We start from the raw sequence: 114706 nt of genomic DNA, 5'->3' as shown, positions 1-114706 counted from the left end.
CACCCTGCAGGCCGGCGGCGAGTGCGACGTGGAGCGCACCGCGGACGGCGGCAAGGTGATCTGGGCCAGCCTGCCGCTGCCCGGCCCGGGAGCCGCCGGGGCGGGCCCGGAGGCCGACCCCGACGACTGAGCCCGGCCGGCACACGGAGGGCGGCGTCGCGGGCCGATGGCTCTCGCCCGGACGGCTTCTCCTCGGTCGCCGTGGCTCCGCCACGGCTCCCTCGTCGGCACCGCCCGGACTCGGCCCTCACCCCTCCCCCAGCCTTCGGCCGGGAGGTGCCCCCTTCTTCACCCACCCTCCATGTGCCGGCCGGTCTGAGCCCGCGACCGGCGGGCCCGGTCCGGCTACCAGTCGTGCCCGGCGATCTCCCGGATGCCCGGCAGCGCCGCCTCGAAGACCGTCTCGAACCAGACCGAGAACGGCTTCTCGGCCCGCAGCTCGCGCAGCTCGGCCGCGGTCACGAACCGGGTGTCCTCGATCTCCTCCGGGTCCGGCTCCAGCTCCGCCGTGACCAGCCCGACGAACAGGTGGTTCCACTCCCGCTCGATCAGCCCGGACGCCTCGTCCGGCAGGTCGTAGCGGACGGTGCCCGCCTCGCAGAGCAGGGCCGGCGCGGCGCCGAGCTCCTCCGCGGTGCGCCGGGCGGCCGCGGTGAACGGCTGCTCGCCCGGGTACGGGTGCCCGCAGCAGGTGTTCGACCAGACGCCGGGGGAGTGGTACTTGCCGAGCGCCCGGCGCTGCAGCAGCAGGCGCCCCTGGCGGTCGAACAGGAAGACCGAGAACGCCCGGTGCAGTCGGCCCGGCTGCTGGTGGGCCCAGAGCTTCTCACCGGTCCCGATGGTCACGCCGTCGTCGTCGACCAGCTCCAGCAGGATCTCGCCGGGCGCGGCCGGGGACGGGGGGACCAGCTCCGGCGAGAGGGCCTCGGTCGGGCTGACAGCAGGGCTCATGGGCACAATGCCCCTTTCGGCACGTGGACCGGAGCCGCCGCCCGGGCCGGTGCGGTCCGCGGCTGCCCGCCCCGGTCCGTGGGGTCGGCTGCACGCGCGTCGGTCCGGATTGGTCGGTCCGGCCGACGCCGTCGGGGCCCAAGTCTGCCGCATGGCCCGCCCCGTGCGGGCCCGCGACGCACACCCGGGGGTCGGAGGAGGGCGCCACTGGCAGAAGTGTTCGACCAGTGGTCCACCACGGTCACCGGACGTTCACCGAGCTCCCCCGAACGATCACCGACGCCGTGCGGGGCCGCGTTCTGGCAGGTCGCCGAGGTCGCCTACCATCAGTGGCACCGGGCGGTCCGCAGCGGCCGCCCGCTCGGCGCGCCGCAGCCGCGGCCGCACCAGGCCCGCACGGCGCGACCGACCCGGATCGGCGTCCGCGGCACCCGAGAGACCCTGGAGTCCCGCATGATCGGCCTCGTCCTGGCCGCCGGCGCCGGCCGCCGGCTCCGCCCCTACACCGACACCCTGCCCAAGGCGCTGGTGCCGGTGGACGGGGAGCGGACGGTGCTCGACCTGACCCTCGGGAACTTCGCCGAGGTCGGCCTGCGCGAGGCGGCGATCGTGGTCGGCTACCGCAAGGAGGCGGTGTACGAGCGCCGCGAGGCGCTGGAGCGCACCTACGGCGTCAAGCTGACCCTGGTCGAGAACGACAGGGCCGAGGAGTGGAACAACGCCTACTCGCTGTGGTGCGCCCGCGAGCTGTTCGCCGAGGGCCTGCTGCTGGCCAACGGCGACACCGTGCACCCCGCCTCGGTGCAGCGCACCATGCTGGACGGCAACGACCGCCGGATCAAGGAGGGCCGCGCCCCCGGCATCCTGCTCGCGCTGGACACCGTGAAGAAGCTCGCCGACGAGGAGATGAAGGTCGTCGTCGACCCCGAGCTGGGGATGCGCCGGATCACCAAGCTGATGGACCCGTTGGACGCCACCGGCGAGTACATCGGCGTCACGGTGATCAACCCGTCCGCCGCCGACGCCCTCGCCGACGCCCTCAAGGCCGTGTACGAGCGCGACCCGCAGCTGTACTACGAGGACGGCTACCAGGAGATGGTCGACCGCGGCCTGACGATCGACGTGCAGCCGATCGGCGAGGTCTCCTGGGTCGAGGTCGACAACCACGAGGACCTCGCCAAGGCCCGGGAGATCGCGTGCCGGTACTGACCCGCCTGGTGCCCTCGCCGGTCTTCGTGGAGATCCGCGCGGGCGCCCTGGACGCGCTCGGCGGGATCCTCGCCGACCAGCGGCTGTCCGCGGCCGGCCGGATCGCGGTGGCGATCAGCGGGGGCTCCGGCGCGGTGCTGCGCGAGCGCCTGGAGCCCGCGCTGCCCGGCGCGGACTGGTACCTGGTCGAGGACGGCACCCTGGACAGCGCGGTCCGGCTGACCGACGAGATCCGCCGCGGCCACTACGACGCCCTGGTCGGCCTCGGCGGCGGCAAGATCATCGACGTGGCGAAGTACGCCGCGGCGCGGGTCGGCCTGCCGGTGGTCGCGGTCGCCACCAACCTGGCCCACGACGGCATCTGCTCCCCGGTCTCCACCCTCGACAACGACGCCGGCCGCGGCTCCTACGGGGTGCCGGGGCCGATCGGCATCGTGGTCGACCTGGACGTCATCGCCAAGGCCCCGAAGCGCTTCGTGGCCGCCGGGATCGGCGACGCCGTCTCCAACATCTCCGCCTGCGCGGACTGGGAGCTCTCGCACGCGGTGACCGGCGAACCCGTCGACGGACTGGCCGTGGCGATGGCCCGCTCGGCCGGCGAGAACCTGCTCCGGCACCCGGGCACCCTGGAAGACCCGGACCTGCTGACCACGCTGGCGGAAGCCCTGGTACTGTCCGGCATCGCGATGAACATCGCAGGCAGCACCCGGCCCAGCTCGGGCGCCTGCCACGAGATCTCGCACGCCCTGGACGTGCTGTACCCCAAGCGGTCCGCGCAGCACGGCGAGCAGGTCGGCCTCGGCGCCGCCTTCGCCTGCCACCTGCGGGGCGAGCGAGAACTGTCCGGACTGATCGTGGAGCGCCTGCGCTTCCACGGCCTCCCGGTGACCGCCGATCAGATCGGCTTCACCGGGGCGGAGTTCACCGAAGCGGTGCACTACGCTCCGAACACCAGACCGGGGCGCTTCACCATCCTCGAACACCTCGACCTCTCCGCCACAGACATCAGGGACGCGTACGCCGACTATGTCCAAGCCGTCAACAGCTGAACGCCCGCCGGTCGACCTCACCCGGCGCCCGTCGATCGAGGAACTGCGGGCGGTGATCCATCCCGAGGGGATGCTGCAGCGCCGCAGCGCCGAGCACTGGGCCGGCCGCCTCTACATGCGGAAGATCTCGCTGCGGATCACCCGGGTCCTGTCGACCGCCACGGCGATCACGCCCAACGGCCTGACCTACCTGATGATGCTCACCGGCATCCTGGCCGGCCTCGCCCTGGTCGTCCCCGGCCTGACCGGCGCGGTCCTGGGCGCGGTGCTGATCCAGGTCTACCTGCTGCTGGACTGCGTGGACGGCGAGGTGGCCCGCTGGCGCCGGCAGACCTCGCTCACCGGCGTCTACCTGGACCGGGTCGGCCACTACATGTCCGAGGCCGCGCTGCTCACCGGCCTGGGCCTGCGGGCCGCCGACCTGTTCCACCGCGAGGGCGCGCACGCCGCCTGGCAGTGGGCCTTCCTGGGCACGCTGGCCGCGCTCGGCGCGATCCTGATCAAGTCCGAGACCGACCTGGTGGACGTGGCCCGGGCCCGCTCCGGCCTGACCGCCGTCGAGGACAGCGCCTCGGTGCCGCGCTCGACCGCGGTGGCCAAGGCCCGCCGGGCCGCCTCGCTGCTGAAGTTCCACCGCCTGGTCGGCGCGGTCGAGGCCTCGCTGTTCATCCTGGCCGCCGGCATCGCCGACGCGGTCCGCGGCGACCTGTTCTTCACCCGCCTCGCGGTCGTGGTGCTGGCCGCCATCGCCGTGCTGCAGACCGTCCTGCACCTGCTGTCCATCGTGCTGTCCAGCAGGCTGCGATGAGCGACGACTTCCGGCTCGGCGCGGTCATCATCACGATGGGCAACCGGCCCGCCGAGCTGAACGCCCTGATCGAGTCGGTGCGCGCCCAGCAGGGCCCGCCGGTGGAGCTCGCGGTGGTCGGCAACGGCGCCCCGCTGCCCGTCCTGCCCGAGGGCGTGCGCAGCGTCGAGCTGCCGGAGAACCTGGGCATCCCCGGCGGCCGCAACGTCGGCATCGAGCTGTTCGGCCCGGACGGCCGGGACGTCGACGCGGTGCTCTTCCTGGACGACGACGGCCTGCTGCCGAACACCGACTCGGCCGAGCTGCTGCGCGCGGCGTTCACCGCCGACCCGGGCCTGGGCATCGTCTCGTTCCGGATCGCCGACCCGGAGACCGGCACCACCCAACGCCGCCACGTCCCCCGGCTGCGCGCCAGCGACCCGCTGCGCGGCTCCCGGGTCACCACCTTCCTGGGCGGCGCCAGCGCGGTGCGCAGCGCGGTGTTCCCGCAGGCCGGGCAGCTGCCGGCGGAGTTCTTCTACGCGCACGAGGAGACCGACCTGGCCTGGCGCGCGCTGGACGCCGGCTGGTCGATCGACTACCGCCCGGACGTAGTGCTGCACCACCCGGCGACCTCCCCGGCCCGGCACGCGACCTACTTCCACAACGTGGCCCGCAACCGGGTGTGGCTGGCCCGACGGAACCTTCCGGCCCCGTTGGTGCCTCTCTACCTGGGAACCTGGTTCCTGCTGACCGTGCTCAGGCGTCCCTCCGGGGCGGCGCTGAAGGCGTGGCTCGGCGGGTTCCGGGCCGGTTGGGGCGAGCCCTGCGGTCCGCGCCGACCGATGAAGTGGTCCACCGTCTGGCGCTTGACCCGACTCGGCAGACCGCCAATCATCTGATCGCAACCGGTCGGCCCCTTCCCCGGACCGGCCGGACGCACACCAGAGCTCCCCGTGGTACGCCCCGGTCCCCTGTCCCGTCCCCCCGGGCAGTGGATTCCGACCCCCTGAAGGACGAATGTGTCGACACTGAGTGACCCGGTCAACCTCTCCGCACCAAGGGGTTCCGACGCGGGTCTGACCCCGAAGCAGCTCGCGGACAAGTACGGGTTGTCCGTCAGCGGCAAGCGGCCGAGCCTGTCCGAGTACGTCCGCCAGCTGTGGGCCCGCCGCGCCTTCATCAGCGCGTTCGCCACGGCCCGGCTGGTCGCGCAGTACACCACGGCGAAGCTCGGCCAGGTCTGGCAGGTGCTCACCCCGCTGCTGAACTGCGCGGTGTTCTACCTGGTCTTCGGTCTGATCATGAGCAACCGGGACACCGTCCCGAACTACATCGCCTGGCTCTGCATCGGCGTCTTCATCTTCCAGTTCTCGCAGAGCGCGATCCAGGCCGGCACCCGGTCGATCTCCGACAACCTGGGCCTGATCCGGGCGCTGCACTTCCCGCGCGCCAGCCTGCCGATCGCCTTCACGATCATCCAGCTCCAGCAGCTGCTGATCTCGATGGTGGTGCTGGTCGTCATCGTCCTGCTGAACGGCATCACCCCGGGCACCACCTGGCTGCTGATCATCCCGGCGCTGGTGCTCCAGTCGATGTTCAACACCGGCCTGGCCCTGGTGATGGCCCGGATCGGCTCCAAGACCTCCGACATCTCGCAGCTGATGCCGTTCCTGCTGCGCACCTGGATGTACGTCTCGGGCGTGATGTACAGCGTGTCGAGCTTCATCGAGAAGTGGCCGCCCCTCTGGCAGACGATCTACTCGTGGAACCCGGCCGTGGTCTACATGGACCTGATCCGCTACGCCTTCATGCCCGAGAGCTTCGACAAGAAGCTCTACCCGGGCGGCTGGGACGCCCACGGCAACCAGCTGCCGAAGGCGCTGATCCTGCCCGACCACATCTGGATCATGGCCACCACCTGGGCGGTCGTCGCCTTCGCCGTCGGCTTCCTGTTCTTCTGGAAGGCAGAGGAGGAGTACGGCCGTGGCTGACGCAGCTCTCGACACCGTCAAGGAGGCCACCGCGGTGGACACCGACAAGGCCCGGGTTCCCACCGTGGTGGTGGACGACGTGCACATCGTCTACAAGGTGCACGGCGCCGGTTCCGGCAAGGGCAGCGCCACCTCGGCACTGAGCCGGATCATCACCCGCAAGAAGTCGCCCTCGATCCGCGAGGTGCACGCGGTGCGCGGCATCAGCTTCACCGCGTACAAGGGCGAGGCTATCGGCCTGATCGGCTCGAACGGCTCCGGCAAGTCGACCATGCTGGCGGCCATCGCCGGCCTGCTGCCGACCGAGCGGGGGGCCATCTACACCAACGGCCAGCCCTCGCTGCTGGGCGTCAACGCGGCGCTGATGAACGACCTGACCGGCGAGCGCAACGTGGTGCTGGGCTGCCTGGCGATGGGCATGTCCACCGCCCAGGTGCGCAAGCGCTACCAGGGCATCGTCGACTTCTCGGGCATCAACGAGAAGGGCGACTTCATCTCGCTGCCGATGCGCACCTACTCCTCCGGCATGGGCGCCCGCCTGCGGTTCTCCATCGCGGCGGCGAAGACCCACGACGTGCTGCTGATCGACGAGGCCCTTGCCACCGGCGACCAGGGCTTCCAGCAGCGCTCCAAGGCCCGGATCAACGAGCTGCGCAAGGAGGCCGGCACGGTCTTCCTGGTCAGCCACGACAACAACGCGATCCGCGAGGTCTGCGAGCGCACCATCTGGATCGAGCACGGCGAGCTGATCATGGACGGGCACACCGACGAGGTGGTCCGCCGGTACGAGAAGGGCGAGCGCCCCTGAGCGGGGGCGGGTCGCACGGCGCAGGGCCGGTGCGCGGGGAGCGGATCCCCGGGCACCGGCCCTGCGCCGTGCGGCGGGTGAAGGCGTGGCGACGGAAGCGTGTCCGTGGCGCGGTGGCGGTGCGGCCCGGTGTAGAACGGGGGAGTGACGGCAGTGTCGGATTCAACTAAGTCGGATAACCAGACAGCGGCGGTGACGCTGGACAAGGCGGACCTGGAGAACTTCCCGGTCGCCCCCGGCTTCCTGCCCGCCGCCTGGCGCGGCGACCTGATGGCGGTCTACGGCTTCGCCCGCCTGGTCGACGACGCCGGCGACGGCGACCTCGCCGACCCGGCCGCCGCCGCCCGGCTGCTGGACGTGCCCGGCGCCCCCGCGGACGAGGGCTTCCGGCTCGCCCTGCTGGACGGCCTGGAGCGCGACCTGGACCGCGCCTTCGCCGCCGCCCTCGGCGACGACCCGTCCCCGCACGGCACCGTCCTGGGCACCGACCCCGGCGAGCCCCGGCACCCGCTGGTGCGCCGCCTGGTCCCGCTGATCGAGCGGCACGCCGTCACCCCCGAGCCGTTCCGCCGGCTGATCGAGGCCAACCGGGTGGACCAGACCACCACCCGCTACCCGGTCTACGCCGACCTGCGCCACTACTGCACGCTCTCGGCCGACCCGGTCGGCCGCCTGGTGCTCGCGCTGGCCGGCCGGGCCACCCCGGACCGGATCGAGCTGTCCGACGCGATCTGCACCGCGCTGCAGATCGTCGAGCACCTCCAGGACGTCGCCGAGGACCTCGACCGCGGCCGGATCTACCTCCCGCTCGAAGACCTCGCGGCCTTCGGCGTCACCGAGCGCGACCTCGCCGCCGACACCGCCTCCCGCGGCGTGCGCCAGCTGATCGCCTGGGAGGCGAGCCGGGCCCGGACCCTGCTCGACCGCGGCGCGCCGCTGGTGGGTACGGTTCACGGGAGGCTCCGACTGCTGCTGGCGGGATTCACCGCCGGCGGGTACGCGGCCCTGGACGCCATCGAGGCGGTCAGGTTCGACGTGCTCGCGCACCGGGCGAAGCCCGACAAGCGCCGCCTGGCCGGCCGGGCGGCGGCACTCTTCGTGAAGGGAAGGTGAGCGCCCGCGTGGGGGCATCACCACTGGCGTCCGCGCCGGTCATGGCGGCCTACCGGTACTGCGAGGCGGTCACCGCCCTGCAGGCCCGCAACTTCAGCTACGGCATCCGGCTGCTGCCCGAGGCCAAGCGGCTGGCGATGTCGGCGCTGTACGCGCTGGCCCGCCGGGTCGACGACATCGGCGACGGCGAACTGCCCGCCGAGCAGAAGGCCGAGGCACTGGCCCGCACCCGCACCCTGCTCGACGAGGTCCGGGCGGGCGCGGTCACCGAGGAGGACACCGACCCGATCAAGGTCGCGCTGGCCGACGCGGCCCGCCGCTTCCCGATCCCGCTCGGCGGCTTCGACGAACTGATCGACGGCGTCGAGATGGACCTCAAGGGCGTCGAGTACGGCACCTACGAGGAGCTCAAGGTCTACTGCCGCTGCGTGGCCGGCTCGATCGGCCGGCTCTCGCTGGGCGTCTACGGCTGCGAGGACCAGGAGCGCGGCGCCGAGTACGCCGACACCCTGGGCCTGGCCCTGCAGCTCACCAACATCCTGCGCGACGTGCGCGAGGACGCCCTGAACGGCCGCACCTACCTGCCCACCGAGGACCTGGTCCGGTTCGGCTGCCAGCAGGGCTTCGCGCTGCCCGCCCTCCCGGCCGGCGCCGACTTCACCGGCCTGGTCGCCTTCGAGGCCGAGCGCGCCCAGCGCGCCTTCGAGGAGGGCCTGCGGCTGCTCCCGATGCTCGACCGCCGCAGCCGCGCCGCCACCGCCGCGATGGCCGGCATCTACCACCGCCTGCTCGGCCGGATCGCCGCCGACCCGCACTCGGTGCTCCGCGGCCGGGTCTCGCTGCCCGGCTGGGAGAAGGCGTACGTGGCACTGTCCGGGCTCGCCGGAGGGCGTTCTTGATTCTCGCGCCAGTTCTGTCACGCTGTGTCAACAGGGAATCACGACGCATGCGCACGTTGTTGTGCCCACCGTCCACTGCCGTCCGGGAGGGCCGATGAGCACGCCGACAGCGCCGCGCGAGCGCACCGCCGTGGTCGTCGGCGGCGGCCTGGCCGGCATCACCGCCGCCCTCCGCCTCGCCGACGCGGGCGTGCGCACCACCCTGCTGGAGGCCCGGCCCCGGCTCGGCGGCCTGGCCTTCTCCTTCCAGCGCGGCGAACTGACCGTCGACAACGGCCAGCACGTCTACCTGCGCTGCTGCACCGCCTACCGCGGCCTGGTCGACCGGCTCGGCGCGAACGCCCTGGTCGACCTCCAGCCCCGGCTGGACGTCCCGGTGCTCTCGCTCGCCCCCGACGGCAGCCGCAGCCTCGGCCGGCTGCGCCGCGCCGAGCTGCCCGTCCCGCTGCACCTGGCCGGCAGCCTCGCCACCTACCGGCACCTGAGCCCGGCCGACCGGCTGCGGGTGGTGCGCGGCGCGCTCGCTCTGCAGAAGCTCGACCTCGCCGACCCGGCGCTGGACGACCTCTCCTTCGGCGAGTGGCTGCGCCGGCACGGCCAGACCCCGGCCACCGTGGCCGCCGTCTGGGACCTGGTCGGCGTGGCCACCCTGAACGCCACCGCCGACCGCACCTCGATGGCGCTGGCCGCGATGGTCTTCAAGACCGGCCTGCTCTCCGAGCCGGGCGCCGCCGACATCGGCATGGCCAACGTCCCGCTCGGCGGGATCCACCACGACCGGGCGACGGCCGAGCTGGAGCGGGCCGGCGTCCGGATCCGGCTGCGCACCCGGGCCGCCGAACTGAAGGCCGCCGAGCAGAACGCCGTCCGGCTGGAGGGCGGCGAGCTGCTCACCGCCGACACCGTGGTGCTGGCCGGCGCCCAGGACACCGCGGCCGCCCTGCTGCCGCCCGGCGCCATCCCCGACCAGCACCGGCTGGCCGGCTTCGGCACCGCCCCGATCCTCAACGTGCACGTGGTCTACGACCGGCCGCTGATCCGCCGCCCGTTCTTCGCGGCGCTCGGCTCCCCGGTGCAGTTCGTCTTCGACCGCACCCGGCACTCCGGCCTGGCCGTCCCCGGCGCCCAGTACCTGGCGGTCTCGCAGTCCGCCGCCGAGGACGAGATCGACCTGCCGGTGGCCGAGCTGCGGGCCCGCTACCTGCCGGAGCTGGAGCGGCTGCTGCCCGCCGCCCGCGGCGCCCGGGTGCTGGACTTCTTCGTCACCCGGGAGCGCACCGCCACCTTCGACCCGGCGCCCGGCACCGCCCGGCTGCGCCCCGGCGCGCGCACCGACCTCCCCGGCATCCTGCTCGCCGGGTCCTGGACGGCCACGGGTTGGCCAGCGACCATGGAGGGCGCGGTGCGCAGCGGGCACGCTGCCGCCGACGCCGCCCTGGCCGGCCACGGCCGGCTCCCGGTCGACCGGGGAGACGGGCGGTGGCCCCGATGACGCCGAGCCCCCACCCCCCGACCACCGACACCACAACCGTCCGACCGCCCGCCGCGGCCGGACGGACGCACCGAGAGGGAACGCACGTGGAGGCACGCACCGGCTCGACGGTCGAGGACACCCCGACCGTCCTCGACCTGCTGGCGCGCGGACGCACGCTCTGCACGCCGCCGATGCGCGCGGCCGTCGCCCGTTTGGCGGCACCGATGGACACCGTCGCGGCCTACCACTTCGGCTGGATCGACCGGGACGGCCGCCCCGCCGCGGGCGACGGCGGCAAGGCCGTGCGCCCGGCGCTGGCCCTGCTGTCAGCCGAAGCGGTGGGCGCCGACGCGCAGGTGGGCGTACCCGGCGGCGTGTCGGTCGAGCTGGTGCACAATTTCTCCCTCCTCCATGATGACCTGATGGACGGTGACGAGACGCGCAGGCACCGGGCCACCGCCTGGACGGTGTTCGGCCCGGCCCAGGCCGTGCTGGCCGGCGACGCGCTGGCCACCCTCGGCACCGAGGTCCTGCTGGACGCCGCGGTGACCGGCGGGGCCGCCCCGGCCGACGCCGCCCGCGCCGTCCGGCTGATCACCACCGCCACCCGGGGGCTGATCGACGGCCAGGCCCTGGACGTCTCGTTCGAGCAGCGCGACGCGGTGACGGTCGAGGAGTGCCTGGCCATGGAGGGCGGCAAGACCGGCGCCCTGCTGGCGGCCTCCGCGGCGATCGGCGCGGTGCTGGCCGGCGCCGACGACAAGGTCTCCGACGCGCTCCAGCGGTACGGCCACCACCTGGGCCTCGCGTTCCAGGCGGTGGACGACCTGCTGGGCATCTGGGGCGCCACCGAAGTGACCGGCAAGCCGCACTGGAGCGACCTCCAGTCGCGGAAGAAGTCGCTGCCGGTGTGCGCCGCGCTGGCCGAGGGGGGCGCCGCCTCCCGCGAGCTGGCCGCACAGCTGGCCGACCCGACCGGCCGCGGCGAGGAGAGCGAGCAGGTGCTCGCCGCCCGCGCCGCGCTGATCGAGCGGGCCGGCGGCCGGGCCTGGACGCAGGAAGAGGCCCGCCGCCAGTACGACACCGCCCTCGCCGCCCTCGGCGAGGTGCCCATGGCCGACGAGGTGCGCGAGCACTTCGTCGCACTCGCCGAATTCGTGGTGGTCAGAGAGAGGTGACGTAAGAGTGACAGCAACCGCGGGTGGAAGGCTCGGACCCCAAACCTCAGTTGCAGTAACACGATCTGACGATTCCTCACCCGCGGCGGCGCTCAGCCGGGCCACCGCACACCTGCTGTCACTCCAGCACGCCGACGGCTGGTGGAAGGGCGACCTGGAGACCAACGTCACCATGGACGCCGAAGACCTGCTGCTCAGGGAGTTCCTGGGCATCCGCACCGAGGAGCAGACCCGGGCCACCGCGGCCTGGATCCGCTCCCGGCAGCGGGAGGACGGCACCTGGGCCACCTTCCACGGCGGCCCGCCCGAACTCTCCACCACCGTCGAGGCGTACGTGGCCCTCCGGCTCGCCGGGGACGCCCCGGACGCCCCGCACATGCGGGCCGCCGCCGCCTTCGTCCGCGAGCGCGGCGGCATCGCCGCCAGCCGGGTGTTCACCCGGATCTGGCTCGCCCTGTTCGGCTGGTGGCCCTGGGAGAAGCTCCCCGAGCTGCCCCCCGAGGTGCTGTTCCTGCCCAGCTGGGCGCCGCTGAACATCTACTCCTTCGGCCAGTGGGCCCGGCAGACCATCGTCCCGCTCACCGTGGTCTCCGCGCACCGCCCGGTCCGCCCCGCCCCGTTCGGCCTCGGCGAACTGCACACCGACCCGGCCGACCCGTACCCCGAGCGGCCGCTCGCCCCCGCGCACAGCTGGGACGGCCTCTTCCAGCGGCTCGACCAGCTGATGCACCGCTACCACCGGCACGCCATCAAGCCGGTGCGCCGCCTGGCGCTGCGGCAGGCCGCCGCCTGGATCGTCGAGCGGCAGGAGGCCGACGGCTGCTGGGGCGGCATCCAGCCGCCCGCCGTCTACTCGCTGATCGCGCTGCGGCTGCTCGGCTACCGGCTCGACCACCCGGTGATGAAGGCCGGGCTCGCCGCCTTCGACTCCTTCACCGTGCACACCGAGGACGGCAAGCGCTGGATGGAGGCCTGCCAGTCCCCGGTCTGGGACACCTGCCTGGCCGCCATCGCGCTGCGCGACGCCGGACTGCCCGGCGACCACCCCGCCCTGGTGGGCGCCGGCAGCTGGATGCTCGGCGAGGAGATCACCACCCGCGGCGACTGGGCCGTCAAACGCCCCCGGCTGGCCCCCGGCGGCTGGGCCTTCGAGTTCCAGAACGACACCTACCCGGACGTCGACGACACCGCCGAGGTGGTCCTCGCGCTGCGCCGGATCGACCACCCCGACACCGCCCGGCTGGCCGGCGCCGTCGAACGGGCCGTCGAGTGGAACCTCGGCATGCAGTCCAAGGACGGCGCCTGGGGCGCCTTCGACGCCGACAACACCAGCAGGCTCCCCAACAAGCTCCCGTTCTGCGACTTCGGCGAGGTCATCGACCCGCCCTCGGCCGACGTCACTGCGCACGTGGTGGAGATGCTCGCCGAGACCGGCCGCACCCGGGACCCGCGCACCCGGCGCGGCGTCGCCTGGCTGCTGCGCCACCAGGAGGCCGACGGCTCCTGGTTCGGCCGCTGGGGCACCAACTACATCTACGGCACCGGCTCGGTGGTGCCCGCCCTGATCGCCGCCGGCCTCACCCCCGGCCACCCCGCCGTCCGGCGCGCCGTCGCCTGGCTGACCGGCCGGCAGAACCCGGACGGCGGCTGGGGCGAGGACATGCGCTCCTACGAGGACCCGGCCACCTGGGCCGGCCGCGGCGAGTCCACCGCCTCGCAGACCGCCTGGGCGCTGATGGCGCTGCTGGCGGCCGGCGAGCGCGAGTCCGAGGCGGTCGAGCGCGGCGTCGCCTGGCTCACCGCCACCCAGCGCCCCGACGGGACGTGGGACGAACCGCAGTTCACCGGCACCGGCTTCCCCTGGGACTTCTCCATCAACTACCACCTGTACCGGCTGGTCTTCCCGGTCACCGCGCTCGGCCGCTACGTGCACGGCACCCCGCTCGGCCGGGGCGGTGCGCGATGACCGCGCCGCTGCTGGTGCTGTGCGCGCTCGGGCCGGAGGCCTGGGCGCTGCGCGGCGGCGACTGGTCCGGTGCGGCCGGCGGCCCGCCGGTGCTGGCCCGGACCGGGATGGGCCGCAGGGCCGCCGGGCAGAAGGCCGCCGCCCTGCTCGACGCGGGCGGCTACGGGGCCCTGCTGGTCGCCGGGTTCGGCGCGGCGCTCGGGCCCGGGGTGCGCCCCGGCGAGGTGATCGTCGCCGACCGGGTCACCGACGCCGAGGGCGGCGACCACCCGCTGGCCTCCGCGCCCGCGCTGGCCACCGCCCTGGAGGAGGCCGGCCTGCGGGCCCACCTCGGCACCCACCGCACCGCCGACCACGTGGTGCGCGGCGCCGAACGGGCCCGGCTGCACGCCGCGGGCGCGCTCGCCGTCGACATGGAGGCCGCCGCCGTCCTCGCCGCCCGCGCCGCGCACGCCCCCGGCCTGCCCGCGGCGGTGCTGCGGGTGGTGGTCGACACCCCCGAGCGGGAACTGATCCGCCCCGGCACCCTGCCGGCCGGGGTCCGGGCCTGGCGGACGCTGCGCGCCGCCGTCCCCGCCCTCACCGCGTGGCACCGGCAGGTCGCCGCCACGCCCGCCCAGCTGACGAACCCACAGCCCTCGACGCTCCCCCAGGAGGCGAGCTAAGCCATGGCCATGCCGCTGCGTCAGACCGTCCGCGTGTCCACCTACCTCATGCAGCAGAAGATCAGGGGGCGGAAGAAGTTCCCGCTCATCGTCGAGCTGGAGCCGCTGTTCGCCTGCAACCTCAAGTGCGAGGGCTGCGGGAAGATCCAGCACCCGGCGGGCGTCCTCAAGCAGCGGATGCCGGTCGCCCAGGCGGTCGGCGCGGTCCTGGAGTGCGGCGCCCCGATGGTCTCCATCGCCGGCGGCGAGCCGCTGATGCACCCGCAGATCGACGAGATCGTCCGCCAGCTGGTGGAGCGCCGCAAGTACGTCTTCCTGTGCACCAACGCCCTGCTGCTGCGCAAGAAGCTCGACAAGTTCACCCCTTCGCCGTACTTCACCTTCGCCGTCCACATCGACGGCCTGGAGGAGCGGCACGACGCCTCGGTGGCCAAGGAGGGGACGTTCGCGGAGGCCGTCGAGGCGATCAAGGAGGCCAAGCGGCGGGGCTTCCGGGTCACCACCAACTCGACCTTCTTCAACACCGACACCGCGCAGACCGTGGTCGAGGTGCTGGACTTCCTCAACGACGACCTCAAGGTCGACGAGATGATGATCTCCCCGGCCTACGCCTACGAGAAGGCCCCCGACCAGGAGCACTTCCTCGGCGTCGAGCAGACCCGCGAGCTGTTCCGCAAGGCCTTCGCCGGCGGCAACCGGCGGCGCTGGCGGCTCAACCACAGCCCGCTGTTCCTGGACTTCCTCGAGGGCAAGGTCGACTTCGAGTGCACCGCCTGGGGCATCCCCAACTACTCGCTGTTCGGCTGGCAGCGCCCCTGCTACCTGATGTCCGACGGCTACGTCCCCACCTACCGCGAGCTGATCGAGAAGACCGACTGGGACAAGTACGGCCGCGGCCGCGACCCGCGCTGCGACAACTGCATGGCCCACTGCGGCTACGAGCCGACCGCGGTGCTCGCCACCATGGGCTCGCTCAAGGAGTCGATCCGCGCCGCCCGCGAGACCCTCGCCTCGCCCAAGGCGGTCTGACCGGCCGTCACCGGCCGCCCGCGCCCGCGCGGGCGGCCCACGCCGACAGGCGACCGCGACCACCGGGCCGCAGGCTGGACACCGACACTCCACGCACACCGAACCAGCCGTGAGGGGTACGCCATGCCACTGCTGAGCCGGATCACCGGGCCCGCCGACCTCCGACGCCTGCACCCCGAGCAGTTGCCGCTGCTCGCCGACGAGATCCGCGACTTCCTGATCGACGCCGTCACCCGCACCGGCGGCCACCTCGGCCCCAACCTCGGCGTGGTCGAGCTCAGCATCGCCCTGCACCGGGTCTTCGACTCCCCGCACGACCGCGTCCTGTGGGACACCGGCCACCAGGCCTACGTGCACAAACTGCTCACCGGCCGGCAGGACTTCAGCCGGCTGCGCGCCAAGGACGGGCTCTCCGGCTACCCCTCGCGGGCCGAGTCCGAGCACGACCTGATCGAGAACTCGCACGCCTCCACCGCGCTCGGCTACGCCGACGGCATCGCCAAGGCCAACCAGCTGCTCGGCGTCGACCGCTGCACCGTCGCCGTGATCGGCGACGGCGCGCTCACCGGCGGCATGGCCTGGGAGGCGCTCAACAACATCGCCGAGGCCGAGGACCGCCCGCTGGTCATCGTCGTCAACGACAACGAGCGCTCCTACTCGCCGACCATCGGCGGCCTCGCCCACCACCTCGCCACCCTGCGCACCACCCGCGGCTACGAGCGCTTCCTGGCCTGGGGCAAGGACGCCCTGCAGCGCACCCCCGTGGTCGGGCCGCCGCTGTTCGACGCGCTGCACGGCGCCAAGAAGGGCTTCAAGGACGCCTTCGCCCCGCAGGGCATGTTCGAGGACCTCGGCCTGAAGTACCTCGGCCCGATCGACGGCCACGACATCGCCGCCGTCGAGCAGGCGCTGCGCCAGGCCCGGAACTTCGGCGGGCCCGTCATCGTGCACTGCCTGACCGTCAAGGGCCGCGGCTACCGGCCCGCCGAGCAGGACGAGGCCGACCGCTTCCACGCGGTGGGCCCGATCGACCCGTACACCTGCCTGCCGATCTCCCCGTCCGCCGGGGCCTCCTGGACCTCCGTGTTCGGGCAGGAGATGCTCGCCCTCGGCGCCGAGCGGCCCGACCTGGTCGCCGTCACCGCCGCGATGCTGCACCCGGTGGGGCTCGGGCCGTTCGCCGCCGCGCACCCCGGGCGGACCTACGACGTCGGGATCGCCGAGCAGCACGCGGTGGCCTCCGCCGCGGGCCTGGCCACCGGCGGGCTGCACCCCGTCGTCGCGGTGTACGCGACCTTCCTGAACCGGGCCTTCGACCAGGTGCTGATGGACGTCGCGCTGCACCGGCTCGGCGTCACCTTCGTGCTCGACCGGGCGGGCGTCACCGGCAACGACGGGGCCTCGCACAACGGCATGTGGGACATGTCGGTCCTGCAGGTCGTCCCCGGGCTGCGGCTGGCCGCCCCGCGCGACGCCGACCGGCTGCGCGAACAGCTCCGGGAGGCCGTCGCCGTCGAGGACGCGCCCACCGTGGTGCGCTTCCCCAAGGGCGACCTCGGGCCCGCGATCCCGGCGGTCGAGCGGATCGGCGGCGTCGACGTGCTGGCCCGCACCGGCCCCAGCCCCGACGTGCTGCTGGTCGCCGTCGGCCCGATGGCGCCCGCCTGCCTGGACGCCGCCGCGCTGCTGGCCGCCGACGGCATCACCGCCACCGTGGTCGACCCGCGCTGGGTCAAGCCCGTCGACCCGGCGCTGGTCGCGCTGGCCGCCGCGCACCGGATGGTGGTCACCGTCGAGGACAACGGGCGGGCCGGCGGCGTCGGCGCCGCCGTCGCCCAGGCCATGCGGGACGCCGAGGTCGACGTCCCGCTGCGCGACCTGGGCATCCCGCAGGAGTTCCTGGCGCACGCCTCGCGCGGTGAGATCCTGGAGGAGATCGGACTCACCGGCACCGGCGTCGCCGCCCAGACCGCCGCCTACGCCCGCCGCCTGCTGCCCGGCACGCGGAGCGGCGCCCAGGAGTACCGGCCCAGGGTGCCGCGCAAGTGACCGATCGGAGAGAACCAGCGTGACCCAGGCCGAACCGCTCGACCTCGCCGCCCTGCTCGACGCCCGGGGCGGCGAGCGCTACGAACTGCACGCCCGCTACCTCAACCCGCAGCTGCCCCGGATGCTGCACACCATCGGCTTCGACCGGTACTACGAACGCGCCAAGGGGCCGTACTTCTACGACGCCGAGGGCAACGAGTACCTCGACATGCTCGCCGGGTTCGGCATCTTCGCGCTCGGCCGGCACCACCCCGCCGTCCGGGCCGCGATCGAGCAGGTGATGGAGCTGGAGACGGCCGACCTGACCCGCTTCGACTGCTCCCCGCTGCCCGGCCTGCTCGCCGAGCAGCTGATCGCCCACGCCCCCGGCCTGGACCGGGTGTTCTTCGGCAACAGCGGCACCGAGGCGGTCGAGACGGCGCTCAAGTTCGCCCGGTACGCCACCGGGAAGCGCCGCGTCCTGTACTGCGACCACGCCTTCCACGGCCTCACCGCGGGCTCGCTCTCGGTCAACGGCGAGGGCGGCTTCCGCAAGGGCTTCGACCCGCTGCTGCCGGACACCGCGATCCCGCTCGGCGACCTCGGCGCGCTGAAGAAGGAGCTGAAGAAGGGCGACGTCGCGGCGCTGATCGTCGAACCGATCCAGGGCAAGGGCGTGCTCGCCCCGCCGCCCGGCTGGCTGGCCGCCGCCCAGGAACTGCTGCACGCCCACAAGGCGCTGCTGATCTGCGACGAGGTGCAGACCGGCGTCGGCCGCACCGGCACCTTCTTCGCCTACCAGGCCGAGGAGGGCGTCCGCCCCGACCTGGTCTGCGCGGCCAAGGCGCTCTCCGGCGGGTACGTGCCGATCGGGGCGACGCTCGGCAAGTCGTGGATCTTCGAGAAGGTGTACTCCTCGATGGACCGGGTGCTGGTCCACTCCGCCAGCTTCGGCTCCAACGCCCAGGCGATGGCCGCCGGCCTGGCCACCCTGCACGTGATGCGGCAGGAGGGCGTGGTGGAGAACGCCGCGAAGGTCGGCGAACTGTTCCGGTCCCGGCTGGCGGCGCTGACCGAGCGGTACGAGCTGCTCGCCGAGGTGCGCGGGCGCGGGCTGATGATCGGCATCGAGTTCGGCCGCCCCAAGTCGCTGAAGCTACGCACCGGTTGGACGGCGCTGCAGGCCGCCCGCAAGGGGCTGTTCGCGCAGATGGTGGTCGTCCCGCTGCTGCAGCGGCACCGGATCCTCACCCAGGTCTCCGGCGACCACCTGGAGGTGATCAAGCTGATCCCGCCGCTGATCGTCACCGAGAAGGAGGTCGACCGCTTCGTCGACGCCTTCACCGAGGTGATGGACGACGCCCACCGCGGCAGCGGCCTGATGTGGGACTTCGGGCGGACGCTGGTCAAGCAGGCGGTCGGCTCGCGCTAGCGGTCACAGCTCGGTGCGGCGGCGGCGCACCACGACCCACAGGTCCGCCGCCGCCACCGCGGTCAGCACCCCGCAGCCCACCGCGAACACCACCAGTGTCCCGCTGCTGGGCGCGCCGTGCGGGGAGGCCAGTGCCGCCCACACCGCGAACCCTGCCGTGCAGAGCGCGAAGAACGGCAGGAACAGCACCGACAGCAGGAAGCGCAGCTTCAGGTCGCTGCGCGCGTTGGCCGGCTCCGTCCCGCTCAGCCACACCTTCGGGGTCCTGGCCCGCCGCATACGCAACCGCCTCCCTCGTACCCTTCCAGGGTAGGACCGTTCGGGTACGGGGAGGCGGAACGATGGACGACCGGCTGGACGACTATCCGGGGCTGCCGGTGGAACCGGCCCGGGCGCTGGCCGCCGAGCGCGGCTGGCGCACCGTGCGGGTGCTGGCGCCGGACGCGCTGCTGACCATGGAGTACCGCTCGGACCGGCTCAACCTGACGGTGCGCGACGGCGTGGTGGAGCGCGCCTGGGCGGGCTGAGGACGGGCCGGCAGCGGGTGGGACGGCCACGGCTGCGGGAGCGGGGAGGCGGTCGGGCGCGGCCGGGGCACGGCGGCCGGGCGGGCGAAGCGGCCCTCCCGGTGCCAGGCGGCCAGCACCCGCCGGTCCAGCGCGGCGACGGCCGGCTCGGCCAGCGGCAGCGAGAGCAGCACCAGCGCGCCCGCCGCCCAGCCCGCGAACACGTCCGAGATCCAGTGGGTGCCCAGGTAGACGGTGGTCAGCCCGATCGAGGCCGCGGTGAGTCCCGCCAGCACGGTGCCGGTGCGGCGCCAGCGGGTGGCCAGGTAGGCCAGCACGCCCCAGGTGACCACGGCGTTCGCGGTGTGGCCGGAGGGGAAGATGCTGCCGCCGGAGAACAGTTCGGGCGAGCCCACGTAGTGCGCGTAGTGCGGGCCCAGCCGGCCGGTCAGGATCTTCACCCCGCCGACCGTGACGTTCAGCAGCAGCAGGGCCATGCCCATCACCAGCAGCGGCCGCGCCGAGTGCGAGCGGTAGCAGCGCCAGCCCAGCCACAGGCAGGCCGCGATCGCGGTCGGGCCGCGCTGTCCGGCGATCACCCAGATGTCCAGGTAGGGCAGGGCGTCCGGCCAGCGCCGGTACGGCCGCAGCAGTTGCAGCGACCAGTCCAGGTCGACCAGCGGGGAGTCGTACAGGATGGCCAGGACCACCAGCAGGTAGAGCACTCCGACCAGGCCGAAGAGCAGGGCGTGCCGCCGGCTGATCGACGGGAGCGCGGATTCGGTCGTTCCGGTGTGGGGATCGTGACCGGATCGGACCGGAACCGCGCGCGGTGCGGTCGATATCTGTTGCTCGGGTGATTCGGGCTTGGCTGGCACGGCTTCGACATTACCGGTCGCCCCGGAGCCTTCCGGGCTATTCGGGGGATCTGTCACCCGCTGGTGACGTGTCGTCCCCGGTTTCTCCATAGGGGCAGTTCAAGGGCGGAGCGGCGGGGCCGGAAAGGTGCGGTGCGTGGGGGAAATCACGCTCCCCGGCGCTCCCGGGCGCCGCATTCCGGTGGTTTCTCCAATGGCCCGGACGGTGGTGCGAGAACGAATGAGGCGGCCGATTTCCCGTGACCCAGGTCACTTCCGGGTCGCTTCCGGGAAATCGGCCGCCGATTCGAACGGGCGGCGCCGGGCTCAGGGCAGCAGTCGTTCGACGGCCGCCGCGCCCTGTTCCTCCAGGTCCTTCTTGGCCTTCGCCAGCAGCGCCGGGGTGGGCGTGCGGCCCGAGGCCATCACCAGGTCCTCGGGGTCGACCGGGTGCTCCGCCCCGGTGTGCAGCAGGTTGTCCGGGGTCGGCATGGACTCGCTGTCCGTGGAGTCGGTCATCAAGATCCTCCGTGGGTGGAGCGCCGGAGGGGCCGGCCCGGCCCCTCCGACGGGGCGCGCCCGCCGCCGGGGCTGGCGGCGGGAGGTCTGCCATCGAGTCTGGACCCCGGCCCCGGGCGGCGCACCACGAGCGCGCCGCGGCGCCGGCCGGGTCAGTCGAGCGGGCCGCCGGCCACGTAGATGACCTGGCCGGAGACGAAGCCGGCGCCCTCGGAGGCCAGGAAGGAGATGGTGTGCGCGATGTCCTCCGGCACGCCGACCCGCTGGACCGGGATGGCGGAGGCGGCGGCCTGCTTGAACGCCTCGAACTCCATGCCGACCCGGGCCGCGGTGGCCGCGGTCATGTCGGTGGCGATGAAGCCGGGGGCGACCGCGTTGGCGGTGATGCCGAACTTGCCCAGCTCGATCGCCAGGGTCTTGGTGAAGCCCTGCAGGCCGGCCTTGGCCGCCGAGTAGTTGGCCTGGCCGCGGTTGCCCTGGGCGGAGGAGGAGGACAGGTTGACGACCCGCCCGAAGCCGGCCGCCACCATGTGCTTCTGCACCGCGCGGGTCATCAGGAAGGCGCCCTTGAGGTGCACGCTCATCACGGTGTCCCAGTCCGACTCGGACATCTTGAACAGCAGGTTGTCGCGCAGCACGCCGGCGTTGTTCACCAGCACCACCGGGGTGCCCAGCTCGGCGGCGATCCGGTCCACCGCGGCCTGCACCTGCTCGGCGTCCGACACGTCCGCGCCGACGGCCAGCGCGCGGCCGCCCGCGGCCTCGATCGCCTCGGCGGTGCCCTTGGCGGTGGACTCCTCCAGGTCGACCACGGCGACGGCGTAACCGTCCGCGGCCAGCCGGAGCGCGGTGGCGGCGCCGATCCCACGCGCCGCACCCGTCACCACGGCCACCCGCACCGGGGCGTCGGCGGTCACGGACGTGCTCTGCTCGGTCATCTTCGTACTCGTCTCTCTCGAAGTCGGACGACGGGACCGGCGCGGGCCGGCGACCCGTGGATGAGAAATAAATGAGGTGCGCAGCGCGCAGCGCGGCAACCCTACCGGCGGGTAGGGTTTCCGGCCAGGGGCAGCGCCGCAGGTGACGGAGGGTGAGGGCGAAAAGCGGCCGAGCGGGTGAACCGGGTTGGGCGTGGTCCCGACATACGGGGGAAATATGCCAACTTCGCCGAACCTGCGACTACTCTGCGCCCCTACCTGCCAGTCCAGGCCGACCGTTTGTATAGTGTGCGCCAGCAGCCACCGGCTGCACGGCCGGCGCGTCCTCACTCACAGCGGGATGCTCACTCGCCGTTACTGCCCCGCTCGGGTGTCCCACACACACCCGGGCGTGACACCGGGACGGATTTCATGGTGCTGGGGGAGATCCCGACAACCCGCGTGCCCGGCCGACTGCAGCAGTCGCCCGGTCACCTCATCCGCGTGGCCCAGCAGGTGCACACCCGCTTGTGGTCCGAATACGTCGGTACCGAGCTGACGGCTCCGCAGTTCGCGGTGCTGCTGGTACTGGCCCTGGAGCCCGGAGCCGACCAGCGCACGGTCGGCGAACGGGCCTCGCTCGACAAGGCGACGATGGCCGAGATGGTCGCCCGGCTGGTCCGACGGGGCCTGGTGCTCCGCCGCCGGGACCCGGCCGACGGCCGCCGCAAGCTGCTCGCCCTCTCGCAGAGCGGCGCTCAGGCCGTCCGCGAGGCGACCGGCGGCGTGGTCCGGGTCCAGCGGACCCTGTTCGAGCCGCTCGGCCCGGACGAGCAGCTGGAGATCGTCCGGGTGATGGCCCGGATAGCCCGGCTGGAGCCGTCCGCGGTCGCCGTGCCGGGGGAGGCCAGGCCCACGCTGGACGCCCAGCGGGCCATCGGCTACCTGATCCGGGTCGCCCAGCAGGTGCACACCAAGCTCTGGACGGAGAAGGTCGGCACCGAGCTGACGGCCCCTCAGTACGCGGTGCTGGACGCCCTGGAGACCGAGCCGGGCGCCGACCAGCGCACGGTCGGTGAGCTGGCCTCGCTCGACAAGGCGACGATGGCCGAGATGGTCAGCCGGCTGGTCCGGCGCGGCCTGGTGCTGCGCCGCCGGGACCCCTCGGACGGGCGCCGCAACCTGCTCTCGCTCTCCCCGACCGGCCAGGAGCTGCTGCACCGCTCCACCGCCGGGGTCCGCGAGGTCCAGGAGGCACTGCTCGCCCCGCTGGAACCGCAGGAGCACGCACCGGCACTGGCGCTGCTCGCGAAGGCGGCCCGGCTGTAACGATTCTGCAAAACGCTGCCCGGTCGTTCGGGCGGCGAGCGCGCCCCGGCCGGTAACGCGGCACCGCCCGGGACGTGCCGGAGGGGCCGAAACCCGATCGGGTTTCGGCCCCTCCGGCGTCGGTGGAGTTGACTCTCCGTCAGCGGACGGGGCGTCAACTCCGCTCTCAGTTCCAGTCGAAGTCCGCCGGGTCCGGGCCGATCCGCTGCCCGGTGGCGATGCCGTCGATCGCCGCGAGGTCCTCGGCGTCCAGCTCGAAGCCGGTGACGTCCAGGTTCTCCCGGATCCGGGCCGGGGTGACCGACTTCGGGATGGCGATCACGCCGGACTGCAGGTGCCAGCGCAGCACCACCTGGGCCGCGGTGCGGCCGTGCTTGGCGGCGACGGCCAGCAGGGCGGGCTCGGCCAGCAGGTCCTTGCCCTGGCCCAGCGGGCTCCACGCCTCGGTGGCGATGCCGTGCTCGGCGTGCAGGGCGCGCAGCTCGGCCTGCGGGAAGTACGGGTGCAGCTCGATCTGGTTCAGGGCCGGCTTCACCTCGGCCTCGGCGAGCAGCGCCCGCAGGTCCGGCACCCGGAAGTTGGAGACGCCGATCGCGCGGACCCGGCCCTCGGCGTGCAGCTGCTCGAAGGCGCGCCAGATGTTCAGGAAGGCGTCGCCGTGCATCGGGCGCGGCCAGTGGATCAGGTACAGGTCCAGCCGGTCGAGGCCGAGGCGGCCGAGCGACTCGTCGAAGGTGCGCAGCACCCGGTCGCGGCCCTGCTGACCGGACCAGTCGACGGTGCCCGAGTTCCACAGCTTGGTGGTCACGAACAGCTCGTCGCGGGCCACGCCGGACTCGGCGATCGCCTGGCCGGTGCCCTTCTCGTTCTCGTAGATCTCGGCGGTGTCGATCGAGCGGTAGCCGGCCTCGATCGCGGTGCGCACCGCGGGGACGGCCTCCGCGTCCGGCACCTGCCAGACGCCGAAGCCGAGCTGCGGGATCCGCACGCCGTCGTTCAGCGTGATCGAGGGGATCGGGGGGACTGCGGGGGTGCTGGTCACGGGAAGGGGTGCCCTTCGGTTGCCGGTTCGCTTCTGCTGGTCCTGCTGGTCCTGCTGGTCCTGCTGTTGTTGCCCGTGTTGCCTCTCCGGGCTTCCGGAGCGGCTGCAACGGCAGTGAGCTGCGGTTTATTCCCGGGAGCGGGTAGTTCCCCGGAACGGATGAAAGCCGGCGGGGCCGGCGGCCGGATCGGGCCGTTCTGCCGGAAAACCTGTTGCGTGCGTCACAGGGCGACGGTCAGGCTCACCGCATGTGACGAGCCGACCACCCCTTCCGCCGCTCACCTCCGACGCGCCGGAGCCCGCACCGGGCCCGGCCGGCCGACGCCGCCCGCCGTGCTCCCCCGGCCGGGCCCGTCCCTCCCTGCCCCGCCGCACCCCGTAACGGAGCGACCATGCCGCTCGTCCCCCTTCCGCTGCCCGATCCCGGCAGCCCCGACCTCAGTTCGCCGCGCGGGTTCCTGCGCTGGCTCGGCCGCTCCCAGCTCCGGGGCCGGCTGCTCGCCACGCTGTGGAGCACGCTGGAGCTCGGTGCGCTGGCCGCGCTGCCGGTGGCGATCGGCCGCGGCGTCCAGGCCGTCGTCGACCGGGACACCCGGGCCCTGCTGGCGGCCGGTCTGCTCGCCCTGCTGCTGTCCGCCCTGCAGACCACGATGACGGTGCTGGTGCACCGCCGGGCGGTGTGGAACTGGATCCACGCCGCCTCCCAGGTCCGCCAGCTGGTGGCCCGTCAGGCCTCCGCGCTGGGCGGCGGGTTGAGCCGGCGGATCGCCACCGGCGAGATCGTCGCCGTCTCCAGCGGCGACGTCGAGAAGATCGGCTGGTACGTCGAGCTCACCGCCCGGCTGTACGGCGCGGTGCTGGCCTGGCTCGGCGTCAGCGTCGTGGTGCTGTGGCACCAACCCGGCCTCGGGCTGGCCGTGCTGCTCGGCATGCCCGTGCTGGCTGCCGCGGTGTGGCCGCTGCTCGGGCCGTTCGAGCGGCGGTACACCGAGCAGCGCGCGCTCGGCGGCAAGGCCTCCGAGCTGGCCGCCGACACGGTCGCCGGGCTGCGGGTGCTGCGCGGCATCGGCGGCGAGGAGCTGTTCCTGCGCCGCTACCGGGCCGCCTCCCAGCGGGTGCGCGCCGCCGCCGTCCGTACCGCTCGCACCTGGGCGGTGATGCAGGCCCAGGAGGTGCTGCTGCCCGGCCTGTTCGTCATCGGCGTCACCTGGTACGGCGCCCGGCTGGCCCTCGACGGGTCGATCGGGGTCGGCGAGCTGATCGCCGTCTACGGCGCCACCGCCTTCCTGGCCGCCCCGCTGCGGGTGATCGGCGAGGCCGCGCACGCCTGGAGCGTCGCCCGGGTCTCGGCCGGGCGGGCGGTCAAGGTGCTCGCGCTGACCCGGGAGGAGGGCCCGAATGGTGACGGAGCGTCAGCTCCGGTCGGGGCGGGGGGCGGTGAGGGCGCGGTGGAGCTGGTGCGCCGGGCCGGGCGGTCGGACCTGCACGATCCGGTCAGCGGGCTGACCGCCCGGGCCGGGCGGCTGACCGCGGTGGTCTGCGGCGACCCGGACGCGGCGGGGGAGTTGGCGGCCCGGCTCGGCGGGCGGCCCGCGCTCGCCGAGGGCGAGCGGGCCAAGCCCTCCGTCCGGCTCGGCGGGATCGCGCTGGACGGGGTGCCGCTGGCCGCCGCCCGAGCAGCGGTGCTGGTCCACGACAAGGAGCCGGTGCTGCTCTCCGGCACCCTGGCCGGGCTGCTCGACGTCCCCCGCTCCGGCCGGGTCGAGCCCGCCGAGGCACTGGCCGCCGCCCGCGCCGAGGACGCGCTGGAGGCGCTGGTCGAGGGCTCGCCCGAGTGCGCGGGCGACCCGATGGCGGCCCGGATCACCGAGCGCGGCCGCTCGCTCTCCGGCGGCCAGCGCCAGCGCCTCGCGCTGGCCCGCTCGCTGGTGGCCGACCCGCCGGTGCTGGTGCTGGACGAACCGACCAGCGCGGTCGACGCCCACACCGAGTCGCGGATCGCCGCGGGCCTGCGCGAACTGCGGGCCGGGCGCACCACGGTGGTCTTCGCCACCAGTCCGCTGCTGCTCGACCGGGCCGACACCGTCCTGCTGCTCCAGCAGGGCCGGGTCGCCGCCACCGGCACCCACCGGGAGCTGATGGCGGCGGACCCGCGCTACCGGGCGGTCGTCACCCGGGACGAGGGTGCGCCGGGCGGTGCGGGGGCGGGCGCGAGGGCAGGGGACGCAGGGGAAGCGGAGGTAGCGGTGGGTTCGGGAGGTGCGCAGTGAACGGGTGCCCGTCCGTGGTCCGGACTGCCGCGGAGGTCGTCCGGGGGCGCGTCCACCAGCACGTCCAGCGGAGCCGGAGCCGGAGCCGGAGCCGGAGTCAGAGCTGGAGCTGGAGTCAGAGTCAGAGTCGGAGTCGGAGTCGGAGTCGAAGGAGTACGTCGTGAAGCCCCCGAAGATGCACGAGCAGGGGCCGGCCACCACGCTGCCGGTCGGCTCCACCGCGGCCGTGCGGGCGTACGGGCGGATGCTGTTGCGGCGTCACCGCAAGGGGCTGGCTGCGGTGGTGGGCCTGCACGGGGCGGCGACGGTGGCGGGGCTGGTCGGGCCGGCGGTGCTCGGGTCGCTGGTGCAGTCGCTGTCGGTGGAGGGCGGAGGCGGGCGGATCGCCGCCGCGATCGGGTGGTACCTGGCCGCGCTGGTGGTGCAGTCGGTGTTCACCGGGCTGTCGCTGCTGCGCGGCAGCGTGCTCGGCGAGGAGGCGCTGGCCGACCTGCGGGAGGACTTCCTGGTCCGCTCGGTGGGGCTGCCGCTCGGCGTGCTGGAGCGGGCCGGCACCGGTGACCTGGTCTCCCGGGGCACCACCGACATCGACCGGCTGGCCCGCTCGGTCCGCGACGCGGTGCCCGAACTGGTGGTCGCCGTGGTCTCGGTGGTGCTGGTGCTCGGCGCGCTGGTGGTCACCTCGCCGCTGCTGGCCGCCACCGCCGTGCTCGGCCTGCCGCTGCTGATCCTCACCTCCCGCTGGTACTTCCGGCGGGCCCCGCAGTCCTACCGCAACGAGTCGGCCGGGTACGCGGCGGTCAACACCGTGCTCGCCGAGACGGTCGACGCCGGGCGGACGGTCGAGGCGCTGCGGCTCGGCGACCGCCGGGTGGAGCTGACGGACCGGAAGATCAGCGAGTGGATCGCCTGGGAGCGGTACACGCTGTGGCTGCGCAGCGTCTGGTTCCCCACCGTGGACGGCACCTACGCGCTGGCCGTGCTCGGCACCCTGGTGCTCGGCGGGCTGTTCGCCCTGCACGGCTGGATCGGCCCGGGCCGGCTGACCACCGGGGTGCTGTACGCCCAGGCGCTGGTGCACCCGGTCTCCCGGATCCTGCGCTGGTACGACGAGCTGCAGATCGGGCAGACCTCGCTGGCCCGGCTGGTCGGCGTCCGCGAGGTCGCCGAGCCGGAGACCGACGCGGCGCTGCGCCCGGACGGCCGCCGGGTCGAGGCCCGGCAGGTCAGCTTCGGCTACCGGGAGGGGGCGGACGTGCTGCGCGACATCACGCTGGACGTCGAGCCGGGCAGCCGGGTGGCGCTGGTCGGGCCGTCGGGGGCGGGCAAGTCGACGCTGGGCCGGCTGCTGGCGGGCATCTACGCGCCGGGCCGGGGCCTGGTCACGCTCGGCGGGGCGCAGCTGTCGCGGATGCCGGCCGAGCGGGTGCGCACCGAGGTGGCACTGGTCAACCAGGAGCACCACGTCTTCGTCGGCACCCTGCGGGACAACCTGCACCTGGCCCGCGAGGAGGCCGACGACACCGAGCTGCGGGCCGCGCTCACCGCGGTCGACGCGCAGGAGTGGGTGGACGCGCTGCCGGACGGGCTGGACACCGAAGTCGGCTCCGGCGGCACCGCGTTGACGCCCGCCCAGGCCCAGCAGCTGGCGCTGGCCCGGCTGGTGCTGGCCGACCCGCACACCCTGGTGCTGGACGAGGCCACCTCGCTGCTCGACCCGCGGGCGGCCCGGCACCTGGAGCGTTCGCTCTCCCGGGTCCTGGCCGGGCGCACCGTGGTGGCGATCGCGCACCGGCTGCACACCGCGCACGACGCCGACGTGATCGCGGTGGTCGAGCAGGGCCGGATCACCGAGTACGGGCCGCACCCGGAGCTGGTGGCCTCCGGCGGGCCGTACGCGGCGCTCTGGCGGTCCTGGCGGGACGAGAGGTAGCGGGGGAGGGGCTGTTGCCGCACCGTCCGGCGGGGATTCCGGCGGACGGTGCGGCGGTGGGGCGGTGGGGCGGTGCGACGCTGGGCCGGTGCCCGGTGCCCGGTGCCCGGTGCCCGGTGCCCGGTGCCCGGTGCAGGCGGGGCGGGTGTAGCGCGGATGGGTGAATGGGGCGGGTGAATGGGCGGGGGCGGCGGGGTGGCGCGGCGGTCGGTGGGTGGGGGCGGGCGCAGACTGCGGGGGTGACCAAGACATCAGGTGGTTCTCCGTCAGGCACCCAGCGCAACGAGATCGCGGGGATTCCGACCCGGTACATCGGGATCGGCGTCATCGTGGTGCTGGCGGTCTGGTTCCTGTTCGCCAACCTGGACAAGGTGAAGATCCAGTTCTGGGTGTTCACCGTCACCTGCCCGCTGTGGATCGCACTGCTGGCGACGCTGCTGGCCGGAACGGCGCTGGGCTGGCTGCTGAAGGGGCGGCGCAGCAGGTGACGGCCCCGGGGGAGAGCACGGGGGCGTCGGCGGCCGGGGCGCCGGGCGGGTCGGCGGGGGAGCCGCTGATCGAACTGCGCGGGGTGAACAAGCACTTCGGTGCGCTGCACGTGCTCCAGGACATCGACCTGACGGTGGGCCGCGGCGAGGTCGTGGTGGTGATCGGCCCGTCCGGGTCGGGCAAGTCCACGCTGTGCCGGGCGATCAACCGGCTGGAGACGGTGGAGAGCGGCAGCATCCTGATCGAGGGGCAGCCGCTGCCCGCGGAGGGCAAGGGGCTGGCGAAGCTGCGCGCCGAGGTGGGGATGGTGTTCCAGTCCTTCAACCTGTTCGCGCACAAGACGGTGCTGCAGAACGTGACGCTGGCTCAGGTCAAGGTCCGCAGACGGGGGAAGGCCGAGGCGGAGGCCAAGGGGCGGCAGCTGCTGGAGCGGGTCGGGCTGGCGGCGCACGCGGCCAAGTACCCGGCGCAGCTGTCCGGTGGCCAGCAGCAGCGGGTGGCGATCGCCCGGGCGCTGGCGATGGACCCGAAGGCGCTGCTGTTCGACGAGCCGACCTCGGCGCTCGACCCCGAGATGATCAACGAGGTGCTGGAGGTCATGCGTTCGCTGGCCGCCGAGGGCATGACCATGGTGGTGGTCACCCACGAGATGGGCTTCGCCCGGTCGGCCGCCAACCGCGTGGTGTTCATGGCGGACGGGCGGATCGTCGAGGACCGCGTCCCCGAGGAGTTCTTCGCGAACCCGCGCAGCGAACGGGCCCGGGACTTCCTCTCCAAGATCCTGAAGCACTGAGGTGGTTCGGGTGAGGAAGAACGTCGTGCTGTCCGTGCTCGTCCTGCTGGCCGTGCTGGGGGGCCTGTCCGGCTGCGGCAAGGAGGGCACCCCGCCGCCGAAGGGCCCGCAGCCCAGCGCGCTGCCCAGCTACCAGGTGCGCAGCAGCGACACCGTCACCGGTTCGCCGACCCTGGACGCGGCCCGCTCGCGCGGCCACCTGGTGGTCGGCGCCAAGGAGGACCAGCCGTACCTGGGGCAGAAGAACCCGGCGACCGGCGAGTACTCCGGCTTCGACATCGAGATCGCCAAGATGGTCGCCGCCGACCTGGGCTTCGCCCCCGAGCAGATCGAGTTCCGCACCATCGCCTCCGCCAACCGCGAGACGGCGCTGCAGAACGGTCAGGTCGACTACTACGTGGGCACCTACACCATCAACGCCAACCGGAAGAAGCTGGTCGGCTTCGCCGGGCCGTACTTCATCGCCGGGCAGGCGCTGCTGGTCCGCAAGAACGAGACGAAGATCAACGGCCCGCAGGACCTGGCCGGGCGGAAGGTCTGCTCGGCCGCAGGGTCGACCCCGTACCAGCGGATCCAGCAGGACTACCCGCAGGCGAAGTTGATCGGCTACGACACCTACTCGGCCTGCGTGGACAACCTGATCACCGGTCAGGTCGACGCGGTGACCACCGACAACGCGATCCTGCAGGGCTACGCGGCGAAGGTCCCGGACGAGCTGAAGATCGCCGGGCAGCCGTTCTCCAAGGAGCCGTACGGCATCGGCGTGCCGAAGAACGACACCGTGCTGCGGCTGGCGCTGGACGACGCGCTGCAGCGGCACGAGCAGAACGGCGACTGGAAGAAGGCGTACGAGGCGACGCTCGGCCTGTCCGGGGTGCCCGCGCCCGAGCCGCCGCCGATCGACCGCTACCAGTGAGGCCGTCACCAGTGAGAGCACGACCGGACAGGCCGCTACCAGTGAGCAGGGAGGAGGACGGGTGAACGTCCTGACCGACAACTGGTCCACGTACTGGCACGGGTTCCTCGGCACGCTGTGGCTGACCCTGGTGAGCGCGGCGCTGGCGCTGGGGCTCGGGGTGGTGGTCGCGGGGTTCCGGGTGTCGCCGGTGCGGCCGCTGCGGGCGTTCGGCACCGGGTGGGTGACGGTGCTGCGCAACACGCCGCTGACGCTGCTGTTCTTCATCGTGGTGCTGGGGCTGCCCCGGTTCGACATCACGCTGCCGTTCTTCACCTTCGCGGTGCTGGCGCTGGGCTGCTACACCTCGGCGTTCGTCTGCGAGACGCTGCGCTCGGGGGTGAACACGGTGCCGGTCGGGCAGGGCGAGGCGGCCCGCAGCCTGGGCCTGACGTTCACCCAGACGCTGGGCCTGGTGGTGCTGCCGCAGGCGTACCGCTCGGTGGTCGCGCCGCTGGGCAGCGTGATGATCGCGCTGGCGAAGAACACCGCGATCGCGGGTTCGTTCAGCGTGGTCGAACTGCTCGGCACCTACCGGACCATCAACGAGCTGGGCTACGGCATCGTCTGGACCTTCGTCTGGATCGCGGTCGGGTACCTGATCCTGACGCTGGCGATCAGCGCCCTGTTCAACCTGCTGGAGCGACGGGTGGCGGTGTCCCGATGACGGCCGGTGCCCCGATGACGGAGGTGTTCCGATGACGGTGGAGTCCTCCGCGCTGTACGACGTGCCGGGCCCGAAGGCGCTGGCCCGGCACCGGCTGTACGGGTGGCTGGCGCTGCTGGTGATCGCCGCCGTGATCGGCTGGGTGGTCTACATGCTGTTCCACACCCAGCAGTTCACGTACCAGAAGTGGATGCCCTTCGAGTACAAGGGCGTTCAGGAGCTGCTGCTGCGCGGGCTGGCCAACACCCTGAAGGCGTTCGGCTGGACGGTGCTGTTCGCGCTGCCCTTCGGTGCGCTGTTCGCCGCCGGGCGGCTCTCCGACCACCGGGTGGTGCGCTGGGTGTCCACCCTGGTGGTGGAGTTCTTCCGGGCGATGCCGCTGCTGGTGATGATCTTCTTCATCTTCGTCGCGCTCAAGGCCCCGCCGATGTGGGCGCTGGTCGCCGGGCTGACGCTGTACAACGGCTCGGTGCTGGCCGAGGTGTTCCGGGCCGGCGTGCTCGCGGTGCCCAAGGGGCAGCGGGAGGCGGCGTACGCGCTGGGGCTGCGCAAGACCCAGGTGATGGCGTACGTGCTGGTGCCGCAGGCGAACCGGGCGATGCTGCCGACCATCGTCAGCCAGCTGGTGGTGGCGCTCAAGGACACCTCGCTCGGGTTCCTGATCACCTACGAGGAGTTCCTGCACGCCGGGAAGCTGATCGCCACCAACCTGGACTACGACCTGCCGTTCATCCCGGTGGTGATGGTGATCGCCCCGGTCTACATCGGCATGTGTCTGCTGCTGTCCTGGTTCGCCAAGTGGCTGGAGCGGCGCGGGCGGCGCAGCCCGAAGGCGAAGGGCGGCGCGCCGGTCGCGGCGGCCGGACTGACGCCCGACCCGCAGGGGTAGCGGTCGGTGACCGGGCGGGTCGGCTAGGGTCAGGAGGTCCACGATCGGTGCCGACCTTCCCAGGAGTTGCCGGATGTCCGTGCTGCCCAGCCGCCAGGGCCTGTCCGAGGCCGAAGTGCTCGACCGGCGGGAGAGCGCCGGCGGCGAGGTGGTGCTGCGGCGCCGCGGCGGGCACTGCGAGGTCATCGTGAACGGCTGCTTCCTGATGGACACCGTCGACGGCCGCTCCGAACGGCTGCTGGTGCAGGCCGCGCTGGACGAGCTCGCGGCGGTGGCGCGCCCCAGCGTGCTGATCGGCGGGCTGGGCGTCGGCTTCTCGCTGGCGCACGCCGCCGCCGAGCCGCGCTGGGCGCGGATCGCGGTGGCCGAGCGGGAGGCGGCGATCATCGACTGGCACCGCACCGGTCCGCTGGGCGCGTTCTCCGCCGGGGCGCTGGACGACCCCCGGGTCGAGGTGCTGCACACCGATTTGGTGGCGTACCTGGCGGCGGGCGGGGAGCGCTACGACGCGCTCTGCCTCGACATCGACAACGGGCCGGACTGGACGGTCGGCGCCGAGAACGACCGGCTGTACGGGCCGGCCGGGCTGGCGAACGCCGCCGCCCGGCTCAACTCCGGCGGGGTGCTGGCGGTGTGGAGCGCGCAGCCGTCCGCCGCCTTCGAACGGGCGCTGCGGGAGGCCGGGTTCACCGATGTGCGGACCGAGGAGATCCCGGTCGAGCGCGGCGTGCCCGATGTCGTCCACCTGGCACGCCGCGCCTGAACCCGCCTGCTACTTCAGGCCGTTGGCTAGCGCCGTCATCAACTCGCCGTTGGCGGTGTCACCGTCGAAGGACCAGATCATCGCCCCGGCGAGGCCCTGCTCCTTGATCCAGCCGGCCTTCCGGGTGATCTCCGTCGGGTCGTCGTAGGTGTAGAGCACGGTGCCGTTGTAGAGGTAGGCGTGGCCGGCCACCTCGTCCCGGTAGAGGGTGTAACCGCCGCCCGCCAGCTTCTCCTTGAGCTTGTAGTAGTCCTCGAAGCCGTTCTCGTAGCTGCCCGGCGCGGGGCCGGTCGCGGTCTGGAACAGGCCGTTGGTGCTGCCGCGCGGCACGCCCGTCCAGCCGCGGCCGTAGAACGGGACGCCCAGGGTCAGCTTGGACTTCGGGGCGCCGCCGTTGACGTACGCGTTGATGGCGATCTCCGAGCTGAACCGCCGGTCCGGGGTGGACGGGTCACCGGCGGCGACCCGCAGGGCGGACTGCTGGTTGGTGGTCGTCTCCCAGGCGCCGTGGTAGTCGTAGCCCTGGACGGTGGCGAAGTCGAACGCACCGAACAGGCCCGGGATGTCGATGCCCGCGGTGATCTTCGCCGGGTCGGCGGGCAGGAAGGCGCTCAGCGTGTAGTGCTTGCCGGTGGTGGCGCCGAGGGCGTCCAGCTGGCGGCGGAACTCCTGGGCCAGCAGGGTGTAGTTGGCCTTGTCGGCGGGGCGGATCACGTTGCCGAGGTGGCCCTCCGAGTTCGGCCACTCCCAGTCCAGGTCGATGCCGTCGAAGATGCCCGCCGCCGAACCGGCGCCGCCGCGGCCGTCGATCACCGGCAGGTTGCCCTTGATGTACAGGTCGATGCAGGAGGAGACCAGCGCCTTGCGCGAGGCGTCGGTGGCCGCCGCGTCGGAGAACCACTTGCTGTAGGACCAACCGCCCAGCGAGATCTGCACCTTGAGGTTCGGGTACTTGGCCTTGAGCTGCTTGAGCTGGTTGAAGTTGCCGGCCAGCTTCTGGTCCCAGGTGTCGGTCGTCCCGGCCACCGAGGTGCCCGCGTCCCAGCCGCGCCCGAAGTCCGCCCAGGCGTCGCCCGCCCCGTCGCCCGCGTTCGGGTCGGAGTCGTTGCCCGCCGCCTTGTTGGTGAGGAAGCACTGCTTGGTGGACGGGTGGATGTTGGCGAACGCGTAGTTCAGGTAGTCCAGCTTCGCGGCGCTGCCCGAGGTGTCCAGCCGCTTCACGCTGTAGCCGCGGGCGTACACCGACCACTGGGTGAAGTAGCCGATGGTCAGACCGGTCCGCGGGTTGACCTTGCCGGTGCGCAGGGTCACCGGATTGGAGGCCGGGGAGGTGTTGCCCGCCGCGTCCCGGGCCTTCACGGTGAAGGTGTACGGGGTGTCGGGAGAGAGGCCGGAGACCGTCGCCGCGGTGGTGGGGGCGGCGACGGTGAGGGCCAGCGTCCCGCCGTTGTACACGTCGTACGCCGTCACCTCGACGTTGTCGGTCGCCGCGCCCCAGGCCAGGCCGAGGCTGGTGGCGCCCGCCGAGGTGCCCACCGGGGTGCCAGGCGCGGAGGGGGCCACGGTGTCCGGCGGGGGCGGGGTGATGTCCACCGTCGCCGGGGCGGAGGCCGCCGAGCGGTTGGCGGAGGTGTCGAACGCGACCACGGTGAAGGTGTGCCGGCCGTCCGCCAGGCCGCCGATCGTCACCGCCGTGCCGTCGCCCGTCACCGTGGAGACCTTGGCCGCGCCCTCGTACACGTCGTACCCGGCCACCCGCACGTTGTCGGTGGACGCCGTCCAGGACACGGCGGCCCGGCCCGGGCCGGACTGCGTCGCGGTGACGTCCGTCGGGGCGGTCGGGGCCTGGTCGTCGCCGCCGCTGCCGTCGCACGGCTTGCCGTTCAGCTTGCAGTTCCTCGGCTCGGCGAACGGGCCCGAGTAGGCCACGTTGAAGCCGAAGTCGTACGAGGCGCCGGGGGCGATCTGCGGCTGCCAGCCCGGGTTCTTGACGGTGACGTGGGAGGCCGCGGCGGTGTACGTGGCGTTCCACAGCGAACCGAGGGCGTGGTTCGCGGGGAGGTCGAACTCCAGCGTCCAGCCGTTGATCGCGGTGCTGCCCGCGTTGGTGATGGTGTAGCCGCCGCCGTAACCCGAGCCCCAGTCCTGGTCCTTGTGGAAGACCGCGGTGGGCTCGGCGGCGTGCGCGCTCCGGGCCGGGAGGGAGACCGCCAGCAGCGGGGCGAGCAGGCTGCCGACGGCGAGCAGGGGGAAGCGGTACCGACGTCTGCGCATGAAGGGCTCCTGTCCGGGAGCGGCGCCGCGCGAGGCACGCGCGGGCAGGCTCCACTGCCTGTGGGGAGGAGGGGTTCGCGTGTGCAGGTGCGGGGCGAGCAGGCCGCGGCCCGGCGGGCCCTGGCGGGCGGGCGCGGGCGGCGGACTCCTTGGCCGTCGGGGAGCCCGGGAGTTCCTGTGTCATTGGAGGGTAGGGATCGGGTAATGGAATGGCAATAGGTCTGGACCATGCGGAAATTGCCGCAAGGGGACGGGGATCGGGGGTTTGAGCGGCGGTTCCTCCGGGGGTGCGGACGCGGTGGAAATCAGGTGACGGACCTGGGTGGGAGGGGGCGGAGTGAGGGTGATGTGTGTGACACGCGTTCCCAATCGCACGGTGGGTGCGGCATGATCATTGGCATGCTCGAACGTGAGATCGAACTGCTGGCCCAACTCCTCGAGGAGTTCGGCGCCCTGCGGTTCCCCCCGGGCTGGTACGACCGGGAACCCGGTGGCACGAGCCTCGTCACCCTCGCCACCACCCTCACCGGCTGCACCGTCGCCGCCCTCGACGGCCCGCTCGCCGACCGCCACCGCGAACACCTGCGCCAGCGCCGCGCCCTGCTCGCCGACCTGCTGCCGGCCGTCGCCGCCGACACCTACGCCACCAGCTACTTCGTCACGCTGTACCGGATGGCCGTGCTCGCCGAGGAGGTCGACGACCGGCGGGCGGTGGAGGTGAACTGACGGGACGTCGGGGGTGGCTGCGGCTGTGGCTGCGGCTGTGGTCGGCGGCCGACTGTCGGGCCGCGGGCGGTCAGGCCGGGCGCAGGACGGTGCGCAGCCGGTCGATGCCCTCGCGCCAGTCGGTGGACAGGTCGGTCTCGTCCCAGAGCTCGGCCAGCTCGGAGTCCGCACCCAGGACGCGGTCCAGCGCGGCCACCGCCAGCGGGCGCAACTCCGCCGGGAACGGCGGCAGCGGCTCCTGCGGCCCGTACGCGGTGGTGACCGGCTCGCCGCCCGGGCACTGCGCCGCCACCAGCGCGGCGGCGGCCACCGCCTGGAGGGCCACGTCGGAGTCCAGGTCGTCCTCCTCCCCGGCGGCCTCGGCCAGCACGGCCCGGATCAGCTCGGCGCGCTGCGCCGGGGCGGTCTCGTCGAGGCTGCCTCCGAAGTCGGCGGCGGTGTCGTTGTCGAAGTGGCCGGTGTCCCAGGCGCCCATGGTGTTTCTCCTCCTGTGGTGGTGCGGCGATCTTCGCAACGGCCGCTGACAGTGGGGGTGGGGAGGTTTCGGGGTGGGAGGTTTCGGGGCGAGGGGCGAGGGCGGTTCCGGGACGGGAACGCGAACGGCGAGCCGGGGTCGGCTCGCCGTTCGGTGGTGCGGTGGTGCGGTGCTACGGGGGATCAGCCGAAGGGGCTGGCCGGGGGCGGGGGCGGCGGAGCCTGGGGCTGGGCCGGGGCGGGGGCGCTGGGGGCGGCCGCGCCGAACGGGTTGAAGTCCGGCGGCGGGACCTTCACCAGGCGGCCCTTGGTCGGGTCGGCCTCCTCCGGCTCCTCGGCCTGGCCCGCGGCGGGCGCGGCCGGGGCTGCGGCGGCGAAGGGGTTGAAGTCGGCCGGCGGGACCTTGACCAGGCGGCCCTTGGTGGGGTCCGCCTCCTCCGGTTCGGCGGCCGGAGCCGGGACGATCGGCGGGGCGCTCGGACGCGGGGGGATGTTCGCGGCCGGGGCGGGGGCGGCGGTCGGAGTGGTCACGGTGCCGAACGGGTCGGACGGCTCGGAGGAGAGCGTCGTCCCGAACGGGTCGGCGGCGGCCGGACGCGGGGCCGGAGCCGCCGGGGCGGGGACCGGTGCGGTGGGTGCGGCCGGGGCCGCGGCGGCGGGTGCGGGGGCGAGGGACGCGAAGGGGTTGAAGTCGGCCGGCGGGACCTTGACCAGGCGGCCCTTGGTCGGGTCGGCCTCCTCCGGTTCGGCGGCCGGGGCTGCCGGGGCGGGCGCGGCCGGGGCTGCGGCGGCGAAGGGGTTGAAGTCCGCCGGGGGGACCTTGACCAGGCGCCCCTTGGTGGGGTCCGCCTCCTCGGGCTCCTGGGGCGGCGCGGGAGCGGCCGGTGCCGGGGCGCCGAAGGGGTCGCTGCCCGCGAACGGGTCGCTGCCTGCGAAGGGGTCGGCGGCGGCCGGTGCGGTGGGTGCGGTCGGGGCTGCCGGGGCGGGTGCGGGGGCGAGGGAGGCGAAGGGGTTGAAGTCGGCCGGGGGACTTTGACCAGGCGGCCCTTGGTGGGGTCGGCCTCCTCGGGCTCCTCGGCCGAGGCCGGGGCTGCCGGGGCGGGTGCTGCGGCGGCGAAGGGGTCGCTGCCTGCGAAGGGGTCGGGTGCGGCCGGGGCGGCGGGCGCGGCCGGGGCCGCGGCGGAGGGCGCCGGGGTGAGGGACGCGAAGGGGTTGAAGTCCGCGGGCGGGACCTTGACCAGGCGGCCCTTGGTCGGGTCGGCCTCCTCCGGTTCGGCGGCCGGGGCTGCGGCCGGTGCCGAGGCGGCGAACGGGTCGCTGCCTGCGAAGGGGTCGGGTGCGGCCGGGGCGGTGGGTGCGGTCGGGGCTGCGGCGGCGGGTGCGGGGGCGAGGGAGGCGAAGGGGTTGAAGTCGGGCGGCGGGACCTTGACCAGGCGGCCCTTGGGCTCCCCGTCCTCGTCGATCGGCGAGGCAGGGGCCGGGGCGGGCGCCGGGGCGGCGAACGCGTCCGTGGAGGCCAGCACCGGGGAGGCGGTGCTCTGCGCGGGCAGGTCGCCCGGGGCCGGGGTGCCGAACGGGTTGAAGTCGGAGGGCGGCACCCGCACCGCCGTGCCCGGCGGGTTCTCGGGCTGCTCGGGCGCAGCGGCGACCGGCACCTGCACCTGCACCGGCGGAGCGGGGGCCTGGGCCTGGGCCTGGGCGGGCACCGGCGTGGGCGCGGGTGCGGCCGGGGGCGCGGCGGCCGGCTGGGCGGGGAGGGTCCGTCCGACCGGTACCGGGGTCGGGGCCACCGACACGCCGTCCCAGGCGAGTTGGACGGTGCAGAGCAGGTCGGCGAACACCTCGGTGTACACGTCCCAGTCCTCGGGGTCCGAGGTGGTCAGCTGGACGGTCAGCACGGTGGCCCCGTCCGGCATCGGCAGGAACGCCTCGACCACGGTGCTCACCACCCGGCCGCTCGGGTCCTCGTCCCGCAGCTCCTTCAGCGCGGGCACGGCCCGGGTCTCGACCAGCAGCGCCGCCGGGCCGGACGGCAGCAGCACCGTCCACACCTCGGCGTACGGGCGCTCGGTGGACAGGTCCACCGCCAACTCCTGGATCGGCTGGGAGCACTGGACGGTCGACACCACCAGCGACACCCGGGAGCGCCGGCCGTTCACCAGCAGCGCGCCGACACCCGCGTACGCGACGTCCGCCGCCGCGAAGTGCTCGGCGAGCATCGCCGCGACCACCGCGAAGTCGTTGCGCTCGGCCGGGGTGCCGCCCGAGAACACCTCCTCGGCGGTCTCCGCCAGGTGTGCGGACAGCGCGTTGCCCGAGCCGCGGACCGTCAGGGTGTGGAACGCGGGCGGCACCACCAGCCGGGCCTCCACACCGGAGCCGGTCGACAGCTCGTCGGGCGCGACGGTCGTCCGGGGCTCCGCGAGCGCCGCGAGCGCCGGGGTGAACCCGGCCACGGTCTCGTCGTCCAGCCCGACCGGCTCGACGGACAGCCGCAGCGCGGCGGCCGACGGCACGTCGGTCAGGCCGAGCACGGACGCCCCGAAACGCTGGGCCAGCACCGGGACGGCCTCGCGGCCGGCGGCGGCGTTCGGACGGCGGACGCTGGACACCTCGACGACGGTGCCGAGCTTCGGCACGGCGAGCAGGCCGGGGCCGATCTGGCTGATCCGCAGGCCGAACAGGGCCTTGGCGGCCGGGTGTTCGGAGTGGCGGAACGCGGTGAGGGCGTCGGCCTGGTAATGGGTGGCACGGCTGCCGAGAAGTGCGGCGCACGCCGCGTCCAGCGTGGCCGTGATCCGGTCTGCGGCGGCGAAGCCGTCCTGCGTCATTCGCCGAGCCCCCTCGTTCTCGGGTGTGGACAGTTCAGCCAATTCTTATCAGACCGGGACCGTGCGGGTCGGTGGGTTGGCCGGGGGCGACCGGGGCTCAGGGAGCGGGCGGAGCGGCCAGCCGGAACAGGGCCTCGGTGAGGGCCGGGGCGGTGAAGGTCGCGGCGAGATCGCGGACCAGCAGGGCGGTCGGGCCGTCGGGGCGTTCCTCGGCGAAGAACTCGCCGAGCAGGGCGGCCAGTTCGGGGTCCCGGGTGGCGGTGAGGGCGAGCGCGGCGACCAGCTCCTGGACCAGCTGGAGCTGCAGCGTCTCGACCGGGACGGGCTTGTCGGACAGCCAGTCCAACGAGCTGATCTCGGCGTTGGCGATCCAGGCCCGGACGGTGCGGCGCAGGATCGGACTGGGCGCCGGCACGCCGAGGTGCAGCAGGATCTGCTCCTGCGCGGCCCGCCGGACCTGGTCGATGACGGCGTCCGCGTCCGGGCTGGCCGCGACCGAACCACCGCGCAGCAGCGCGGTGAAACCGGCCGCGTGGGACTGCACGAAGTCGAGGTAGCGGCCCATCACCCGGTACAGGCGCTCGGAGAGCGGGCCCTCGCCCGGCTCCTCGAACCGCCCGGCGAGCTCGCGCCCGGCCCGGCGCAGCGCCTCCTCGTACAGGGCCTGCTTGCCCGGGAAGTAGTGGTACACCAGCGGGCGGGAGGCGCCGGCGGCCGCGGCGATGTCGTCGATCGAGACGTCCTCGGGCGCGCGGTCCGAGAACAGCTGCAGCGCCACCGCGATGAGCTGCTCGCGGCGCTCGTCGACGCTCAGCCGCCGCCGGGGCGCACGGGCGGCAGGACGCTGTTCCTCCGCGAGGGGGGCCGCGGACGGCGTACGGGAAGCCATGCGGCCCACCCTAGTTCTTCGGACGTGGCGGGGGCGACGAGGAGGAGTGGGGACGGGGAGGGGAGAGATAGGGGCGAGTGGGCGTGGGGGCGGCGAGGAGGGGCGGAGGTGGAGAGAAGGGCGTGGCGGCGGCGAGGAGGAGCAGGGGAAGGGGCAGAGAGGAGAAGGGGAGAGGCGCGGGGCGGGCGGGGCGGGGTCAGGGGGTGGGGCGTTGGGACAGGTAGCGGCGGTAGGCTTCGCGGCCGTCGGGGACGAAGTCCCAGGTGGTGAGGCGTTCGGCGAGTTCGTCCTCGGTGAGCCAGGCGTGCCAGGCGACTTCGGACTCCTGGGGGTGCACCGGGCCGTCCCACTCGGCTTCGTGGACGTCGGACCACCAGCTGTAGCGGTCGCCGTCGGTGTAGAGGAAGCGGAAGAGCGGGCGGGTGCGGATGCCGGTGACGCCGAGTTCCTCCTCGGCCTCCCGGACGGCGGCCTCGGGGTAGCTCTCGCCGGTGCCGACCACGCCGCCGACGAAGCAGTCGTACGCGCCTGGGGCGAACGCCTTGGTGTCGGTGCGGCGGTGGGTGAAGATCCGGCCCTGCGGGTCGCGGACCAGGACGAAGACGCAGCGGTGGATCAGGCCGTCGCGGTAGACCTCGGAGCGCGGGGCGGTGCGCAGGACGCGGTCCTGTTCGTCGACCACGTCGAGGATCTCGTCCGGGTTGGTGGCGGGGACGTCGGCGGGGGCGTTCGCGGGGGAGTCGGCGGGGTTGTCCATGTCCGCCATTGTGACGTGCTCCGGCGATCCGCGGCGGTGTCACCCGAAAGGGTTGGTATACGTAGGGATCGGCCCGGGAAGGAACCCGGGCGAACCGTCAGGAACCTTTCCCGGGAGCAGAGTTGAAGAACCGCGCCGCCCTCCTGTCCGTCGCCGCCGCCCTGGTCGCGCTCGGCACCGCGCTGCCCGCCTCGGCCGCGCCGGCTCCGGCCGCCGCCGTGAAGTCGGTCCGCTCGGGGCTGGACTGCACCACCTGGATCCACAACAACGACCCGCTGACCGGCGGCGTCGACTGCACCAACAACACCGGTGCCGCGATCACCTTCCACGCCGACATCGTCTGCGGCTGGGCGCCGGACGTGACGGGCAACTCGGTGACGGCCCAGCCGGGCCAGACCCAGGAGTCCTCGGGCCACTGCGCCTTCTACTCCACCGGCATCGGGCACATCGGGTGGACGGTGGAGTGACGTCCCCGGGTGTCTAGGGTGGACGGGTGGAGAGACAGCAGATCCAGGGGTTCACGGCGGACGGGTTCGAGCCGGTCCGGGCGGCCTTCGAGGGCAACTTCCGGCAGTACGGGGAGCTGGGCGCGGCCTTCGCGCTGTACCTCGACGGGCGGAAGGTGGTCGACCTGTGGGGCGGGGACGCCCGGCCGGAGGTCGGGGCCCGGCCGGCCCCGGCGGTCGGCTGGCAGGAGGGGACGGCGCAGGTGCTGCGCTCCGTCACCAAGGGGCTGACCGCCTCCGCCGCCCTGCACCTCGCGCAGCGCGGACTGCTGGACCTGGACGCCCCGGTGGCCGCGTACTGGCCGGAGTTCGGGCGGGCCGGGAAGGGGCGGGTGCCGGTGCGCTGGCTGCTCTCGCACCAGGCCGGGCTGCCCGCGCTGGACGTGCCGCTGCGGATCGAGGACGTGCTGGCCTGGGAGCCGGCCGTCGCGGCCGTCGCCGCCCAGGCCCCCGCCTGGGAGCCCGGCACCGCGCACGGGTACCACCCGCTGACCTTCGGCTGGCTGGTCGGCGAGGTGGTCCGGCGGGCCGGGGGCCGCAGCGTGGGGCGGTACTTCGCGGAGGAGATCGCCGCCCCGCTCGGCCTGGACCTGTGGATCGGCCTGCCCGCCGCCGCGGCCGGCCGGGTCGGCCGGCTGGTCGACCTGCCCGCGCCGGAGGCCGCCGGGCTCGGGCCGGGCGGGATGCGGATGCGCCCCAAGCAGTCGGTGCTGGACGCCTACCGGGACCCGAGCTCGCTGACCGCCCGGGCGTTCGGCTCGGTGCGCAGCAGCGTCGACCTGAACGACCCGGCGGTGCAGGCCGTCGAGGTGCCGGGGGCGGGCGGGATCGGCACCGCCCGTTCGCTGGCCCGGTTCTACGCGGCGCTGATCGGCGCCGCCGACCGGGCCGACGCGCCCGGGCAGCGGCTGCCCGCGCTGTTCGAGCGGGGGACCCTGGCCGAGGCGGCCGGCCCCTCGGTGCAGGGGCCGGACCGGGTGCTGATCGTCAACACGGCCTTCGGCCAGGGCTTCTTCCGGCACGGCGGCACCTCGCCGATGGCCTCCCCGGCGAGCTTCGGCCACCCCGGCCGGGGCGGCTCGCTCGGCTTCGCCGACCCGGAGCTGGGCATCGGCTTCGGCTACGTCACCAACGGCATGCAGCCGGGCGTCACCGGGGACGTCCGCTCCCGGGCGCTGATCGCCGCCGTCCGGCAGTGCCTGGCGGCGCGTGGCTGAACCGGGGGCCCTCGTCGGGGGAGGCCCTATGCCTGGCCGGTGTCGAAGTGGCTGACCCGGCCGTCCGGGGCGACGGTGAAGCGCCAGGCGGTGCGCATCTCGCCCCAGGTGTCGTTGCGGTAGTCGGCGACCAGGGCGCGGCCGCCGGACTTCTCGGTCTGCACCTCGATGTGCCCGTGCGAGGAGAAGATCTCCCGGTCGACCCAGTCCGCCAGGTCGCGTTCGGATCCGTCGTCGGACATCGTGGCGTCCTCGGTCAGGGCGGCGAAGAAGGCGGTGCGGTCACCGGAGTTGACGGCTCCGAGCAGGCGGCGGACGGCCGGGTCGGAGAGTTTGTCGACGGCGATGGTCATGACGGCTGGCTCCTTGTCGGTGGGGCGGATGCTGCCTCGACGTGACCACGCCGGACCGCCGCCCGCCAGCCGCCGTGGGCCACTCGGAGACCGCCCCGCCGCCCGCACGGCCCGGGACGGCCTCGCGTGGCGTGCCGAGGGGTGCCCGGATTCGTGTGATTTCATCCCGATATGAGGGATATCCGGGAATCTGTGCACGGAAGGGAGCCCCGATGGGACCGGCCGAACTGCTCGTCCTGACCTTCCCCGAGGCGACGATCAGCGCCGAAGCGGCCATCGCGCTGGTCCGGCTGCGGGACGCGGCCGGGGTCCGGGTGATCGACTCGCTGGCGGTGCTCCGGGACGCCGAGGGCGAGGCCACCTACGGGGAGCTCACCGACTTCGAGCACCTGCGGGGCGTCGCGGGGCTGGACGCGGAGGAACTGCCGCTGATCGGGCCCGAGGACGCCCAGGAGGTGGCCGAGCTGCTGGAGCCCGGCAGCTCGGCGCTGATCGTGCTGATCGAGCACCTGTGGGCCGCGGAGGCGGCCGCGGCGCTGCGCGCGGTCGGCGGCCGGATCGCCTCCGGGGTGCGCATTCCGCCGGAGAACATCGAGGAAGCCGTCCGCGCCGCCGAGGCGCGCGTCGCGGCGGGAGAGTGAGGACGGCGTGTTCCGACCGATGAGGCCGATCCGGCCGGTCCGGGCGGTCCGCCCGGTGGGCCGCCCGCTGGCCCGCGGGCTGGTGGTGGGCGGTGCCGCGTACGCGGCGGGCCGGGCCGGGGCCCGGCGGGCCGCCGAGGAGCAGGACCAGGACCGGGCGATCGCCGAGCTGCAGGCCGAGCAGGACCGGGCCGCGCAGCAGCAGGCGGGGCAGCCGCCGGCCTACGCCCCGCCGCCGGCCGCACCGGCACCGGCTGCCGCGCCCGCGGCCCCCGCCGCGGGTGGCGAGGACGTGGCGAGCAAGCTGGCCCAGTTGGCGCAGCTGGTGCAGCAGGGGCTGCTCACCCCGGAGGAGTTCGCCGCCGCGAAGGCCAGGCTGCTGGCCTGAGCGCGGGCGGCGGACCCGGGGCGGACGGTGCCGGGTGCGGCGTTCGCGGGGTGCGGCGGTGTCCGCGGCGGCCGGCCGGGGCCGGTGGTCACCACAGCTGGTCCCACCACCAGGCGATCTCGGGGTAGGGCGGCGGGGTGAGCCGGCCGTCGGCGGGCCGTTCGGCGCGCACGGCGGCCGGCAGCGTTCCCGGGGTGCGCTCGGTGTAGCGGGCGGAGGTGAAGCCCCACTCCAGGTTGCCGCTCACCAGGTTGGACAACTGCTGGATGTAGCGCCGCAGTTCGGCCCCGGCCCGGCGGCCGGTGCGGTCGGAGAGGCGGAGGAACAGGCACATGGTGCGGTCGTGCAGGGCGGCGGCCTCCTGCAGGGCCTGTTCCTGTCCGCAGTCCAGGTGGCGCTGGAGCGCGTCCACGATGTTGCTCTCCAGGGCGCCGTGGTCGTCCTCGCGGCGGTAGGAGTAGACGTCGGCCGAGACCAGCACCAGGAACTTGGCGGCCTCGGTGAGTGCGTGCACCCGGGGCGAGTCCAGTTGGGACTGCGGGATGGCGGTGCGCTCGCAGACCTCGATGATCTCGATGCAGGAGCGGCTGCCGCGGTCCAGCGGACCGATCGTCAGGTACTCGGCCAGCGTCATCGGCCGGCGCTCGGAGCGGTAGGCGACGACGGTGGCGGCGCCCATGAAGGACTCCAACTGGCTGTCCGCCCAGCGCTTGACCGACAGCGCTGGGGCCCAGACCCGGGCCCGTTCGAACACGTCGCGCACCGCGCCGACGTACAGGTCGGTCTCGTGCGGGTGGGAATTCGCGGAATTGATAACAGCGAGTAGCGTGGCTGCTATGGTGAGTACACGGGACGGGTCCCGGCTGAGCCTGCCGGTGTCCCACTCGTCGTCCAGTGTGAGCATGCTGCACAGCCACTGAGAGACCAGCTCCAGCCCGGTGGTGCCCTCGGCGTCCTTGGCGATCCGGCAGACGAACTCGTGCGCGCCGATGGCCAGGAGGCGGCGGCGGCGTTCCGCGTCCGAAGCGAAGCCCATCGTTTCGAGCCACAGTTCGGTGCTCTTGCCGACGGCTTCGTGATCGGGGTGCAGGCCGGACGGGATGGGGCAGAAAAGCGGGGGTATTGCAGCCAACGTGTCTCCAGTGCGGCCTGTTTCCGGTGCGGCGCCGATCAAGGGATGCGCGGTCCCGGCGATGGCCTTCCCCCGAGAAGATCAACTACACCCTTGTAGCCCGAAAGTTATCCGATCGGATCGTCAGATGTCATGGCTGGTAAGGCATTTGCCCCGGGCAACGCCTTCTAACCCTGCGTCAGGCACCCCTGCCTGCACGAACGCCGCCCGCGCGGCCCGCGACGGCGCTAAGGTCGGGAACGGAGTGCCGGACGGCGAGTCGGAGGGACGGACGTGGCCGAAGAGCAGAACGGGCCGCAGGAGCGGGAGGCCGGCGCGGAGCCGGTCGGCCAGCGGCTGTGGGAGCGCGATCAGGAACTGCGTTCCGTCGATCAGGCCGTGGACAGGCTGTGCCGGGAATTCGCCGCCGGCGGTCTGAGGATCGGCGAACTACTGGTCTTCTCCGGATCGCCCGGCATCGGCAAGACCTCCATGCTGGAGCAGGTCCGCCGGATCGCCGGCGCCCGCCAGGACTCGACCGTGCTGTTCGCCCGCGGCAACGAGCGGCAGCGCCGGGAGCCGTTCCGGGTGCTGCGCCAGCTGCTCCTGCCGGTGCTCAGCGACCTGACCGAGGCCGAGGTCGAGGAGGTCTTCGGCAGCTGGCACAACATCGTCGCCCCGGCCGTCGGACTGGCCCCGCCGTCCGACGAGGTCGAGCGGATCGACCCGCAGAGCGTCCGCGACGGCCTGGACTTCGTCATCACCCAACTCGCGCCCCGGCGCGCCCCGTTGGTGGTGATCGTCGACGACCTGCACGCCGTCGACCAGGAGTCGCTGACCTGGCTGGCGTCCTTCGCGGTGCGGGCCCGGGAGCTGCCCGTGCTGCTGGTCTTCGCCTACCGGCACGAGTTCGAGGAGGAGGCCCGGGCGCTGGCCCAGCAGATCCACGAACGGGCCGCCCGCAAGCACGAGTTGCTGCCGCTCAACCCGGTGTCGGTGGCCGCCATCGTGCACGGCGAGTTCGCCGAGGCCGACGACGCGTTCTGCCGCCAGGTCTGGGCGGTCACCGCCGGCGGCCCGTACGACACGGTGGCGCTGCTGCGCGAGGTCCGCGACCAGAACCTCGAACCGGTCGAGGAGAACTCGCCCCGGCTGCGCGACCTGGCCGCCGCGGCCCGCGGCGAGGGCCGCGACTACTGGCTGGACAAGCTCGGCACCACCGTCCTGCAGTTCGCCTGGGCCGCCGCCCTGCTCGGCACCGAGATCAAGGAGGACCTGGCCGGCCGGATCTGCGGGCAGGGCCCCGCCCAGTCCGGCGAGTCCGTCCAGGCGCTGCGCCGGATGCGGGTGCTCACCAGCCAGCCCAACGGCAGGCTGGAGTTCGTCCACCCGCTGATCGCCACCTCGATCTACCAGTCGATCCCGCCCGGCGTCCGCACCGGCATGCACGGCATCGCCGCCACCGCGATCGAGAACAGCGGCGGCTCGTTGCTCTCCTCCTCCCGCCACCTGCTGGAGACCCACCCCGGCGAGGGCGACGACGTCATCGTCCGCAAACTGCGCCGGGCCGCCGCCGAGAACCTGGCCATCGGCGCCCCCGAAGCCGCCCGCCGCTGTCTGGAGCGCGCCCTCAACGAGCCGCCGGACGAGGAGGACCAGGCCGAGGTGCTGTACGAACTCGCCTGCGCCAGCCTGCTCACCGACCCCGAGGCCACCGCCAACCAGCTGCGCCGCGCCATCGACATGGACAACGGCCTCAGCCCCGACCTGCGGGTCGAGGCGGTGTTCCGGCTCTCCGAGGTGATCGCCCACAGCGGCGACCTGAGCGCGGCCGCCGCGCTCTGCCTGGACGAGTCCGAGCGCGCCCCCGAGGGCCCCGGCCGGATCCGGCTGCTGGTCGCCCACCTGCTGTACACCGCCCTGCAGCGGGACGAGGAGGACGGGCCCGGGCGCGCCGAGCGGGTCCGCCGGCTGGTCGCCGAGGTCGACCCGGACAGCGAGGTCGCCCACCCGGTCCGCGCCCTGTACGCCTGGGACCTCACGCTCCGGGGCGGCAGCGCCGCCGACGCCCTGCGGGCCGCCGAGGACGCCCTGGTCGACGGCCGGCTGCCGCGCGGCCTGGGCTGGACCAACACCACCTGGAACTTCGAACTGCCCGCGCTGCTCGGCCTGTGCTTCGCCTACAACGACGAACTCGCCCGCGCCGAGAAGCTGTTCAGCTCCGCCATCCTGGAGTTCGAGATCGCCGGGTGGAGCGGCGCGCACCGCGGCTTCGCCTACTTCCTGATGGGCTACGCCCGGCTGCGCCGCGGCTTCCTCCCGGAGGCCGAGGACTTCCTGCGCCGCGGCCTGCGGATCGCCGACCGGATGGGCACCGGGCTGCCGCTGACCTGGAACCTGGTCGGCGCGCTGATCGACACCCTGCTGGCCCGCGGCCGCGACCACGAGGCCTGGGAGATCGCGGTCAAGTACCGCTTCCTGCCGCCCTACCACCAGACCGCGCTGCTGCTGCCCGACGTGGCCACCATCTACGGCAAGCTGCTGATCTCGCGCGGCGACTACGGGATGGCCGTCGAGGTGCTCGCCGAGACCGGCACCCGGCTGGACAAGCGCGGCTGGCGCTCCACCGTGCACGCCCCGTGGGCCGGCTACCTGGCGGTGGCGATGGCGCACCTGGACCTGCCGTCCGCCCGGAAGAACGGCGAGGACGCGGTGGCCCGGGCGATGGTGTCCGGCTCGCCGTCCGCGATCGGCACCGCGCTGCGGCTGGCCGCCAGCGTCTGGGAGGGCGTGCACGCCGTCGAGCTGCTCCAGGAGGCGGTCGGCTGGCTGGGCCGCTCCCCGGCGAGCTTCGAGCACGCGCACGCGCTGGTCGACCTCGGGGCCGCGCTGGTGCAGGTCGGCCGCAGCCTGGAGGCCGCGGAACACCTGTACCAGGGCATGGAGTTGGCCAAGCACTGCGGCGCGGACGGGCTGGAGGTGCGGGCCCGCAACGTGCTGGCCTCGGCCGGGCTGCAGCCGAGCCGGCCGCCGGCCCCGCCCAAGGACGCCCTCAACCCGCAGGAGTGGGAGGTGGCCCGGCTGGCGGTCCGGCCGCTGCCGCCGCAGCGGATCGCCGAGGAGCTGGGTATCCCGCTGGGGATCGTCAAGCAGCGGCTGGCCGCCGTGCACCGCAAGCTCGGCACCGGACCGGAGGGCCTCGCGGACGCCCTCGGGATGCCCACCGACGGCCCCGGGCAGGCCGGCTGACGGCCCGGCCGATCCGGTCGGCGCGCGGGGCGGGTCGCCGGTCCGCGCGCCGGGTCGGGCTACGCTGACCGGGCAGGATGATCACGAACCGAGGAGCAGCCCCATGACCGCGCCGGCCGAGCCCACCGAGGTGCACCGGGCACCGTACGACCACTCCGGGGCCGGGATGGGCCTGGAGCGCTGGACGCTGCGGGCCGGGCCGGTCGAGGCGACCGTGATCACCCTGGGCGCCGCGCTGCACACCCTGACCGCCCCGGACCGCTCCGGCACCCCCGCCCAACTGCTGCTCACCAGCGAGGACGTGGGCACCCTGCTCGGCCCGGCCAAGCACTACGGGGTCACCGTCGGCCGGTACGCCAACCGGATCGCGGACAGCCGGATCACCCTCGACGGCGAGGACCACCCGCTGCTGCCCACCGGCCGCGGCGTCACCCTGCACGGCGGCCCCGACTCCTTCTCGCACCGGGTGTGGGACGCCGAGGAGATCCCCGGCGGGGTGCGGATGCACCTGCACTCGCCGGACGGCGACCAGGGCTTCCCGGGCGCCCTGGACGTCTGGGTGGACTTCACCCTCACCGGCTCCGACCTGGCCATCTCCTACCGGGCGGTGACCACCAAGCCGACGGTGCTCAACCTGACCAACCACGCCTACTTCAACCTGGCCGGCGAGGGCCGCGGCGACGTGCTGGGCCACCTGCTGACCGTCGACGCCGACGCGTACACCCCGGTCGACGAGCGGCAGATCCCGTACGGCCCGTACGAGCCGGTGGCGGGCACCCCGTTCGACTTCACCGCCGCCCGGGCGATCGGCGAGCAGATCCACGACGGGCACCCGCAGCTGAAACTTTCACGCGGCTACGACCACAACTGGGTGCTGCGCGAGCGGCCCGCGGACGGGCCGCCGGTGCGCGCCGCGCTGCTGGCGGACCCGGGCAGCGGGCGGACGCTGGAGGTGCTGACCACCGAGCCGGGCATCCAGGTGTACACCGCGAACGGCTTCGACGGCGCGGTCACCGGCCCGTCCGGGACGGCCTACGGCCCGTACGCCGGGGTGGCGCTGGAGACCCAGCACCACCCGGACTCGCCGCACCAGCCGTCGTACCCGTCGACCGAGCTGCGGCCGGGGCAGGAGTTCCGGTCCACCACCGTGCTGCGGCTGGGCACCGCCGGCTGAGCCGCGGCTGATCGAGGAGCCCCCGGGAGCGCTGCTCCCGGGGGCTCTTCCGTGCCCGGCGACTGCAAGGAGTTTCCGCAAGGCGACGGATGGTCAAGACGCGTGACGGCAACTCTAAGGACACGTGGACGTAACGATCGCCGTCGCCTTGCAGAAACTTGCTGCAAGGACTTTCAGCAATGCTTGCCGCGCTGTTACGTTCCTGCTCAAGCCCGGCGGCCGCAACGGCGCAGTCGGCTTCGGACAGCCATTATGCGCCGTCCTCCTCCATCTCGGGCACCCCCACCTTTCCTAGGAGTTTCCATGCGGCGTGGCATCGCGGCCTCCGCTCTCGTTGCGGCTCTGGCAGTCACCATGGCGGCCTGCAGCAGCAGCGGCTCCGGCTCGGACAGCAAGAGCGACGGACCGGTCACCATCACCTACTGGGACACCTCGAACGCGACCAACGAGGCCCCGAACTACCAGGAGCTGGTCAAGAAGTTCGAGGCCGCGAACCCGAACGTCAAGGTCAACTTCGTGAACGTGCCGTTCGACACGGCGCAGAACAAGCTCCAGACCGCGATGGGTGCCAAGGGCGCGCCGGACGTCTTCCGCGCCGAGGTGGGCTGGACCTCCGCCTTCGCCAAGGCCGGCTACCTGGAGCCGCTGGACGGCACCCCCGCGCTGACCGACGCCTCCGTCTTCCAGCCCTCGCTGATCCAGCAGGCCAAGTACTCGGGCAAGACCTACGGCGTGCCGCTGGTCACCGACACCCTGGCGCTGATGTACAACAAGGAGCTCTTCGCCAAGGCCGGCATCACCGCCGCCCCCACCACCTGGGACGAGCTCAAGGCCGACGCCGCGCAGCTGAAGGAGAAGGCCGGCGTCGACGGCTTCTGGCTGAAGGCCGCGGACGGCTACTACGCCATGCCGTTCCTGTACGGCGAGGGCACCAACATGGTGGACGCCGCCGGCAAGAAGATCACCATCAACTCGCCCGAGGCCGTCAAGGCCATCGACACCTACAAGTCGATGTTCACCTCGCCCGGCACGGTCAAGGCCGACGTCACCACCGACGCCTACGCCCACATGATGGACGCCTTCAACAACGGCAAGGTCGCGGCCATCATCCAGGGCCCGTGGGAGGTCACCAACGTCTACAAGGGCGCCGCGTTCGCCGACAAGAAGAACCTCGGCATCGCCGCCGTCCCGAACGGCTCCACCGGCAAGGGCGGCGCCCCCACCGGCGGCCACAACGTCTCCGTCTACGCCGGCTCCGACGCCGCCCACAAGGCCGCCGCCGAGAAGCTCGCCGCGTTCCTGACCTCCGCCGAGAGCCAGACCTTCCTCGCGCTGAAGAACGGCACCCTGCCCACCCGCAGCGACGCCTACACCGCCGAGGTCAAGGCCAACCCCGGCATCGCGGACTTCCAGGCGATCCTGACCTCCGCCCAGCCGCGGCCCGAACTGCCCGAGTACGCCTCGCTGTTCGGCTCCTTCGGCACCGCCCTCGGCAAGATCGTCCAGGACCAGGCCGACACCAAGGCCGGCCTGGAGGCCACCGAGGCCGACTACGCGAAGCTCCTCCCGGACTTCAAGAAGTAATCGGATCGGCCGCCCGGCCCACACCTGACGGTGGGCCGGGCGGACCCGTCAGTCCCCCAGCAGTCGCCGAGGCAGGCGGCGGACCTCCCGGAGAAGGTGTCTTTCCATGGCAGTTGCGGTCGCACAGCGCATCAGGCTGTCGTACTCGAAGTACTGGTACGCGTACGCGATGATCGCGCCGGTCGTGATCGTCCTCGGGGTGCTGGTCGGCTACCCGCTGGCGCGCGGCATCTACCTGACCCTGACCAACGCCAACAGCCTCAACGTCGGCCGGCAGATCGGCGTCAACCACATCCCCGACAGCTTCGACTTCATCGGGCTGCAGAACTACGCGGACGTGCTGTGGGGGCCGACCGCCTACGACCGCTTCTGGTCGCACCTGATCTGGACCGTGCTGTGGACCGGGATCTGCGTGCTCCTGCACTACAGCATCGGCCTGGGCCTGGCGCTGCTGCTCAACCGGAAGATCCGCGGCCGCGGCCTGTACCGGCTGGTGCTGATCCTGCCCTGGGCGGTGCCGACCTTTGTCACCGTCTTCTCCTGGCGCCTCATGCTCGCCGACGGCGGCGCCGTCAACGCGTTCCTCTCCTTCCTGCACCTGCCCGAACCCGCCTGGCTGTCCGACCCGCTGGCGCAGAAGGCCGCCGTGATCATGGTCAACACCTGGGTCGGCGTGCCGTTCATGATGATCTCGCTGCTCGGCGGCCTCCAGTCGATCCCGCAGGAGCTGTACGAGGCCGCCGAGATGGACGGCGCCACCCCCTGGCAGCGCTTCCGCCACGTCACCCTGCCCGGCCTGCGCAGCGTCTCCTCCACCGTGGTGCTGCTCGGCGTGCTGTGGACCTTCAACCAGTTCGCGCTGATCTTCCTGCTGTTCGGCTCCGGTGCCCCCGACGCGCAGATCCTGGTCACCTGGGCCTACCGCCTCAGCTTCGGCCAGCAGCCCGCCGACTACGCGCAGTCCGCGACCTACGGGATCCTGCTGCTGTCGATCCTGATCGTCTTCACCACCTTCTACCGCCGCTGGCTGGACCGGAACGAGAAGGCCAACGGATGAGCGCCGAGACCGTCCCCCAGACCGAGGAACCCGACCAGGCAGGCAGCCCCATGACACTCACCGCCGACCGCCCCGCCGCCGACACGGCCCCCGCGAAGCGACCCGCCAAGGTCCGGCTGCGCGGCCAGTCCTCCCCGCTGGCCGCCGCGCTCACCCACGTCGCCCTGGTCGTCGCCAGCCTGATCGCGCTGTTCCCGGTGGTCTACATCGCGTACATCTCGCTCGGCCCGGACGACAACGACTACCTGCACCCGGCGGCGATCCTCGACAAGATGACCTTCGCCAACTACGGCAAGGTCATGAACGACACCGGGTTCTTCACCTGGTTCGGCAACTCGGCGATCGTGGCCGCCGGCACCACCGTGATCGGCGTGCTGATCGCCGCCTCCACCGGCTACGCGGTCTCCCGGATGCGCTTCCCCGGCCACCGCCAGCTGATGTGGACCCTGCTGGTCACCCAGATGTTCCCGATCGCGGTCCTGATCGTGCCGATGTACTACATCCTGTCGAACCTCGGGATGCTGGACACCTACACCGGCCTGATCCTGGTCTACTCGGCCACCATCGTCCCGTACTGCGCCTGGCTGATGAAGGGCTACTTCGACACCATCCCGGTGGAGATCGACGAGGCCGGCCGGGTCGACGGGCTCTCCCCGTTCGGCACCTTCTGGCGGCTGATCCTGCCGCTGGCCCGCCCGGGCCTGGCGGTGGCCGCGTTCTACTCCTTCCTCACCGCCTGGGGCGAGGTCGCCTACGCCTCGACCTTCATGCTCTCGTCCGACAAGTACACCCTGGCGGTCGGCCTGTCCTCGTTCGTCAGCGAGCACGACCACCAGTGGCAGCTGATGGCCGCCACCTCGGTGCTCATCGCCATCCCCGCCGCGGTCGTCTTCTACCTCGTGCAGCGCCACCTGGTCACCGGCCTGACGGCCGGCGCCGCGAAGTCCTGAACCCGCGCCACCTCCACGTCACTTCCACAGCCTCCGAGGGATGACTGTCCAATGACCCAGAACCTGGCCGACGCCTCCCGGCCCGCCGCCGTTCCCGCCGCTCGGACGACTGCTGCGACCACCGGGGCCTCCAGAGGCGGTTGGTGGCGGGACGCGGTCATCTACCAGGTGTACCCGCGCAGCTTCGCCGACGGCAACGGCGACGGCATGGGCGACCTGCCGGGCATCCGCAGCCGGCTGCCCTACCTGCGCGACCTGGGCGTGGACGCGGTGTGGCTCTCGCCGTTCTACGCCTCCCCGCAGGCCGACGCCGGCTACGACGTGGCCGACTACCGGGCCGTCGACCCGATGTTCGGCACCCTGCTGGACGCCGACGCGCTGATCCGCGACGCCCACGACCTGGGCCTGCGGATCATCGTCGACCTGGTCCCCAACCACTCCTCCGACCAGCACGAGTGGTTCCAGCGCGCGCTGCGCGAGGGCCCCGGCTCCCCGCTGCGCGAGCGCTACCACTTCCGCCCCGGCAAGGGCGAGGACGGCGAACTGCCGCCCAACGACTGGGAGTCCATCTTCGGCGGCCCGGCCTGGACCCGCACCACCGACCCGGACGGCACCCCCGGCGACTGGTACCTGCACCTGTTCGCCCCCGAGCAGCCCGACTTCAACTGGGACAACCCGGCGGTCGCCGACGAGTTCCGCTCCATCCTGCGGTTCTGGCTCGACATGGGCGTCGACGGCTTCCGGATCGACGTCGCCCACGGCCTGGTCAAGGCCCCCGGCCTGCCCGACCTCGGCAGCCACGACCAGCTCAAGCTGCTCGGCAACGACGTCATGCCGTTCTTCGACCAGGACGGCGTGCACGCCATCTACCGCAGCTGGCGGCAGATCCTCGACGAGTACCCCGGCGACCGGATCGGCGTCGCCGAGGCCTGGACCCCGACCGTCCAGCGCACCGCCAACTACGTCCGCCCCGACGAGCTGCACCAGGCGTTCAACTTCCAGTACCTGGGCACCGGTTGGGACGCCGCCGCGCTGCGCGAGGTGATCGACGTCTCGCTCGACTCGATGCGCCCGGTGCAGGCCCCCACCACCTGGGTGCTCTCCAACCACGACGTCACCCGGCACGCCACCCGGTTCGCCAACCCGCCCGGCCTGGGCACCCAGATCCGCACCCCCGGCGACCGCGTCCTCGGCCTGCGCCGGGCCCGCGCCGCCACCCTGCTGATGCTCGCGCTGCCCGGCTCCGCGTACGTCTACCAGGGCGAGGAGCTCGGCCTGCCCGACGTCACCGACCTGCCCGACGAGGTCCGCCAGGACCCGTCGTTCTTCCGGCAGGCCGGCCAGGACGGCTTCCGCGACGGCTGCCGGGTCCCGATCCCGTGGTCCGGCACCGAGGCCCCCTACGGCTTCGGCCCGAACGAGGGCGGCCCCAGCTGGCTGCCGCAGCCCGCCGAGTGGGCCGGCCTCTCGGTGGAGGTCCAGACCGGTGACCCGACCTCCACGCTGGAGCTGTACCGCTCCGCGCTGGCCGTCCGCCGCGCGCAGCCCGCGCTCGGCGCCGGCACCGGCGTCGAGTGGCTGCCCGCCCCCGAGGGCGTGCTGGCGTTCCGGCGCGAGTCGGCCGAAGGCTCGTTCGTGTGCACCGTGAACACCACCGGCGAAACCGTCCGGATCCCCGCCCCCGGCCGTATGCTGCTGTCCTCCGCCGAGGCTGTCGAGACGGAGAACGGCGTCGAACTCCCGGCCGACAGCACCGCATGGTGGGCGGTCTGACGTGGTTGCAATAGGCTCTGGGATCGTGACTACGGCGCGACTCTCCGACATCGCGGCGCAGGCGGGGGTCAGCGAAGCCACCGTCAGCCGCGTCCTCAACGGCAAGGCGGGCGTCTCCGCGACCACCAGGCAGACCGTGCTGGCCGCGCTCGACGTCCTCGGCTACGAGCGGCCCACCCGGCTGCGCCAGCGCAGTGCCGGGCTGATCGGCCTGATCACCCCGGAGCTCAGCAACCCGATCTTCCCGGCCCTGGCCCAAGTCATCGAACAGGTGCTCAGCCGGCACGGCTACACGCCGGTGCTGTGCACCCAGACCCCGGGCGGCTCCACCGAGGACGAACTCGTCGAGATGCTGGTGGAACGCGGCGTCGCCGGCATCGTGTTCGTCTCCGGACTGCACGCCGACACCACCGCCGACCACGACCGGTACGCCAAACTCACCGGCCGCCAGGTCCCGTTCGTGCTGATCAACGGCTACAGCGAGAAGATCGCCGCGCCGTTCATCTCGCCGGACGACCGGGCCGCGATGTGGATGGCCGTCCAGCACCTGGTCGAGCTCGGCCACGAGACGATCGGCCTCGCGGTCGGCCAGAAGCGGTACGTGCCGGTGCTGCGCAAGATCGAGGGCTTCACGGCCGCCGTGCAGCAGCTCACCGGGCGCACCCCCGAGCAGGCCGAGGAGCTCGTCCACCACACCCTGTTCAGCGTGGAGGGCGGGCACGCCGCGGCCCAGGCGCTGCTCGACAAGGGCTGCACCGCGATCGTCTGCGGCTCCGACATGATGGCGCTCGGCGCGATCCGGGCGGTGCGCCAGCGCGGGCTGACGGTGCCGCAGGACGTCTCGGTGGTCGGGTTCGACGACTCGCCGCTGATAGCGTTCACCGAGCCGCCGCTGACCACCGTCCGCCAGCCGGTCGAGGCGATGGCCACCGCCGCCGTCGACGCCCTGCTGGAGGAGGTCGGCGGGAACCCGACGCAGCGCTCCGAGTTCATGTTCCAGCCCGAGCTGGTGATGCGCGGCTCCACCGGGGCCGGTCCGCGCAACGGCTGAGCGGCGCCCCGTCGGTACGGCCCCCGGGAGGAGCTCCTCCCGGGGGCCGTACCTTTCAGGCGTAGAGCTGTTCGAGGTCGCGGCGGTAGGCGGTGCTGACGGCCTGTCGGCGGACCTTCAGCGAGGGCGTCAGCAGGCCGCGCTCCTCGGTGAACTCGCCCGCCACCACCCGGGCCCGGCGGATCGACTCGGCGCGCGAGACCGTCGCGTTGACGCCCCGCACCGCCTCGGCGAGCGCCGCCAGCACCGCCGGGTGCACCGGGACGGCGCTGGAGAGGTCCACGCCGTCGGGCGCGCCCGGCGGGGTCGGCGGGTCCAGCGCGAGGAAGCGCTCCACCGCCTCCGGGTCCAGGGTGAGCAGCGCGCCCACGTACGGGCGGCCGTTGCCGACCACCAGGGCCTGGCCGACCAGCGGGTGGCCGCGCAGCCGGTCCTCCAGCGGGCCGGGGGAGACGTTCTTGCCGCCGGAGGTCACCAGGACCTCCTTCTTGCGGCCGGTGATCGTCAGGTAGCCGTCCTCGTCCAGCCGCCCCAGGTCGCCGGTGGCGAACCAGTGCGGCCGCCGGGGCCGCGGCGCCCCCAACTCGTAGTAGCCGTCGAAGAGCTGACCGCCGGACAGCAGCACCTCGCCGTCCTCGGCGATCCGCACCGCGCTGCCCGGCACCGGCTGCCCGACCGTGCCCGGACGCGGCCGCAGCGGCGGGTTCACCGTGGACGGGCCGCTGCTCTCGGTCAGCCCGTAGCCCTCGTGCACCAGCACGCCCGCGCCGGCGAAGAACAGCAGCAGCTCCGGGTCGATCGAGGAGCCGCCGCTGATCGCGTACCGCACCCGGCCGCCCATCGCGGCCCGCACCCGCCGGTACACCAGCGCGTCGTACAGGCCGTGCGCCAGCCGCAGCGAGAGCGGCGCCGGGCGGCCGCCGTCCGCCGCGGCCAGCTCGGCCCGGGCGTAGCGCACCGCCACCGCGGCCGCCCGGTCGAACACCTTCACCGCGCCCTTGGCCTGCGCCTCGGCCCGGCCCAACTGGTGGATCTTCTCGAACAGGTAGGGCACGCCGACCAGGAAGGTCGCGCCGAAGGAGGCCAGGTCCGGCCGCAGGTCGGCCGGTTTCAGGGACGGGCTGTGGCCGATCCGGACCCGCCCGTACACGCAGGTCACCTGGATCATCCGGCCCAGCACGTGCGCCAGCGGCAGGAACAGCAGGGTGCACGGCGCCCGGCCGGTCGCCTCCTCGAACACCGGCTCCAGCAGGGCGTGGCAGTTCGCCGCCTCGGTGAGGAAGTTGGCGTGGGTGAGCAGGCAGCCCTTGGGACGGCCGGTGGTGCCCGAGGTGTAGATCAGCGTGGCCTCGTCGTCCGGGCCCTGGGCCCGTCTGCGGCGCGTCAACTCCTCGGCGGGGACGGGGCGGCCCAGCTCGGCGAGGGCGCCGACCGCGTCCTCGTCCAGCCGCCACAGCGGCACCGTCCCGCCGGTGCGGGCGATCGCCACGGTCAGCACCTCGGCGGTGCCGGCGTCCTCCGCGACCGCCAGCACCGCGCCGGAGTCCCGGACGATCCACTCCGCCTGCTCCACCGCGGACGTCGGGTACACCGGCACCACGCAGGCGCCGGCCGCCCAGGCGGCGAAGTCCAGCAGCGTCCACTCGTACCCGGTCCGCGACATCAGCACGATCCGCGCGCCGGGGCCGACCCCGACCGCGACCAGGCCGCGGGCCACCGCCGCGACCTGCTCCGCGAACTCACGGGCCGTCACGTCCCGCCAGGAGCCGTCCGGTTGACGGCGCGTCACCACCACCGCCTCCGGCGCTTCCCGCGCGTTGCGGAACGGCAGGTCGCCCAGGACCCCGTCCGCGGGCGGCGGCACCAGGTACGCGGACCGGGCTTCGACGACCCGCCCGCCGGTGCGCAGCACCTCGACGGGCGGACGGGCGGCGCGGGCGGCCCGGGCGAGGGGGTGTGCCATGAGCGAACTCCCTTGGGTGGGGTGGGGGTTCGCCCAGGTTAGGTACTCGCCGGTGAACTTACTAGACAGTAAGTTACTTGACAGTTGCGGAGGTTGTGGAGGTTTCGGGACCGGCGGGGCCGCGGCCGCCCGGCGGGGCGTCAGCCCTCTTCGATGGTCGGGGGCTTGGGGAGGAGGCGTTCGCCGTCGCGGGTGCCGCCGGTGCGGGCGATGGTGCGGCGGTCGGTGGAGAGGTAGTCGCGGACGACCAGTTCCACCGCGTCCTGGGGGCTGGTGGCGCCGACGCGCATCATCACCTCCAGGGCCAGGTCCGCGTCCAGCGTGATCGTCACTTTCGCCATGGTGCTGCTCCCCGGTCGTCGAGCCCCTGCCGAGGCTCCGTCGAGGCTCGTCGGGCCTCGTACGGCCGAGGATAGGCCGCTGCCCCCGGGGCCGACCAGGTCCCCGGGGGCAGCGGCGGTCGTGCCGGTGATCAGACGCGGCCCGCGAAGTCGGGGGCCCAGTTGGCGATGGTCTCGGTGCGGACGCCGGAACGCGGGTTCGCGGCCTCGACGTACTTGCCGTCACCGACGTACAGGGCGACGTGGTAGACGCCCGAGTTGGAGCCGTTGCTGGACCAGAACAGCAGGTCGCCCGGCTGCAGGCTGTCCAGCGAGACGCGGGTCGAGTAGTCGGCCTGGTCGGCGGCGACGCGCGGCAGGCTGATGCCGGCCTGGCGGAACGCCGCCTGGGTCAGGCCGGAGCAGTCCCAGCCGCCGTTGCCGGTGCCGCCGTAGACGTACGCCTGGCCGAGCTTGGACAGCGCGAAGTCGATCGCCGCGGCCTTGGAGCCGGTCGCCTTGGTGGCGGCCGTGGCGGTGGTGGTCGTCTTGGCGCTGGTCGAGGCGGTGGCGGTGGTCGCGGTGGACGACTTGGCCGGGGTGCTCGACGACTTGGCGGCGGAGGAGCGGTCGCCCTTCCAGGACGAGCCCTGGTGGGTGCTGGCGGAGGAGGAGGTGGTGGCGGCCGGCGCGGACTGCTGCTGCGCGGTGGCGGCGCCGCCGAGCGAGAGCTGCTGACCCGGGTAGATCATGTCCGGGCCCTCGGTGAGCACCGAGCGGTTGAGGTCGTACAGCTTCTGCCAGCCGCCGTCCACGTGCTGGCTCTGCGCGATGGTGGACAGCCAGTCGCCCGCCACGACGGTGTAGGTGCCGGCCGACTGGTCGGCGGTGGCGGCCGGGGCGCTCTGCTCGGCCTGCGGCTGGGCCTGCGACTTGCCCTGCGACCAGCCGTTCTGCGACCAGCCGTTCTGGGACTTGCCCTTGCTGCCGGACTGCGACTGCGACTGCGCGGGCGCCTGGGTCTGCGACTGCGACGGCGCGGCGGTGGCGGACGAGGCGGAGCCGGAGGTGTCGACCTGGGGGGCGGCACCGCCCTTGGTCAGGCCGGCCTGGATCGAGCACACCGGCCAGGCGCCGGGGCCCTGCGAGGCCAGGACCTTCTCGGCGACCGAGATCTGCTGGTCCTTGGTGGCGAGGTCGGCGCGCGAGGCGTACGCGGTGCCGCCGAACTCGGCCCAGGTGGAGGCGGTGAACTGCAGACCGCCGTAGAAGCCGTTGCCGGTGTTGATCGCCCAGTCGCCGCTGGACTCGCACTGCGCGACCTTGTCCCAGGTGGAGACGGTCGCCGCGGAGGCGACGCCACCGGTCAGGCAGGGGATCGACAGCCCGATGCCGACGACACCGGTGGTGGCGATCAGGCGGCGGGCGCGCTTGGAGCTGATGGGCAGCATGAAGAAGCGTTCCTCTCCCACGCCTGCGAGGTGAGCTGTCGGATTCGGGCTGGAGTTGCCCGGCCGCGCGCACCGCGTGGTGCGCCCGGCTTCACCCCTAGCCCCGTGCGGTCCTTCGACCGCCCGGGGCGACTTACCTGGTTCCCCCGCCCCTGCCGTGGTGCGTTGTGCATGAGCCGACCCGCCCGGCGGCAGGACTCGGCGTTCCGGGCGAACTGGGTCCGTGTGTCCACGAACGTGGGCAGGAGATTAAGCGGAATTAAGGAGAATCCGCAAATGCCCGTGACCGGCATCACAGTGGCCGGAATGGGTGATCAAGGGATATTCGGCGAACTCCGCGAGCGGCGGCGAATTCTGGCGGGACGTCAGGCGATAGGTGATCTTGTGCCCGTTTTGCTGCACTATGCTGAGTTATGCGGGATTATTCACGTTTGGTCACCCGGTGGGCGGGTCATTTGTCGCCGTATGGGCGTTCTGTCCTTGACCGGAAGCGCCCCGCCGCACCCCCCTGACGGTACGTCAGAATGCTGAAGCGAAACCGAATCCGCCGCTTTCCGGCGCCCGCGCTGCCTATGCTGCCCCCGACGGCTCAGGGCGGCGGAACCCGGAAGGGCGGCCACGGTGGAACAGCGGCAGGACGAGGAACGGCAACCGCCGCCGGTACGGCACCGGCGCCCGCCGGTCGGGCGGCGCCGGATGCTGACCTGGCTGGCGGCCGGGACGGCGGCGGCGCTCGGCGGGGGAGTGGTCCTGCGGCAGTCGCTGGCCGGGGCCGACGAACCGGCGGGAGCCGCCGCCGCGCGGACCGGCACCGCCACCCCGGCCGGCCACCCGCACGGCACCGGCGCCCCACCACCCGCCGCCGGCAGCCCGCAGCCCTCCGCCCGGCCCCCGGTGCTGGACACCGGCGGCCGCAAGTGGTCCGACGCCAAGGGCTGGGGCGGGAAACCGCCGGGCCCCGGCAGCGCGGTGCGGATCACCGACCGGGTGGTGCTGGACGCCGACGCCGAGGTCGGCTCGCTGCTGGTGGAGCCCGGCGGCTCGCTGGTGTTCGCCGCCGACCGGACGCTGACCCTGGCCAGCGCGGGCAACGTCGAGGTCCGCGGCGTCCTGGCCCTGGCCCCCGACGCCGCGCACACCCACACCCTGCGCTTCCCGCACGTCGACGAACACCGGTTCGCGGGCGGCGGGATGACCGTCGTCGACAGCGACACCGGCCTGTGGGTCACCGGCCAGGGCTACCTGCGCCTGGACGGCGCGCCCCGCACCGCCTGGGTCCGGGCCGCCGCCGACCTGGGGCCCGGCGACACCGCGCTGAAGCTGGCCGCCGCCCCCGACGGCTGGCAGCCCGGCGACGAACTGGCCGTCACCCCGACCGCGCCGCCCGACACCGCGGACTTCTCCACCGCCTACGACCTGGTGACGGTCGCCCGGGTCGACGGCGCCACCGTCACCCTGACCGGCCCGCTGCGGCACGCCCACCCGCGGGTGGCCACCGGTGGCGGCGCGACCTTCGGCGCCGAGGTGCTCAACCTCAGCCGCAACGTCCGGATCGAGGGCACCGAGCAGGGCCGGGCCCACGTCCACCTCACCTCCAGCCGCCCGCCCGACGTCCGGCACGCCGCCCTGCGCTGGCTCGGCCCGCGCGCCGACGGCAAGGACAGCTGGGACGGCAAGCCCGTCACCGAACCCGTGCTCGGCCGGTACGGGCTGCACTTCCACATGCTGCTGGACACCTCGCGCGGCACCGTGGTCGAGGGCGTCGTGGTCCGCGACACCGGCAGCCACGCCTTCGTGCCGCACGCCAGCCACGGCATCACCTTCCGCGGCTGCATCTCCCACGACACCTGGGAGGACGCGTACTGGTGGGACGGCCCGATCGACACCCGCACCCCGCAGGGCCCCTCGAACGACATCGCCTACGACGGCTGCGTCGCCTCCCGCACCGCCTTCGAGCCCAACCCGCGCGCCTACCGGCTCACCGGCTTCAGCCTCGGCGCCGGGACGGGCTCCTCGGCCCGGGACTGCGTGGCCGTCGGCGTGCAGGGCGCCACCGGCGCGTCCGGCTACGAGTGGCCGGAGACCAGCGAGGGCGTCTGGACCTTCGAACGCTGCCTGGCGCACAACAACCTGCAGAACGGCATCTTCGTCTGGCTCAACGCCGAGCACCACCACACCGTCACCCAGTACGCGGCGTACCACAACGGCGGCTGGGGCATCGAGCACGGCGCCTACCTGAACGACTTCGACTACACCGCCTCGGTGCTGTACGGGAACGCCGCCGGCGGCATCGCCGTGCACGCGCTCGGCCGCGACAAGGGCACCGTCTTCGACGGGCTGCTGATCGACGCCGCCGGGCAGTCCGACTACGCGGTGACCACCCTCAAGCACCAACTGGCCGGCGAGGCCGTCACCCTGAGCCGCAGCCGGCTGACCGGCTACCGGAAGGCCGGGGTGGCGTTCCGGGCCACCGGCGACGGCAAGCCCGACGACATCGCGGTGCTGGACTGCGCGTTCGGCGGCCCGCCCGGCAGCGAACTGTGGCTCGACCCGGACGCGCCCGACCCGACCCGGATCCTGTTCCGCCCGGCCGGGCAGGCGCAGACCGTCGCGCTCGGCAAGGGCGGCGGCCCGGGGCTCGCCGGCACGCCGTGGAACGCCACCACCACGCCGGCCGAGGCCCCCGTCCCGCCGCGCCCGGTCGCCCTGCCCGCGCTCGCCTTCACCGACCGCGCACCCGGGACGGGACGCGTCACCACCGGCTGAGCGGCAGCCTGACGGAACCGGTCAGTGCGAGGCACGAGGAAGCGCGTCGGGGCCGGTCGGTGCGCGGCACGGGGGAAACGCATCGGGACCGGTCGGCGCGGCAGGGGGGAAGCGCGTCGGGACCGGTCGGTGCGCGGCACGGGGGAAGCGCGACGGGCGGGAGCGCGTCGATTCGCTGCTCCTGCCCGTCGCGGCTCTCGGTCGGCGTCAGCGCGCCGCGTGCGCCCCCGGGGTGCGCTGCTGCTCGATGGCGGCCTCGGCGGCCTCCAACTGCTCCTGGGTGGGCTCGGGGAGCGCGGCCAGGTAGGCGGAGGCGATCAGCTGGCCCACCGTCGGGTAGGCGCCGATCGGGGCGGCGCTCGCGCAGCCGGTCTCCTCGGCGGCGGTGGCCAGCAGCTCGGTGTCGGCCTCCGGGCCGATCACCAGCGGGGCCAGCGCCGGGCGCTCGGAGCCGGTGGCGCGCAGGTGCGCGACGGCCGCGGCCACCGAGCCGGGCACGTCCAACGCGGCCGGGACCACCGGCACGGCCAGCCGGGACGCCAGCAGGACGCCGGTGATGCCGGCCGCGGCGGCCGCCTCCTCGCCGCCGACCGTGGTCAGCACCACGCCGTCGGCGGCGGTGGCGATGGCGAACAGCCGGGCCCGGTCGGCGCGGGCCAGCCCGGCCTCGGACAGCCGCACGTGCACGGCCTCGGCCAGCAGCGGGTGCGGGCCCAGCGGGTCCAGCACCTGGGCGCCGGTCTCGGCGGCCAGCTTGTGCAGTTCGGGCAGGAAGCCGTGCGGTCCGGGCACCAGCGGGACGACCACCGGCGCGGGCAGGCCCGCCTCGGCGGCCGCCGCCAGCAGGTCGGCGACCGTCGGCGCGTCCTCGCCGCCCTGGTAGGCCGCCGTCACCTCGATCCCCGCCTGCTCGGTGCGGACGATGGACAGCAGCTCCTCGACGACCGGGCGGCTCTCCGGCCCGGCGACGGCCGGGACCGCCAGCACCAGGGCAGGCGAACCGGCCATGATCTCGGGGCGCTCGGGACGGCGGTGGCGCCCCCGCGCACGGGAGCCTGGCGTACGGACGGGCAGTGGCGCGCCCGGGATGGCTGCGGTGCTCATGCGCCAGATCGTAGGACATGTCCCCTCGCGCGTTGCAGCCGGATACCGGCAGCGGGCGGGTTTCCGCCAGGAAGTGACAGTCATCACAGTGCGAATCGTGACTACCTGTGAACCGCGTGGAAGGTGGTGATGATCGACAACGCGCAGACGGATGTGTGCGGACGGTCATGGAGTGACTGGCGTTTCGCCCGGCTGTGTCCGCTTACGCACCGTCAATTGCGCGGCTGTGAAGGGTTGGTGACAGCATTGGCACGTTCTTCTGCACGGGAAATTTCCCATGCTGATGCACGTGCAGGAGGGCTATCATCACGTCAAGTGAGGCATTCGCCAGGCTCTGGGGAGAAAACAATGCGTGAGGCGTACAACGGCATGGCGGCGACGGACCTGGACGGGGTGGTCTGGCAGAAGAGCCGTCACAGCAACTCGAAGGGCAACTGCGTGGAATTCGCCGCGCTGCCGAACGGCGACGTGGCGATGCGCAACTCGCGCTTCCCGCAGGGCCCGGCACTGGTCTACACCAGGGACGAGATCACCGCGATGCTGCTCGGCGTCAAGGACGGGGAGTTCGACCACCTGGGCGGCACGCCCTGACGGCCGGTCGACTCCCGTTCACCCGGGCCGTCGTGGGGGATCCCGCGACGGCCTTCGTGGTTCCGGGCGCCGCCCAGCGCCTCTGACGTCCCGTCAGGAAAGGCCGCTCGCACCGGGCTTCGTCGGACGGTGCGCTTCAGGGGGTGCGCGGGGCGGGCGGTGTTCGGGTCGGGGAGTGTGCGGGTCGGCCGGTGTTCGGGTCGGGGGGTGCGGGTCAGGCGGAGCGGCGGTGCCGGCCGGAGTTCGACAGCTGTTCCGGGACGGGCAGTTCGGTGTGGGCGTCGAACAGGGCCCAGACCACCTTCCCGGCGCCGGCCAGCGGGTGCCAGCCCCAGGACCGGGAGAACGAGTCCACCAGGTGCAGCCCGCGGCCGGACTCGGCCACGAAGTCGGCCTCCCGGGCTATCGGACCGGTGCTGGAGGGGTCGCTCACCGCGCAGACCACCTGCGGCGCGCGGTGCACCAGGCTGATCCGGATCGGCAGCGTCTCCACCGTCGGCTGCGGGACGCCCTGGACCGGCACCCGGGACGGCTCGCTCTGGCCGAGCGCGTGCCGCAGGGCGTTGGTCACCAACTCCGAGGCCACCAGGGCCACGTCGTCGAAGATCTCCCCGAGCCCCCAGGCCTCCAGCGACCGCCTGGTGAACTCCCGTGCGGTGCGCACGGCTTCGAAACGGGGAGCGAGGGTGCAGCTGACCACATGAGGGTCGGTCGCCAGGACCGTACCGGTGCTCATGAAGAGCTCCTCCCATAAGGGGGCGGACACGGCGGGACCCACCGGGGTCATGCCGGTCACCTCCGACTCGCTCGGCCGCCGGACCGTCGGCCGACCGGTCCGCACACGCAAGTACCCAGCGACGCGCGGGCGTTGCCGGGAGGGTGTGCGGGTTCGCGCATGGGGTCGACGCGGGGCCCGCGGGATTGCCAGGGCGTGCAAGTGCACGTGCACCATGGTCCTCTGCGCTCACGGCAGATGCAAGAGCCGGTTCACGTGCAGTCGTGCGATTGGCATATGCATGCACCGGATGCACGTGCAAGATGGACCCGGAAGTGGCCGAAGCGACAGTCCGGTGCACCACTACCGGCACTCAGCGCGCCCAAGTGATGGCAGACTGTGCAACTGGTCCGTCCGAGTGGAGGTTTGGTCAGATGACCACAGTTCAGCCCGGCGGGGGCTCGATGGTGCGCCGCATCCTCCTCGGCTCCCAACTCCGCCGGCTCCGCGAGGGATGCGCCATCAGCCGGGAGGACGCCGGCTACGCGATCCGCGCCTCGGAGTCCAAGATCAGCCGGATGGAGCTCGGCCGGGTCTCCTTCAAGGAGCGCGACGTCGCCGACCTGCTCAGCCTCTACGGCCTCGCCGCCGGCCCCGACCGGGAGGCCCTGCTGGCACTGGTCCGCGAGGCCAACAAGTCCGGCTGGTGGCACAGCTACAACGACGTGCTGCCCAACTGGTTCCAGACCTACATCGGCCTGGAGGAGGCCGCCGCCCTCATCCGCACCTACGAGGTGCAGTTCATCCCCGGCCTGCTCCAGTGCGAGGACTACGCCCGGGCGATCTTCGCGCAGAACCGCCCCACCCTCGACGACGCCGAGATCGGCCGCCGGGTCACCCTGCGGGCCCGCCGGCAGAAACTGCTCACCGACGGCCGCGGCCCCAAGCTCTGGGCCGTCATCGACGAGGCCGCGCTGCGCCGCCCGGTCGGCGGCCCCGAGGTGATGCGGGCCCAACTGGAGCACCTGGTGGAACTGGCCCAACTCCCCAGCGTGGTCGTCCAGGTGATGCCGTTCCGGTTCGGCGCGCACGCCGGTGAGAGCGGCGCCTTCTCGGTGCTGCGCTTCCCCGAGCAGGACCTGCCCGACGTGGTCTACCTGGAGCAGCTCACCAGCGCCCTCTACCTGGACAAGCGCGACGACGTCGACGAGTACCTCCAGGTGATGGAGCGGCTGTGCGTGGACAGCCTCACCCCGCAGCAGACCCTCGACCTGCTGCACTCGATCCTCAAGAGCCAGTAGCGGAACCACCCGCCCCCCCGCGGCTTCTCCGCCGGAGCGCGGGTGGTGCGGAGGGGCGCCGGTGGTGCGCCGAGGGCGCCGGTGGCGCGTGGGCGGCGCGGGGTACGGATCAACCTCCTTGTGCTGTGCGGCGGTTCGGTCTCGGTGCGGCTGCACTGATTGACCGTGGCCCGCCCAACTGCGATGGTGACTGCTCCGCAGTCCGCCCGATGGCGGACCGCGCGCACCGGCTCCACCAAGACGGGGGTTTGGTGGAGCCGGCCCGAAGGACGGCCGGACCGCCCGGGGCTGCCGGCGCGCCCGGGACGGCGGGAGGCCGACCGCCCGGGCCCGGGCTCCGCTCCGCTCAGCGTTCCGACACCAGCACCCCCTGCTCCTGCTCCTGCTCCGTCGACGCCTCCGTCGACGCCTCCGCCGAGGCCTCTGTCGACGCCTCCGCCGGGTAGACGTGGTCGGCGACCGGGGCCGGGGCCTGGCCGCGTCGGAGGCCGGAGCGGATCGCGCCCGTCAGCGCGATCAGCAGGCCGAGCGCGGTGGTGCCCGTCACCAGCAGCAACGCGGGCCGGTAGCCGGACAGTTGGGCGTGCGCGTCGGTGCCGCCGGCGCTGCCCGCGGTGAGCACCGCCGTGGTGACGGCCAGCACGATCGCACCGCCGACCTGGAGCGCGGTGTTCACCAGGCCCGAGGCCAGGCCCTGCTCGTCGTCCGCGACCCCCGCGGTGGCCGCCACGTTGATCGAGGGGAAGGCCAGCGCGAAGCCCGCGCCGATCAGCAGCATGCTCGGCAGCACCAGGCCGAGGAAGCCGCTGTGCTCGTCCAGCCGGAGGAACAGCGCGTACCCGAGGGTCATCGAGGCCACGCCGACCGGCAGCACCCGGGCCGGGCCGTACCTGTCCAGCAGGCGGCCGACGGCGCCCGCCGAGAACGCCACCACCGCGCCGCCGGGCAGCAGCCCCAGCGTCGTCTCCAGCGCCGACCAGCCCAGCAGCCGCTGCAGGTACAGCGTGGCCACGAACTGGAAGCCCGCGTAACTGCCCATCAGCGTCAGCGCGGTGAGGTTCGCCCGGCGGACGCCGGCGTCCCGGAAGATGCCGAGCCGGACCAGTGGATGGGCGGTGCGGGACTCGATGGTCAGGAAGGCAGCGGCCAGCGCCGCCACCAGCAGCAGCGACCCGAGGGTGCGGGCGGAGAGCCAGCCCGCGCCCTGGGCCTCCGTCACCGTGAACACCAGCAGCAGCACCGCCGCGGTGCCGGTGACCGCGCCGGCCAGGTCGTACCCGCCGGAGGAGCGCTGCCCGTCGTGCCGCCGGGGCAGCAGCCTGACGCCGACGACCAGGGCGATCAGGGCGACCGGGACGGGCATCAGGAACGTCAGCCGCCAGCCCGCCGACGTCAGCAGGCCGCTGATCACCAGGCCGAGCGAGAAGCCGGCGGCCGAGCAGGTGGTGTAGATGGAAAGCGCCCGGTTGCGCGCCGGGCCCTCCGGGAACGTGGTCGTGATGATGGACAGGCCGGCCGGGGCGGTGAACGCGGCGCTGACGCCCTTCAGGAAGCGGGCGCCGATCAGCAGCGGCCCGCTGTCCACCAGCCCGCCGAGCAGCGAGGCGCCGGCGAAGACGGCCAGCGCGACCAGGAACACCCGGCGGCGGCCGAGCAGGTCGGCCGCGCGGCCGCCGAGCAGCAGCAGCCCGCCGTAGCCGAGGACGTAGCCGCTCACCACCCACTGCAGGGCGGAGTCGGACAGGTGCAGGTCGGCGCCGATGGAGGGCAGGGCGACGCCGACCATCGAGACGTCGAGCGCGTCGAGGAACATCGCGGCGCACAGCACCACCAGGGCGCCCCAGAGTCGGGGGCTCCAGCGGGTGTGCTCGGTCGCGGACGGATGGTCGGCCGCAGGCGTGTGGGTCACCGTCGTGTCGGTCATGGCACAGCACGCTACATGCATGTGCATGGGATGCAAACACATTTAATGCGGACGCAACAGATGTGTGTGCATGTGCTAACCTGGCGGCGTGACCGACTTCGACCCAGACCACGACCCGTCCGCGGAGACGGCGCTCGGCGAGCAGTGGCGCGCCCTGCTGGCCCGCCACGCGGCCACCGCCTGCGCCATCGACCGCGAGCTGGGCGAGGCGTACGGGCTCGGCGTCAGCGAGTTCGAACTGCTGGAGCGGCTGCGGGAGTTCGAGCGGGAGGAGCCCGGCCGCGGCGAGCGCGCGCAGGCCCTGGCCGGCACCGTGCACCTCAGCCAGAGCGCGTTCTCCCGGCTGGTCGCCCGGATGGAGAAGGCCGGCCTGGTCCGGCGCACGCACTGCGTCGACGACCGGCGCGGCATCTACATCGCGCTCACCGACGAGGGCCGCGAGCGCTACCTCAAGGCCCGCCCCGTGCACCGCCGGATCCTCGCCGAGACGCTCGGCCCCGACGAGGACTGAACCGGCCGGAGCCCGGCGGCTGACGGCCCGTCAAGGGGCGTGCGGCCGCCGGTTCCGCACCCGGCCGTCGGAGACCGGGGCCGGCGGGGGGAGTGCCGTCAGAGCAGCGCCGACAGCCCCGGTGCCACCGCCAGCACCGCCGCGCCCAGCGGGGCGGCCAGCGCCGCCAGCGTCCAGCCCAGCCGGGCCGGCACCGGCAGCCGGGGCTCGCCCAGCAGCAGCCGGTCCACCCGGGCGGGGGACTGCGCCAGCTGGGCTGGCGGGCAGGAGGCGAACACCTCGCTGTTCAGCTCGGCCAGCGCCAGCGCCGTGGTCACCCGCCCGTGCCGCCGGGCCGCCCGGTCGTCCGCCGCCAGCTCCACCAGCACCGCCACCTGGTCCCGGAACGCGGAGAACACCTCCACCCCCGGGAACCCGGTCGCCAACGCCTGCGCGCACTGCCCCAACCAGTGGTGCCGGGCCCGGACGTGACCGCGCTCGTGGCTCAGCACCGCCGCCAGCTCCCGGTCCGACAGCTGCTGCAGCGCCCCCGTGGTCACCACCAGCCGGGCCCGCGGCCCGGGCAGCGACCAGGCCTGCGGCCGGACGTTCTCCAGCACCACCAGCGGCTCGCGCACCCGGCGCCGACGCGGCAGCAGCGAACTCGGCAACTCCGGCGCACGACGCACCAGTTGGGCGTGCCGGTGACCGCGCTCCGCGCGCGCCGAACGCACCTCCCGGGCCAGCGACACCGCCGTCCACACCCCGCCCGCCGCCAGCACCGCCGCCGACAGCCGGCCCCAGCCCTCCAGGCCCACCAGCTCGTACGCGTCCTCCACCCCGGCCGGGGCGCCCGAGAACACCACGTCCCGCCAGGCGGGCAGGGCGGCCGCGCTCGCCAGCAGCAGGCTCAGCACGCAGCACAGCAGTACCGCGACCACCAGCATCTGCCACACCAACAGGGCCAGCACCGGTTCGCGCTCCGGCCAGCGGGCCCGGGCCAGGCGGCTCGGCGCCACGGTGGCGAGCAGCAGTCCGAGCAGCAGCAGGCTCAGCAGTGCCGTCATGGCAGAGGTCTCCCCGAGGGAGGGTTCGAGGCGCGGCGATGCGCTTCCCCCCAACCTATGCCGCCACACGCCCGCGCGGAACGGCCGGGTCGGTCCAGTGACCAAGGCCACGCCCGGCCGCTGCCGCCGGACCGCCCGACGCCCCGTCAGCCGCCCCGTCGGCCGCACCTCCGCCCGGCGGTCGAACGCCCGTGCCGCGCCGGGGGCTCACATCGACAGCAGCATGGCGAACATCCCGATCCCCATCGCCGCCCGGCAGGCCCGCGGTAGCGGCGCCGCCGCCACCGGACCGCCCGCTGCGAGCACCCGGCTGCCCTCCCACAGTGCGTACGCCCCGAAGTACACCAGCAGCACCCCCGTCAGCAGCGGCAGCCCGCCCGGCTGCCCGTGGTGCCCGGCGTGCCCGCCCGCCGACCCGCCGCCGGCCATCGCCAGCGCCATGTACGCCATCGCCAGCGCCCCGATCCCGTGGTGCAGCCGGTGCACCCGCCGCCCCGCGCCGCGCCCGGCCAGCGCGCCGACCAGCAGCACCGCCGCCAGCAGCGCGTACGGCCAGCCCCAGAACACCCCCGGCAGCAGCGCCATCCCGGCCATGCCCAGGCCCATCGCGGCCTCCAGCACGTCCGACTCCCGGCGCGCCCGGTGGTGGCCGCCGCAGGCCGGTTCGGTGCTCCAGCGGCGCACCCGCCACCCGCAGTAGCCGCCGCTGCCCGCGGCCAGCGCCGCCAGCAGCCAGCTCACCAGCGCCGGACCGTGCATCGCGTCCCCCTCCGTGCCGGATGTCGCCGTGACCTCGTGGCCCTGCGGCCCCGTGGCCCCGTGATCCCGCGGCCTCCGCGGAGGGCGCCGCCGGTCGCCGCGGGAGGCCGCGGGAGGCCGAGGTCCGGGTCCCCTCCACGATCACCGACCCCGCCCGGGCGCAGCAGGGCGCGAACGGGGGCGCACCGAGGCGTGACCGGTCCTGCGCGCACGGTGGGCGCCCCGGTGGCGACCCGGTGGGGGCCGGGGCATGGTCGGGGCAGGTCGGGCGCCCCCGGGCCGGGCGGGCCGGAGCCGTCCGTTCCGGTCCGTGCCCGCTCCCCTCCTACTCCACCGCGGAGAGATCGGCGGGCACCGGTACTACGAACTGGAGCGTCTACCGTCAAACCGGCCTTGAGCCGGAGAACCTTTCGCATTTAACGTGGTCCTGTCGTAATAACTCCTGTCGAAGTGAGCCTGTGATGCAGAATCTTTCGCCGACGCTCGCGCTCGCGGGCGACGCCCACGCCACCGACCCGGTCGCGCACCCGGCCTGGACCCGCCTGAAGGAGGCCGTCGAGGCCCTCCGGCCGCTGCAGTCCAAGGACGGTTCGATCGACCTCGCCGCCGTCCCGCGCTCCACGGTCGACCCGCTGGTCGAGACCGTGCAGGCCGCCGTCGCCGAGCTCGCCCCGCTCTTCCCGCACGACGCCGCCTACCTGGCCGCCGTCCGGGCCGACCTCGCCAAGTGGGCCGACACCGGCTACCGCGAGCCCGACTTCCTCGACTCGCTGCTGGCCTTCCGCCCGAACGAGCAGCGCGTCGACGGCACCGGCCACCTGGTCGTCTTCCCGATGTACACCCAGAACGGCAACCCCGACCGCAACCTGGAAGCCGTCCTGCTGAAGGTCGTCTGGCCCGACTGGATCGCCGAACTCGAGCGCACCCGCTTCGACAACCCCGGCTACCTCGGCATCGCCTTCGAGGACTTCACCGCCGGTTACGACACCAACTCCGCCGTGCTCTTCCCCGAGACCGTGGCCGTCCGCGAAGCGCCGGAACGTTTCACCTGGGGCGGCATCTTCTGCGACCGCGAAGCCGCCCGCTTCCGCGCCGTCAGCACCAGCGCCGTCCGCCAGCTCGACCTCGACATCCCCGCCGACGCCGCCGGGCTGCTCCAGGACCAGGACCGCACCCAGCAGACCTTCGTCCTGTGGGACCTGGTCCACGACCGCACCCACAGCCACGGCGACCTGCCCTTCGACCCCTTCATGATCAAGCAGCGCAGCCCGTTCTGGATGTACGGCCTCGAAGAGCTCCGCTGCGACCTCAACACCTTCAAGGAGTCGGTCAAGCTCGAGGCCGAGGGCCACCCCCAGGGCCGCGACGTCCAGTACGCGATCCTCTTCGACCGCCTGTTCCGCTTCCCGGTCAGCGGCGACCGGGTCCGCAACTACGACGGCATGGGCGGCCAGCTGCTCTTCGCCTACCTGCACAAGCACGACGCCCTGCGCTGGCGCGACAACCGCCTCACCATCGACTGGGACCGCGTCGCCGACGTCACCAACCAGCTCTGCGCCGAGATCGAGACGCTCTACCGCGACGGCATCGACCGCCCCAAGACCGCCCACTGGATCGCCGCCTACCAGCTGGTCTCCCGCTACCTCACCCCGCACCCCGCCTCCACCTGGGCCAAGGGCCCCGAGGCGCTCCCGCTCGACCTCGCCGACGACAAGGCCCTGCGCAAGGCCCTGTGCGACGCCGTCCACCCCGACGAGTTCCCGCTCAGCATGTTCTACGAGGCCCTGTCCAAGAAACTCCGCCGCGTCATCGCCGACACCAAGGGCATCACCGGCACCAGCACCCAGGAGATCGCCGCATGAGCACCCGTCCCCTCGCCGACCGGGTGGTCGCCGTCGCCGGAGCCAGCGGCCCCGCCGGCCAGGCCACCCTGCGCCGCCTCGCCGCCGACGGCGCCACCGTGATCGGCGCCGACATCGACCAGCGCCGACTGGACGCGGCCCTCGCCGCCGTCCGCACCGCCGTCCCCGGCGCGAAGGTCCACGGACAGGTCATCGACCTGCTCGACCCGCAGGAGGTCCACGACTGGGCCGACCACCTGGAGGCCGAGCACGGCCACGTCGACGGCCTGCTCCACCTGGTCGGCGGCTGGCGCGGCAGCAAGAGCTTCTTCGAATCCCGGATCGACGACTGGGACTTCCTGCACGACACCGTCGTCCGCACCCTCCAGCACACCTCGCTGGCCTTCCAGCCCGCGCTGCTCCGCAGCCCCGCCGGCCGCTACGCCATGGTCTCCGCCGCCGCCGCGCACAAGCCCACCGCGGGCGGCGCGGCCTACGCCGCCGCCAAGGCCGCCACCGAGGCCTGGACGCTGGCGATGGCCGACTCCTTCCGCAAGGAGACCACCGCCCCCGACGGCGAACCCACCGCGGCGGCCGTCATCCTGGTGATCAAAGCCCTGGTCAGCCCCGAGATGCGGGCCGAGAAGCCGGACGCCAAGTTCGCCGGCTTCACCGACACCGCCGACCTGGCCACCACCCTGGCGTCCCTCTGGGACCGCCCCGCAGCAGAACTGAACGGACAGCACCTGTGGCTGACAGCCCGATGACCCCCGTTTTCGGCCCGACCGACGCGGTACGGCACCACGACCCCGCCGTCCGCGGCTTCGCCAGCGACAACTACGCCGGCGTCCACCCCGAGGTGCTCGCCGCGATCGCCCTCGCCAACGACGGCCACCAGGTCGCCTACGGCGAGGACGCCTACACCGAACACCTCCAGACCGTCTTCCGCCGCCACTTCGGCGACTGCGCCGAGGCGTACCCCGTCTTCAACGGCACCGGCGCCAACGTCGTCGCCCTCCAGGCCCTGCTCCCGCGCTGGGGCGCGGTCGTCGCCGCGGAGAGCGCGCACATCAACGTCGACGAGTGCGGCGCCCCCGAGAAGATCGCCGGGATCAAGCTCCACCTCGTCCCCACCCCCGACGGCAAGCTCACCCCCGACCTGATCGACCAGCAGGCCTGGGGCTGGGGCGACGAGCACCGCGCCCAGCCGCTCGCCGTCTCGATCACCCAGTCCACCGAACTCGGCACCCTCTACACCGCCGACGAGATCCGGGCGATCTGCGAACACGCCCACGAACGCGGCATGCTCGTCCACCTGGACGGCTCCCGGCTCGCCAACGCGGCCGCCTCCCTCGATGCCCCGTTCCGCGAGTTCACCACCGACGCCGGCGTCGACGTCCTCTCCTTCGGCGGCACCAAGAACGGCCTGCTGCTCGGCGAGGTCGTGGTCGTCCTCAACCCGGACAAGGTCCGCAACCTCAAGTACCTGCGCAAGATGTCGATGCAGCTCGCCTCGAAGATGCGCTTCGTCTCGGTCCAGTTCGAGGCCCTCCTCACCGGAGACCTCTGGCTCCGCAACGCCGGCCACGCCAACGCGATGGCTCGCCGCCTCGAAGCCGCCGTCCGCGACATCCCCGGCATCACCGTGGTCCGCCCCGTCCAGGCCAACGCCGTCTTCGCCCTCCTCCCGCGCGAGGTCAGCGAACGCCTCCAGAAGCGCTACCGCTTCTACTTCTGGGACGAGCACACCGGTGAAGTCCGCTGGATGACCGCCTTCGACACCACCGAACAGGACATCGACGCCTTCGCCGCGGCGATCGCGGAGGAGATGGCCCGCGAGGACTGACCCCCCTCCAGGGGGCGCGACGGCTGGTCCGCTGGTCTGACGGTCAGATGGTCTGACGTGCCGACGGTCGGTTCGGGAGAAGCCTCCCGGGCCGGCCGTCTTGCTGTTGTTTGCACCTGGGCCGGATCGGGCGTAGTGTTCACTGGTCGCTCGGCAGGGAGCACCGGACACGCATCTGTGTGGACGGTCCCGGGGCGGCCAATCCCTTGAGAAACCAGGTCGATGATCCGTGACGGGTCGCGTGTCTTTCGCGTCCCCGTTCGTATTTTCGGCGTGCGCTTTTTTCGGAGATTGCGGCCGATTCGCTTTCAGGAGCGGGGATCGGCTAGAGTGTGAAACGTCGGACGGGGCGTCAAGCCGCAGAAGACGAAAGCGAGTCGGGAAAGAGCACAAGCTCGGATCTGATAAGCTGGAAACACGAAAGAACGAAGCGCCCGGAGGGTCCGCAGGAATGCGGTCCGAAGGAAGTGTCCGTTCCTTGAGAACTCAACAGCGTGCCAAAAGTCAACGCCAGATATGTTGACATCCCCGGCCTCGACGTCTTGTCGGGGTTGGAGATTCCTTTTGAAGTAAAACACTAGCGAGGACGCAGTGCGCGGGGCCGCCTTATTCCGGTGGTTGCCGTGCCGCTCCCCGTGGAGACATTCACGGAGAGTTTGATCCTGGCTCAGGACGAACGCTGGCGGCGTGCTTAACACATGCAAGTCGAACGGTGAAGCCCTTCGGGGTGGATCAGTGGCGAACGGGTGAGTAACACGTGGGGAATCTGCCCTGAACTCTGGGACAAGCCTTGGAAACGAGGTCTAATACCGGATACGACCGCAGGATGCATGTTCTGCGGTGGAAAGCTCCGGCGGTTCAGGATGATCCCGCGGCCTATCAGCTTGTTGGTGGGGTAACGGCCCACCAAGGCGACGACGGGTAGCCGGCCTGAGAGGGCGACCGGCCACACTGGGACTGAGACACGGCCCAGACTCCTACGGGAGGCAGCAGTGGGGAATATTGCACAATGGGCGAAAGCCTGATGCAGCGACGCCGCGTGAGGGATGACGGCCTTCGGGTTGTAAACCTCTTTCAGCAGGGAAGAAGCGCAAGTGACGGTACCTGCAGAAGAAGCACCGGCTAACTACGTGCCAGCAGCCGCGGTAATACGTAGGGTGCGAGCGTTGTCCGGAATTATTGGGCGTAAAGAGCTCGTAGGCGGCCTGTCGCGTCGGATGTGAAAGCCCGGGGCTCAACCCCGGGTCTGCATTCGATACGGGCAGGCTGGAGTGTGGTAGGGGAGATCGGAATTCCTGGTGTAGCGGTGAAATGCGCAGATATCAGGAGGAACACCGGTGGCGAAGGCGGATCTCTGGGCCATTACTGACGCTGAGGAGCGAAAGCGTGGGGAGCGAACAGGATTAGATACCCTGGTAGTCCACGCCGTAAACGTTGGGAACTAGGTGTTGGCGACATTCCACGTCGTCGGTGCCGCAGCTAACGCATTAAGTTCCCCGCCTGGGGAGTACGGCCGCAAGGCTAAAACTCAAAGGAATTGACGGGGGCCCGCACAAGCAGCGGAGCATGTGGCTTAATTCGACGCAACGCGAAGAACCTTACCAAGGCTTGACATACACCGGAAACGTCCAGAGATGGGCGCCCCTTGTGGTCGGTGTACAGGTGGTGCATGGTTGTCGTCAGCTCGTGTCGTGAGATGTTGGGTTAAGTCCCGCAACGAGCGCAACCCTTGTTCTGTGTTGCCAGCGAGTAATGTCGGGGACTCACAGGAGACTGCCGGGGTCAACTCGGAGGAAGGTGGGGACGACGTCAAATCATCATGCCCCTTATGTCTTGGGCTGCACACGTGCTACAATGGCCGGTACAAAGGGCTGCGATGCCGCGAGGCGGAGCGAATCCCAAAAAGCCGGTCTCAGTTCGGATTGGGGTCTGCAACTCGACCCCATGAAGTTGGAGTTGCTAGTAATCGCAGATCAGCATGCTGCGGTGAATACGTTCCCGGGCCTTGTACACACCGCCCGTCACGTCACGAAAGTCGGTAACACCCGAAGCCGGTGGCCTAACCCGTCAGGGGAGGAGCCGTCGAAGGTGGGACCAGCGATTGGGACGAAGTCGTAACAAGGTAGCCGTACCGGAAGGTGCGGCTGGATCACCTCCTTTCTAAGGAGCACACGGCAGCTTCGGGCGAACGTCCCGGAGTGCTAGCTCATGGGTGGAACGTTGACTATTCGGCACGGTTCGGCGCAAGCCGCCAGTACTGCCCTTCGGGGTGTGGAACGCGACTGCTTGCAAGGGACCGGGTCGGGCACGTTGTTGGGTCCTGAGGGAACGGGAGTTGCCTCATGGATGCCGGCCTCATGCCGGGCGCCCTGTTGTGGGGTGTCGGGTTTGGGTGTCTGGTCGTTGTTTGAGAACTGCACAGTGGACGCGAGCATCTGTGGCCAAGTTTTTAAGGGCGCACGGTGGATGCCTTGGCACCAGGAACCGATGAAGGACGTGGGAGGCCGCGATAGGCCCCGGGGAGCTGTCAACCGAGCTTTGATCCGGGGGTGTCCGAATGGGGAAACCCGGCAGTCGTCATGGGCTGTCACCCATACCTGAACACATAGGGTATGTGGAGGGAACGCGGGGAAGTGAAACATCTCAGTACCCGCAGGAAGAGAAAACAACCGTGATTCCGGGAGTAGTGGCGAGCGAAACCGGATGAGGCCAAACCGTTGTGGTGTGAGACCCGGCAGGGGTTGCCGCGACGGGGTTGTGGGAGTGGGCTTGATCGGTCTGCCGGCCGGTCGGCGAGTCAGAAACCGTTGGTGTAGTCGAAGGACATGCGAAAGGTCCGGCGTAGAGGGTAAGACCCCCGTAGACGAAACATCAGCGGCTTGCTTGCTCATTTCCCAAGTAGCACGGGGCCCGAGAAATCCCGTGTGAATCTGGCGGGACCACCCGCTAAGCCTAAATATTCCCTGGTGACCGATAGCGGATAGTACCGTGAGGGAATGGTGAAAAGTACCGCGGGAGCGGAGTGAAATAGTACCTGAAACCGTGTGCCTACAAGCCGTGGGGGCAGCCTTCGGGCTGTGACTGCGTGCCTTTTGAAGAATGAGCCTGCGAGTTTGCGGTGTGTAGCGAGGTTAACCCGTGTGGGGTAGCCGTAGCGAAAGCGAGTCCGAATAGGGCGTCCAGAGTTGCATGCCCAAGACCCGAAGCGGAGTGATCTAGCCATGGGCAGGTTGAAGCGCGGGTAAGACCGTGTGGAGGACCGAACCCACCAGGGTTGAAAACCTGGGGGATGACCTGTGGTTAGGGGTGAAAGGCCAATCAAACTCCGTGATAGCTGGTTCTCCCCGAAATGCATTTAGGTGCAGCGTCGCGTGTTTCTTGCCGGAGGTAGAGCACTGGATAGGCGATGGGCCTTACCGGGTTACTGACCTTAGCCAAACTCCGAATGCCGGTAAGTGAGAGCGCGGCAGTGAGACTGTGGGGGATAAGCTCCATGGTCGAGAGGGAAACAGCCCAGAACACCGACTAAGGTCCCTAAGCGTGTGCTAAGTGGGAAAGGATGTGGAGTCGCAGAGACAACCAGGAGGTTGGCTTAGAAGCAGCCACCCTTGAAAGAGTGCGTAATAGCTCACTGGTCAAGTGATTCCGCGCCGACAATGTAGCGGGGCTCAAGCACACCACCGAAGTCGTGTCATTGCAGCAATAGGGCCAACGCCTGCTGTGATGGGTAGGGGAGCGTCGTGTGCCGGGTGAAGCAGCCGAGGAATCGAGTTGTGGACGGTTCACGAGTGAGAATGCAGGCATGAGTAGCGATACAAGAGTGGGAAACTCTTGCGCCGATTGACCAAGGGTTCCTGGGTCAAGCTGATCTGCCCAGGGTAAGTCGGGACCTAAGGCGAGGCCGACAGGCGTAGTCGATGGACAACGGGTTGATATTCCCGTACCCGCTTTGAAGCGCCAACGTCGAACCTCTTGATGCTAAGCCCGTGAAGCCGGCCCGGAGTCTTCGGACAATGGGACGTGGTGGAGCCGGTGACCCAACGGGGTAGTAGGTGAGCGATGGGGTGACGCAGGAAGGTAGTCCAGCCCGGGCGGTGGTAGTCCCGGGGTAAGGGTGTAGGACGTTGCGTAGGCAAATCCGCGCAACACAAGTCTGAGACCTGATGCCGAGCCGATTGTGGTGAAGTGGATGATCCTATGCTGTCGAGAAAAGCCTCTAGCGAGTTTCATGGCGGCCCGTACCCCAAACCGACTCAGGTGGTCAGGTAGAGAATACCGAGGCGTTCGGGTGAACTGTGGTTAAGGAACTCGGCAAAATGCCCCCGTAACTTCGGGAGAAGGGGGGCCATTGCTGGTGACGGGACTTGCTCCCTGAGCTGGTGGTGGCCGCAGAGACCAGCGAGAAGCGACTGTTTACTAAAAACACAGGTCCGTGCGAAGCCGTAAGGCGATGTATACGGACTGACGCCTGCCCGGTGCTGGAACGTTAAGGGGACCGGTTAGTCCGATTTCGGTCGGGCGAAGCTGAGAACTTAAGCGCCAGTAAACGGCGGTGGTAACTATAACCATCCTAAGGTAGCGAAATTCCTTGTCGGGTAAGTTCCGACCTGCACGAATGGCGTAACGACTTCTCGACTGTCTCAACCACAGGCCCGGTGAAATTGCATTACGAGTAAAGATGCTCGTTTCGCGCAGCAGGACGGAAAGACCCCGGGACCTTTACTATAGCTTGATATTGGTGTTCGGTTCGGCTTGTGTAGGATAGGTGGGAGACTGTGAAGCGGCAACGCCAGTTGTCGTGGAGTCGTCGTTGAAATACCACTCTGGTCGTGCTGGATGTCTAACCTGGGTCCGTGATCCGGATCAGGGACAGTGTCTGGTGGGTAGTTTAACTGGGGCGGTTGCCTCCTAAAGGGTAACGGAGGCGCCCAAAGGTTCCCTCAGCCTGGTTGGCAATCAGGTGTTGAGTGTAAGTGCACAAGGGAGCTTGACTGTGAGACTGACGGGTCGAGCAGGTACGAAAGTAGGGACTAGTGATCCGGCGGTGGCTTGTGGAAGCGCCGTCGCTCAACGGATAAAAGGTACCCCGGGGATAACAGGCTGATCTTCCCCAAGAGTCCATATCGACGGGATGGTTTGGCACCTCGATGTCGGCTCGTCGCATCCTGGGGCTGGAGTAGGTCCCAAGGGTTGGGCTGTTCGCCCATTAAAGCGGTACGCGAGCTGGGTTTAGAACGTCGTGAGACAGTTCGGTCCCTATCCGCTGTGCGCGTAGGAGTGTTGAGAAGGGCTGTCCCTAGTACGAGAGGACCGGGACGGACGAACCTCTGGTGTGCCAGTTGTCCTGCCAAGGGCATGGCTGGTTGGCTACGTTCGGGAGGGATAACCGCTGAAAGCATCTAAGCGGGAAGCCTGCTTCGAGATGAGCACTCCCACCTCCTTTGAGAGGGTAAGGCTCCCAGTAGACGACTGGGTTGATAGGCCGGATATGGAAGCCCTGTGAGGGGTGGAGTTGACCGGTACTAATAGGCCGAGGGCTTGTCCTCAGTTGCTCGCGTCCACTGTGTTGTTCTGAAACAACGACCCCCGCACACGCGGGCGGTACACAGTTTCATAGTGTTTCGGTGGTCATAGCGTGAGGGAAACGCCCGGTTACATTCCGAACCCGGAAGCTAAGCCTCACAGCGCCGATGGTACTGCAGGGGGGACCCTGTGGGAGAGTAGGACGCCGCCGAACAATCATTGTGGGAAAGCCCCCTGACGGGAAGTCAGGGGGCTTTCTTGCGTTCCCGGAGAGGCTGGAGGCCGGCCTCGATCGGCACGATCAAGGCCGGTGTCAGACCGGCTGTCCGCTGTCAGAGGGTGGCGGCGCGCAGCACGATCAGGGCGACGGAGGCCATGGTGAGGACCGCCGCCGGTGACGCGCCCTTGCGGTCACCGACGCGCAGGTGGAAGGCGACCGCCCCGGCGAAATAGAGCGTCAGGCCGATCGCGGCGGCGATGCCGAGGGGGCCCCACCAGAGTCCGGCGGTCGTACCGGCCGCGCCCGCGATCTGAGCGCTGATCAGGAAAGGCATCATGCGCTGGGGCACTCCGAGGGTGGACATCTGCTCGGTGATGTGACGCGTCCGCAGGGACTTGGCCCCGGCCGATATCAGGAGAAGCGCCGACATGACCACGGTGACGACGGCGAGGGAGACGAACATGGCTGAAACCTCAATCGTGCGAGATGCGAGTAGGGGAGCGTGCGCACCTCGACGACGATAGGCGGCCGTCAGGTACCTCCAGGTAACCTTCGGGGCGTGAGCCTGCGACCCGGAATTGTCTTCCTTGCCGACTGTCCCGCTCTCCTGGCCATGGAGATCATCGCCAGCAAGTGGTCCATGGTCACGCTCTTCGCGTTGACCGACGGTCCGTTGCGCCACGGCGAGTTGGTCGAGTTGAGCGGTGGCATTTCGCGCAAGGTCCTGACCCAGACGTTGCGTCGGCTCCAGGCCAACGGGCTCGTCGAGCGGCACGCGTACGCCGAGGCGCCGCCGCGCGTGGAGTACAGCTTGACCGATCTCGGGCGGACCCTGGAGGAGCCCATCAGGATGCTCACCGCATGGGCGCGGGAGAACGGCGAGGCGGTCGTCACCTTCCGGGAAGCAGCCGAGGCGGCCAGCAGCATCGAGGCGGATCGGGCGACCTCGGCGCAGCGGCCCGGATGAGGCGGCCCGGATGAGGCCGCCCGCGATCGACGGCGGGCGGGCGGTGGTGGCGACAGGTCGTTCCGCGTCAGTGATCAAGGGCTGCGGCTGGAGTACTAGGCTCGGCTTCCTGCCGATTCGGCTCTTCGGAAAGGACGTTGGCGTGCTTCTCGGTCTTCGGACGGTCATTCATCCCGCGCCGGATCTCGGTGCGGCGAAGGCGTGGTGGAGTTCGGTGCTGGGGGTGGAGCCGTACTTCGACGAGCCGTTCTACGTGGGGTTCAACGTCGGGGGGTACGAGTTGGGGCTGGACCCGAATGCGGATCCGGCGGTCGGGCCGGTGTCGTACTGGGGGGTGCGGGACGTGGCGGTGGCGGTGGAGCGGTTCGTGGCGGCGGGGGCCGTGGTGCGGGAGCGGGTGCAGGAGGTGGGGGGCGGTATCCGGGTCGGGACGGTGCTGGAGCCTTCGGGGGCGGTGGTGGGGCTGATCGAGAACCCGCACTTCGTGTTGCCGGAGGGTGGGCCGGCGGGGGTAGGTGAGGGTCCGGGGCGCTGACCCGGGTGGTGTGGGTGGGAGGGGCCCCGGCCGTGGTGGCCGGGGCCCCTCAGTCGGTGGTGTGGTGGTCGTTGGCGATCAGGGTGCGGGCCAGGCGGGCGGCGGCGGTGGTGACGGGGGGCCAGGCGGGGGAGTGCAGGTGGTCGGTGGGGCGGGGGTCGGGCGGGAGGGTGGTGAGGAGGGTGCGGAGGGCGGTGCCGAGGTCGGCGGTGAGGGCGGCTTCTTCGCCGGTGCGCAGGGTGTGGCCGATCCAGGGGAGGGGGTCGTCGGCGTCGCAGGCTTCGCCGAACAGGGTGGCGAGCAGCGGGGCGGGGTCGAAGGCGTCGTCCTGGAGGCCGGGGGCGGCCAGGGTGAGGACCGCGGACACCAGTTGGTGGCGCAGGGCGGGGAGGACGGGGCCGGTCACCGGGGGAGCGTACCGGCCGGGTGCGGACGGTCAGGCGTAGGGGGCGAGTTGGGGGTCGACGGGGGCGTCGGTGAGGCGGTTGGCGAAGGTGGAGAGGGTGTAGGCGCCGATGCCGAGGACGATTTCGAGGGCGTTGCGCGGGGTGAAGCCGTGGGCGAGGAAGGCGGCGAGGTCGGGTTCGGGGACGGCGCCGGTGTGGTCGAGGACGCTGTGGACGAAGCGGCGGACGGCTTCCAACCGGGCGTCGGGGAGGGGCTGTTGGGTGCGCAGGGCGGTGATCAGTTCGGGGGCGGCGTCGAGCCGGGTGAGGGCGGCGGTGTGCATGGCGACGCAGAGGTGGCAGCCGTTGCGGGTGGCGATGGTGAGGACGACGGTTTCGCGGACCGTCGGGTCGAGTTCGGTGCTGTCGAAGAGGGCGGTCAACTTGAGGAAGCCGTCGAGGAGTTGGGGGGAGTGGGCGAGGCGGGCCGCGGCGGAGGGGAGGTAGCCGAGGTGGCGGGTGACCTGGTCGAGCTGGCGGCGGGCGGCCGGCGGGGCGGTGTCGGGGGTGAGGTCGGGGAAGTGCGTTCCCGTGGAGGAGGGGGCGGGGACGGCGGAGGAGGTGGTGGACATGGGTGGGCCTTTCGGGGTGGCCGGCGGGCGGGCCCCGGCGGTGCGTCCTAGAATGGACAACGTGGTTGACCAAAACGTAAACCAGGTTGTCGATTCGCGCAACGGGGAACCGGCCGGCCGGGCCCGGGACGGGTTCGAGCTGCCGCTGCTGCTGTTCGCCGGATTCCGCACGATCATCGACGAGTTGCACGACCGGCTGGCCCGCGAGGGGCACCCGGACGCCCGGCCCGCGTACGGCTTCGCCCTGCAGGCGATCGGGATCGACGGGGTGAGTGCGAGCGAGATCGGCCGGCGGCTGGGGGTGTCCAAGCAGGCCGCCGGGAAGACCGTCGACCGGCTGGAGGCGCTCGGGTACGCGGAGCGGGCGGACGATCCGCGGGACGCGCGGCGCAAGATCGTCCGGTTGACGCCGCACGGGCTGGACCTGCTGGCCCGGTCGGCGGCCGGGTTCGAGGAGATCCGGGGGCGCTGGGCGGCCGCGCTCGGGGAGCGGCGGCTGCGCGAACTGGAGGACGGGCTGGCGCAGTTGACCGGTTCGTCCGGGTTCCGGCTGGACGCGGCGGGCTGGTTCACCGGCTGAGGGCGCCAGCGGTCGGCTGGTGCACCGGCCGAGCAGCCGTCGGCGGGCCGGTGCACCGGCTGGAAGGTGACGGCGGCGGGGCGCGGGGAGGGCGGCTCGGGGGACACGGTCCGGTGAACGTGGTCCGGTGGGACCCCGGCCGGGCGCGTCGGGTGGCACCATGGGACGGCCGGGTCACGGCGATGGGACGGGAACAAGCGGTCCAGGGGGAACGGATGCTCGCCGAATCGTTGGTCGCGCTCGCCAGTGCGGGTGGTACGGCGTTGGTGGGGGCGATGGCCACCGACGCCTGGCAGACCGTCAGGGACGGCGCCGCCAGGCTGTTCGGGCGGGGCGGGGCGGCCGGGCAGGAGCTGGTGGAGGCCCGGCTGGACCGGGATGCCGGGCTGGTGGCGCTGGCGTCGGAGCCGGAGCGGGCGCGGCAGGGGCTCGCCCCGGCGTGGCAGGTCGAGTTGGAGGCGCTGCTGACCGCGCACCCCGAACTGGCCGATGAGCTGCGGGTGTTCGTGGAGCAGACGGTGGCCGCGCTGCCCCGGGCCGAGCAGCACTGGACGTTGAACGTGACCGCGCGCGACCACGGCCGGGCCTACGGCGCGCTCGGCGGGAACGTGGTGGTGCACGAGGCGGCGCAGCCCGATCCGCCGCGCGGGCCCGTCCCGGACGGCGGCGGGGAGGCGGGCGAGGGGCAGCGGTGAGACCGCCGGGGCCGTCCGACGGGCGGGGCGGGTGGTCGGGGCGGGCGGAGCAGCGGGTCGTCGCGGAGGCCGGGTTCGCGTACGGGGCGATCGGTGCGGACATCCACGTCTTCGGCGACGGCACGCCCGTCTACGTGCTGGAGAACTGGCGGCCGGGGGAGGCCGTCGAGGACGCCTGGCTGGGCGAGTTGCCGAGCCGGATGCTCAACGCCCGCTGGGAGGTGGTCGGTTTCACCGGCCGGGCGGCGGAGCTGGCCGAACTGCGGGCCTGGTGCGGGGGCGGTCCCCGGCTGGGGGTCCGCTGGCTGCACGGGCCCGGCGGGCAGGGCAAGACCCGGCTGGCGGCGCGGCTGGCCCGGGAGTTGGCCGACGAGGGGTGGAAGGTGGTCACCGCCACCGAGGGCCCGGGGTCGGTGCTGCCGCCGCCGGGCAGCCAGGACCTGCGGCTGGACGGTGCGCCGGGCCTGCTGCTGCTCGTCGACTACGCCGACCGGTGGCCGCTCTCCCACCTGACCTGGCTGCTCAGCAACGCCCTGCTGCACGACCCGGCCGTGCCGGCCCGGGTGCTGATGCTGGCCCGGGACACCGGGCCCTGGCCGGCGGTCCGCGCGGTGCTGGCCGACCACCGGGCCGGGACCTCGGCGCAGGAGCTGGCGGCCCTCGGTGACGGCGACGACCCGGCCGGCCACCGGGCCCGGATGTTCACCGCGGCCCGGGACGGCTTCGCGGCGCGGTACGGGGCGGCGGTCCCCGGCTGGATGTCCCCGCCGCCGTGGCTGGACGGGCCGGAGTTCGGGCTGACCCTGGCCGTCCACCTGGCGGCGCTGGTGTCCGTCGACGCCCACCTGGCCGGGCGGCGGACGCCGACGGACCCGGCCGGGCTGACCGTCTACCTGCTGGACCGCGAGCACTTGCACTGGGCGCGCCGGCACGGCGACGGCACCCACCGGCTGGACGGCGGCGGCGCCCACCGGTCGGACGGCGGTTCCGGGGAGGCGCCGTGGACCACTCCGCCGGAGGTGATGAACCGGGTGGTGTTCGCGGCCGCGCTGACCGGCCCGCTGGCGCCGCAGGCCGGTGCGCGGGTGCTCGGCGGGCTGGAGCTCGGGCTGCCCGCGGAGCGGGTGCTGGCCGACCACGCGAGCTGCTACCCGCCCGCCGGGGCCGGCCGGGCCACCGTCCTGGAACCGCTCCAACCCGACCGGCTGGCCGAGGACTTCGCCGCCCTGACGCTGCCCGGCCACGCCGCGGACTACCCGGCCCGGGACTGGGCGCCGGGCAGCGTCCGCACGCTCACCGGCGACCGGCCGGCCCCCGGCTGGGTCCGGCGCACCCTGCTGCTGCTGGCCGCGGCCGCCGAGCGCTGGCCGCACGTGGCGGACGGGCACCTGTTCCCGCTGCTGCGCGGGCGGCCCGGGCTGGCCGTGGAGGCGGGCAGTCCGGTGCTGAGCGCGCTGGCCGCGCTGCCCGGCGTCCCGTTCGACCTGCTGGAGGCGGTGGAGTCGCAGCTGCCCCCCTACGACCGTGTCGACCTGGCGCCGGGCGCGGCCGACCTGGCCTGCGTGCTGGCCCGGCGGCGGCTGGCCCGCACCGGGGACCCGGCGCAGCGGGCGGCGATCCACGCCCGGCTCGCCAACGCGCTGGCGGGGGCCGGGCGTTACCGCGAGAACCTGGACGCGCTGACCGAGGCGGCCGAGCTCTACCGGCCGCTGGCCCAGGCCGACCCGGCGACGTTCGAGCGGCCGCTGGCCTTCGTGCTGTCCAACCTCGCCACCCGGCTGGCCCGGTACGGGGAGCGGCAGACCTCGCTGGCCTTCGCGCTGGAGGCGGTCGACACCGCCCGGCGGCTCGGCCTGATGGAACCGGCGGCCACCGGGACGGGCGGTGGCGCGCTGCTGGTCAACCTCGCGAGCCGGCTGCGGGTGGCCGGGCGGACGGCGGAGGCGCTGGAGGCCGACCACGAGGCGCTGGAGATCTTCTGGCGGATGTCCCGGACCAGGCCGTCCGAGGAGGAGGGGCCGGCCCACCTGCGGGTCTGCCTGAACAACATCGCCATGCTGCTGCCGCGCGGCTACCTCGGGGGCCGGGCCGCGCTGGCGGCGCTCGAACAGGTGGTGGTCCTGGACCGGCGGCTCGCCGCGGGCAACCCGGCCCGGTACGAGGCCGCCCTGGCCGGTGCCCTGCGGATGCTGGCCGAGTGGCTGGTCCAGCACTACGAGCGGGCCGAGACGATCATCCGGGCCGCGCCGGACAGCCCCGGCCTGCACCAGCCCGTCGCGGCGGGCTGGCGGCAGCGCGCGGTGGCTCTGGCCGGGGAGGCGGTGGAGACCGACCGGCGGCTGCTGACCGGAACCTCCGCCGTGATGGAGCTCCAACTCGCCGAGTCGCTGCGGGTGTTGAGCCGCGCCCTGGTCGCCGCCGGGCAACCGGAGGAGGCCGCCGTCGCGCTGGCGGAGAGCGCCGCGCTGCGGGAGCGGCTGGCCGAGCCCGAATCCGCCCGCCCGGTGGACGTTGCCGAGCCGCCGGAGCCGGTCGACCACCGGCGGGAGACCATGGCGGCGGCCCGGACCGGCGTCACCCTGTGCGCGTACCTGGCGAGCGTCGACCCGGAGGCCCACCGCCCGTTGCTGGCCGAGGCGTTGGAGCACGTCGGGGCCGTCGCCCCGTACGACCGCGCGGGCCTGGCCGACCGGGAGGCCGCCGTCCCGCTCTGGCAGGACCTGGTGGACGCCGACCTGCCGGCCTACGGGCCGTCCCTGGTCAGCGCGTTGGCGGTGATCCGGGCGGTCCGGCGCACCCTCGGGCTGGACGCGGAGGACGAGCGGGCCGGTGCGGAGCAGGAGCGGCTGGCGGCCCGGGTCGCCGCCGCCGAGCAGGAGCAGCGGCGCCGCCGCCTGGCCCCGCGGCTGCCCTGGGGGCCGGCCGGGGAGATCGACGCCGAGGCGCGGCGGCTCACCGGGGCCGGGGACGACGCCGGGCTGTGGGCGCTGGCGCTGTCCGTCCCGGTGGCGGACGGCGCGCGGCTGGCCCGGGCGCTCGCCGGGCGGTGGCAGCCGCCGGGCCCCGCCGCGCGGGCGCTGGCCGAGCGCCTCGCGGCCGCGGACCCGGCGGCTGCCACCGCCCGCCGTTCCCCGGCCGCCCCGGACCGGGAGCTGCCGGCCCTCGGCGGCAGCGCGGACGGCGTCGGCTTCGCCCACGGCCGGCCCGCGCTCGCGGTCAACGGCTTTCAGCCGGACGGCCGTTGGGCGCTCAAGGGGTTCGACGCGGGCAGCGGCCGACTGCGGGTGCTGCACCGCGGCGCCGGCCCGTACGGGTGGGAGGCGGTCGCCTGCCTCGGCCCGCGGCGGGCCGTCGCCGTGCTGGACCTGCCGGAGCCGCCGCACCAGGTGCTCGCGCTGCTCGACGGCGGCGCCGGGGAGCAGCTCGCCGAGGGCAACGCGCTGCGCGGCGCCCGGGTGGCGGCCACCGCGGACGGCTACGTGGTGGGCCTGGCGCGGATGCGCGGCATCCTGGTGGGGACGGGCGGCGAGCCCCCGGTCGCCGTCGACCTGGCGGGCACCGGGCTGTCGCGCTGCGACCGCCTCGCCGTCGATCCGACCGGCACCCGGGTCGCGCTCACGGACGGCCGCCGGACGGTGCTGGTCGGCCTGCCCGAGGGCCGGGCGATCGCCGCGGCCGAGACCGGGGGCGCGGCGGAGGCCGTCCTGCTCGGCCCCGACCTGCTGGTCACCGCCGGGGCCGGGGGCGGCCTGCGCCGCTGGGAGCGGCACGGCGGGCAACTGCGGGAGACCGGCGCGGTGGACACCCCGGCCCTGCACCCGCTGTTCGCGGTGCCGTCCTGGCGGGTGGTGGGCGGCTGGGCGCTCGGCCGGCCGCACTTCCACGACACCGGGACGCTCGACCCCGTCCCCGAACCGCCGCCGACCGCCGGGCTGTCGGAGCCCGTCACGGCCTGGACGGCGTCCGCGGACGGCCGCTACGTCGTCCACGGCGGCAGCCCCGCCGGGGCCGGGCCGGGCGCGGCGCCCCGCACCCTGCTGCACGACCTGCACCACCCGGCGGCCTGGCTGGCCCGGCCCGCGGCCGCCGTCACCGCCGCCGACCTGCCGGTGCTGGCGGCGCTCGCCGCCCGGGCCGAGCGGCGGCTGCGGCCGCTGCTGGGGCTGCTGCACGACGTCGCCGCCCACCGCCTCGCGGGGAGCTGATCCCGGGCGGGGAGGCGGGCGGTGGGCGGTGGAGGGTGAGGGGACTACTTGCCGTTCTTGTCGGGGTCGGCGGCGAAGGTGATCACGCCGAGGTAGCCGTCGCCGTCCTCGGTGACCTTCAGCAGCATCGACGGCTGGTAGATGCTGTCGCCGTCGTTGAAGGTGTCGCGGCCGGTGTGCGTGCTGTACGGGGCCTTGGCGAAGACCGCGGTGTTCAGCGCCTCGTCCATCATCACCTGGGTGGTGAGGGTGCGTTCGTTGTCGATGTGCACCATCGCGTGGACGTGCACGGTGCGGCCGGAGTACCAGCCGGGCCAGACGGTGGTGAACTCGACGATGCCGTCCTGGTTGGTGACCTGGGCGCCGCGCAGGTAGCGCTTGTCGTCCTGCGGGGTCAGGTCGGCCATGCCGTCGTTCGCACCGCCGCCACCGCCACCGCCACCGGCACCGGGGCCGCCACCGGCACCGGGGCCGCCCGAGGGCGGAGCACCGGTCGGAGCGCCGGAGGGCGGGGCGCCGGTCGGAGCGCCCGACGGGGGAGTGCCGCCGCCGGGGCCGCCCGGGCCGCCACCGCCGCCGGTGGACAGCTGCTCGGCGCCCGAGTACGTGCCGGACGCGTCGCAGTGCCAGATCTCCACCACCGCGCTCGGGATCGCCTTGCAGCTCTCGCTGTCCTGCACCCGGATCGCCAGCCGCAGCCGGACGCCCTCGCGGTCCTCGCGGATGTCGCTGCGGATCTTGTCGGCGTCGAAGTAGTACGGGCCCTGGGTGGTCTGCGCGGTCAGCGCGCAGGTGTTGGCGTCCGCGAACAGGCCGGTCAGGTCCTCGGTGGTCGACGCCTGCGGGGAGATCGAGGCGTCGGCCCCCGTGGTGGTCCTCGCGCTGGTGCTGCCCCCGCCGGAGCTGGAGCAGGCCGCCAGCAGCGCGCCCAGGCCGATGCTGCTGATGCCCGCCAGAGCGCGGCGGCGGCTGACCCGCCGGCCCTCGTCGTGGTCGTGCCGGGGGTGCTGCTGTTCGGCTGCCATCGGTTTCCCGTCCCTTTTCGATCCCTTTACCGTCCCGGGCAGCGTAGGAACGGCGGATGAGGGCGGTCTTGGGATCGGATGAGAGAACGGTGGCCGGGCCGACGGGCCGTCAGCGGGCGGTGCGGCGCTCCGCCTCGGCCGCGTCCTCGGCCTCCGCCTGCTCCAGGGTCGGCGCGGTGCCGCCCAGGTGGGCGGGCAGCCACCAGGAGTCGTCCGGGCCGGCCGGCTTCGCCGGGTAGTCGCGCTGGGCGCGGTCCAGCATCTCGGTCATCGCGGCGCGCAGGCGGCGGGTCACCATGACGGGCTTGTCGGTCGGGGCCAGGTGGATCGGCTCGCCGATCATGATGGTCACCGGGACGTGGCGCTTGGTCAGCGTCTTCGGGCGGCCCTTGGTCCACAGCTGCTGGGTGCCCCACAGGACCACCGGCAGCAGCGGGGTGCCGGAGTCCGCGGCCATCCGGGCCGCGCCGGTCTTGAACTTCTTCAGCGTGAACGAGCGGCTGATGGTGGCCTCCGGGAACACCCCGACCACCTCGCCCTCGCGCAGCGCCTTCACCGCGGCCTCGTACGCGGGCTGGCCGTCGGTGCGGTCCACCGGGATGTGCTTCATGCCGCGCATCAGCGGGCCGGAGACCTTGTGCCGGAACACGTCGTCCTTGGCCATGAAGCGGGTCTTGCGGCGGCCCACCCGGTACGCGCCGAAGCCCGCGAAGATGAAGTCCAGGTAGCTGATGTGGTTGCTGACCAGGACGGCGCCGCCGGTGGCGGGGACGTGCTCGGCGCCGACGATGGAGATCCGCAGGTCCAGCGCCTTGAAGGCGGCGAGCGCGGTACGGATCACCGGCGGGTACACGAACTCAGCCACGGTCAGCCCTACTTCCCACGGGCCATGCGCCCGGTCCGGTGGTACCCGGGGCGTGGTGGCAGGGCCGAGAAGTCGCGGCACGCCGCGGCGGCCACGGGTGTTTCCCCCCGATGATCCCCCGAACGGGCACGGTCTGTCACGCCCGCCCCCCTCCGGGGGTCCGGGCGCGGGCGCGGTGCAGCAGCAGGTAGAACTCGCAGCCGAGGCAGTAGTCGAAGGCGGCGTTCAGGAAGGCGGCGGCCAGGGCCAGTGCGGTGAGGGCCGTGGCGAGCGGGCCGAGGCAGGCCAGGGCGGCCAGGACGGCGAGCAGGGTGAAGGCCAGGCCGACGCCCTGGGCGAAGCGCGGCGGGCGGGCGTCCTCGAGTTCGGCGGGCGGCCCGAGCCGGGGGCGGACCAGGGTGCGGTAGAGCAGGCCGTAGGGGGCGTAGCGGTGGCCGCCGAGCGCGCCGGCGGCGAAGACCGCGGCCTGGACGGCGAGCAGCGGGCGGCTGCCGGTGATCAGGGCGGCGGCGAGGACGAGGGTGGTGAGGACCGCGGCGAAACGGGGGCCGCGGGGGTCGATCTGCGCGGGCTGCACGGAGGGGCTCCGGAGAAGGGGTCGCTGGCGGGAGGTCGGACGTCGGGGACGTGCGCTCAGCGACAGCGGGTGGTGCAGGCCCGGCACAGGTCGATCACCCGGCGGCTGGTCAGCCGGGCGTTCGACGACGGGGTGCGGGCGGTCACGGGGGCGATGCTACCGGGGCGGGGCTGCCGGGCCCAGGGGCGGGTTTGTCACACTGGACGGGTGACCGGACTGATCGTGTGCCTGGTGGTGCTGGCGGTGGCCGGCGGGTTCGGAGTGCTGCGCAAGGTGCGGGACGGGAGGCTGCGGGTGCGGGGCGGGGACGGTGCGGTGCGGTTGACCGGGGCGGAGCTGGGGGCGCCGTTGGGGGCGCGGGCGACGCTGGTGCAGTTCTCGACGTCGTTCTGCCAGCCGTGCCGGGCCACCCGGCGGACGCTGGCGGAGGTGGCCGGGATGGTGGAGGGCGTCGCGCACGTGGAGGTGGACGCCGAGTCGCAACTGGAGCTGGTGCGGCGGCTGGAGATCCTGCGGACGCCGACCGTGCTGGTGCTGGACGCGTCGGGCCGGGTGGTGCGGCGGGCGGCGGGGCAGCCGCGCCGGGCGGACGTGATCGCGGCGCTGGGCGAGGCGGTCTAGTGCCGCGTCAGGCAACCTTTGCCGTGAAGGAGCGGCTCCCCCAGCCCCAAGGGGGCTGGGAGGTGCCCCCTTGGTGCGTGCTCTCGGCGTGCCGGCCGGAAGCCCTTGTACTGGATGTACTTGGGTTTTCGGCCGGTGCGGCGAGCGGGCCCCTCCTGCCCGATGGCGGGCAAGGAGGGCGCGTGCCGGGCGTCGCGACGGGCGAAGGTTGCCTGACGCGGCACTAGAAGACTGATGAAGATGTTGGGTTCTGGCCTCGCCGTGTGGGTGGTGGGGCCAGACTCGTTTTGTGGCGATGGGTGAATGGGCCGGGGAGACGGTCGGGCCGGATGTGTGGGAGACCTGCCGGGAGTTGATCCCGGTGGGGAGTGTGTTCGCGTTTCTGGCCGAGCATCGGGGCCGGCTGTTCCCGGCGGCGATGTTCGCGGACATGTACCCGTCGGCGAACGGCCGCCCGAGCATGCCGCCGCAGATCCTGGCCACGGCGATCACCCTGCAGGCCCTGCACGGCCTGTCCGACTTCGAGACGGTCCAGGAACTGCGCTGCGACCTGCGGTGGAAGGCCGCCTGCGGACTCGGGCTGAACGACACCGCCTTCGACTCGTCGCTGCTGGCCTACTTCCGTCGACGGCTGGCCCGTTCGGCCCGGCCTGACCGGGTGTTCGAAGCCGTGCGGGAGGTTGTGAAGGCCACCGGGGTGCTGAAGGGCCGCCACCGCCGCGCTCTGGACTCGACCGTGCTGGACGACGCGGTCGCCACCCAGGACACCGTCACCCAGCTGATCGCCGCCGTCCGCGTGGTGATCCGCGAGGTCCCCGGCGCCGACGAGGTCGCGGCGGCCCAGTGCACCGCGCACGACTACCGCGATCCGGGCAAGCCCCGCATCGCCTGGAACGACGAGCAGGCCCGCGCGGATCTCGTGGACGCCCTGGTGGGCGACGCGCTCGAACTGCTCGGGCACCTGCCCGAGCGGCAGTCGGGCGAGAAGGCCGCGAACGCGGTGGGCCTGCTGGCCCTGGTCGCCGGGCAGGACGTCGAGCCCGCCGGCGGCTCCGACGGCCGGGACGGGCGCTGGCGCATCACCCGGGGCACCGCGCCCGACCGCATGGTGTCCACCGTCGACCCCGATGCCCGGCACGTCCACAAGACCCGCACCCACTACCAGGACGGATACAAGGCCCACCTCGCCGTCGAACCCGAAACCGTGATCTACACCGAGGTCGAACTGACCCCGGGATCGGGTCCCGAGCACCACGAGGCGGTGATCGCCGTGGACCTGCTCGCCGGTGAGGACGAGCCCTTGGACGCGTTCGGGGACACCGCCTACTCCACCGGCCCGGCCCGGGCGGCCCTGGGCCAGGCAGGGCACCGCCTGTTCTTCAAGCCCGCGCCGCAGCGGCCCGCCGTTGCGGGCGGCTTCGTCCTCGACGACTTCCGGATCGACACCGCGGGCGGCACGGCCACCTGTCCCGCCGGCCGCACCGTCCCGCTCTCGCCCGACCGCGGCATCGGCACGCCCCGCTCCGCGAGCTTCGGCGACCGCTGCCTGCACTGCCCGTTGCGCGAGCGGTGCACCACCGCCAAGAACGGCAAGACCCTGCGCGTCCGCCCCGGCCACGACCTCCAGGCCGCCGCCCGCCGACAAGCCGCCGATCCCGTCTGGCAGGAGGCCTACCGCCGCTGGCGCCCCCCGGTCGAACGGGCCGTCGCCTGGCTCGTCGGACACCGAAACCGCCGCCTGCGCTACCGGGGAACCATCAAGAACAACGCCTGGCTCCACACCCGCGCCGCCGCACTCAACCTGCGAACCCTGATCAGCTTCGGACTCGACCACAACGGCGCCACCTGGCACATCCGGGCCACCGCCTGACGGGCAACAACCCAGATCACACCAAGATCTTCATCAGTCTTCTAGGAACCGTCCGGTGCGGGGCGTTCAATCTCACAGGGGATCTGGCGCCGAGTCAGGTGGCACTCGGGTCGGGCTGGGGCAGGATGGGCCACAGGCGGCGGCATGGTGCCCGGCCGGACCGGCGGGCAGCGTAAGCTACTGGCGAGTAGTGACGGCTGGGCTACTCGTGAGTATGCTGCCGGGGAGTTCCGGAGGGGCACCTGCGCACGTCGCTCGGGCCGCGGGCCCCGCGCGTGGGGCGAGGATCGCCCGGCGCGCACGGACCGTTGCCGCAGCCGCCGGATCGGACCAGTAACAGGAGAGCAGGCCGTGAGCTTGAGGATCGTTGTCTGTGTGAAGTACGTGCCCGACGCGACCGGTGACCGTCGCTTCGCGGACGATGCCACCACCGACCGGGAGGGCGTGGACGGCCTCCTGTCGGAGCTGGACGAGTACGGCGTCGAGCAGGCGCTGCGGATCGCGGAGGCCAACGAGGGCGCCGAGGTGACGGTGCTGACCGTGGGCCCGGACGACGCGAAGGACGCGCTGCGCAAGGCGCTGTCGATGGGCGCGGACAAGGCCGTGCACGTCAACGACGACGACATCCACGGCACGGACGCGCTCGGGACCTCGGCGATCCTGGCGGCGGCGTTGGAGAAGACCGGTTTCGACCTGGTGGTGTGCGGCATGGCCTCCACCGACGGCACCATGGGCGTGCTGCCCGCGCTGCTGGCCGAGCGCCTGGGCGTGCCGCAGGCCACGCTGCTGTCGGAGGTGGCGGTGGCCGGCGGGAAGGTGACCGGTCGCCGGGACGGCGACGCGGCCACCGAGCAGGTCGAGGCGGCGCTGCCCGCGGTCGTCTCGGTCACCGACCAGTCCGGTGAGGCCCGCTACCCCTCGTTCAAGGGCATCATGGCGGCGAAGAAGAAGCCGGTGACCTCCCTGGACCTGGACGACCTGGGCATCGACGCCGACACCGTCGGCCTGGCCGGCGCCTGGACCAAGGTCGAGGACGTCACCGCCCGCCCCGCCCGCACCAAGGGCGTCATCGTGACCGACGAGGGCGAGGGCGGCAAGCAGCTCGCCGCCTACCTCGCCGAGCAGAAGTTCATCTGACGGGCCGCCGGGAACAAAGGGATACGGAGCAAACAACCATGAGTGAGATCCTGGTCCTGGTCGACCACGCCGACGGCGCCGTGCGCAAGCCCGCCCTCGAACTGCTGACCCTCGCCCGCCGCCTGGGCACCCCCTCCGCCGTCGTCCTCGGCGCCGGAGCCGCGGCCGCCGACATCGCCGCCAAGGCCGCCGAGTACGGCGCCGCCAAGGTCTACACCGCCGATGCCGAGGAGTTCACCTCCCAGCTGGTGGTGCCCAAGGTCGACGCGCTGACCCAGATCGCCAAGGACAGCGGCGCCGCCGCCGTCCTGGTCACCTCCTCCGGCGAGAACAAGGAGGTCGCCGCCCGCACCGCCCTGCGCCTGGGGTCGGGCCTGATCACCGACGCCGTCGACGTCGCACAGGGCCCCACCGGCCCCGTCGCCACCCAGTCGGTGTTCGCCGCGTCCTTCCAGGTCACCTCCACCGTCACCACCGGCGCCCCGGTCATCACCGTCAAGCCCAACAGCACCGCCCCCGAGGCCGCCCCCGCCGCCGGCGCCGTGCAGAACGTGACCGTGGCGCTGACCGGAGGCGCGGCCACCGTCACCGCCCGCACCCCGCGGGTGTCCACCGGCCGCCCCGAGCTGACCGAGGCCGCCATCGTGGTCTCCGGCGGCCGCGGCGTCGGCGCCGCCGACGGCTTCTCCGTCGTCGAGGACCTCGCCGACGCCCTGGGAGCGGCCGTCGGCGCCTCCCGCGCCGCCGTCGACGCCGGCTGGTACCCCCACAGCAGCCAGGTCGGCCAGACCGGCAAGCAGGTCTCCCCCCAGCTCTACGTCGCCGCCGGCATCTCCGGCGCCATCCAGCACCGCGCCGGCATGCAGACCAGCAAGACCATCGTCGCCGTCAACAAGGACCCCGAAGCCCCCATCTTCGAACTCGTCGACTACGGCGTCGTCGGCGACCTCTTCACCGTCCTCCCCCAGCTCACCGGCGAGGTCAAGGCCCGCAAGGGCTGACCTGACCGGACCCGGTCGGAAACGGCCGACGGCGCGGCTCCCGGAGACCCTGGGAGCCGCGCCGTCGTGCTGTCAGCGGCCCGCGAGGGAGCGCACGAAGCGGTCGGCGTCGACGGTGCCGAGGCCGGAGGCCAGGTCGTAGCCCTTGGTGGCCTGGTAACCCGTCACGGTGTCCCAGGAGTTGTCGCCCGCGGTGACGTCGGTGATGCCGCTGAGCTGGGAGGGCAGCAGGGCCAGGCCGTACAGGCGGGGGTTGAGCTGGCCCAGGCGGTGGCCCGCGAGCTGGGCGGCCAGCGCGACGACGCCGGAGAAGACCGGGGTCGCCTCGCTGGTGCCGCCGACCAGGTGCCAGCCGACCCGGGTCGGGTCGTACGACTCGTACGTCCAGGCCGCGCCGTCCACCGCCGCGCTCATCGAGATGTCGGGGGTGCCGCGGTGGTTGCCGGTCACGTTCGCCACGGCGGCCTGGTACCAGGGGCGTTCGAAGACGCCGGAGACGCCGCCGCCCGCCGCGCCGTAGTCGTCGTGCCAGACCTTGTCCGGGGCGGTGCGGTTGCCGTCGTTGTCCAGGGTCAGCTGGGTGCCGCCGACCGAGGTGACCAGCGGGTCCGAGGACGGCCAGGAGTTGACCTTGTACGGGTACAGGTCGCTGCCGTTCTCCATCGCGTCGGTGGCGCCGTTGTCGCCGGACGCGCCGAGCACCGTGACGTCCCGGGCGGCCGCGTACTTGAAGGCGTAGCGGAGCTTCTCGATCGACTTGAAGTCGCCCTTGTCGTAGCCCGGGAAGGTGTTCTCGGTGGCGCCGAAGCTCTGCGAGATCACGTCCACGTCGTGCGACTTGATGACGGCCTTCTCGGCGTCCATCATCTCCGGCAGGCCGGTGACGCCCTCGGTCTCGGCGACGCCGGTCTCCACCAGCACGATGTGCGCGTCGGGGGCGATCGCGTGCGCGTACTCGACGTCCAGGGTGGTCTCGCCGGCCCAGCCGGTGTGGTCGGCGTTGGTCGGGTCGAACACCGGGACGTTCCCCCACTTGACCACCTCGACCTGGGTGTCCGGGATGCCCCACTGCTTGTCGAAGGTCTCCAGGTCGTGCTGGATCGTCGGCGAGCCGAACGAGTCCACGATCACGATGGTGCGGCCCTTGCCGGTCACGCCCTGCCGGTACAGCGGGTCCAGGTGGTAGGCGGTGCGGTACTGCAGCGGCGAGTAGCAGTGGATGCCGATCTGCGTCACGCAGTCCGAGGTCGATATCGGCGCGACCCGGCCGACCGCGTCGATCTGCCCGGCCGAGGCGGGGCGCAGCTTGAACGTCGCCGGGAGGTGCGCGGCGGACCGGGCGGTTGCGGTCGCACCGGTCAGGGCGGTGGCCCCGACGGCGAGCAGCGCGGCGGCCCGCAGCGCGGTGGAGCGTCGGGTGCCCGCGGTGGCGGGGTGCATGCCCAAGGAGACTCCTCGATGAGAAGGGGCCCGAGCCGGGTCCGGCCGGGGCGGCCCCTATCCCATCGGCAGCCGACGGGCCCTTCCATAGTCCGGGCGGGCCGCCCCGATGGCCCCGGTCGGCCACCGGATTCGGTAAAGGGAACGGAGGGGTTCGGTAACGCCGCAGCTCCGGGCGGTCGGCCGGGCCCTGCTGCGGGCGGGCGGCCCGGCCTCGTAGAGTCGGGCGGCATGGGACTGCTGACAGCACTCGACGGCGGGTACGGGGACCGGGCGGACGCCGTGGTGGTGGACGGGACCGCCCTGTCCTGGGAACAACTGCTCGGCGCGGCCGGGGCGGTGGCCGAACGCGCCGCCGGGGCGCCCGGCCTCGCCGTCCTGGCCCGGCCCACCGCCGAGACGGTCGCGGCCGTGGCCGGCGGCCTGCTCGCGGGCGTGCCGGTGGTGCCGGTGCCGCCCGACTCCGGGCCGGTGGAGCGCGCTCACATCCTGCGCGACAGCGGCGCCACCCTGCTGGCCGGCACCGAACTACCGGACGACGCGGCGCAGTTGACGGCACTTCCGGTGTCGCTGACGGACCGCCCGTCCGGCACCTGGCGCCCCGCCGCCGAGGACGCCGACCGGACCGCGTTCGTGCTGTACACCTCCGGCACCACCGGCGCCCCCAAGGGCGCGCTGATCGCGCACCGGGCGGTCGCCGCCGGGCTCGACGCGCTCGCCGGGGCCTGGCAGTGGGACGCCGAGGACACCCTCGTCCACGGCCTGCCGCTGTTCCACGTGCACGGCCTGGTGCTCGGCGTGCTCGGCGCGCTGCGCACCGGCAGCCGCCTCGTGCACACCGGCCGGCCCACCCCCGCCGGGTACGCGGCCGCCCGCGGCAGCCTGTACTTCGGCGTCCCCACCGTCTGGTCGCGGATCGCCGCCGACCCGGCCGCCGCCCGCGAACTGGCCGCCGCCCGGCTGCTGGTGTCCGGCAGCGCGCCGCTGCCCGTCCCGGTCTTCGAACGGCTGCGGGAACTCACCGGGCAGGCCCCCGCCGAGCGGTACGGCATGACCGAGACGCTGATCACCGTCGCCACCCGGGCCGACGGCGAGCGCCGCCCCGGCGCGATCGGCGTGCCGCTGCCCGGCGTGCGGACCCGGCTGGCCGGGGAGGACGGGCGGCCGGTGCCCGCCGACGGCGAGAGCGTCGGCGAACTCCAGCTCCGGGGGCCCACGCTGTTCGACGGCTACCTCGGACGGCCCGAGGCCACCGCCGCGTCCTGGACCGCCGACGGCTGGTTCCGCACCGGGGACGTCGCCGTGATCGGACCCGACGGCTTCCACCGGATCGTCGGCCGGGCCTCCGTCGACCTGATCAAGAGCGGCGGCTACCGGATCGGCGCCGGCGAGGTCGAGGCCGCGCTGCGTGACCACCCCGGCGTCGCCGACGCCGCCGTGGTCGGCGCCCCCGACCCGGACCTCGGCCAGGCCGTGGTCGCGTACGTGGTCGCGGCGGACGGCGCGGGCGTCGGGGAACGGGAGCTCGTCGACTTCGTCGCGCGGCGGCTGTCCGTCCACAAGCGGCCCCGCCGGGTGGTCCTGGTCGAGGACCTGCCGCGCAACGCGATGGGCAAGGTGCTCAAGAAGCAACTCCTGGACGGCGCGGGGTAACCCGGGCGGCGGGGCGACCCGTGGGGCGGCCGGCGGGCCGGTGCGCCGACCGGTTCGCGGGCCGGTGCGCGGGCCGGTTCGGGGGCCGGTTCGCGGGCCGTCCTTTCAGGAGGGCGGGGAGTGGGTACCACTGGGGTGGCGTGGGGGCCGGTGCCCCGCGCTGCCCGGCGCACGGCCGGGCCGGTGCCACGGAGGGGCAGGGGATGCTGTGATCGTCTGGGTCAATGGGGCGTTCGGGGCGGGCAAGACGAGCGCCTGCCGGGAGTTGGTCGGACTGCTGCCGGGGAGCGTGCTGTTCGACCCTGACACCCTCGGGCCGGTCCTGCGGGCCGCCCGGCCCGACCACGGGCCGGGCGAACTCCAGGACTCGCCCGCCTGGCGGCACCTGGCCGCCGAGACCGCCGCCGCGCTGGCCGCCGAGGCCGACGGGCCGGTCCTGGTCCCCGCCACGCTGCTGCGCCAGGAGCACCGCGACGAGGTCTTCGGCTCGCTGGCCGGGCGCGGCATCCCGGTCCACCACGTCGTCCTCGACCCGGTCGAGACGATCCTGCGGGCCCGGATCGCCACCCGCGAGGACGTCCCCGGGGACCCGGAGGCCACCGCCCGGCTGCGCCGCCGCGCCCGCGAGGCGCTGCCCGCCTACCTCACCGCCCGCGGCTGGCTGGCCGGGGACGCCCGGATGGTCGACAACGGGGTGCTGACGCCCCGGCAGACCGCCGAGCGGATCGCCGACCTGGTGCGCAGCGGCGCCGCGCGCTGCCCGATCGTGCGCAGCGAGGGCGGCGCCGGGGACACCGTCGCCGCGGCGGTGCTGCTCTTCGACGACCGGGACCGGGTGCTGCTGGTCGACCCCGCGTACAAGCCGCACTGGGAGTTCCCCGGCGGCGTCGTCGAGTGCGGCGAGGCACCCACCGCGGCCGGCGTCCGGGAGGTCGCCGAGGAACTCGGCCTGCGGCTGCACCCGGAGGAACTGCGGCTGCTCGCCGTCGACTGGGAGCCCGGCGCCGGACGCGGACGCGGCGGCCTGCGCCTGGTCTACGACGGCGGACGGCTCGGCCCCTCCCAGGTGCTGCGGCTGCGGCTGCCCGCCGGGGAACTGCGCGACTGGCACTTCGCCACCCTGCGGGAGGCCGCCGAGATGCTGCCCGCCGGGCGGATGCGGCGGCTGGCCGCCGCGCTGGAGGCCCGGGCGGTCGGCGAACTGCGTTACCTGGAGGGCGGGCGGCCCGCCGCGACGGGGGCGGCGTCCGCGCGGTAGGGCGGGTGGTCCGCGGGGCGGGGGCGGCGTCCGCGCGGTAGGGCGGGTGGCCCGCGGGGCGGCTCCCCGGGGCAGGATGGGGGGATGCCGTTCACCCTGAGCCATGCCGCCGCCGTCCTGCCCGGCCTGCGGGCCGCGAAGCGCAAGGGCGCGCTGGTCGCCGCCGGACTCGTCGCCGGCTCGCTGGCGCCCGACGTGCCGTTCTTCGCGGAGTCCCTCGTCCGGGGGGTCTACCGGCACGGCGGGTTGACGCACCGCTGGTGGGCCGCCCCCACCCTCGACGTCGCGGTCGGGGCCGGGCTGGTGGCCGGCTGGTACGGCCTGTGGCGCGAGCCGCTGCGGGCCGCGGTGCCCGGCCGGTGGAACGCGGTGGCCCCCGAGCGGCGCCCGGCTCCCGGCGAACTCCTGCTGGCCGCCGGGGCGTTGGCCGCGGGTGCGGCCACCCACCTGGTCTGGGACTCCTTCACCCACCACGGCCGGGCCGGCGTCCGGGCCCTGCCGGTGCTGGAGCGCGAGGTCGCGGGCGTCCCGCTGCACACCGCCCTGCAGTACGGGACGTCGCTGCTCGGCCTGGGCGTGCTCGCCCGGTACGCCGGCCCCTGGCGGGAGAGCCGCCGGGGCACCGCCGCGCTGCTGGCCGCCGCCACCCTCGCGGGGGCGGCCGAGCGGGTCCTGCGCGGCGAGCGGGGCGTGGTCGACGAGGCCTGCTTCGGCGCGGGCGCGGGCCTGGCGGTCGGCGCGGCGGTCCTCGGGCTGGCCGGGGTCCGGCGCGGAGCGCAGCCGGAAACCCCCGGAACCGGGTCGAACTGGCCGTCCTCCGACCGGAGTTGACCGGAGCCGACCGGCCCGTCGGAGGCGCGGTGGGCGGGGTCGGCCTCCGGGCCCGGAGGGGGCGCGTACGAAGCAGGGGAACGGCCGCGACGGCGAGCACGGCGGGTGCGGCGGACCGGTTGCCGGAACTGGCCTCGGGAGCCCGGCGGGCGGTGCTGCGGCTCGACCCGGCCGAGCGGCCGCGCCTGGTCGTGCCGGGCACCGGCGGGCCGCACCCGCTGGTCCAGGGCCTGCTCGGGCCGACGGCCCTGGTGCTGACGCGCACCTCCTACCTCGCGGTCACCGACCGGTCGGTGTCCGTGCTGCGCGGACCGCGGCCGACGGGCGAGCCGGAGGAGGCCCTGGCCGCGGTGCCGCCGGAGCGGGCCGGCGCACTGGTGGCGAAGACCGCCCACGGCCGCCGGAGCAGCCGGGTGCGGCTGCGGCTGCCGCAGGCGGAGCGGCCGGTGCGGATGGAGGTGCGGTTCACCTCGCGGCCGCAGCCGGACGCCTTCCCGGCCGAGTTCTGACCGCCGGCCGGGGCCGTCAGAGGTAGCCGTTGGCGGCGAGGTGGGCGCCGATGGCGCGGTAGGCGGCGGGGTCGTCGGGGGTGAGGGCGGCGAGGCCGTCGACGTAGCGGTTGTACATGCAGAAGGCGGCGGCGATCAGGACGGTGTCGTGGACGGCCTCGTCGTCGGCGCCGGCGGCCTTCGCGGCGGCGACGTCCTCGGGGGTGACGGACAGTCCGCTCTCGGCGACCTTGCCGGCCAGCTGCAGCAGGGCGCGCTGGAGGTCGGTGACGGGGGCGGTGGCGAGGTCGGTCTGGACGGCCTCGACCAGGGCGAAGTCGCCGCCGAGGCGGTGGGCGGCGGTGGCGCCGTGGGCGCCGGCGCAGTAGCGGGTGCGGTTGAGGGCGGAGACGTAGGCGGCGATCAGCTCGCGGTCGCCGACCTCCAGCGGAGAGTCGCCGCGCAGGAGTTGCTCGGCGAGTTCGCTCAGGCGCAGGCCGGAGGAGGGTTTGGCGGCGAGCAGGCCCCGGATGCCGGGGGCGTCGGTGGGCAGTGCGATGTGGGGCATGGGGGCCACTGAAGCGGTTCGGCGCGGGCTTGGCAAGCCCTTGACCTGGGAAAGCGGAGCCGGTGCGGGAAGGGCGGGGCATGGCCGTGGCGGGGGGCGGGCAGATTAGGATGGGCGACCGTGACTGACACCGGTAGCACCAAGGACCTGGACCCCGTCGAGCCGGTCGCGGCCCCCGCCGACGACGCCGGTGACGGGGTGTCGGAGGAGGCAGCGGGCACCGGCCCGCAGGACGACGGGCGGGAGGCGGGGGCGGTGGCGCTGCCGGACGGGGTGTGGGACGTCGTGGTGGTCGGCGCCGGTCCGGCCGGTTCGTCGGCGGCGTACGCGGCGGCCTCGCGCGGGCGGCGGGTGCTGCTGCTCGACAAGGCCGAGCACCCCCGGTACAAGACCTGCGGCGGCGGCATCATCGGGCCGTCCCGGGACTCGCTGCCGGAGGACTTCAAACTGCCGCTGCAGGACCGCATTTCGGCGGTGACCTTCGCGCTGAACGGCAGGTGGACCCGGACCCGGCGCTCGAAGCGGATGCTGTTCGGCGTGGTCAACCGGGACGAGTTCGACCTGCGCCTGGTGCAGGCGGCCGAGCAGGCCGGGGCGGTGCTGGTGACGGGCGTGACCGCGACCGGCGTGGAGCAGCGCGGCGGCGACAGCCGGACGGTGTTCGTGACGCTGGCGGACGGCCGGAAGGTGGAGGCGCGGGCGGTGGTCGGCGCGGACGGCTCGGCCAGCCGGATCGGCCGGCACGTCGGCGTGACCTTCGACCAGATCGACCTGGGCCTGGAGGCGGAGATCCCGGTGCCGGAGTCGGTGTCGCGGTACTGGGCGGGCCGGATCCACCTGGACTGGGGCCCGCTGCCGGGCAGTTACGGCTGGGTGTTCCCGAAGACCGACTCGGGGACGCTGACCGTCGGGGTGATCTCGGCGCGCGGCGAGGGCGAGCGGACCAAGGAGTACCTGGCGGCGTACATCCGCCGCCTGGGCCTGTCCGGGTTCGAACCGCTGGTGGAGTCCGGGCACCTGACGCGCTGCCGGGCCGAGGACTCGCCGCTGTCGCGCGGCCGGGTGCTGGTCGCGGGCGACGCGGCCGGGCTGCTGGAGCCGTGGACCCGGGAGGGCATCTCGTACGCGCTGCGCTCGGGCCGGCTGGCCGGGGAGTGGGCGGTGCAGGTGGCCGAGGCGGGCGGCGCGGCGGACGTGCGGCGGCAGGCGCTGAACTACGCGTTCGCGGTCAAGGCCGGGCTGGGCGTGGAGATGCGGGCCGGGAAGGTGATGCTGGCCTCGTTCGAGAAGCGCCCGTACCTGTTCCACGCGGCGGTGTCGCTGATCAACCCGGCGTGGCGGGCGTTCGCCCGGACCACCCAGGGGCACACCACGTTCGCGCAGCTGATGCGGGACCACCGGGCGGCGCGGAAGCTGGCGTCGGTGGCCGGGCGGCAGTAGGAGCGGGTCGGACGCGGACCCGCCCGGGAGGGCTGCCTCCCGGGCGGGCCGCGCGGACGGGCGCGGGGGGTTGGGATTCGGGGGGCCGCCCCGCGCCCGCGTTCCCGGGGGTTACTTCAGGCCCGCGTCCAGGGCGTTCATCAGGGTGCCGGACGGGGTGTCGCCGGACATCTCCCAGACCATCGCGCCCAGCAGGTTCTTGGACTTGAGCCAGGCGGTCTTCTGGCCGATCGACCAGGCGTCGTCGAAGGTCCACCACTGGCCGCCGTTGCCGGTGTAGCCGTAGGTGGAGACGGACACCGGGTCGTGGTAGACGGTCAGGTTGGGCACCGAGGTGATCAGGTTGTTGTAGCCGCGGGTGCCGGCCTCCTCGGCGAACTGGCCGGGTGCGGCGCCGCCCGCGGCCTGCCAGGCGCCGTGCGCGCCGCCGTCGGTGACGTTCTGCCAGCCGCGGCCGTAGAACGGGAAGCCGATGGTGAGCTTGCGCGGGTTGACGCCGGCGGCCAGGTAGGTGTCGACGGCGTTCTCGATCGAGAAGTGGAACGGGTAGGGGTCGGTGGGGTCGGTGTGCAGGTTGGCCTGCTGGCCGGTGCGGTTGGGCTCCCACGAGTTGTCGCTGCCGGAGCCGTGGAAGTCGTAGCCCTGGACGTTGGCGATGTCGAGGGACTGGAAGATCTGCGAGAGGTCCCAGCCCTGGCCGACCTTGGCCGGGTCGGCGGGGGTGAAGGCGGTGAGCAGCTTGTGCGAGCCGCCGAGGGCGTCGAGCTGGCGGCGGAACTCGGCCAGCAGCAGGGTCAGGTTCTGCTTGTCGTTCGCGGAGTAGTGGTTGCCGGGGTGGCCGTCCGGGGAGCCGGGCCACTCCCAGTCGACGTCGATGCCGTCGAAGATGCCGGCGGCCGTGCCGGGGCCGCCCGCGCCGTTGTAGGCGGGCAGGTTGCCCTTGATCCAGATGTCGATGCAGGAGGAGACCAGCTTCTTGCGGGAGGCGTCGGTGGCGGCCGCGTCGGAGAAGTACTTGGAGTACGTCCAGCCGCCGAGCGAGACCACGACCTTGAGGTTCGGGTACTTCGCCTTCAGCTTCTTGAGCTGGTTGAGGTTGCCGCGCAGCGGCGACCAGCCGTCGTCGGCGACGCCGTCCACGGACTGGGCGGCGCTCATCGGGCGGGCGTAGTCGGCGTCGGCGTCACCGGCGCCGGTGCCCTGGTCGGGGTCCTCCGGGTCGGCGGTGGTGCCCTTGGTGACGCCGGCCAGGCAGGTCAGGTTGACCGGGTCGATGTTCTCGAAGGCGTAGTTGATGACGTCGAGCTTGGCGGCGCTGCCGGAGGTGTCGAGGTTCTTGACGAAGTACTGGCGGCCGTAGATGCCCCACTGGACGAAGTAGCCGACCCGGGAGTACTTGCCGGGCCCGGCGAGGTCGCCGGTGGTGACGTTCAGCGTGGTGGAGGCGGGGGAGCTGTTGTCGGCGGCGTCCCGGGCCTTGACGGTGAAGGCGTACGGGGTGGCGGGGGAGAGCTGGCCGACGGTGGCGGCGGTGGTGGTGCCGCCGACGGTCTGCACCAGGTTGCCGCCCTGGTAGACGTCGTACGCGGCGACCCGCTTGTTGTCGGTGGCGGCGTCCCAGGCCAGCGCGACGCTGGTGCTGGTCACCCCGGTGGAGCGCAGGTTGCCGGGCGCGGTGGGCGGCACGGTGTCGCTGGCCGGGTCGACGGTGGCGGCGCTCAGCACCGGGCTGACCGGGCCGGTGTTGCCGCGGGTGTCCTTGGCCCGGACGGTCAGGCCGTAGGTGGTGGCCGGGGTCAGGCCGGTCAGCGTGGTGGCGGTGCCGGCGGCCGAGCCGAGGATCACCGAGCCGTTCAGCACGTCGTACGAGGCGACCGGGAAGTCGCCCTTGGACGCGGCCGGCCAGCTCAGCGAGAGGCTGTGCGCGGTGGCGTCGACCAGGGTCGGGGCGCCCGGCGCGGTCGGCGGGACGTCCGGGGTGCCGTCGCACTTGTCGCCGTTGACGCGGCAGTTGAGCGGGGCGGTGATCGGGCCGTTGCCGATGAACCAGAAGCTGTACGGCTCGGTCGAGCCGTTCGCGGGCACCGTCGCGTTGTAGTACGCGTTCGTCGCGGTGACGTGGCTGCCGGTGGTGGTGGAGGTGCCGTTGTAGGTGCCGGTCATGGTGACGCCGGACGGCAGGTCGAAGTCCAGGGTCCACCCGGTGACGGCGGTGGCGTTGGGGTTCTTGACGACGAAGGTGCCCTTCCACCAGGACCCGTAGTTGTCGCTGGTGAAGGTGGCGGTCAGTTTGGCCGCGGCGTGCGCGGGCGTGGCGGCGAGCAGGGCCAGTGGCAGTGCGAGCGCGGCGAGCAGGGCCAGCAGACGGGCCCTGAGCCATTGCCTGGAGCGGACGTGCATCGGTACTCCCTGTCTGGTGTGGGGGATTCCGTACAGGGGTGCCGGGAGCGGCACTCAGGAGGGTAAGTGGACTGGACCAACTCGTCAACAGGTCTATACCGGATGGAGGTTGACGGGACGTCAGCTCCTTGATCCGCGACTGTCGGCGGCGCCTGGCAGGATCACCGCCATGGGACTCGATGTGATGGTGGGCGCGCTGATCGGCGCCGAGGAGGACACCGCCGAGTGGTTCCGCGCGGAGTGCGCGGAGATCACCCGGGTACTGGCGGCCGAAGGGCTGCCGGGCTGGCGGGAACCGGAGAGCGGACCGCGCTTCGGCGACCGGATCTGGGGCTACTCGGGCCTGCACACGCTGCGCCGCCTCGCCGCGCACCTCGCCGCGGGCGGGCAGCTGCCCGAACCGCTGGCGGAAGGGGAGCGGGCCACCGACGACCCGGTGCTGCGGGCCGCGTACGGGGACATTCCCGACGACCGGCCCGGCCCGTTCGACCACCTGATCCACCACTCGGACTGCGAGGGCTACTACGCGCCGGTCGACTTCGCCCCCGTCCTGGCCGACCCGGAGCTGAGCGGCGGCCTGCTCGGTTCCTCGGTGCGGCTGCTGGCCGAACTCGAGGCGCTCGCCCTGGCCCTGGGCCTGCCCGCGGACCTCGACCCGGACTCCGAGGAGGTCACCGACGCCGCCGAGGACCCGGACCCGGCGGCCGAGGGGTGGCGGCGCTACGGGACCGAGGCGTTCGTCTGCCTGCAACTGCGGCTGGCGGCGCGCTGCTCGGTGGAGACGGGGGCGGTGCTGGCGTTCTGCTAGGGCCTGCGGCGGGGTGGGGGTTGCTGGTTCCAACAGCCCCCAGCCGCTTGGGCTTTCCGGTGGGCTCCGGCCTCCAGCAGCATCGACCCGCCGTTCCCCGGGCCCCTGGACGGGGCTCTCCGGTGGGGCTCTCCGGCGGGGCCCTTCAGGGGCCGAGGAGTTGGTCGGCGAGGGGGCTGCGGGTGTAGAGGACCAGGCGGCCGTGGCGGGCGCGGGTGACCAGGCGGGTGGCGTGCAGGACGGCCAGGTGCTGGCTGACGGCGCCGGGGGTGACGCCGAGCCGGCGGGCCAGTTCGGTGGTGGCGGTGGGCTCGTGCAGCAGGGCGAGCAGGCGGGCCTTGGGGGCGCCGAGCAGCTGTTCCAGGGCGCGCGGGGCGGGTGGCGGGTCGGGCGGGCCGGCCAGGTTGCCCTGGCCGCGGGAGAGGTAGGTGATGGACGGGGTGAGGTCCGGGCCGATCGCGGTGAGCGCGCCGCGGGCGAAGCAGGTCGGCAGCAGGGCCAGGCCGCGCCGGTCGACGGGGACGTCCAGGTCGCCGTGGCCCCAGTCCCGGTCGATGGTCAGCACCCCGTCCGCCCAGTGCAGGCGGTGGTCGAGGTCGGCGAACAGTCCGGCGGCGCCGCGTTCGGCCAGCACCCGGGCGCGGTGCACGATGTCGGCGTGCAGCACCGAGCGGGCCTGCGGCCACCAGCCGGGTTCCAGGACGTGCGTCCAGTACGCCTGGAGGGCGTCGGCGATCTCGGCGATCAGCGCGGCCGGGCGGTCGGCGCGGTCGGCGAGCAGCGGCGGCAGGGCCCGGTCGTGCGGGAGGAAGGTCAGGGCCAGTTCGCCGGCCAGCCGGGCCGGGTCGAAGGCCCGGACGACGGCCAGTTCGGCCCGGAACTCCGGGAACGGGACGGCGGGGCGGGGGGTCAGGAAGTCCGGCACGTACTTGTTGCTCGCCACCAGGGCGCGCAGCAGCGGGGCCTGCGGCAGGGCCTCGAAGGCCGGGCGCATCGCCTCGAACGCGGCGCCGTGCGGGTACTGCCCGGGGTGGGTCCACATCCGCAGGCTGAGCACGGCCTCCTGGAGCGGCGAGCAGGCGAAGTAGGTGGCGGCCAGGTCGGCCAGCCCCAGCCGGAACCGCAGTACCACGACGCCCCCCAGGTGGTCCGTCCCGCGCCGGGGATTGAGGCGGGGGCTAAATCAATACCATGGGCGCTCCGTACCCGGTCTGATCGGGGCATGACCGCCACTGACCCCGCGGCCGATCCGGCCGTGTCGCTCCCCCCTGCCCGCCACCGGCTCGCCCGGCTGCTGCCCGAGGACCCGGTGCTGCGCCGGCTGTCCGCGATCACCCTGGTCAACACCCTCGGCAGCGGCCTGGGGATGACGCTCGGGGTGGTGTACTTCACCCGGGTGATGGGCTTCGGCGTCGGCACGGTCGGCCTGGTGCTGACGGTCGCCGGGGCGTGCGGCGTGGCGGCGGGCGTCCCGGCCGGGCGGCTGTCGGACCGGTACGGGCCCAAGCGGGTGCTGGTCGTGCTGCTGGCCGGGCAGGCGGTGTGCGCGGCGGCCTACGTGCTGGTGCACGCCCTGGCGGTGTTCGCGGTGCTGGCCTGCCTGGTGGCGGTCGCCGACCGGGGCGGCTCGGCGGTGCGCGGGGCGCTGTTCGCCGAGGTGCTGCCGGTGGACGGGCGGGTGGCCGGCCGGGCCTACCTGCGCTCGGTCACCAACGTCGGCCTGGCGGTGGGCACGCTGGGCGCCGCGGCCGTCCTGCAACTGGACACCCGGGGCGCCTACCTGACGGCGCTGCTGGTCGACGCGGCCTCGTTCGGGGTGATCGCGGTGCTGTACGCGCTGCTGGTGCCGGCCACGCCGCGTGCCGCGGGTCGTGCCGAGCGGGCCGGGGGCGGGCCGAACCCGGCGCTGCGCGACCGGGCCTTCCTGCTGCTGACCGGCCTGAACGGGGTGATCACCCTGCAGTTCGTGATGGTCGAGGTCGGGCTGCCGCTGTGGGTGGTGCGCGACACCGCCGCGCCGCGCTGGATGGTCGCGGGCGGGCTGCTGGTGAACACCGCGCTGGTGATCGTGCTGCAGGTGCGGGCCACCCGGGGCACCGAGCAGCCGCGGGCCGCGGCCCTGGTGTTCCGCCGCGGGGCGCTGCTGGTGGCCGCGTCCTGCCTGGTGGTGGGCCTGGCCGCCGGGCTGCCCGGCTGGGCGGCGGCGCTGCTGGTGGCGGGCGGGGTGGCCTGCCAGGCGCTGGGCGAGGTGTACAGCCAGGCGGGCGCCTGGGCGCTCAGCTACGACCTGGCGAAGGACGGGGCGCACGGCGCCTACCAGGGCGTGTTCAACACGGGCGGGTCGGTGGCGATGATGCTCGGCCCGGCGCTGATGACCTCGGTGGTGATCGCGCACGGCCCGGCCGGCTGGGTGCTGCTGGCGGCGCTGTTCGCCGGCGCGGGCTGGGGGATGACGGCGCTGGTGCGGCGCTGAACGCACCGGGCCCCCGGCCGACGTCGCGTCGGCCGGGGGCCCGGGGTTCAGGGCGTCAGCAGCTCAGGTTGGAGCCGGTGGGCACGCCCAGGATCGAGGTGAAGCTGGTGTACGCGTTGACCCGGCTCTGCACCTGGGCGGGGTTGCCGCCGTTGCACTCGAGCGAGCCGTTGATGGAGCGGATGGTCTCGCCGAAGCCGTTGCCGTTGACCATGGCGTTGTGCGCGGTCATGGTGCCCGGGCCGTTCTGGGTCATCCAGTACCAGATGCCGGTCTTCCAGGCGACGGCCGCGTCGGTCTGCACCAGGTTGGGGTTGTTCAGCAGGTCGATGCCGAGCGCGTCGCCGGCCGCCTTGTAGTTGAAGTTCCAGCTGAGCTGGATCGGCCCGCGGCCGTAGTACGCGGCCTGGCCGGCCGGGCAGCCGTAGGGCTGGGTGGTGTCGCAGTAGTGCGGGTAGTTCGCGGTGTTCTGCTCGACCACGTACACCAGGCCGCCGGTCTCGTGGCTGATGTTGGCGAGGAACGCCGCCGCCTCCTGCTTCTTCACGGTGTCCGAGCCGGTGTTGGCGAACGCCGGGTAGGCGTTCAGCGCGGTGACCAGGCCGGAGTACGTGTAGAAGGAGTTCCGGTTCGGGAACATCTGGTTGAACTGGGCCTCGGAGACCACGAACCCGCCCGGGTTGGGGGTGGTGGTGGTCGGGCTCGGGCTGGTGGTGCCGCCGCCGCCGGTGCAGGTGTACGGGCTCCAGTACCAGGTGGAGACGGTCGGGTCGTAGCCCGGGTTGTCGTGGGTGGCGATGTAGTACTGGCCGTTGGGCGCGTACTTGACCACCGTGCCGGTGGCGTACTGGGTGCCGGCCACCCAGGTGGGGTGGTTGCAGGTGCCCTGGCTGGGCGTCGGGGTGGTGGTGGTGCCGCCACCGCCGCCGCAGGCGCCCTGGTCGGCCCAGACGCCGGAGCCGCCGGTGCTCGGCGTCTCGCCCTGGGTCCACCACTTGGCGTTCCAGTTGTGCCCGTTGTACGAGGCGGACATGCCGCCGGTGTAGACCTGCGTCGCCGAGTACGGGGTGGTGCAGGCGGCGGCCGCGGTCGAGGTGGTGGGCACCATGACGGCCAGTCCGGTCGCGGCCAGCGCGCCGGTCAGCAGTGCGGCGACCCGGCCGCGGCGGGAGCCGGCCCGGTGGGCGGGCCGGTGGGAGGTACGGGTGTGGGACATTCGGCCACTCCTTGTGGGGGAACGAGCGGTGTACCCAGCACTCAAGCGAATTTGTCCGTTAACTGTCAATAGGTCTAGACCTTAAGGAAGTTGGGGGAGTGGGTGCGGAGCCCCGCGCCGAGCGCGCCCCGAAGATCGGGTACTGGCCAGTAGGGCCGCGGTGTGCCAGGGTGCAGACGACGCCCCGTCCGACCCACCCTCAGCCGGAAGGCAGGCCACGCCAGATGACCACCCCCGCGCCGCTCGTCCGCACCACCACCGCCGACGCCGTCGCCACCCTCGAACTCGACTCCCCGCACAACCGCAACGCCCTCTCCACCCGGCTGATGGCCGAACTCACCGCCGGCCTCGCCGCCGCCGCCGCCGACCCCGAGGTCCGCGCCGTCGTCCTCGGCCACACCGGCCGGGTGTTCTGCGCCGGCGCCGACCTCTCCGAGGCCACCGGCGACGACCCCACCGTCGGACCGCGCGGCCTGGTCGCCCTGCAGCGCGCCGTCGTCGACTGCCCCAAGCCCGTCATCGCCCTGGTCGACGGCCACGTCCGGGCCGGCGGACTCGGCCTGGTCGGCGCCTGCGACCTCGCCGTCGCCGGACCCGACTCCACCTTCGCCTTCACCGAGTCCCGGCTCGGCCTCGCCCCCGCCGTCATCTCGCTGCCGCTGCGCCCCAAGCTCGACCCGCGCGCCGCCGCCCGCTACTACCTCACCGGCGAGACCTTCGACTCCGCCGAGGCCGCCCGGATCGGCCTGGTCACCGAGGCCGCCGACGACGCCGCCGCCGGACTGCGCACCCTCCTGGACGCCATCCGGCTCTGCTCGCCGCAGGGCCTCGCCGAGTCCAAGCTGCTCGCCAACGCCGAGGTCCGGGAGTCCTTCGACCGGCACACCGAGGAACTCGTCGCGCTGTCGGCCAAGCTGTTCGGCTCCGAGGAGGCGCAGGAGGGCATGCGGGCCTTCCTGGCCAAGCGGCCCGCGCGCTGGGTGCGCTGACCTCGCGCTGACCTCGCGCTGACCTCGCGCTCCGGGGCCCTCGGGCCCGGAAGTTACCGGCCGGTGTGAGTTTGGTCCCGTTGCGGGCCGCCGGGGCGCACCGGCCGCTACCGTGAGCGCATGTCGATCGTCCGCAGGCTGCTCGGACCCGTCCGCGAGAGGTCGCGCCGGGCGGCCGGGCACGCCGTGCACCGCGGCTGGCGCTGGGTGCAGGACGCCGGCGCGGTCAGCAACCGCAACCCCGGGCCGTACCGGTTCGGGGAGCTCGGCGACGGCACCAAGCTCGCCTTCCCGCTCGGCACCGTCTTCAACGAACGCTGGATCACCATCGGCCCGTTCTCCATCATCGGCGAACGCGTCACCCTGTCGGCCGGCTTCCTGCCCGGCCTCGACCTCGGCCCCGAACCGATCGTCCGGATCGGCGGCGGCTGCGTCATCGGCCGCGGCAGCCACATCGTCGGCCACCAGCGGATCGAACTCGGCGACGACGTCTGGACCGGCCCCGACGTCTACATCACCGACCAGGCCCACGAGTACCGCGACACCGAACTCCCGATCGGCAAGCAGTGGCCCCGCAACGAGCCCGTCTCGATCGGCGCCGGCTCCTGGATCGGCACCGGCGCGGTGATCCTCCCCGGCGCCCGGATCGGCCGCAACGTCGTGGTCGCCGCCAACTCGGTGGTCGCCGGCGAGGTCCCCGACTACGCCGTGGTGGCCGGCGCCCCCGCCCGCCAGGTCCGCACCTGGAACCCCGAGGACGGCTGGCAGCCCCCCATCCGCCACGAGGCACCCCGCCCCGTCCCCGACGGCGTCACCGCCGAACAACTCCGCGCCCTGGTCGGCTGGGACCTCCGCCTGCCCGGCGAGGCCGAACGGCCCCCCGCGCCGTAGGGCTGTCGGTACCGGCTGCGACGATCCCGGCCGGACGCGGACGGCGAAGGGATCGTGACGGTGGAACGGTTGGAACGGGACGTGCGGGCGATCCTCGCCCGGCTGGCGCGCAGCGCCCCCGAGGGGTGGACGGAACTGCGCCTGGAGACGGTCGACAGCCGCTACGGGCCCGGGACGCACGGCAGATGGACGCTGCCGGACGGCAACTGGCACGGCCTCCGGCCCGACCCGGAGGACCTCGACGCCCTCGCCGCGGCGATCGCCGCCGAGCGCGGCTGGCCGCGCGCCCGGCTGCACCTGGAGCACGACCCGGCCGGGCCGTACACCCTCACCGCGACGCCGGAGCCCCGTGCCACCCGGGGCCGCCTGCTGGTCCTCGACCCCGACTACGTCCACCCCGCGCCCGGCCTCACCCGGCCCGGCTCCGTGCTGCCGCCCGCCGGGGACCCGGAGCGGGCCGTCGCACTGCTGGCCGAGTACCGGCGGCGGACCACCGAACTCACCGGCCACCGGCGGCCGTTGGGCCCGCCCCTGACACCCGGGCAGATCGAGGAGGCCGAACGCCGCCTCGGCCACCGGCTGCCCGACGACCTGCGGGCGCTCTACCGGGTCGCGAACGGCAGCGACGTCATGGCGAACGGCCTGTGGCTCGGCCACCTGCGCTGGCTGCCGCTCGACGAGGTGGTCCGGGCCCACGCCCACTGGGCGCAGTACCCGCACCGGCCGGATCCCGACCGGCCGGACCTGGTCCGCGTCATGGACGAGCCCGGGCCGCTCGACACCGTCCGCCGCTGCCTGAACCACCCCGGCTGGATCCCCTTCGCCACCGCCGACGACGGCAACTACCACGCGGTCGACCTCGCCCCGGCCGAGCACGGCCGCCCCGGCCAGGTCATCGAGAGCGGCCGGGACTTCCACGACGGCCCGCTGTACGTCGCCGACTCCGTCACCTCGCTGCTGGCCGCCTGGTTGGACCTGATCGACCGGGGCGCGTACGAGATCGAGGACGCCCCCGAGGACGGCGAGGAGATCGACCCGGAGTACCCGCCCGGCCTGGAGGTCACCGAATCCGTCCGTCCACCGGACGTCGAGCGCTCCGTCCTCGGCCCCGGCCTGCCCGCCGCCGTCGCGCCCACCCTGCAGCGGGTTCTCGCCGTCGGCGAGGCCGACGAGGGCCCGCTCGACCTCGCGCCGCTCGCCGCCGCGCCCGGCTTGCGGGTGCTCCGGGTCCGCTCCCGCACCGTCACCGGCCTCGGCGCGCTGCGCCCGCTGCCGGTGGAGTTCCTGCGGGCCGGGCTGGACGGTGAGGGGCTGGCGCCGCTGGCCGGGCACCCGCGGCTGGGGGCGCTCGACCTGGCCTGCGACACCCCGCTCGACCTCGCGCCGCTGCGCACCCTGCCCGCGCTGTGGTGGCTGGACCTGTCGCGCTGCGCGGTCGAAGACCTGCGCGTGCTGCGGGAGTTGGCCGGGCTGCGGTACCTCGCGCTGACGGACGCGCAGTGGGCGGAGCTGCTCCAGCGCGGCGCGCTGCCGCCCGCCCTCGCCGTCGCCCGGCTCGCGGACGGCTCGGGCACCGCGGCGGAACTCAGGGCGTGGGCCGACCGGTTCGCCCCCGCCGAGGGTGAGCCGTGTCACGTCAGCGGGACGCTGGCGGTGGGCGGCTGACGGGCGGGACGTCCGGGCACCTGCCGTCGGAGGGGCGGGAGTTGACGGGCCGTCCGTTCCGGTCGGTGGGCGGATTGCGGGGATTTGCCGGGAGGTGCTCGGGGTGCAACGACTGTCACAGCTGGGCAACGGAGGAAACCGGGCGGGGCGGATCGGCGTGGTGGGGTCTGTCGGATCGGGCAGGATGTCGGTCCGATGGATCTTGGAAGTGCAGGTCGGGCCGCGGGGGCGCCGACGGAAACACGGCCGGATCCGCCCTAACCACCCACTAGTTCACGGGGGAATTCGCATCATGCGTCTCAACCGTTTCGCCGTGGCCGCCGTGCTGGCCGCCTCCGCCCTCGCCCTGACCGCGTGCGACCCGGAGGGCTCCTCCTCCGACGCGTCCGGCTCCGCCCCGGCCGCCACCGCCTCCGCGGGCGGCTCCGCCACCGCTGCCGCGCCGGCCGCCTCCGGGAGCCCGAAGCCGTCGGCGAGCGGGGGAAAGGCCACCACCGGTGGCGCCACCGGTGGTACCACCGGAAAGACCACCGCTCCCGCCGCTGACTGCACGGCCAACGCGGCCGGGCGGACGGTGGTGGAGGCCACCGAGAACGCCTACCTGACGCACGTGTGGATGCGCGCCAAGTCCACCAAGTTCGTCTGCGGCCCCGACGTCCCCAACGACGGCTACTGGGAGGCGAAGGGCGACCCCCAGCTCTACAGCTTCGACAACGACGTGAAGACCTACCTGCTGGACGAGAACCTGAAGGCGAAGAGCGTCGACCTGTTCGTCTTCATGAAGGCGCAGGAGGCCTGCCTGAACCAGGCCCAGCCCGCCGCCCCGTACCGCTGCTTCGGCAACCAGTACGAGGTGAAGGTCGGCGCCCAGAACAAGGTGCTCAGCATCACCCAGCTGTACCGGCCGTGACGACCCGCCGGCCGTGACGACCCGCCGGCCGCGCGAGCGGACGGCGCCGACGGCGGCCCGGGCGCGTGGGGCGCCTGGGCCGCCGTTCGTCGGTCCTGTGGAGCCGTCAGGCCGGGCGGCCGGTGCGGTGGCGGCGGACGGCGAGGGCGAGCAGGCCGGCCAGTGCGGAGCTGGCGGCGACGGTGAGCAGCGCGGCGGGCAGCGAGAGGGCGTCGGCGAGGAAGCCGATCACCGGGGGGCCGATCAGCATGCCCGCGTAGCCGAGGGTGGAGGCGGTGGCCACGCCCTGCGGGCCGGCGGTGGCCCCGGCCTGGGCGATCGCCAGCGGGAAGACGTTGGCCAGGCCGAGGCCGACCAGGACGAAGCCCGCCAGCACCAGCGGGACGGACGGGGCCAGCGCGGCGGTCGCCATGCCCGCGCAGGCGGCCAGGCCGCCCAGCAGCATCACCCTGGTCTGGCCGAGCCGCTCGGAGAGCCAGGTGCCGGAGAGCCGGCCCGCGGTCATGGCGAAGGCGAAGGCGGCGTACCCGGCGGCGGCCGTCGCGGTGCTGGCGTGCACGTCGTCGGTCAGGTGCAGGGTCGCCCAGTCGGCGAGCGCGCCCTCGCCGTACGCGGTGCACAGCGCGGTCAGGCCGAGCAGGACGACCAGCAGCCGGGCGTGGCCGGACAGCCGGGCGGCGGTACCGGCCGGGGCCGGGGCGGCGCTCTCGCGCGGGGCCGGGCGGGCGGCGGCCGGGGCGCGCAGCAGCGCGGTGCCGGCCAGTGCGACCACGGCCAGGCCGAGCGCGCCGGACGCGGCCAGCGCCCAGGAGGCGCTGATCCGGCCCGCGAGCAGGCCGCCGACCGCGGCGCCGAGCAGGCCGCCGAGGCTGTAGCCCGCGTGGAAGCTGGGCATGACGGGGCGTCGGAGTTCGGCGACCAGGTCGACCGCGGCGCTGTTCATCGCCACGTTGGCCGCGCCGTAGCCGGCGCCGAACAGCAGCAGCACCGCGCCGAGCGCGAGCACCGAGTGGGTGTGCGCGGGCAGTGCGACCGCGAGCGAGAACACGGCGACCGAGGCGACGGTGACCCGGCGCGAGCCGTACCGCAGGCACAGCCGTCCGACCAGGGCCATGGTGGCGACCGCGCCGGCCGAGATGCACAGCAGGGCCAGGCCCAGTGCGCTGTGCGAGGCCGCGACCTG

The 114706-nt window shown here is 73.2% G+C and carries 98 protein-coding genes, 3 rRNA genes and 1 riboswitch (2 of these 102 running past the window's edge); of the genes, 67 read left to right on the top strand and 34 right to left on the bottom strand.

Annotated features, from left to right (window positions below; genetic code table 11):
* Positions 1-130, top strand: partial view of an ATP-binding protein gene (locus tag OU787_RS05945; RefSeq protein ID WP_380371640.1) — the final stretch only. 401 nt of this gene lie to the left of the window's left edge; only the last 130 of its 531 coding nucleotides appear in the window; its start codon lies beyond the left edge, outside the window; the stop codon is at positions 128-130.
* Positions 131-345: 215 nt separating this feature from the next.
* Here OU787_RS05945 and idi read toward each other — a convergent pair whose 3' ends face one another.
* Positions 346-957, bottom strand: a complete 612-nt coding sequence (idi, locus tag OU787_RS05940) for an isopentenyl-diphosphate Delta-isomerase (RefSeq protein ID WP_369794962.1) — start codon at positions 955-957, stop codon at positions 346-348.
* Positions 958-1404: 447 nt separating this feature from the next.
* Between idi and OU787_RS05935 the strand changes: the two genes are divergently transcribed.
* From OU787_RS05935 to OU787_RS05865, 15 genes are all read left to right on the top strand, one after another.
* Positions 1405-2160 carry a phosphocholine cytidylyltransferase family protein gene (locus OU787_RS05935; RefSeq protein ID WP_030460416.1) on the top strand — a complete coding sequence of 252 codons (756 nt, stop codon included), beginning with the start codon at positions 1405-1407 and terminating at the stop codon, positions 2158-2160.
* Positions 2148-3209 carry an iron-containing alcohol dehydrogenase family protein gene (locus OU787_RS05930; RefSeq protein WP_030460415.1) on the top strand — a complete coding sequence of 354 codons (1062 nt, stop codon included), beginning with the start codon at positions 2148-2150 and terminating at the stop codon, positions 3207-3209. The genes OU787_RS05935 and OU787_RS05930 overlap by 13 nt, the downstream gene beginning before the upstream one ends.
* Complete coding sequence (locus OU787_RS05925; protein ID WP_081966929.1) at positions 3187-4017, top strand: CDP-alcohol phosphatidyltransferase family protein; 831 nt, start codon at positions 3187-3189, stop codon at positions 4015-4017. The genes OU787_RS05930 and OU787_RS05925 overlap by 23 nt, the downstream gene beginning before the upstream one ends.
* A complete protein-coding gene (locus OU787_RS05920; RefSeq protein WP_268658753.1) occupies positions 4014-4898 on the top strand; it encodes a glycosyltransferase family 2 protein in 885 nt (294 codons plus the stop codon). Before OU787_RS05925 ends, OU787_RS05920 begins: the two co-directional genes overlap by 4 nt.
* A gap of 120 nt (positions 4899-5018) precedes the next feature.
* Positions 5019-5990, top strand: a complete 972-nt coding sequence (locus tag OU787_RS05915; protein ID WP_268658752.1) for an ABC transporter permease — start codon at positions 5019-5021, stop codon at positions 5988-5990.
* Entirely contained in the window at positions 5983-6798 is an 816-nt protein-coding gene (locus OU787_RS05910) for an ABC transporter ATP-binding protein (protein WP_268658751.1), read from the top strand. The genes OU787_RS05915 and OU787_RS05910 overlap by 8 nt, the downstream gene beginning before the upstream one ends.
* 192 nt (positions 6799-6990) lie before the next feature.
* Positions 6991-7911, top strand: coding sequence for a squalene synthase HpnC (hpnC, locus tag OU787_RS05905; RefSeq protein WP_268658750.1), 921 nt, complete (start codon positions 6991-6993; stop codon positions 7909-7911).
* A 41-nt stretch (positions 7912-7952) separates the two neighbouring features.
* Positions 7953-8810, top strand: coding sequence for a presqualene diphosphate synthase HpnD (gene hpnD / locus OU787_RS05900; RefSeq protein ID WP_051816992.1), 858 nt, complete (start codon positions 7953-7955; stop codon positions 8808-8810).
* A gap of 94 nt (positions 8811-8904) precedes the next feature.
* Positions 8905-10302 (top strand): hydroxysqualene dehydroxylase HpnE, encoded by a 1398-nt coding sequence (gene hpnE, locus OU787_RS05895; RefSeq protein ID WP_268658749.1) that lies wholly within the window; start codon positions 8905-8907, stop codon positions 10300-10302.
* On the top strand, positions 10299-11462 hold the full coding sequence (locus OU787_RS05890; protein ID WP_369794961.1) for a polyprenyl synthetase family protein: 1164 nt from the start codon (positions 10299-10301) through the stop codon (positions 11460-11462). Before hpnE ends, OU787_RS05890 begins: the two co-directional genes overlap by 4 nt.
* A 7-nt stretch (positions 11463-11469) precedes the next feature.
* Complete coding sequence (gene shc, locus OU787_RS05885) at positions 11470-13428, top strand: squalene--hopene cyclase (RefSeq protein ID WP_268658748.1); 1959 nt, start codon at positions 11470-11472, stop codon at positions 13426-13428.
* The gene (locus OU787_RS05880; RefSeq protein WP_063759629.1) at positions 13425-14093 is read left to right on the top strand and encodes a phosphorylase family protein; all 669 of its coding nucleotides are present in this window, start codon (positions 13425-13427) and stop codon (positions 14091-14093) included. The genes shc and OU787_RS05880 overlap by 4 nt, the downstream gene beginning before the upstream one ends.
* A 3-nt stretch (positions 14094-14096) precedes the next feature.
* Positions 14097-15122: an adenosyl-hopene transferase HpnH gene (hpnH, locus tag OU787_RS05875; protein WP_030460404.1), complete on the top strand. Its 1026-nt coding sequence runs from the start codon at positions 14097-14099 to the stop codon at positions 15120-15122.
* Between the two features lie 123 nt (positions 15123-15245).
* Entirely contained in the window at positions 15246-17171 is a 1926-nt protein-coding gene (gene dxs / locus OU787_RS05870) for a 1-deoxy-D-xylulose-5-phosphate synthase (RefSeq protein WP_030460403.1), read from the top strand.
* 19 nt (positions 17172-17190) lie between these two features.
* Positions 17191-18582: an aspartate aminotransferase family protein gene (locus OU787_RS05865; protein ID WP_030460402.1), complete on the top strand. Its 1392-nt coding sequence runs from the start codon at positions 17191-17193 to the stop codon at positions 18580-18582.
* A 3-nt stretch (positions 18583-18585) separates the two neighbouring features.
* Here the strand turns inward: OU787_RS05865 and OU787_RS05860 are convergent, their stop codons facing one another.
* The 4 genes from OU787_RS05860 to fabG form a co-directional block, all read right to left on the bottom strand.
* Positions 18586-18861 (bottom strand): DUF6343 family protein, encoded by a 276-nt coding sequence (locus tag OU787_RS05860; protein ID WP_030460401.1) that lies wholly within the window; start codon positions 18859-18861, stop codon positions 18586-18588.
* Positions 18862-18943: 82 nt separating this feature from the next.
* Entirely contained in the window at positions 18944-19966 is a 1023-nt protein-coding gene (locus OU787_RS34780; protein ID WP_369794959.1) for a phosphatase PAP2 family protein, read from the bottom strand.
* Positions 19967-20272: 306 nt separating this feature from the next.
* Complete coding sequence (locus tag OU787_RS05845; RefSeq protein ID WP_030460399.1) at positions 20273-20464, bottom strand: hypothetical protein; 192 nt, start codon at positions 20462-20464, stop codon at positions 20273-20275.
* A gap of 152 nt (positions 20465-20616) precedes the next feature.
* Positions 20617-21402 (bottom strand): 3-oxoacyl-ACP reductase FabG, encoded by a 786-nt coding sequence (fabG, locus tag OU787_RS05840; protein ID WP_051816991.1) that lies wholly within the window; start codon positions 21400-21402, stop codon positions 20617-20619.
* Positions 21403-21909: 507 nt separating this feature from the next.
* On the opposite strand from fabG, the gene OU787_RS05835 reads away from it, so the two are divergent.
* The gene (locus OU787_RS05835) at positions 21910-22710 is read left to right on the top strand and encodes a MarR family winged helix-turn-helix transcriptional regulator (protein WP_232794972.1); all 801 of its coding nucleotides are present in this window, start codon (positions 21910-21912) and stop codon (positions 22708-22710) included.
* Between the two features lie 166 nt (positions 22711-22876).
* Here the strand turns inward: OU787_RS05835 and OU787_RS05830 are convergent, their stop codons facing one another.
* Positions 22877-23752: an aldo/keto reductase gene (locus OU787_RS05830; RefSeq protein ID WP_030460396.1), complete on the bottom strand. Its 876-nt coding sequence runs from the start codon at positions 23750-23752 to the stop codon at positions 22877-22879.
* Between the two features lie 392 nt (positions 23753-24144).
* Here OU787_RS05830 and OU787_RS05825 point away from each other — a divergent pair, with 392 nt between their 5' ends.
* The 8 genes from OU787_RS05825 (at position 24145) to OU787_RS05790 (ending at position 32511) form a co-directional block, all read left to right on the top strand.
* Positions 24145-26022 (top strand): ABC transporter transmembrane domain-containing protein, encoded by a 1878-nt coding sequence (locus tag OU787_RS05825; protein ID WP_268658747.1) that lies wholly within the window; start codon positions 24145-24147, stop codon positions 26020-26022.
* A 175-nt stretch (positions 26023-26197) separates the two neighbouring features.
* On the top strand, positions 26198-27955 hold the full coding sequence (locus tag OU787_RS05820) for an ABC transporter ATP-binding protein (protein ID WP_030460394.1): 1758 nt from the start codon (positions 26198-26200) through the stop codon (positions 27953-27955).
* Between the two features lie 239 nt (positions 27956-28194).
* The gene (locus tag OU787_RS05815) at positions 28195-28443 is read left to right on the top strand and encodes a LapA family protein (RefSeq protein ID WP_014134887.1); all 249 of its coding nucleotides are present in this window, start codon (positions 28195-28197) and stop codon (positions 28441-28443) included.
* 65 nt (positions 28444-28508) lie between these two features.
* Positions 28509-29237, top strand: coding sequence for an amino acid ABC transporter ATP-binding protein (locus tag OU787_RS05810; protein ID WP_030464132.1), 729 nt, complete (start codon positions 28509-28511; stop codon positions 29235-29237).
* 10 nt (positions 29238-29247) lie between these two features.
* Positions 29248-30153 carry a glutamate ABC transporter substrate-binding protein gene (locus tag OU787_RS05805; protein WP_198545101.1) on the top strand — a complete coding sequence of 302 codons (906 nt, stop codon included), beginning with the start codon at positions 29248-29250 and terminating at the stop codon, positions 30151-30153.
* Positions 30154-30214: 61 nt separating this feature from the next.
* The gene (locus OU787_RS05800; RefSeq protein ID WP_030464130.1) at positions 30215-30859 is read left to right on the top strand and encodes an amino acid ABC transporter permease; all 645 of its coding nucleotides are present in this window, start codon (positions 30215-30217) and stop codon (positions 30857-30859) included.
* Positions 30860-30890: 31 nt separating this feature from the next.
* Positions 30891-31748, top strand: a complete 858-nt coding sequence (locus OU787_RS05795) for an amino acid ABC transporter permease (protein ID WP_268658746.1) — start codon at positions 30891-30893, stop codon at positions 31746-31748.
* 73 nt (positions 31749-31821) lie between these two features.
* Positions 31822-32511 carry a spermidine synthase gene (locus OU787_RS05790; protein ID WP_268658745.1) on the top strand — a complete coding sequence of 230 codons (690 nt, stop codon included), beginning with the start codon at positions 31822-31824 and terminating at the stop codon, positions 32509-32511.
* 9 nt (positions 32512-32520) lie between these two features.
* Here OU787_RS05790 and OU787_RS05785 read toward each other — a convergent pair whose 3' ends face one another.
* Positions 32521-34785, bottom strand: coding sequence for a glycoside hydrolase family 18 chitinase (locus tag OU787_RS05785; RefSeq protein WP_268658744.1), 2265 nt, complete (start codon positions 34783-34785; stop codon positions 32521-32523).
* Positions 34786-35184: 399 nt separating this feature from the next.
* Between OU787_RS05785 and OU787_RS05780 the strand changes: the two genes are divergently transcribed.
* Positions 35185-35511, top strand: coding sequence for a hypothetical protein (locus OU787_RS05780; protein WP_030464126.1), 327 nt, complete (start codon positions 35185-35187; stop codon positions 35509-35511).
* A gap of 70 nt (positions 35512-35581) precedes the next feature.
* Here OU787_RS05780 and OU787_RS05775 read toward each other — a convergent pair whose 3' ends face one another.
* The 5 genes from OU787_RS05775 to OU787_RS05755 all read right to left on the bottom strand — a co-directional run bounded on the left by OU787_RS05775 (position 35582) and on the right by OU787_RS05755 (position 40462).
* On the bottom strand, positions 35582-35986 hold the full coding sequence (locus OU787_RS05775) for a DUF4259 domain-containing protein (protein ID WP_030464125.1): 405 nt from the start codon (positions 35984-35986) through the stop codon (positions 35582-35584).
* 182 nt (positions 35987-36168) lie between these two features.
* A complete protein-coding gene (locus OU787_RS05770) occupies positions 36169-36516 on the bottom strand; it encodes a hypothetical protein (protein WP_268658743.1) in 348 nt (115 codons plus the stop codon).
* Positions 36513-38816, bottom strand: coding sequence for a hypothetical protein (locus OU787_RS05765; RefSeq protein ID WP_268658742.1), 2304 nt, complete (start codon positions 38814-38816; stop codon positions 36513-36515). The genes OU787_RS05770 and OU787_RS05765 overlap by 4 nt, the downstream gene beginning before the upstream one ends.
* A 97-nt stretch (positions 38817-38913) precedes the next feature.
* On the bottom strand, positions 38914-39705 hold the full coding sequence (locus OU787_RS05760) for a TetR/AcrR family transcriptional regulator (RefSeq protein ID WP_030464124.1): 792 nt from the start codon (positions 39703-39705) through the stop codon (positions 38914-38916).
* Between the two features lie 196 nt (positions 39706-39901).
* The gene (locus tag OU787_RS05755) at positions 39902-40462 is read right to left on the bottom strand and encodes an NUDIX hydrolase (protein WP_051817334.1); all 561 of its coding nucleotides are present in this window, start codon (positions 40460-40462) and stop codon (positions 39902-39904) included.
* A 122-nt stretch (positions 40463-40584) separates the two neighbouring features.
* Here OU787_RS05755 and OU787_RS05750 point away from each other — a divergent pair, with 122 nt between their 5' ends.
* Positions 40585-40929, top strand: a complete 345-nt coding sequence (locus OU787_RS05750; protein WP_030462189.1) for a hypothetical protein — start codon at positions 40585-40587, stop codon at positions 40927-40929.
* 26 nt (positions 40930-40955) lie between these two features.
* Positions 40956-42185 carry a serine hydrolase domain-containing protein gene (locus OU787_RS05745; RefSeq protein ID WP_268658741.1) on the top strand — a complete coding sequence of 410 codons (1230 nt, stop codon included), beginning with the start codon at positions 40956-40958 and terminating at the stop codon, positions 42183-42185.
* A gap of 26 nt (positions 42186-42211) precedes the next feature.
* Here the strand turns inward: OU787_RS05745 and OU787_RS05740 are convergent, their stop codons facing one another.
* Positions 42212-42538, bottom strand: coding sequence for a hypothetical protein (locus tag OU787_RS05740; protein WP_030462191.1), 327 nt, complete (start codon positions 42536-42538; stop codon positions 42212-42214).
* A gap of 212 nt (positions 42539-42750) precedes the next feature.
* Between OU787_RS05740 and OU787_RS05735 the strand changes: the two genes are divergently transcribed.
* Positions 42751-43179: a DUF6325 family protein gene (locus tag OU787_RS05735; RefSeq protein ID WP_268658740.1), complete on the top strand. Its 429-nt coding sequence runs from the start codon at positions 42751-42753 to the stop codon at positions 43177-43179.
* 7 nt (positions 43180-43186) lie between these two features.
* Positions 43187-43567 (top strand): SHOCT domain-containing protein, encoded by a 381-nt coding sequence (locus tag OU787_RS05730; protein WP_268658739.1) that lies wholly within the window; start codon positions 43187-43189, stop codon positions 43565-43567.
* A gap of 88 nt (positions 43568-43655) precedes the next feature.
* On the opposite strand, the gene OU787_RS05725 is transcribed toward OU787_RS05730, so the two are convergent.
* Entirely contained in the window at positions 43656-44699 is a 1044-nt protein-coding gene (locus OU787_RS05725) for a terpene synthase family protein (protein ID WP_268658738.1), read from the bottom strand.
* 273 nt (positions 44700-44972) lie between these two features.
* On the opposite strand from OU787_RS05725, the gene OU787_RS05720 reads away from it, so the two are divergent.
* The 7 genes from OU787_RS05720 to OU787_RS05690 all read left to right on the top strand — a co-directional run bounded on the left by OU787_RS05720 (position 44973) and on the right by OU787_RS05690 (position 55516).
* Positions 44973-47927, top strand: a complete 2955-nt coding sequence (locus OU787_RS05720; protein ID WP_268658737.1) for an ATP-binding protein — start codon at positions 44973-44975, stop codon at positions 47925-47927.
* Positions 47928-48030: 103 nt separating this feature from the next.
* Positions 48031-49101, top strand: coding sequence for an aldose epimerase family protein (locus OU787_RS05715; protein ID WP_030462195.1), 1071 nt, complete (start codon positions 48031-48033; stop codon positions 49099-49101).
* A gap of 303 nt (positions 49102-49404) precedes the next feature.
* A complete protein-coding gene (locus tag OU787_RS05710) occupies positions 49405-50685 on the top strand; it encodes an extracellular solute-binding protein (RefSeq protein ID WP_030462196.1) in 1281 nt (426 codons plus the stop codon).
* A 106-nt stretch (positions 50686-50791) separates the two neighbouring features.
* Positions 50792-51742, top strand: coding sequence for a carbohydrate ABC transporter permease (locus OU787_RS05705; protein ID WP_035956442.1), 951 nt, complete (start codon positions 50792-50794; stop codon positions 51740-51742).
* 50 nt (positions 51743-51792) lie between these two features.
* Positions 51793-52692, top strand: coding sequence for a sugar ABC transporter permease (locus OU787_RS05700; RefSeq protein ID WP_030462198.1), 900 nt, complete (start codon positions 51793-51795; stop codon positions 52690-52692).
* Positions 52693-52743: 51 nt separating this feature from the next.
* Positions 52744-54465 (top strand): glycoside hydrolase family 13 protein, encoded by a 1722-nt coding sequence (locus tag OU787_RS05695; RefSeq protein ID WP_030462199.1) that lies wholly within the window; start codon positions 52744-52746, stop codon positions 54463-54465.
* Between the two features lie 25 nt (positions 54466-54490).
* Positions 54491-55516 carry a LacI family DNA-binding transcriptional regulator gene (locus OU787_RS05690; protein WP_198545037.1) on the top strand — a complete coding sequence of 342 codons (1026 nt, stop codon included), beginning with the start codon at positions 54491-54493 and terminating at the stop codon, positions 55514-55516.
* A gap of 55 nt (positions 55517-55571) precedes the next feature.
* Here OU787_RS05690 and OU787_RS05685 read toward each other — a convergent pair whose 3' ends face one another.
* The 3 genes from OU787_RS05685 to OU787_RS34530 all read right to left on the bottom strand — a co-directional run bounded on the left by OU787_RS05685 (position 55572) and on the right by OU787_RS34530 (position 59250).
* Positions 55572-57479, bottom strand: coding sequence for an AMP-dependent synthetase/ligase (locus OU787_RS05685; protein ID WP_030462201.1), 1908 nt, complete (start codon positions 57477-57479; stop codon positions 55572-55574).
* 140 nt (positions 57480-57619) lie between these two features.
* Positions 57620-57820, bottom strand: coding sequence for a hypothetical protein (locus tag OU787_RS05680; RefSeq protein ID WP_030462202.1), 201 nt, complete (start codon positions 57818-57820; stop codon positions 57620-57622).
* 131 nt (positions 57821-57951) lie between these two features.
* Complete coding sequence (locus OU787_RS34530; protein ID WP_051817330.1) at positions 57952-59250, bottom strand: transglycosylase family protein; 1299 nt, start codon at positions 59248-59250, stop codon at positions 57952-57954.
* Between the two features lie 5 nt (positions 59251-59255).
* A riboswitch (cyclic di-AMP (ydaO/yuaA leader) is annotated at positions 59256-59425 on the bottom strand.
* Between the two features lie 446 nt (positions 59426-59871).
* Here OU787_RS34530 and OU787_RS05665 point away from each other — a divergent pair.
* Positions 59872-62016, top strand: a complete 2145-nt coding sequence (locus tag OU787_RS05665; RefSeq protein WP_268658736.1) for a hypothetical protein — start codon at positions 59872-59874, stop codon at positions 62014-62016.
* Between the two features lie 207 nt (positions 62017-62223).
* On the opposite strand, the gene OU787_RS05660 is transcribed toward OU787_RS05665, so the two are convergent.
* Positions 62224-63120, bottom strand: a complete 897-nt coding sequence (locus OU787_RS05660; protein WP_232795090.1) for a hypothetical protein — start codon at positions 63118-63120, stop codon at positions 62224-62226.
* A gap of 348 nt (positions 63121-63468) precedes the next feature.
* On the opposite strand from OU787_RS05660, the gene OU787_RS05655 reads away from it, so the two are divergent.
* Positions 63469-63711: a DUF397 domain-containing protein gene (locus tag OU787_RS05655; RefSeq protein ID WP_030462206.1), complete on the top strand. Its 243-nt coding sequence runs from the start codon at positions 63469-63471 to the stop codon at positions 63709-63711.
* 214 nt (positions 63712-63925) lie between these two features.
* Here OU787_RS05655 and OU787_RS05650 read toward each other — a convergent pair whose 3' ends face one another.
* Positions 63926-64447: an ATP-binding protein gene (locus OU787_RS05650; protein WP_051817332.1), complete on the bottom strand. Its 522-nt coding sequence runs from the start codon at positions 64445-64447 to the stop codon at positions 63926-63928.
* A gap of 413 nt (positions 64448-64860) precedes the next feature.
* On the opposite strand from OU787_RS05650, the gene OU787_RS05645 reads away from it, so the two are divergent.
* On the top strand, positions 64861-65727 hold the full coding sequence (locus tag OU787_RS05645; RefSeq protein ID WP_030462208.1) for a helix-turn-helix domain-containing protein: 867 nt from the start codon (positions 64861-64863) through the stop codon (positions 65725-65727).
* Between the two features lie 346 nt (positions 65728-66073).
* Here OU787_RS05645 and OU787_RS05640 read toward each other — a convergent pair whose 3' ends face one another.
* Positions 66074-67651 carry an MFS transporter gene (locus tag OU787_RS05640; protein ID WP_268658735.1) on the bottom strand — a complete coding sequence of 526 codons (1578 nt, stop codon included), beginning with the start codon at positions 67649-67651 and terminating at the stop codon, positions 66074-66076.
* An 88-nt stretch (positions 67652-67739) separates the two neighbouring features.
* On the opposite strand from OU787_RS05640, the gene OU787_RS05635 reads away from it, so the two are divergent.
* Entirely contained in the window at positions 67740-68162 is a 423-nt protein-coding gene (locus OU787_RS05635) for a MarR family winged helix-turn-helix transcriptional regulator (protein WP_030462210.1), read from the top strand.
* Positions 68163-68260: 98 nt separating this feature from the next.
* Here OU787_RS05635 and OU787_RS05630 read toward each other — a convergent pair whose 3' ends face one another.
* Both OU787_RS05630 and OU787_RS05625 read right to left on the bottom strand, forming a co-directional pair.
* Complete coding sequence (locus tag OU787_RS05630) at positions 68261-69208, bottom strand: M56 family metallopeptidase (protein ID WP_030462211.1); 948 nt, start codon at positions 69206-69208, stop codon at positions 68261-68263.
* Between the two features lie 207 nt (positions 69209-69415).
* On the bottom strand, positions 69416-69967 hold the full coding sequence (locus OU787_RS05625) for a DUF5134 domain-containing protein (RefSeq protein ID WP_030462212.1): 552 nt from the start codon (positions 69965-69967) through the stop codon (positions 69416-69418).
* Between the two features lie 461 nt (positions 69968-70428).
* On the opposite strand from OU787_RS05625, the gene OU787_RS05620 reads away from it, so the two are divergent.
* The 6 genes from OU787_RS05620 to rrf all read left to right on the top strand — a co-directional run bounded on the left by OU787_RS05620 (position 70429) and on the right by rrf (position 79391).
* Positions 70429-71829 (top strand): DUF6421 family protein, encoded by a 1401-nt coding sequence (locus tag OU787_RS05620; protein ID WP_030462213.1) that lies wholly within the window; start codon positions 70429-70431, stop codon positions 71827-71829.
* Entirely contained in the window at positions 71826-72575 is a 750-nt protein-coding gene (locus OU787_RS05615; protein ID WP_030462214.1) for an SDR family NAD(P)-dependent oxidoreductase, read from the top strand. The genes OU787_RS05620 and OU787_RS05615 overlap by 4 nt, the downstream gene beginning before the upstream one ends.
* Complete coding sequence (locus OU787_RS05610) at positions 72572-73654, top strand: threonine aldolase family protein (RefSeq protein WP_268661814.1); 1083 nt, start codon at positions 72572-72574, stop codon at positions 73652-73654. The genes OU787_RS05615 and OU787_RS05610 overlap by 4 nt, the downstream gene beginning before the upstream one ends.
* A gap of 644 nt (positions 73655-74298) precedes the next feature.
* Positions 74299-75814, top strand: a 16S ribosomal RNA gene (locus OU787_RS05605).
* Positions 75815-76093: 279 nt separating this feature from the next.
* Positions 76094-79200, top strand: a 23S ribosomal RNA gene (locus OU787_RS05600).
* A 74-nt stretch (positions 79201-79274) separates the two neighbouring features.
* Positions 79275-79391 (top strand): 5S ribosomal RNA (gene rrf, locus OU787_RS05595).
* The 16S, 23S and 5S rRNA genes sit together here, the layout of an rRNA operon.
* Positions 79392-79509: 118 nt before the next feature.
* On the opposite strand, the gene OU787_RS05590 is transcribed toward rrf, so the two are convergent.
* Positions 79510-79860, bottom strand: a complete 351-nt coding sequence (locus OU787_RS05590; RefSeq protein ID WP_268658734.1) for a DoxX family protein — start codon at positions 79858-79860, stop codon at positions 79510-79512.
* A gap of 150 nt (positions 79861-80010) precedes the next feature.
* Between OU787_RS05590 and OU787_RS05585 the strand changes: the two genes are divergently transcribed.
* Together OU787_RS05585 and OU787_RS05580 are read left to right on the top strand one after the other, a co-directional pair.
* The gene (locus OU787_RS05585) at positions 80011-80364 is read left to right on the top strand and encodes a winged helix-turn-helix transcriptional regulator (RefSeq protein ID WP_268661813.1); all 354 of its coding nucleotides are present in this window, start codon (positions 80011-80013) and stop codon (positions 80362-80364) included.
* A 10-nt stretch (positions 80365-80374) separates the two neighbouring features.
* The gene (locus tag OU787_RS05580; RefSeq protein WP_268658733.1) at positions 80375-80899 is read left to right on the top strand and encodes a VOC family protein; all 525 of its coding nucleotides are present in this window, start codon (positions 80375-80377) and stop codon (positions 80897-80899) included.
* 49 nt (positions 80900-80948) lie between these two features.
* Here OU787_RS05580 and OU787_RS05575 read toward each other — a convergent pair whose 3' ends face one another.
* Both OU787_RS05575 and OU787_RS05570 read right to left on the bottom strand, forming a co-directional pair.
* Entirely contained in the window at positions 80949-81305 is a 357-nt protein-coding gene (locus OU787_RS05575) for an SCO4402 family protein (RefSeq protein WP_268658732.1), read from the bottom strand.
* Between the two features lie 30 nt (positions 81306-81335).
* Positions 81336-81917 (bottom strand): carboxymuconolactone decarboxylase family protein, encoded by a 582-nt coding sequence (locus OU787_RS05570; protein WP_268658731.1) that lies wholly within the window; start codon positions 81915-81917, stop codon positions 81336-81338.
* 52 nt (positions 81918-81969) lie between these two features.
* Between OU787_RS05570 and OU787_RS05565 the strand changes: the two genes are divergently transcribed.
* The 3 genes from OU787_RS05565 (at position 81970) to OU787_RS05555 (ending at position 87397) form a co-directional block, all read left to right on the top strand.
* Complete coding sequence (locus tag OU787_RS05565; RefSeq protein ID WP_268658730.1) at positions 81970-82497, top strand: MarR family winged helix-turn-helix transcriptional regulator; 528 nt, start codon at positions 81970-81972, stop codon at positions 82495-82497.
* A 215-nt stretch (positions 82498-82712) separates the two neighbouring features.
* Entirely contained in the window at positions 82713-83192 is a 480-nt protein-coding gene (locus tag OU787_RS05560; RefSeq protein WP_268658729.1) for a hypothetical protein, read from the top strand.
* Positions 83189-87397: an ATP-binding protein gene (locus tag OU787_RS05555; protein ID WP_268658728.1), complete on the top strand. Its 4209-nt coding sequence runs from the start codon at positions 83189-83191 to the stop codon at positions 87395-87397. Before OU787_RS05560 ends, OU787_RS05555 begins: the two co-directional genes overlap by 4 nt.
* A 44-nt stretch (positions 87398-87441) precedes the next feature.
* On the opposite strand, the gene OU787_RS05550 is transcribed toward OU787_RS05555, so the two are convergent.
* From OU787_RS05550 to OU787_RS05540, 3 genes are all read right to left on the bottom strand, one after another.
* The gene (locus OU787_RS05550; protein ID WP_268658727.1) at positions 87442-88422 is read right to left on the bottom strand and encodes a protocatechuate dioxygenase; all 981 of its coding nucleotides are present in this window, start codon (positions 88420-88422) and stop codon (positions 87442-87444) included.
* Positions 88423-88531: 109 nt separating this feature from the next.
* A complete protein-coding gene (locus OU787_RS05545; RefSeq protein ID WP_268658726.1) occupies positions 88532-89287 on the bottom strand; it encodes a lysophospholipid acyltransferase family protein in 756 nt (251 codons plus the stop codon).
* Positions 89288-89423: 136 nt separating this feature from the next.
* Positions 89424-89864 (bottom strand): DUF4395 domain-containing protein, encoded by a 441-nt coding sequence (locus OU787_RS05540; protein ID WP_268658725.1) that lies wholly within the window; start codon positions 89862-89864, stop codon positions 89424-89426.
* Positions 89865-90071: 207 nt separating this feature from the next.
* On the opposite strand from OU787_RS05540, the gene OU787_RS05535 reads away from it, so the two are divergent.
* The 4 genes from OU787_RS05535 (at position 90072) to OU787_RS05520 (ending at position 94493) form a co-directional block, all read left to right on the top strand.
* Positions 90072-90485: a TlpA family protein disulfide reductase gene (locus OU787_RS05535; protein ID WP_030464312.1), complete on the top strand. Its 414-nt coding sequence runs from the start codon at positions 90072-90074 to the stop codon at positions 90483-90485.
* Between the two features lie 295 nt (positions 90486-90780).
* Complete coding sequence (locus OU787_RS05530; protein ID WP_268661812.1) at positions 90781-92355, top strand: IS1182 family transposase; 1575 nt, start codon at positions 90781-90783, stop codon at positions 92353-92355.
* A 351-nt stretch (positions 92356-92706) separates the two neighbouring features.
* Positions 92707-93492: an electron transfer flavoprotein subunit beta/FixA family protein gene (locus OU787_RS05525; protein ID WP_435820764.1), complete on the top strand. Its 786-nt coding sequence runs from the start codon at positions 92707-92709 to the stop codon at positions 93490-93492.
* Positions 93493-93530: 38 nt separating this feature from the next.
* Positions 93531-94493 (top strand): electron transfer flavoprotein subunit alpha/FixB family protein, encoded by a 963-nt coding sequence (locus OU787_RS05520; RefSeq protein WP_268658723.1) that lies wholly within the window; start codon positions 93531-93533, stop codon positions 94491-94493.
* Between the two features lie 72 nt (positions 94494-94565).
* Here OU787_RS05520 and OU787_RS05515 read toward each other — a convergent pair whose 3' ends face one another.
* Positions 94566-95933, bottom strand: coding sequence for a S53 family peptidase (locus tag OU787_RS05515; protein WP_442788424.1), 1368 nt, complete (start codon positions 95931-95933; stop codon positions 94566-94568).
* A 231-nt stretch (positions 95934-96164) separates the two neighbouring features.
* On the opposite strand from OU787_RS05515, the gene OU787_RS05510 reads away from it, so the two are divergent.
* From OU787_RS05510 to OU787_RS05495, 4 genes are all read left to right on the top strand, one after another.
* Positions 96165-97586: an AMP-binding protein gene (locus OU787_RS05510; protein ID WP_268658721.1), complete on the top strand. Its 1422-nt coding sequence runs from the start codon at positions 96165-96167 to the stop codon at positions 97584-97586.
* 208 nt (positions 97587-97794) lie between these two features.
* Positions 97795-98844: an NUDIX hydrolase gene (locus OU787_RS05505; protein ID WP_030463470.1), complete on the top strand. Its 1050-nt coding sequence runs from the start codon at positions 97795-97797 to the stop codon at positions 98842-98844.
* Positions 98845-98928: 84 nt separating this feature from the next.
* Positions 98929-99675 carry a DUF4184 family protein gene (locus OU787_RS05500; protein ID WP_268658720.1) on the top strand — a complete coding sequence of 249 codons (747 nt, stop codon included), beginning with the start codon at positions 98929-98931 and terminating at the stop codon, positions 99673-99675.
* A 119-nt stretch (positions 99676-99794) separates the two neighbouring features.
* Positions 99795-100184: a hypothetical protein gene (locus OU787_RS05495; protein WP_268658719.1), complete on the top strand. Its 390-nt coding sequence runs from the start codon at positions 99795-99797 to the stop codon at positions 100182-100184.
* Between the two features lie 16 nt (positions 100185-100200).
* On the opposite strand, the gene OU787_RS05490 is transcribed toward OU787_RS05495, so the two are convergent.
* Positions 100201-100731 carry a carboxymuconolactone decarboxylase family protein gene (locus OU787_RS05490; RefSeq protein ID WP_030463467.1) on the bottom strand — a complete coding sequence of 177 codons (531 nt, stop codon included), beginning with the start codon at positions 100729-100731 and terminating at the stop codon, positions 100201-100203.
* Between the two features lie 255 nt (positions 100732-100986).
* On the opposite strand from OU787_RS05490, the gene OU787_RS05485 reads away from it, so the two are divergent.
* On the top strand, positions 100987-102171 hold the full coding sequence (locus OU787_RS05485) for a geranylgeranyl reductase family protein (RefSeq protein ID WP_030463466.1): 1185 nt from the start codon (positions 100987-100989) through the stop codon (positions 102169-102171).
* 111 nt (positions 102172-102282) lie between these two features.
* Here OU787_RS05485 and OU787_RS05480 read toward each other — a convergent pair whose 3' ends face one another.
* Positions 102283-104571: a glycosyl hydrolase family 18 protein gene (locus OU787_RS05480; protein ID WP_268658718.1), complete on the bottom strand. Its 2289-nt coding sequence runs from the start codon at positions 104569-104571 to the stop codon at positions 102283-102285.
* A 169-nt stretch (positions 104572-104740) separates the two neighbouring features.
* Here OU787_RS05480 and OU787_RS05475 point away from each other — a divergent pair, with 169 nt between their 5' ends.
* Positions 104741-105379, top strand: coding sequence for a hypothetical protein (locus OU787_RS05475; protein ID WP_268658717.1), 639 nt, complete (start codon positions 104741-104743; stop codon positions 105377-105379).
* Positions 105380-105524: 145 nt separating this feature from the next.
* Here the strand turns inward: OU787_RS05475 and OU787_RS05470 are convergent, their stop codons facing one another.
* The gene (locus tag OU787_RS05470; RefSeq protein ID WP_268658716.1) at positions 105525-106511 is read right to left on the bottom strand and encodes an ArsR/SmtB family transcription factor; all 987 of its coding nucleotides are present in this window, start codon (positions 106509-106511) and stop codon (positions 105525-105527) included.
* Between the two features lie 90 nt (positions 106512-106601).
* Here OU787_RS05470 and OU787_RS05465 point away from each other — a divergent pair, with 90 nt between their 5' ends.
* Positions 106602-107852, top strand: a complete 1251-nt coding sequence (locus OU787_RS05465; RefSeq protein ID WP_268658715.1) for an MFS transporter — start codon at positions 106602-106604, stop codon at positions 107850-107852.
* 55 nt (positions 107853-107907) lie between these two features.
* On the opposite strand, the gene OU787_RS05460 is transcribed toward OU787_RS05465, so the two are convergent.
* Positions 107908-109068 (bottom strand): glycoside hydrolase family 19 protein, encoded by a 1161-nt coding sequence (locus OU787_RS05460; RefSeq protein ID WP_380375905.1) that lies wholly within the window; start codon positions 109066-109068, stop codon positions 107908-107910.
* 224 nt (positions 109069-109292) lie between these two features.
* Between OU787_RS05460 and OU787_RS05455 the strand changes: the two genes are divergently transcribed.
* The 4 genes from OU787_RS05455 to OU787_RS05440 all read left to right on the top strand — a co-directional run bounded on the left by OU787_RS05455 (position 109293) and on the right by OU787_RS05440 (position 113523).
* Positions 109293-110057, top strand: a complete 765-nt coding sequence (locus tag OU787_RS05455) for an enoyl-CoA hydratase family protein (RefSeq protein WP_030463460.1) — start codon at positions 109293-109295, stop codon at positions 110055-110057.
* A 120-nt stretch (positions 110058-110177) separates the two neighbouring features.
* Positions 110178-110948: an acyltransferase gene (locus OU787_RS05450; protein WP_030463459.1), complete on the top strand. Its 771-nt coding sequence runs from the start codon at positions 110178-110180 to the stop codon at positions 110946-110948.
* A 60-nt stretch (positions 110949-111008) separates the two neighbouring features.
* Positions 111009-112613: an SMI1/KNR4 family protein gene (locus OU787_RS05445; protein WP_268658714.1), complete on the top strand. Its 1605-nt coding sequence runs from the start codon at positions 111009-111011 to the stop codon at positions 112611-112613.
* Between the two features lie 292 nt (positions 112614-112905).
* On the top strand, positions 112906-113523 hold the full coding sequence (locus OU787_RS05440; protein WP_268658713.1) for a hypothetical protein: 618 nt from the start codon (positions 112906-112908) through the stop codon (positions 113521-113523).
* Positions 113524-113629: 106 nt separating this feature from the next.
* Here the strand turns inward: OU787_RS05440 and OU787_RS05435 are convergent, their stop codons facing one another.
* A protein-coding gene (locus OU787_RS05435; RefSeq protein WP_268658712.1) for an MFS transporter crosses the window boundary here: on the bottom strand, positions 113630-114706 show its 3' portion. Its footprint extends 171 nt past the window's final position; the window shows 1077 of its 1248 coding nt (coding positions 172-1248); its start codon lies off the right edge, out of view; its stop codon occupies positions 113630-113632.

It is taken from the genome of Kitasatospora sp. YST-16, assembly GCF_026802215.1.
Taxonomy (GTDB): domain Bacteria; phylum Actinomycetota; class Actinomycetes; order Streptomycetales; family Streptomycetaceae; genus Kitasatospora; species Kitasatospora cineracea.
This window is presented reverse-complemented; position numbering and strand designations above follow the sequence as displayed.

Excerpts from the sequence above, each read along its gene's own strand:
- OU787_RS05890 (WP_369794961.1), top strand. The coding sequence starts at position 10,299 with ATGACGCCGAGCCCCCACCCCCCGACCACCGACACCACAACCGTCCGA.
- OU787_RS05650 (WP_051817332.1), bottom strand. The coding sequence starts at position 64,447 with ATGAGCACCGGTACGGTCCTGGCGACCGACCCTCATGTGGTCAGCTGC.
- OU787_RS05460 (WP_380375905.1), bottom strand. The coding sequence starts at position 109,068 with ATGTCCCACACCCGTACCTCCCACCGGCCCGCCCACCGGGCCGGCTCC.
- OU787_RS05580 (WP_268658733.1), top strand. The coding sequence starts at position 80,375 with ATGAGGCCGCCCGCGATCGACGGCGGGCGGGCGGTGGTGGCGACAGGT.
- OU787_RS05615 (WP_030462214.1), top strand. The coding sequence starts at position 71,826 with ATGAGCACCCGTCCCCTCGCCGACCGGGTGGTCGCCGTCGCCGGAGCC.
- OU787_RS05530 (WP_268661812.1), top strand. The coding sequence starts at position 90,781 with ATGGGTGAATGGGCCGGGGAGACGGTCGGGCCGGATGTGTGGGAGACC.
- OU787_RS05825 (WP_268658747.1), top strand. The coding sequence starts at position 24,145 with ATGCCGCTCGTCCCCCTTCCGCTGCCCGATCCCGGCAGCCCCGACCTC.
- OU787_RS05490 (WP_030463467.1), bottom strand. The coding sequence starts at position 100,731 with ATGCCCCACATCGCACTGCCCACCGACGCCCCCGGCATCCGGGGCCTG.
- OU787_RS05640 (WP_268658735.1), bottom strand. The coding sequence starts at position 67,651 with ATGACCGACACGACGGTGACCCACACGCCTGCGGCCGACCATCCGTCC.
- OU787_RS05845 (WP_030460399.1), bottom strand. The coding sequence starts at position 20,464 with ATGACCGACTCCACGGACAGCGAGTCCATGCCGACCCCGGACAACCTG.
- OU787_RS05880 (WP_063759629.1), top strand. The coding sequence starts at position 13,425 with ATGACCGCGCCGCTGCTGGTGCTGTGCGCGCTCGGGCCGGAGGCCTGG.
- OU787_RS34530 (WP_051817330.1), bottom strand. The coding sequence starts at position 59,250 with ATGCTGCCCATCAGCTCCAAGCGCGCCCGCCGCCTGATCGCCACCACC.
- OU787_RS05475 (WP_268658717.1), top strand. The coding sequence starts at position 104,741 with ATGGGACTCGATGTGATGGTGGGCGCGCTGATCGGCGCCGAGGAGGAC.
- hpnD (WP_051816992.1), top strand. The coding sequence starts at position 7,953 with ATGGCGGCCTACCGGTACTGCGAGGCGGTCACCGCCCTGCAGGCCCGC.
- OU787_RS05440 (WP_268658713.1), top strand. The coding sequence starts at position 112,906 with ATGCGTCTCAACCGTTTCGCCGTGGCCGCCGTGCTGGCCGCCTCCGCC.
- OU787_RS05820 (WP_030460394.1), top strand. The coding sequence starts at position 26,198 with ATGCACGAGCAGGGGCCGGCCACCACGCTGCCGGTCGGCTCCACCGCG.
- OU787_RS05775 (WP_030464125.1), bottom strand. The coding sequence starts at position 35,986 with ATGGGCGCCTGGGACACCGGCCACTTCGACAACGACACCGCCGCCGAC.
- OU787_RS05500 (WP_268658720.1), top strand. The coding sequence starts at position 98,929 with ATGCCGTTCACCCTGAGCCATGCCGCCGCCGTCCTGCCCGGCCTGCGG.
- OU787_RS05735 (WP_268658740.1), top strand. The coding sequence starts at position 42,751 with ATGGGACCGGCCGAACTGCTCGTCCTGACCTTCCCCGAGGCGACGATC.
- OU787_RS05610 (WP_268661814.1), top strand. The coding sequence starts at position 72,572 with ATGACCCCCGTTTTCGGCCCGACCGACGCGGTACGGCACCACGACCCC.
- OU787_RS05925 (WP_081966929.1), top strand. The coding sequence starts at position 3,187 with ATGTCCAAGCCGTCAACAGCTGAACGCCCGCCGGTCGACCTCACCCGG.
- OU787_RS05795 (WP_268658746.1), top strand. The coding sequence starts at position 30,891 with ATGACGGTGGAGTCCTCCGCGCTGTACGACGTGCCGGGCCCGAAGGCG.
- OU787_RS05550 (WP_268658727.1), bottom strand. The coding sequence starts at position 88,422 with ATGGCAGCCGAACAGCAGCACCCCCGGCACGACCACGACGAGGGCCGG.
- OU787_RS05645 (WP_030462208.1), top strand. The coding sequence starts at position 64,861 with ATGACCACAGTTCAGCCCGGCGGGGGCTCGATGGTGCGCCGCATCCTC.
- OU787_RS05655 (WP_030462206.1), top strand. The coding sequence starts at position 63,469 with ATGCGTGAGGCGTACAACGGCATGGCGGCGACGGACCTGGACGGGGTG.
- OU787_RS05860 (WP_030460401.1), bottom strand. The coding sequence starts at position 18,861 with ATGCGGCGGGCCAGGACCCCGAAGGTGTGGCTGAGCGGGACGGAGCCG.
- OU787_RS05465 (WP_268658715.1), top strand. The coding sequence starts at position 106,602 with ATGACCGCCACTGACCCCGCGGCCGATCCGGCCGTGTCGCTCCCCCCT.
- OU787_RS05935 (WP_030460416.1), top strand. The coding sequence starts at position 1,405 with ATGATCGGCCTCGTCCTGGCCGCCGGCGCCGGCCGCCGGCTCCGCCCC.
- fabG (WP_051816991.1), bottom strand. The coding sequence starts at position 21,402 with ATGACCGAGCAGAGCACGTCCGTGACCGCCGACGCCCCGGTGCGGGTG.
- OU787_RS05920 (WP_268658753.1), top strand. The coding sequence starts at position 4,014 with ATGAGCGACGACTTCCGGCTCGGCGCGGTCATCATCACGATGGGCAAC.
- OU787_RS05660 (WP_232795090.1), bottom strand. The coding sequence starts at position 63,120 with ATGAGCACCGCAGCCATCCCGGGCGCGCCACTGCCCGTCCGTACGCCA.
- OU787_RS05515 (WP_442788424.1), bottom strand. The coding sequence starts at position 95,933 with ATGCACCCCGCCACCGCGGGCACCCGACGCTCCACCGCGCTGCGGGCC.
- OU787_RS05590 (WP_268658734.1), bottom strand. The coding sequence starts at position 79,860 with ATGTTCGTCTCCCTCGCCGTCGTCACCGTGGTCATGTCGGCGCTTCTC.
- OU787_RS05480 (WP_268658718.1), bottom strand. The coding sequence starts at position 104,571 with ATGCACGTCCGCTCCAGGCAATGGCTCAGGGCCCGTCTGCTGGCCCTG.
- OU787_RS05705 (WP_035956442.1), top strand. The coding sequence starts at position 50,792 with ATGGCAGTTGCGGTCGCACAGCGCATCAGGCTGTCGTACTCGAAGTAC.
- OU787_RS05450 (WP_030463459.1), top strand. The coding sequence starts at position 110,178 with ATGTCGATCGTCCGCAGGCTGCTCGGACCCGTCCGCGAGAGGTCGCGC.
- OU787_RS05680 (WP_030462202.1), bottom strand. The coding sequence starts at position 57,820 with ATGGCGAAAGTGACGATCACGCTGGACGCGGACCTGGCCCTGGAGGTG.
- OU787_RS05710 (WP_030462196.1), top strand. The coding sequence starts at position 49,405 with ATGCGGCGTGGCATCGCGGCCTCCGCTCTCGTTGCGGCTCTGGCAGTC.
- OU787_RS05765 (WP_268658742.1), bottom strand. The coding sequence starts at position 38,816 with ATGACGCAGGACGGCTTCGCCGCCGCAGACCGGATCACGGCCACGCTG.
- OU787_RS05695 (WP_030462199.1), top strand. The coding sequence starts at position 52,744 with ATGACCCAGAACCTGGCCGACGCCTCCCGGCCCGCCGCCGTTCCCGCC.
- OU787_RS05560 (WP_268658729.1), top strand. The coding sequence starts at position 82,713 with ATGCTCGCCGAATCGTTGGTCGCGCTCGCCAGTGCGGGTGGTACGGCG.
- OU787_RS05565 (WP_268658730.1), top strand. The coding sequence starts at position 81,970 with ATGGACAACGTGGTTGACCAAAACGTAAACCAGGTTGTCGATTCGCGC.
- OU787_RS05755 (WP_051817334.1), bottom strand. The coding sequence starts at position 40,462 with ATGGACAACCCCGCCGACTCCCCCGCGAACGCCCCCGCCGACGTCCCC.
- hpnE (WP_268658749.1), top strand. The coding sequence starts at position 8,905 with ATGAGCACGCCGACAGCGCCGCGCGAGCGCACCGCCGTGGTCGTCGGC.
- hpnH (WP_030460404.1), top strand. The coding sequence starts at position 14,097 with ATGGCCATGCCGCTGCGTCAGACCGTCCGCGTGTCCACCTACCTCATG.
- OU787_RS05510 (WP_268658721.1), top strand. The coding sequence starts at position 96,165 with ATGGGACTGCTGACAGCACTCGACGGCGGGTACGGGGACCGGGCGGAC.
- OU787_RS05625 (WP_030462212.1), bottom strand. The coding sequence starts at position 69,967 with ATGCACGGTCCGGCGCTGGTGAGCTGGCTGCTGGCGGCGCTGGCCGCG.
- OU787_RS05455 (WP_030463460.1), top strand. The coding sequence starts at position 109,293 with ATGACCACCCCCGCGCCGCTCGTCCGCACCACCACCGCCGACGCCGTC.
- OU787_RS05700 (WP_030462198.1), top strand. The coding sequence starts at position 51,793 with ATGACACTCACCGCCGACCGCCCCGCCGCCGACACGGCCCCCGCGAAG.
- OU787_RS05630 (WP_030462211.1), bottom strand. The coding sequence starts at position 69,208 with ATGACGGCACTGCTGAGCCTGCTGCTGCTCGGACTGCTGCTCGCCACC.
- OU787_RS05780 (WP_030464126.1), top strand. The coding sequence starts at position 35,185 with ATGCTCGAACGTGAGATCGAACTGCTGGCCCAACTCCTCGAGGAGTTC.
- OU787_RS05790 (WP_268658745.1), top strand. The coding sequence starts at position 31,822 with ATGTCCGTGCTGCCCAGCCGCCAGGGCCTGTCCGAGGCCGAAGTGCTC.
- OU787_RS05570 (WP_268658731.1), bottom strand. The coding sequence starts at position 81,917 with ATGTCCACCACCTCCTCCGCCGTCCCCGCCCCCTCCTCCACGGGAACG.
- OU787_RS05760 (WP_030464124.1), bottom strand. The coding sequence starts at position 39,705 with ATGGCTTCCCGTACGCCGTCCGCGGCCCCCCTCGCGGAGGAACAGCGT.
- OU787_RS05740 (WP_030462191.1), bottom strand. The coding sequence starts at position 42,538 with ATGACCATCGCCGTCGACAAACTCTCCGACCCGGCCGTCCGCCGCCTG.
- OU787_RS05520 (WP_268658723.1), top strand. The coding sequence starts at position 93,531 with ATGAGTGAGATCCTGGTCCTGGTCGACCACGCCGACGGCGCCGTGCGC.
- OU787_RS05585 (WP_268661813.1), top strand. The coding sequence starts at position 80,011 with ATGGAGATCATCGCCAGCAAGTGGTCCATGGTCACGCTCTTCGCGTTG.
- dxs (WP_030460403.1), top strand. The coding sequence starts at position 15,246 with ATGCCACTGCTGAGCCGGATCACCGGGCCCGCCGACCTCCGACGCCTG.
- OU787_RS05620 (WP_030462213.1), top strand. The coding sequence starts at position 70,429 with ATGCAGAATCTTTCGCCGACGCTCGCGCTCGCGGGCGACGCCCACGCC.
- OU787_RS05785 (WP_268658744.1), bottom strand. The coding sequence starts at position 34,785 with ATGCGCAGACGTCGGTACCGCTTCCCCCTGCTCGCCGTCGGCAGCCTG.
- OU787_RS05685 (WP_030462201.1), bottom strand. The coding sequence starts at position 57,479 with ATGGCACACCCCCTCGCCCGGGCCGCCCGCGCCGCCCGTCCGCCCGTC.
- OU787_RS05715 (WP_030462195.1), top strand. The coding sequence starts at position 48,031 with ATGACCGCGCCGGCCGAGCCCACCGAGGTGCACCGGGCACCGTACGAC.